Raw genomic sequence first — 115,343 nt, 5'->3', positions numbered from 1 at the left:
AACGCTACTTCACAATTGGTGAAGTGAGCGAGCTGTGCGCGGTTAAGCCCCATGTCTTGCGCTATTGGGAGCAAGAGTTCCCCCAGTTAAATCCAGTGAAGCGGCGTGGAAATCGGCGCTATTACCAGCGTCAAGACGTCTTGATGATCAGGCAGATACGGTCATTGCTCTATGAGCATGGATTTACAATAGGTGGCGCCCGGCAAAGGATGTCGGGAGATGAGGCGCGGGACGACACCACTCAATACAAGCAGCTGATTCGACAGATGATTACTGAGCTTGAAGATGTCCTTATTGTGCTTAAGACTTAAACGCAATCGAAGAAAAATCTTCCACATATCAGACGCTTATTGTATAGTTCGTCCGCTTTCAGCAAAAGCTGAATGCATCGTCGGGGCGTAGCGCAGCCTGGTAGCGCACTTGCATGGGGTGCAAGGGGTCGAGTGTTCGAATCACTCCGTCCCGACCAAAAAACTCAAATAAATCCAGTCACTTAGCGGTGTCTGGATTTTTTTATGCCTGGTAAATTTTGGGCGCTTGCCAATTTGCCCCACTTTTTGCCCCACCGCTGATTCATGCGCCACAACAGCGTCCGCAACCGACGTAGCAATCGCCTGCCTCGAAACGACAACCTACTTGGGGCGCCCTGCATTGGAAGGGCTACAACCACACCTGCTAGCAAGGTTTGGAGATACTGTTCGGGTCGACAGGTATAAGCAGATGGTTGGACGCATGGTTCGGCAAATCCTAGAGAGCCGCGGCTACGAACACGAAAGGTCTGATGTGCGCGTTCGAGTCGGTGATCTGTTTGGGGTGCTCTCGCGTTACCACAAGCGGGGCGAGCAGCCAGCGACTGAGGTTGCTTGAGCCGTCCCATTACCTGCCAACTACACACTGAGACAGGGAGCAGGCGGATCAGTCTCCTCACCTAGATTGGGTACTACCGCAATAGAAAGTTCTCGCATGCATACCTCGGCTTTTTAATTCGCTATGTCTCGTCCTGAATAAGGTTTACACCTTCTGATCGATTTTCAGGAGGATGCAATGAACTCAAGCAAAAGGCGTAGCCAGCGTGATTACACGCTGGCCTTTAAATTGTCGGTCGTCGACCAGATCGAAAAAGGCGAGTTGAGTTATAAAGAAGCTCAACGGCGCTATGGCATCCAGGGCCGCCATTTGAGCGGCTTTCCTATCCGGTTCCGAGGCCGAATCTTACCGCCGTATAAGCGGAGCCCATCATCTTTAAAGGCATGGACTTGGCTGTTTTAATTCAGAAACGACAGGCTGCGCAAACGGTACGAACAAGGCAGCGTGGTGCTGACGAGTAACTTGCCGTTTAGCCAATGGGCAACGACCTTGCCGACGACTCGACGCTGACCGCTGCACTGCTGGATCGGCTTTGGCACCATGCCCATATCGTCCAGGTCAGCGGACAAACCTATCAACTGAAGGACAAGCTGAAATCGGGCAGCTGGTGCCGAGAGAACGGCTTCGCCACGGCCATAAACAAACTCCATCACCACCGGGGTGGGTCGGTTTTACTTCGGTAGGGTGGGTCAGTTTTCAACCGGTGTTGACAAGTAGAGAAGGGTTAATCACTCAAGCTGCCGCATCCCCTTGTCGATTCAAGTTGCGACCCAGCACATCTCGCTCGATTGATTGACGAGGCCTAGCGCGCTTACTGATAGCATAAGGCTATCTCGCCGGGTCCAGTAACGGACGTGCCTAGAGGCATAGGCGATGGTTGGAGTGGTTGGAGTGGTTGGGTCATGGCAGACATTGAGCTGAGTGTGGAGGGCAGCTACCGCAGGGTCGCGTATACCGTGACTTTGATCGGCTCTACCTTCGGACGCGAACAGTGGACGTTCAACGTAGACATCCGCCCGCTTCAAGGCCGGGTTACTGGCGATACCTTTATTTCACCAGGTTTCTACAGTACCGATGCTCAGGCACAGGAGGCTGCTGTCGAGCTAGTAAAACTGTACGTTGATCGGCAGTGGAGCCTGCGAGCTCACCGACGATGCACCGCAGCCTCTACTCCGTGATGGAGATTGATGTAAGTTACCTGCCGTCATAAGGAGCGTCGGCGTATGAAAAAGGATTTTGGTGAGTTTTGGGTCGAGGCGATCGCCTATCAAAACGACCTGGCAGCGTTCACTCAGCTACTGACCTACCGGCGCGAGACAGGCAGCCTAATTAATGTATCCATAGCGCCCGCGATGATGCCCGAGAGTCGGGCTGCGGCTCGAGCCGAGGCCGCCGCTGCGCTATGCAGAGTCATCAGCGTGACGGCAGATGGCGAGCTAGTCTTTGATCCGGCTCCGATTCCTCAACCGGTATCGACCCACACGGCAGTCAGGGTTCGCCGGGCGTAGGTACTGGATCGGTTCCAATTTCAACTTTGCTCCGCACTGCGAGGAACTGACCGTTCTTCAAGCCTTAGATGGTCCAAGCGAGTGGTAGCTGCTTGATGCAGTCGTGCTGTTGAAGCGAGGAGCGGACAGACCGTTCTTCATGTTTTCCACGTCTGAATCATGTGGATTATTGAACCGCTTTCGCAGAAAGGCAGTCGTTTGTACCAGGACATCAAACGGAACGTAGAATGTCTTATAGCGTCATGAGGGTGTGGCACCGCCCAGAGGCTATCAAAATTGCCCCGCTGGCGCGGTCGCTGCGCCAGTTGCTGGAAATCGACCTGCACATTTGCGTCACCGGTCAGCACCGAGAAATGCTGCGTCTGGTCCTTGAGACATTCGAACTCGACGTCGAGCAGGATCTGGCGGTCATGAACCGCGGACAGACTCAAAATGGCTTGACCGAGCAGCTGCTAGTTCGGCTCGATCATGCCTATGACGCCTTCCGCCCAGACTTGATACTGGTACACGGCGATACCACCACCAGCTTCGTCGCAAGCTCGCCGGTCTTGAGCCGCCCGCTTTGTGGCATCTAGCCCGATCAACTCAACGAAGCCGATTGATTAAGCGATCGAGCAATCTCCCTACCATGCTCTCGGGCACGCTCGCGACCGAGATAGATGAAGTGCGGACTTTCGATGACCCTGGCGTTTCTATGCCCGTATTCTCTCAGGTACTTGTTGGGCTTTGCACCATGCACCAGCATGACTTTAGGCTTTATCGTCTCAAGCAAGAAGTCGAAGATCTTCGTCGACTTCTGTTGGCTCCGAAGCATGTTCTCTCGGGCAGTAGGGAACGAATAGATATTGGTCTCTAGAAACCTGACATCACTGTTTGCGCCAACGGCTTCGTCCATCACGATTTTCATGACAGTTCGCGTTCGGCTCGGTTTAGCGCGGGTGGCTTGATATGCGCTGTACCATGCCGCCTTGTCGAATCCATAACCCGGAAGCCAGAATTCCCAGAAGTCTTCCGTCATGCTGGAAGCTGCGTTGATACCGACTATGAATACTTGGCAATCCAGCGGAGATCCGTCGCACATAAACGGACGGTCATGAAATGGAGAGCCATCAGGTCTCGCAGGTCAGCTTCGAATTTCCCTATGTCCATTCGCTTTGAGTCCATGCAGAAAACGAAAAGCCTGCTAGAAAGCAGGCTTTTTTACAACGATCAGATTAGCGCTGTGTGACGGTCGCGCTATTGCTCATGCCGTTCTGAGTGATTGTCGCTGTGTCTACGCCGAAGCTTGAACCGTACACACCTTGAGTCAAGGAGGCATGGTTAGCGGTACCGGTCTGATCGATGATGCCACTATCGCCGTAAGGCGAGCCGTTCTGCGCAACTTCGATTATGTTGTTAGCGCCGTTTTGGGCGATGTCGAGCGAGCTACCATCCCCATCCTGCTGGATATCAACTAGGTTGCGCTCACCGGTTGAGACACCGTTAACGCTATTGGAGCGGCCTGCCTGGTCTACATTCAGCAGGTTGTCAGCACCCGACTGGGTAAAGGTAATCGAACCCATTGCTGAGTTGTCATTAATCTTGGCCAGATTGCGATCACCCTCCTGCGTCAGGTTGATATAGCCACCCGAGTAGCGACCGCCGCCCGATTGAGAGACCGAGACATCGTTGTCATTACCGGTCTGGCTGATGCTTGTATGAGCACCTTGGAAGTCAGCGTACTGGCTCAGGCTGATAGTGTTCTGCGTACCGGACTGATAGGTGTCCGCCGATACAAATCCACCGCTTTGTACAGCGTGAAGCTCGTTGCCTTGGCCGTGCTGTTCGGCCACAACGCTATTGAAGGCACCCGACTGATCCAGGTCAGTCCGGTTCTCCTGACCATCCTGGTAAATCTTGCCGTAAAGTCCTTGTTCGCTACCTATCTGATCGACGCGAACATCGTTGTCATGGCCGATTTGAGCGACTTGAGCGTACGAGCCGCCGCCCGTAGTCGTTTGAAAGACGCTTACCTCGTTGCCCACGCCGTCTTGGGATAGATTGGCTTCAGAGCCATAGCCCACCTGATCAGTAGTCAGAACGTTTTCGGCGCCATACTGGGTGGCCGAGACTGTAAGGTCGCTTCCTTCTTGCTCTGATTGAGCCACATTGAGGTCACCACTCTGAAGAAGGGTGGATGCATTGCCGGTACCGGCCGACTGGGTGGTTTCCGCTTTATTGAGGTTGCCAACCTGTTCCACCGACGCGGAGCTGTCGGCAGCTTGTGCGTGACCAGACAAGACAAGAGCGACTGCAGCGGAGAGAAGGGTGCGAATGAACATTGGGATAAACCTTTTGTTTGGAGCCAAGGATGGTCGGGCTTCAACGAGTTAGGCATATGGGCCGAATAATTGATTGTTGACCCGTTGGGGCTTCGATTCAGAAGGGGAGTCTCGAGCCAAGCTCCCCACTAGAGGTCAGTGACCTTGAACGACAGTCGCAGAATTGCCTGTACCGTTTTGCAAGATATTGGCCATGCTGGTGGAAGCGCCTTCCTGGGTCAGGTTTTGAGTCAACAATGCAGAGTTGGTTGACCCGGTCTGGCTGATAACACCGATGTCGCCTTCACCCCACCAGCCGCCTTGGTTCGCCACGATGATGTTGTCGTTACCGGACTGAGCCACTTCAAGCGAGTTGAAGTCACCACTCTGGTTGATGTCGATCTGGTTACCGTCACCGATGGACGAGCCGGAGAAAGAGGTGTTGCGTCCGCTTTGCGCAGCAGTCAGACGGTTGGCTGAGCCTGTTTGCTCGAACTCGAAGGTACTCCACGCACCGGTTGCAACAATGTTGGCTGTGTTATCGAGTCCATTCTGCGTCAGGTCGACACTTCCGCCCGAGTGGCGCCCGCCATCTGTCTGGTAGATATTTGCAGAGTTAGAGGAGCCGGTTTGAGATACGTTTGTGCTCGCGCCGTACGGCCAGGCTCGCTGGTGAAGATAGAGGGTGTTGTTCGTGCCGTTTTGAACGGCCATAGCATCTGCGCCACCTTCCTGCGTTACCAGTGCGTAATTGCCCGTGCCGCTTTGCTGTCCAGCATAACTGTTCACCCGCTCAGACTGGCTGACGGTAGTGATGTTGTAGTTGCCTTCCTGCAGCACCTCAGCACTGTGGTTGGCTACGTCGTATTGAAGGACTACAGCAGTATTGTTTCGTCCGATCTGGTCGACGACCGCGCTATGGTTCCCGCTGTACTCGTCCTGAGCGTCATACTGGTAGACACGTTGATAGTTACCGTCGCCCTGCTGAGAAAGGCGGGCGGTATTGCCGTCGCCGATCTGCTCGGTATCCACGACGTTTTCTTCACCACTCTGGTAAATGGAAAGGCCGAGGTTGGTGCCACTTTGACTAGCTTCAATGCTATTTAAGCTGCCAATCTGTTCGGTAGTAACCTGGCTGTCAGCAGCCTGTGCCTGGCCGATGAGTACCAGAGTAACGGCAGCCGCGAGGAGGGAGCGTGAGTGCATGCTCAGAATCCTTTGAGTGAGTGGAGACAGGATTCTCGTCACATGACGGCACACTGGTATCAATCGTTCGGTGGATTCAGACAGGCGCAATGGCTTTAGCCTGACTTATGAGTCGGATCAGAACAAATTAGGCTAGGGATGCGAAGCTAACTCGGATAGTAAGCAGGATTGCGGGATGGCATTTGCAAAAAAAAGGGTGAACGGAATGCCTCGTGTGCAGCCACCCTTCGGCGGGGTTTTTGTTGCTGGTGCGTATTACGGGCCACGCAGCAAGCCGATCGTGCTTAACGCTCGGCTCTGAGCGATGATCTAGGCGGAATGTATTTCAGATAGCGCTGGGTCCCGCACACTTGGCACGAACCTGCGTCCCAGTGCCGATATGACGGCTTATACCGAAAGCAGCGGGACAGCGTTGCTGGGTAGAAAGGTCCGCAAAAAGAAAGCCAGGCATTGCCTGGCTTTAGCTAATCGAGCCGCTGCTTTATTGCAGCCACCCCTCCACCTGCTCAGCTCCGTACTGCTCTTTCCAGGCCTTCAGTACCTTATGGTTGCCGCCTTTTGTCTCGATCGTCTCTCCGGTTTCTGGGTTTTTATACACCTTGACCTGGCGCTGGCGGCGCGGGCCACGCGCAGCTGGAGTAGCGCTTTCCGGGCTTTCTTTCGGTTCTAAAATATCGATGATGCTCCGCAGGCCTATTCCGTACTCGGCCATAAGGTCGCGAAGCTTTTCTTCGAATTCAATTTCGCGCTTCAGTCCACCATCGTTTTTAAGAGCATCAAGCTGTTTGAGTTGGGCTGCGAGTTGAGCCTCAAGGGCTTTGAATTCTGCAAGTTTGGACATGAAAGAGCCTATCTATTGAGGGGGATGCATAACTTAACGGTAAATCTTACTTGTGTTTATGAGCCCGGCTAGCCCCGGTTATTCTGGCCGATCAAGCTGAGCCGAGTTACCCGGTTATGCATAGAAGGGCCAGGATCGTTGGCAACGACCACGTAAAAAGAGCTCCGTTTACCGCCGGCTGCCTACGTAGATGACTAGGTAGGTGGGGAGCATTGGAGTTAGATACACGTCTCGATTCGAAGACAGCGGATCGCAAGTTTGGAGTTCGCTAATACTAGGCCCAGCCAACCCCTACCTCAAACGTGAACAAGGGTTAGCAGCGAACCTCTATCCAGCCGACTAACGTGTTTGGACGGGCTGCGGCTGGTTCGCTTTATGTCCCTATTGAAGAAAGCAAATTCGCTGCGCCCTTAGGGTGGTCATTGCTATTTCCGCTATCGATAGCAGCAATAGCAATGGCAGCCAGCCTCAGAACGCCGGATCCAAGTGAGTCGAGCTTATCGCGACGCCGCTGTCAAGAGGCAAGCCGTAACGGCCGTAACGGCCTTTCCGTTACCATGTCGTCATTGCCATTTCAATGTCAGAGTTATATGTTTTTCTCCGCATCTAGTACGGAGGAAGTTTAACTATGAGCAGCCAAGAAGCGATGCCCATAACAATGCTGCGATTGAAGGAGGTTACAAAGCGAACTGGTCTGTGTAGATCAACTATATATAACAAGCTTGACTCAAAGTCGCCTCGCTACGATGCGAGCTTTCCTAAACAAGTTAAGTTGGGAAGCGGCACCGTGCGCTGGATAGAGGCAGAAATTAGTTTATGGCTTGAAGAGTGCATAAATATTTCTAGACAGTACAGTCAAATCAATGGTGGAAAATATCCAGAAAAGTACGGCGACGTCCATCTTGGGAGAGGGAGTAAAAATGTTTGACCAGAGCCATGACCAGTTTTGGATGCGAAATTTTAAGTTGGGAAACGAACCATCTCTCGCGGCGCTCCCCTTGATAAGTGATGCGGTTAACGAGGCGGTAGTTAATATACAAGCCCCCCGTGCGATCATTCTCAACGCGGTACTGACTGCAATTTCTACTGCACTTCAGGGGTTAGTTGACGTCCAGAAGCCAAACGGGCAAGTAACGCCGTGCTCTCTTATGCTGCTTGCGATTGCAAACTCGGGCGAAAGGAAATCAACGGTTGAAAACGCTTTTTTGCAGCCTTTCAGGGATTTTCAGTTCGAGCAGGAACCAAAGCATGATGAGGAAATATGTGACTGGAAGGCCAAGAATGATGCTTGGTCAGCACGGCGGCACTCAATCGTAAAAGAGATTAAAAAAAAGAGCTCCAAAGGTTTGCAAACCAAAGCTGAAGAGGCAGCATTGTTATCTATTGAACGAGAGCGTCCAGCTAAGCCAAAGAGGTTCAAAATCCTCTATGAGGATGTCACCCCTGAAGCGTTGTTTCATGGGATGCACAAGGATCTCCCAACTGCTGGACTTATATCAAGCGAGGGAGGTGGGATACTGGAAGGACGTGCTTTCAATGATTTTTCAAAACAAAACGCTATCTGGAGCGGCGATTCAATAACCATCGATAGGAAAACTGTAGACAGTTTTCAGCTTAATGACGCAAGGCTTACCGTGTCTCTGATGGTTCAGGAAAGCGCTTTTTCTGCACATATGAAGCAGCGGGGCGAGCAGGCTAGAGGTTCGGGGCTATGGGCGAGATTTTTGATATGCCACCCGCACTCTACTCAAGGCACTAGATACGTTGGTGCAGGAACTAATTCATGGATCAAGAAAGAGACATTTAATTTAAGGCTGGGATCATTGCTCGAGGAAAACCTTCGTGTGTACAAGGCGGGCGACAGAAAGCGCAGTTTGGTTGCCTTTACTCCTGAAGCGGTACAGCAATGGATACAGACATCTAACAAAATTGAGGCGCAGATATGCGCTGGCGGGAGATTCCATGGCCTGGGGGACCATGCATCGAAACTGGCTGACGTCATTGCTCGCCTAGCGGTGCTGTTACATCGCTTTGAAGGATTCGAAGGAGATGTATCTGTTACCACCCTGAACACAGCCGAGGAAATTGCCGGATTCTACTCGGAGGAATTTATCCGGCTTTTCAGTCAAGACCACAAGGATCTAGTTGATGAAGAAGTCATGCTGCACTGGCTGGTCAGAACACAAGCGAGTGGTCAAAGATTTATAAAAAGAAATTTGATCAGGCAGTACGGCCCTAACAGGTTTAGGCATAAGGACGCGTTGGACTCCGTGCTTATCCGGTTGGCGAGTAAAGGGAAGATAGCAGCTGCCACGTTTGCTGGCGACAAATCTCTATACGTAGATACTTGTCCATGGATGCCTTTCCTTACACCAAACCCGTCGCAAGTACAGGTTACTAACTTCTACCACGACAATGGTCATCAAGCAGCCGGCCACCCAGCACTACATTTCACTCAGTGTCTGCCTGGCTATACAATTTAAGCATGTATCGAGCAGATGGAATTAAGGATTACATTCTAATTGGTTGCATGTATCTACAGGGTAATCATTAGTAACATTGGATTGCTCTTGCATGCTTAGCATGGCTACCCCATGCATGTAAGTGCATAGGGGTCACTGCTTCAATCAAAGCTTGTGGTTTGGACAATGTTGTTATGACACAAGCAATATGGCCGCTAAGAGCCATATTGCGTGTGGATCAAGGATAATGATTATGCTCTATGGGACTGACTGGTTAGCTAGTGTAGAGCTTGAAAAGCTAATAATTGAAGAGCATAAGGGCTCTGAATGCTTCCATCTAGAGGAGAGCTTGATATTAGAGGTAAGAAACATAGAGCGGCTAATGCAAATGATTGGAAGTAGCGAAGAGCCGCTGTTCTTTTTTGATTCCCTCAAAGAGGGAGCGGTTATCTGTCGGAAGCTTGGACGATCGCTATACACATTGTTGAGGAGGGGGGTTGTTACGATAACGCATACATTACCCTATCATGAGATGAATCCATATGTGGAAGTTTATTTTAAGCACGTTGATAAGCTCACCTCGTTATGCGAATTTTGGCCAGTTGACGCCATGCGAGGGAAAGTAGCGGAATCTTTTGTCCTGGCTGCTAACGACCTCGTGTCAGAACTTCGATGCGAGCTCTCAAGTGTAGACTTTAAGTCAATATTGAAGCGTTTCAAAAGAGCTTCACTAAAACGAACTAAAGGGCTTGAGCGCTACATTGATGACTTATTTCAACAGCATGCAAGGATGTTGGTTTTACGTATTGATTTGTCATATGAAGGCGGTTATCTAAGCGGTCGGCTTGATTTTGATTCTGACATATCAGCAGTTAAACGACATTGGTCAAAAATGCAGACAGACCTTCACAAGGGAAAACCTGTCAGTGGCCTTCTAGGTTTCGTTTGTAAGCTCGAATACGGACATCTGAAAGGCTTTCATTTCCATCTTCTGCTTTTTTACAGCGGTTCGGAGCATCGTCAGGATGGAGGTTTGGCACGGATGATTGGCGAGCATTGGAAGAATAGCGTAACGGAAGGGAGGGGGCGGTTCTATAACTGTAATGCGAACAAGCAACGATACAAGAACGTAGGGATAGGGATGATCAGCTACGATCAGAGCGATAGGATAGATGTGCTAAAAAACAAGGTTGGCGCTTACCTCACCAAGGTCGATTATTGGGTGCGTCTCTCTCCATCGGTGGGTCGCTCGTTTTCTAAGGGCAACAGCCCAAAGCTGAGCGCGACTAAGAGAGGACGCAAAAGATCAGATGGCCAGATCCCTCGGACTCGTGATGTTTAGATCAGGTAACTTTATGATTGTAAAGGCAGCACTCGCGAGCCGCCTTGTCATTTTATGATCTTCATTTGTAAGATATTTTACGACCTCGTGTTTTTTATCATAATTTTTCTGAAAATTATCATTTCTAAGATTCCAGAAGTGAATAGCGGCCTCATTGATCATGACTAACGAGACCGATGCATGCGCTGGGTATTTTTTGGTGATATCTGGCGAAACTGTTCCTTTAGCTGTCATTTCATAAAGCTCGGCCGGAAGCAAGGAGAGCGCTGCCTGATGTATCAAATCAATGCCTTGATTTGAAAGCTTCCCCCTCAGCCATTTTTTGATTTCTTTTAATCTGGAAACTCTATTCTCAGCCGTAATGTCGCTGCTAGCTAAAAAGATGCTAGATGCCTGATTAAGTAGAAACAGGTTATCAGACATCCACTCTTCTCGTCTAAAGTCCCGGGGTTGACATGTCTCGTTGACCAACTTTAGCGCGTCGTCTCGCTGGATTAGAATCTCCCGCTCGGTAACGGTAATTTCGTCAGGACGGACTTCTTTTGATGAGGATGTGATAAACAGCTCTGCCTTCACAACCAATGCTCGCAACGGACTGATACTCTCATGAAACAATGTGTACGCTGGAGTCGTTTCAATTGTGTGGCTGCGGCTGTAAAGGAAGGCTTCCTCAAAGCTGCGCTTGGTGACTTGACCGGTTGCTGTGATTTCCTCCCACTCGGACGAATCGATCGAAAAGAAGTTGATGTCGCGTTCAACTTTTCTATAGTGGTCATGGCTATCGTTAAAGGGAGTCCCCCCTTTTTTGGGTCTCAATATGCTTTGTACCGTTCGGATTTCAAAAGGGGGATTTGTGATGTGCGCTCGCGCAGAAACCCAGACAGTAGTATTTGTGGGGCGGTGAAACAGAAGGGTTATTCCGTGTGCTTTAATTCTCTCGGTTAGTACCTGTCTAGAAATTCTATGTTCGTCAGCCAGTTGTAGTAGCGGCAGGACAAGAATGGATTCGTCAATCATCGTACTTAGGCCCTTATAGCTGAGGTGGCATGGTTCGCTAAGCTAAAGCTGCTTTGTTCGAATCTTCTCAACGTACTCAAGCTTTGGATACGCTTGATATTGAGTACAGCTGTATAGGCAGGGTCTTGGACTGATCTCAAGGGGATGAGGCACATGGTTGCCTTGTGTAAGATCAAGGTTAGCGGGCTCGGTTCCAGGCCACCGAGACGGGATGTGTCTTGCCGAGTGCCGGGTACGCTCGTGTTCGGCTTTTGGGCTCATGCAATGCCTGATATGGGCGCATGGGTCCGCTTGTATGGACGGGGCGAGGACCGTCATGATTGATCGCGCGCTGTGACATAGGCGAGCCTCCATTAGGTGTGCTCGTTGTCAAATTGACTCAACATTTTACCGGTTAACAGCCAATTGCCGATTGTCGCTTCGTTCAGCGTCGCTCACCGTTACACGGCGCCTAAACTAAGGGTAGTGCTAAGGCAGGCTTTCAATGAGCCCGCGTGACCTAGGTGCTTTCGGTATCGAGCAAGTAGCGCTGGGCTAGCGGACTCGGTTGTCTCCCTGCGGCTTCAAGCGGTCTCGTTTCGTTTGATCATATACCCCAGGTAACCACTAACAGGCAGGAATGCTCGGTCTCCTTGGAATCACACCGCTTCAGGCGGCACGTTGTTGCTTGGCCCGATCGATGGCCTCGTCCGCTAGCCTGTACACGGGATGTATGGGTAGCTTAATCGTGCTTGGGTTGAACTCGTGGCCGAAACAGGAAGACCGGGTTGTGTGGTGTCCACGTCGAGGTTGGCTTTTATGTTTGCGGCACCTGCCGATAGGCGCGACGCTGCGGTAATTTTGCAAAGGGTGTTGAACCAGCCTGATGACCCACAGACCTCTTTGCCAGTTTACGGTCGACCACCCGCCGCGCGCTGATTAGTCTGATGTCAAAAAGGGCTCAGAGTGATGAACTTTTGCCACTATCGTGACTCCGATAGGTCCATGCCTGACTTTGTCCGTCCCCGCCGATAAATCAGGCGGCGGTCATTAAGCTCGGGTTGCTCCCGATGTGGCTGTACGCGAAGGACTCGCATGGTTTCAGGACGAAACTCGGACAAACCGCTCGGAGCGGTATGAGGAATTGGACCCCGCCCTTCTGCGGCCCTGTAGCGATACAAGGGCCGTTTGTTTTTGCTCAAAAGATAAGCATTGTCTGTATATAGCTCGACGCGGGCGTCAGCGGTGCGAAGCTCATACGCAATGGACAAAAAAAAGTAGTAAGCAACATGCGCGGACAGCCCAGGGCTGCCCACGCTTTTTAATTGCTCTACGAACCGCTTAACGGTGCTGCGCCGCAGCCTTAGCGGATGCCTACAAGCATCCCTGTTCCGCCAGCGACACACAGCCTTCGTGACCCACCACGATGTGATCGAGCGTTCTCACACCGACCAGATTCAGCGCCTCCTTTAGTTTGTTGGTCAACGTGCGGTCCGCCTGGCTGGGTTCGGGGTCGCCGGATGGGTGGTTGTGTACCAGGATCATGGCAGCGGCGTTGTGCTCCAACGCGATTTTGACGACCTCCCTGGGATAGACGCTTGCTCCGTCCAAGGTGCCCCGGAACAGCTCGTGAAACGCAATGACCCGGTGCTTACAATCCAGCATCAGCAGGGCAAAGACTTCGTATTCATACGCTTCAAGCAGCGTCTGCAGGTGGCTGAATACGTCCTGTGGCGCTGTAAGTTGCCGTCCCCGACGCAAGCGCTGGCTGGCCAGCTGTTTGGCCATCAACAGGATGTCGGCTTCAGTGACTGGCGACTCGATCAGGTAGGTGCCAGCGGTCTCACCGGCCTTGATTTTGTGCAATCGCATATTCAGCTCCATGGGCCGGGTGGCCAGTCTTAGGCATTCAGGGTTTGGTGCTTGGCTTCCAGCTTTTCAGCCAGGCTGGGTTTGCCCGAGGGGTGCGATGTGGCTTTGGAGAGCGGCTGTTCGTGGGCGCTCTCGATGGGGAAGAATTCCTGGACGATGGCGCTGACGTCTTCCTCGTTGTCCTCGAAGGCACCGTTGCCGAAGCCGCGCCTTGCCGCTTCGTCCAGCGCGTTCTGATCGAAGCCCGCCTCTTGCCGCTGTTGATCGAGCTCAGTTGCGGTACGCAGCGCCTCGGTCATGTCCATTCCGCTGCGTACGGTCAGGTCGGTGTAGAAGATCGGTGTGCCGTGGCTCTGCCGGGTGGACTTGCCACGAAGTCGCAGTTCCAGCGGCAGGCAGGCCAGGCGGTTTCCGGAGATGGCCTGGAAGTAATGAAGGCGTGCGGCCAGGGTGCGGATGCTGTTGAAGCCGGTGGTGCGGAAGACGAAGCTACCCAACAGATCCTCATCGCCAATCACCACGTTCAGCCGGCCATAGGGCTTGCAAGCACCGCCCCTGGCCAGCGAGCAGGCATCTGGTGAAGGGCAGGGCAGGGACTGAATGCCGTCCTGGGTGACCCGTTTGCAGGTCTCTCCGTTACCGACGCACACTGGGCGGCCGGTCTGCCGGTCAAACAGTGAGTAGTCAGCGCGAAAGTTCAGCTCCGGTTCGTTGAACAACAGGCGGACCGGGATACTGCGCAGCTTGTCGTCCTTACCATGACGCAGCTCATCGTTGAGCGGATGGACCAGCCAGCCATCGCGGTTCTGGACTTGGGACGTTATGGTGAACTGGTCATCTTTTTCCGGCAGGCGCTTGCCGTTCTTCTCGATGACCTTGCCAATCGAAATCCGCCCGAGCACCGGCGGGGTGATAGCCAGACCTTTGAGCATGGTGGTTCTCCTGAAACGAAAAAAGGCCAGCCAGGCAGCGCTAACTGCATGGGCTGGCCATGGGAGGGAAGCGATAGGGGTAATCAGCCGATTAGGAAGCGTCGGGCGCCGGGCTTGATGAGTGAATATTTGTCTCGCAGATGAGGCCTGTCCCTGAGCAGTCGGGCCACATCGAAGCCGATGCTGTCTTTGGCCTTTCTCCAGCTGACGTAGCCGTTAGCAAACTCGGCCCTCGTCGCTTCGCCCATCGCTTGCTGAAGCATCTGCTTGAGCTGTGCCTCGCGGGCGTGCTTCTCTTCGATGGATTGACGCAGCGCCTTGAGCTCGACGAATTCAGCTGACAGTCCGGGCTGGTCCCTGAAGTCCACCGTCTGGCCATCGTCCTCTGGATACAGGCAGCGCAGCGCAGATCCAGCGGACGCTGTCCCATCTGCGGGTGGCGGCGTGTCGGTTTCGACGTATCTCCAGAACGTGCGCTCCAACTCGATCAAGCGAGCGATCATCTCTTCGTCGCGCTCGATGCGATGGATCTCCAGGTGCTGACCGCCGAGCACAACCGCCACATCCGCAGCCAGCTTGCCGGTGACGGCGAGCTGGTGCATCACCTGCAGTTGCACATACTCGGGTACCCCTTCTTTCCAGAGGCGTGCCCCGTTTATGCCGGCAGTCTTGCATTCGAGAATTTGTACATCGTCGGCACCGATTACCTCGCGATCGATGTTTGCCAGCATCCAAGGCAGGTCAGGGTCCGGATGCTGCAGCACAGCGTTGATGCGGCGAACCTTGTTGCCGGTGCGCTTGCTGTAGTGCCAGGCCACAATCGGCTCAAGGACGTTGCCCCAGTACATCGCGCTTTCTTCATCGTCGGGGTCGGTTTTCGGCAGTCCAGTGTCACGTCCCGTTTTTTCGAGCCACAGTTCCAGCTGCGACTTGTAGGGGTTGAGGCCAACGGATGCCGCGGCATCCGAGCTACCGATGCCTCGTTTGCGTACTTCCAGCCACTCTTCGCGGGGCAATTCCTTCGTACTGATCAGGCGAAGGGCTGACCGGGGTTTGTTGGTGCTGCGGTTCAATGAAGTCGCTTTCATGCTGTTCACCTTACGGGCATAAAAAAGCCCGACCAGCGCGAAGCTGACCGGGCGATAAGGTTGAAATGAGGGTTAAGCGGCGAGCTGTAGAGCCGCGTCCAGAGCACGTTGCTTGATCTGCGCTCCCTGGCCAAACCAGGCCGAGTCGAGGCGGTATTCGGTGCTGCGTGCCCGACGCTCGTGATCGACGTACTCGGTCACGGCATTGAGCAGGCCCCAGGCGGTGCCTTTTGCCGATTCCAGCTGACTGCCTCGGCCACGGCCTTCGTACAGCTCCTGTACCTTGCGCAGGGCGCGTTCATTGGGCAGTTGTTCGGGTAGCTGGCCGGTTGGGTTGACCTCGCACATAACGTTCAGGAAGAAGCCCATTGCCTCATGCCACTGCACCTTGCGTTCAGCCAGATGGCGCATGCGATACATGAAGTCGTCCCATTGCGAGACGGCGATGCCGAGCTGCTTCTTCACCACCGTCGGATCGAAGCGGGTGTTGTGCGGCACCTTGATGGCTCGACTTGTACCGTCCAAGGCGATGGTCAGGGTGTTATTACAGACCACGCGCACCGTGGTCGGCGTTGCGGTTGTGGCCAGGGTGCCGTCGCACGATGTAGCCAACAGCAGGTAACCGTTGACCTGGTCGTTACCCTTGATTGCTGTGCCTTGTCCGGTGCGCGCCAATGCCCAGAACTTGCGACCACCCTTGAGCACGCCAGCGGTTTCCAGCTCATATCCCGAGACCTCGGTGAGATCCCGGTAAAACTCCAAAACCTCCCGAGGCTGCACGGTGTGATAACGCTTGGAGACAACAGACAGCGGTGCCTTGGTATCCGAGCGATAGAGCACCTTCTGTTCCGGGTAGGAATGAATTGCGCCTAGATGGCCGATGCTGTCCGATTTGAAATGAACGGGGCTTTCCAGGATCTGCCAATCCATACCGGCTTCACGCTGCCAGACCTCGATAGGTTGTTTCTGCGGCAGGTTGTTGCCCAGGCCATGCCAGGGGGTAGCGCCAGCGTAGGCCATTGTTTCAACGAGATGAGCCATTGCAATACTCCTTCTACGTGTTTATACGTAATAACGTTTCATTTGCCGGCAAGACGAATTCATCGCTCGTTTTGTGTAAAAGCAGTACCGCAGTGATGACATTCATAGTTGTCGAGTACGTGAGAATCGAACTCTTCACCCATCTTGGCGCCGGCCAGCCCCCCGGCTGTTCCACCTGCCAGGCCGCCCAGAATCGCGCCAGCCAGGCTACCCAGCGTAATACCCACGGGGCCAGCGAAAGCCCCTATAAGCGCGCCGCTTTTTGCACCAGCCATAGCGCCTGCTGCTCCGCTCGCCGTGCCGCCAACGGCGCCAATAGCGCCACCGACTTTGCGACCATGATTGCGAACAACAACGCGAAGAGAACCGCAGGAAGGACAGCAAATACTCATCATTCAGACTCCTGTTCAAGAGAAAATACCCCGAGGTAGAGACGAGCTTTTTGTGCCCGGCTTCCAGTAGGTAATACAGGGCTGAAAATTTTTTGAATCCTGTAGCGTGACAGCGGCCTTGATGTTAGAGCTGTATGCTCGAATCGGTAATGGCACATGATGTTCGTGAGATAACGTGAGCCATCCAAAAGGACATAGGCCCTTCCTGGGGCAGGCAGGGATAAGCACGTGCGTGACTCTGATAAACGTTGCCAGCAGTACTACCAAGACCAATTCGCCAAATATTTGCAGTGCTATACCCCTGGCGAAGCACTCAATGAGTGCCTGCACGATTTTTTGGATCAGCGACCAAGCGGGAAGTACAGTTCACGTAGCCGTGCAGCTGGCTTGGCGTCCGCACAGTTTTGGTGGGCGTCAGCTGCAGTAACCGAGGCCGACCAGGCCAGTCTGGCACTGGCACGGGTGCTCCACTTTGATGACGTGATCGATATCGATTTGCTGAGTCATCTGGCCACGCACAACGCAGATCAGCTGCGATGGGCCGTCCGCTATTCAAAGTTGTTTACGCGCAGGGATTCGCCACTCTGGGTCCACCTGCGCAAGAGTTGCGTGGGCCTGCAATGGCAGACGTTCATAGATGTCTGTGACCGCCTGATGGTGCGGCTTGAGCCATTCGATCAGGCAATCCTGGATGCCGAGAGGCGCCTCAATTCCCTGTCGCTGCTGGAGCTGCTGTCCTATCTCAGCGTGTTAGCTTATTTCCGTCTGGAAGACGCAGGGGATGATCCTGCCGCAATGGAGTGGGTTGCCTATGAGCGAATCATCCAGCGCAAGTTGAGAACGTGTACCGAATCGGATTTCCGGCTTTCTACGGATGTGCTTGGCCGATCGCTGAAACGGCACCTGTCCCCCATGCTCTTTCCACAGCGGGGCGAGGGTGCGGAATGCGCTGCCAATCTGGATGTCGTCAGCGAGATGGTTGTAGCAGTGCGTGAGCTCATCGAATGTGAACGGTCCATAGACCGGTTCTGCTTTGACAGTGAATGCGATTACCAGCTCAGGTCAGGGAGCCCGATCGTAATCAACAGAACGAATAAGGGTGCGTTGCGCTGGCAGCGTACCGAACAGAAAAGCCAGCTGTTGTGGTGCTACTGGATGCACCGCGCGATTGAGGCCTTTGCCGCTTCTGAACTTGCCGGAAAGCTGATCGGTAGTGCCGACAACCATGAGGCTAACCAGCTCGCCTACATCAAGACCATACGCAGCCAGCTTTATCTGCAAGTGGTTTTCGGGCTTGGAGAGCGCGTAAGGTTGAACAACGGAGCTGAAGTGACGTTGTCCCACGCAATGTTGGCGAGTGAGCTGACCAGAGCGTTTTTCGAACAAGCCTACCTGCAGCCTTATCAGCGTTACTTGGATGAGTTGGGTGATCCCGTAGCAGCGCTTGGGCGTTTGGCCTTTGAGGGTCTGCTACATGGCGAGAATCGCTTTCCCATGACCTGGTCGGAGCAGCCAGAAAAAATTCAGCGGATCCGCGCATGGACGGTTAGCGATGATTACCCCGATGGGGATCCTGAAGCAGCGAAGGCGATCTTGCAGTTTTGGACCAGTGATCTCCAGACACTATCAGAGCAAGTGAAGCAAACCCCGAATTTGCCAACGCCAAGGCTATCGGAGAAGCCATTTTACAAGATAGGTCGTTACAGCTTTCAGTTCCCTTGGGTGGCTGGCCGGCAAAACTCCCTGTCGGCTGCTGTAAACAATCTAAGGCGAGTCGAGCAGCGTCGGTCGCTGCTGCGCAGCGAAACAGAAAGGATTGAGCAAGATCTCGCCCATTCTCTTCGGCAGCGCGGGTTCCACGTCGTGGTGGGCTACGAGCCTCGACGGGTGGACGCGCAGGATGCTGGCGAGATTGATCTGTTGGCGTGCCTGGCTGGTGTAATTCTTTTGCTTGAAGTGAAGTCAGGATTTATTCGCTGCACCCCACAGGAGGTCTGGTTACACCGCACAAATACGCTACGCAAGGCTGCCAGGCAGTTAAGGCGTAAAAGTGTGGCGGTGCGGCAAGCACTGCAACATGACCTAGGCTTACGTGCGGCGTTGGGGCTTGCTGCGCCCGATCCGCTGCCCACCTTGCATAGTTGGGTAGTTGATACTTCGATCGAATTTGATGGCGAGGTGGTTGATGGCTTTCGTATCGTTTCGCGCGAAGTCATTGAAGTGGCTCTTCGTGACGAGCTTCATTACCTGAAGGCGCTAGATAAACAGGGCGCGAATGAGGTGGCCACGCTTTATCCGGAAGGGTTTAGTGCGTCGGCATTTGCACGGATAATCGAGCAAAGTGAAGTGTGGAAAGAACTATAGGTGCCTGCGTTATGCAGCGGCTTGCTTCTTCTGCCTCGGATCTATAATTGCTACTTATATGTTTGATCGGGTTCATGGATGATAAAATACCGCTACGCATTAAATGAAAATGGCCAGACCATATGTGCAGACGACATCGCCGGAAAGGTCATAAGTGAAAAGTTCACCTGTCTAGGTTGTGAAAACCCGCTGATCGCAAGGGTTAACGGAGAGAAGGTGCGTCCGCACTTTGCTCATAAAGCGCAGGTGGAGTGCAGCGGCGAAACATACTTGCATAAGCTCGGTAAAGCGACGTTTGTTGATGTATACACGAGGTGTCTGGAGGCTGGTGAGCCATTTGTAATTAAGCTGGCGGCTACGAAGGTATGCCGCAAATTTCACCCAGCGATAATGACTACTTGTGATCTGGGTTGTGTTGAGAAGGAATATGACCTGACGGAATACTTTCACAACATTCAGGTTGAAAAGCGGGATGGTCAATTTGTTCCAGATGTGTTGATTTCTAGCGAATCCAGGCCTTCTGAAAAAATATACATTGAAATAGCTCATACTCATTTCATGTCGGAGCGAAAAGAAAGCTCTGGAAATCGAGTAATTGAGATACCTATAGAGACAGAAGAAGATATCAATAAAATTAGAAAATCGAGCTTGTCGGCAAACGACGCCCTGTTTATTGGTTTTAATCATACAACAGAAGCTATCACTGACTCCGAGTGCAAATGCGCAGTCAAGAAGTGTTACGCATTTTTTGTTTACGAGAGTGGCAAAGCCAATCTGGAATTTAACGAGTTGAGAGTCGTGCATTCAAAAGCGCGTAAATCAGATAGGCTTATCTATAGTAATTTATTTTTCTCCAATGCGGGAGCAAAGTCTCCTTTTGAAAACCAGGCCGAGGGTGGACGTTTATTTATCGAACAGGTTGAGCTCGCGGCAAACCGAAACGTACCAATTAAGAACTGCTATCTCTGCCGCTATCACGCGGAAAGTTACGATGCCCTAAAGGGCCTTCCAATTTTCTGCAAGACGTTTAAAAAGGCTTGCGGATCTAACGAGGCGGCCAATTGCGAGCGGTATCGGAACGCTGTTTAGATCTTGATAGGCACAGCCTGCACCTGCACCAACTTCTGCGACTCGCTTCCGTCAACCTGTCTGAAAACTTGACCTGTATAAAAGTACATCATTGGTGTGACCAGTTTGGCGACATATCCTGCGGCAAGCCCACTGTATGGGCTGGATAGAGCCACTGGAATGGATGCCTACTCAAACAGGATGGGTTGTCATAGCGCAGGGGAAGGGCAATCGGGTGCCTTCCACCGGCTTGTCGAAGCGCCAGTTCACCACCACAGGCGTCGGCGGCAACACGAAGCAGCTTGAACGGTTGAAAATGACAATTACTGCCTGATTAGGCAGGATGTGGGCTGATGTCGAGCTGATATCAAGCCTGACGATTAACGGATTGACGCAAGACCGACACTGGATAGTCAGAGATAATGGCAGCTTTGCAGATCATTCCGTCCCTCAAACCCGCTCAGCGGGTGCTGTGGGCTAGGAATTCATAAGGGATGCCATGACCAATCAGCAGTCTCTGATCAATTTCGGCTTCAAGTTCGGCAGAAGCGGAGCGCATGACTCCCGCACCATGATGTTGCCGGAGTTGCGCCGGCTTTTCGCCAGCACGCTGTCCAGCGATAGCCGCCCGCAGTATCGTGAGCAAATCACGGAGCTGAACTGCCTGGACAAGCCCACCAGTCGAGCGCGCAAGCTAACGGCTGAGCACCTGGTTGATCTCTATGGCCTGTCGCCCGATATCCCACTGTTTCGCGTTTTTCGCCAGCTTTGGGATGTTCGCGTAGAGGCGCAGCCTTTGCTCGCGCTCCAACTCGCTGCAGCTCGTGATCCGCTGTTCCGCGTGTCTGTTCCGCTGATGTTGGAGCTACAGCCTGGTGAGCCTCTGCGGCGGGAACAAACTGAGGCGGCATTGGCTGCTCAAGATCCCAATCGATTCAGTCCCGCGTCGCTCAAGTCATATGCGCAGAACATCAACGGCAGCTGGACTCAAGCCGGGTTTCTCCGTGGGCGTGTCAAGAAGAGTAGGGCGCAGCCACAGGTAACCGAGGTGAACGTCGCCTATGCCCTGTTTCAGGCCTACCTCAACGGTTTGAGCGGGCAGCGCCTGTTTTCCAGTGAGTGGTGCAAGCTGCTGGATTGTCGATTTGAACGCCTGACAGAGCTTGCACGTACGGCGTCCTTGCGTGGGCTGATCACATTCAAACAATCGGGTGAAGTCATTGAAATTGGGTTCCCCGACTTCCTCACCGCTACTGAGAAGGCCTGGCTCTATGAGTAGTCGCCTCAATAAGCTCATCAAAAACTACGCTCGCCATATCGGCCTGCCTTGGCAAGCGGGGCTGGCAGATGAGCAGCGCGTTCTATTTGCCGTTTATCACAAGGAAGACGAGCTCAAGCTGCGTGCGCGAATCGAAGAATTCAAAGTGGCCACGGAAGGCGCAGGCCACCCCTGGCTGGCGCTGGATATCACCAATGCATTTCCCGAGTGGATGGCTGCAGAAGAGTACCGGGATGCCTATTTCACTGACCCCAGCGATCTGATCGGTAACTACCCCGATTTCATTCAGGACCTTCTAGATCGACTGGAGCAGCAGCTGGGTGACCAAGCTAACGAGAACACCCTCGTAGCGCTGATTGGCAGCGGTGCCTTGTTTGGTTTCGGCTCAGTCGCGGGCTTCGTCAAAGCGCTCTCTGCACATGTGCCCGGTAGGATGCTGGTGCTCTTTCCTGGCGAGTACATCGACAACACCTATCGCTTATTGGACGCCCGTGACGGCTGGGGTTACCACGCCACGCCGTTGACGGCTGACAACTGACTGTTTTGCTTAAGGGACTGAAATGCTTAACCGCGAAATCTACCTGAACGATCCGCTGGAAAACCGCCTGGCCAACAACGGGGTCGCCGAAGTGAAGGACGATCTGTCCGAGCAGGCGCTCAACACCCTTCGTTATGAGCTCAAGACGTTCGTCTGTGAAGGTGAGTACCAGGCTGGTATGGACAAGATCCTGTCCACCTACCTGCGCAACCTGGGCAGCAATCATGAGCAGCCGGGTGTATGGATCAGCGGCTTCTTCGGTTCGGGTAAGTCGCACATGGCCAAGATGCTGCGCACCCTGTGGGTCGACCAGGCTTTCCCGGACGGCCTTACTGCGCGCCATATTGCCAACCTGCCGCAGAACGTTGCAGACGCATTCAAAGAGCTGAGCATTCAGTCGCGTCGCTATGGAGGCCTGCATGCTGCATCCGGCACGCTCGGTGCTGGTGCGAACAACAATGTGCGCCTCGCACTGTTGGGCATCATCTTCAAGTCGGCGGGCCTGCCGGAGCAGTACCACCAGGCTCGTTTTGTCCTCTGGCTGAAAGAGCAAGGCTACTTCGATGCCGTTAAACAGACAGTAGCAGATGCCGGCAAACCCTGGGAGCGTGAGCTGAGCAAGCTGTACGTCTCGCCATTAATTGCTAATGCCTTGCTCGCGGCCTACCCAGATATGGCCAATGACGCTCAGGGCGTGCATCAACTGCTCAAAGGTCAATTCCCGACAGTCACCGATGTGACCAACGATCAAATGGTTCAGGCCATTGCAGATGCTCTGGACCGTGACGGCCAGTTCCCGCTAACTCTGGTCGTGCTCGACGAAGTCCAGCAATACGTGGGTAACGATGTAGACCGTGCACACATGATCCAGGAGGTCGTTGAGACCTGCTGTAAACACTCGGCTTTCGGTAATCGTCTGTTGTTCATTGCGACCGGCCAGAATGCGCTGTCCGGTATGCCAAATTTGATGCGCCTGATGGGCCGTTTCCAGATTCCTATCATGCTTAGCGACACCGATGTGGAGTCGGTCATTCGTAAGGTCATTCTGCAGAAGGTCGAGAGCGCTCGTGCCGGGCTGCAGGCGCTTCTGACCAAGCACCTGGGCGAAATCTCTCGTCATCTGCGGGGCACCAAGGTGGAGTATCACCAAGATGACGAGAAGGTTATGCTGGCCGACTACCCGCTATTGCCTGTGCGTCGCCGCTTCTGGGAGAAGGTGCTGCGTATTGTCGATACCACCGGCACTGTTTCGCAGCTGCGTAACCAGCTCAAAGTCATCCATGAGGCCGCCAAGGCCACGGCCGAAAAAGAGTTAGGCAATATCGTCCCCGGCGACTTTATCTACCAGCAGATCGCGCCCAATCTGTTGCAGACCGGCGTCATCTCTAAGGAGGACTACGAGCGCATTGCCGAGCTGTCCGCTGGTAATGACGACCAGCAACTGCAGTCGCGTCTGCTCTCGCTGATTCTGCTAATTGGCAAGCTGCCGACAGACTCGATTGCCGACTGTGGTGTACGCGCCACCGCCGACATGCTGGCCGACCTTCTGATAGACAACCTCAACCAGGGCAAAGACGAGCTGCGCGCGCGCATCCCCGTTCAACTGGAGGCCATGGCCAAGAATGGTCAACTGATGGCCATGGAGACCAGTGCCGGTGTCGAGTACCGCCTACAAACCCAAGAAAGCGCCCAGTGGTACGACACCTTCCGCCAGCAGGAGGCCGACCTGCGCGGCAACATGCAGCGTGTTGAGAACTTCCGGATCGACCTGCTGCACAAGCAGATCAAGTCCGAACTGGCCAAGGTCCGTGTAACCCAAGGCGTGTGCAAAGAAAACCGCCAGGTAATCGCCTGCTTCGATGCAGAAGTGCCCAAAGATGCCAACCAGAAAATCTACCTCTGGGTACAGGATGGCTGGAGCCTGAACGAATCATCCTTTCTGGCTGAGGCGCGTAAAGCCAACCCGGATCTGCCGACGCTTTACCTCTATATCCTGGCGCGAAACCGTTCCGAGTTGAACAACGCCATCATCCACCAGGAAGCCGCTGATGCGACCCTGAGCCTGCGCGGCATGCCCAATACCGAAGCGGGCAATGATGCTCGTAAGGCCATGGAAACCCGTCAGCGCGATGCACAGAAGCAGGTCGACCAGCTTCTTAAGGAAATCCTTTCGGGTGTGCAAGTGCTGCAAGCCGGCGGTGCGGAAGTCGACGGCAATAGTATTGCCGAGCGCATTCAAACTGCCGCTCAAGCTTCCGTGGTACGCCTGTACCGCGAATTCGATATGGCCGACAGTCCGCATTGGGCCAAGGTCTACGACCGTGCCCGTAAAGACGGTGGTCAGAACGCCCTGGAAGCTGTGGGTTTCAGTGGCGATACCGAAAAGCACCCGGTATGTGCCTCGCTCCTGCGTTACATCGGCCCCTCCAAGAAAGGCAACGAGATCCGCGATCAGTTTGCTGCAGCCCCCTACGGCTGGCAGCAGGACACTATCGATGGTGCGTTGTTCGCCCTGGTTGCAGCAGGTGTACTGCGTGCGACCGATGCCAGCGGTAATGCGCTGACGGCACAAAGCCTGGAACGTCAGAAACTCACCCAGAGCACCTTCCGTCCGGAGACGGTGACAATTCGCCCTGTGGATCTGATCAAGATTCGTGGCCTGATCAGCTCATTGGGTATCGACTGTCCGCCTGGTGAAGAGCAGGCCCGTTTGCCTGCACTGATCAACCTGGCTCGCGAGCTGCACCATGCGGCAGGCGGTGAGGCGCCGGCGCCTGCGCGTCCGGACGCCAGCTTGATTGATGATATCGCCAAGGAAAGTGGCAATACCCAGCTCAAGTTGGTGCTGGATAACAAGGATGCCATCAAGCCGCTGCTTGACACCTGGCGCAGCCTGGGCGAGCAGCTGCGTTCTCGCCGCAGTGATTGGGACCTGCTGCAAGCCCTACTGCGGCTCAGCAAGGGGCTGGCCTTCGGTGAGAAGCTCAGTGGCGAAGTGGATGCCATCAAGAGCAATCGCAGCCTATTGGCCGAGCCCAATCCGCTCGAGAGCCTGATCAGCACCACTGTCAGCCAGTTGCGTGAGGCGATCAACCACCACTTCCGCGCCTTCCAAACCGAATACCAAAAGCGTCAGGCAGAGCTGGCGGCTGATAGTCACTGGCAGCAGCTCTCCGCTGCTCAGCAGAGTGAGCTGCTTACTCGCCGCGGCCTGATTGTGCCTGAAGGACTTCACCTCGGCAGCCGCGAAGAAGTCATCGATAGTCTGGAAACCACCAGCCTGGAACAATGGACTGATCGCAAAGATAGCCTGGCTGCCAAGTTTGAAAGCGCCCGCCAGGAAGCGGTCAAGCTGCTGCAACCCAAGGTTCAGCATGTCAGCTTGCCCAAGCGCACCTTCGAAAACGAAGCGCAGCTACGCCAATGGTTGACGGAAATCGAGGCTCAGCTGCTGGCCAAGCTGGCGGAAGGCCCCGTGATGGTCTGATTACACCCGCAGCATAGTGGCCTGTAGGGTGGGTTAGCCGCAGCGCGGCCTAACCCACCCAAGCGGTGTCAATAAAGTCGAATAAATGATTACTTGGCTTGCTGGTTGGTAGGGCAGGCCGACTGAATACCCCAGCACTGGCTGTGGCAAGGACGTACCCATGCGCGAGTTCCTCGACAAAAAGCTTCGCAAGCAACTGGAAACCACCGTCATCAAGGCGCGCGATATCGCCGAGCAGGCCGCGCAAGAGGCGCTCACCCGACTCAGCGTTGGCGATGCTAGCCCGGCCAGTTACCTGGATGACGAGCAGCGGGCGCTGCGCAACCGACTACGTGCCCATGGTCGCCAGCTGGGGGATCTGCGAGATGCCCGTACCGGCCAGCAGGAAACTCAGCGCCTTTGTGTGGAGATTGCCTACGAGCATTGGCACCGCATGCTGTTCGCGCGCTTCCTGGAGCAGAACCATCTGCTGATGTATGACCCGCATACCGCACTTACCCTGGAAGAGTGCCAGGAGCTGGCGGCGGATGAAGGTTGCGCCAATGGCTGGGAGCTGGCCGGCAAGCTGGCATCACGCATGCTGCCCCAAGTTTTTCGTGCCGACTCACCCGCGTTGGCGGTGCCCCTGGCCTTTAACCACGTACGTGCGTTGGAAAAGCTGATTGCCGACCTGGACAAAGCCACCTTCCAGGCGGCCGATAGCTTGGGCTGGGTCTACCAATACTGGCAGGCCAAGAAAAAGGATGAAGTGAACGCCTCGGGCGTGAAGATCGGTGCCGACGAGTTGTCGCCTGTAACCCAGCTGTTCACCGAGCCCTACATGGTGCAGTTCCTGCTGGATAACAGCCTGGGGGCCTGGTGGGTGACCCACTACCCGCATCACCGTGATCTGCTGCCACTCACCTACCTGCGCACGGTGCCGGCATCTGCCGAAGATGATTCGACCGCAGATGCACAGGTGCCCGCCGCAGGCACTTTCGACGGTTGGCCGCAAAACCTGACGCAATTCAAGATGCTGGATCCGTGCTGCGGCTCGGGCCATTTCCTCGTAGCCACCTTGTTGATGCTGGTGCCGATGCGTATAGCTGCCGAAGGCCTGTCAGCAGATCAAGCCATTGATGCGGTTATCAGCCAGAACCTCCATGGTTTGGAGCTGGATCAGCGTTGTGTCGAGCTGGCAGCATTTGCGGTGGCTCTAGAAGCTTGGCGTTATCCAGGTGCCGGGGGGTACCGCAATCTGCCGACGCTCAATATCGCTTGTGTGGGACAGCGGATTCAGACGCCGCGTGAGCAGTGGCTGGCATTGGCCGGCGATAACCCTGAGCTCAAAGCCGGCATGGCACGCCTTTACGACACCTTCCGTGATGCGCCGATTCTCGGCTCTCTGATTGATCCTACTCGCAGTCTGAAAGGTGACTTGCTTACGGCTGATTGGAGCCAAGTGCAGCCTCTTCTGAGCAAGGCGCTTTCAGTCGGAGACGTAGGTGAGGGCGACCTGAAAGAGGCGGCTATTGCAGCTCAAGGGTTGGCTAGAGCTGCAGAGTTACTCGGGCATCGCTATCAATTAGTGATTACTAACGTACCCTATTTAGCACGTGGTAAGCAGTGCGAGACTCTTAGGGCGTTCTGTGAAAGCAACTATGAACTCGCCAAGAACGATCTGGCTAATGTGTTTCTTGAACGCTGCTTAGAACTGGCTTCAGTCAACGGGGCGGTGCAGATAGTCATGCCTCAAAATTGGCTGTTCCTTGGGAGCTATAAAAAACAGCGTGAGAACCTGCTTAAGACTGTGCGTTGGAGCCTTTTGTCCTTGCTTGGGGCAAAGGGATTTCAAACACCAATGTGGGATTTTAATGTACAGCTACTTACTTTAGTCAAGCTGGTACCAGATGGCGATTCCGTTTTAAGGGGGGTTGATGTTAGCTCGCTCAAGTCGGCAGAGGAGAAAGCGAAATGCTTAGAAATAGCCGAGATACTAGCCGTGAAGCAGAATCTGCAGCTTAAAAATCCTGATGCTCGTGTTTCCTTGCTTGCAGCATCGGAGAGCAGTCTTCTTCAGAACTTTGCAATGGCATTGGCTGGTATTAACACGGGTGACTATCCTCGGTGGGGTAGGCGATTTTGGGAAGTAATAGACAGGGGCAATGATTGGGAGCTCCAGCAAAGCACTTCAAATGGCAAAGGCGTCGATCAAGGTTTAACTCAGGCAGTGCGTTGGTGTAAGGGGCGTGGAGACTACTTAGAGTATATTAAAAGTTTGGATGGGCGATTGGGTGGGTCTTGGCGGCGTGGTGTTGATGTTTGGGGAAGGCCTGGAGTGGCCGTCAGTCAGATGAGTAGCCTCCCTGTTGCTCGTTATGCTGGCTATGCCTTTGATAGCAATGTTTCAGCTTTGGTGCCGAAGGATGAAAATGACCTGGCTGCCGTATATGCTTTTTGTTCATCAAGTGATTTTTATGATTCAGTCCGTCGTATTGATCAAAAAGTTAACGTAACTAATGCAACTTTTCTAAAAGTTCCATTTGATGCTTCGTATTGGCGGGAGGTCGCAGGTAGGCTTTACCCCGACGGCCTGCCCAAACCGTATTCAAACGATCCCATCCAATGGGTCTTCCATGGCCACCCTGAGCCTGCTAGTGAACCGCTGCATGTAGCAGTTGCTCGCTTGCTTGGCTATCAGTGGCCCGCTGAGTCGGATGCCGCGATGGCACTCTCCGATGAGGCCCGAGTCTTTATCAAACGCAGTGCTGAGTTGAATCTCCTGGCTGACGATGACGGTATTGTTTGCTTGTCACCGCTGCGCGGTGAGAAAGCCGCTGCTGAGCGACTTGAGCTCCTGCTGCATGCGGCATTTGGTGTGAATTGGACGCCGCAGTGTCGCAATCAGCTTTTGGAGCAGGTCGGAGCGAAAAGTCTGGATGCGTGGCTGCGTGACAAGTTCTTCGAGCAGCACTGTAGATTGTTTCTTCATAGTCCCTTTATCTGGCAAGTCTGGGATGGCCTCAAAGACGGCTTTAGCGCCCTGGTCAACTATCATAAGCTCGACCGCAACAACCTGGAGCGGCTGATCTATACCTACCTTGATACCTGGATCAGCAACCAGCAGCGCGCTGCTAGTGAGAAGGTAGACGGCGCCGATACCCGCCTGGCTGCAGCACAAGATCTAAAAGCCCGCTTGGTTCGTATCCTTGAAGGCGAAGCTCCTTACGACATCTTCGTACGGTGGAAGCCACTGGAGCAGCAGCCAATTGGCTGGAATCCTGACCTCAACGACGGTGTGCGCCTCAACATCCGCCCCTTTATGACCGCCGAAGTTCTGCGCCACAACAAAAAGCCCAAGCTCAACATCGAGTGGAAAAAAGACCGCGGCAACGACGTCCCCAGTGCCCCCTGGTACACCCTGGGCCTTGAGTACGGCGAAAAAGAAGGCGCCCGCATCAACGACCATCACCTGTCCTTGGCCGAGAAAAAATTGGCTAAACGATAGAAGCTTTGAGTATTAATATTTAAAAAGGAGTTTTCATGGCTTGGCAAATAGTAGCGGCAGCAGTGGGTGGACTCGCAGTCGGAGTTTGGGGCTGGGTTAAACGCGACAAAGTCGTTGCAGCCTGGGACTCATTAGTGATTGCTCTGAGGGGCAAGAAAGTCACTGTTCTTGGGGCAAGAGGATCGGGTAAAACCACTCTGTTAACTTTCTTGTCTAAAGGCGAGTTGCCCAAAGGCAACGCTCAAACGACATCAGCAAAGCGTGTTGCTGCCAATCGTTTAAAGTTAAAAGATTTGCAGCTTGACCTGAAAGAAACTAAGGACCTTCCTGGTGGTGAAGCAGCCATACAGCAGTGGAAAGAGCTGCATGATGCATCAGATTTTGTTATCTATTTGATTAAAGCCCATGAAATGGATGTGGGGCGAGTAGAATATGACCTCAAATTGATAAATGAGTGGCAGGAAAAACATAAAAGCAAACCACGACTGCTAGTTGTTGCTACTCACATGGACCTAGATAAAGGATTCGTTATGCTCAAGGAGAATGAGCAAGGAGATTTCCATGATCGATTTGTCGGTAAGCTTCAGCGTTGCTTTAGTAGCTTCAAGACCATGCCAAGCCTATATCTGGGCGGCTTAAATAATCAGTCAAATACTGATGATTTGGTGATTAAAATTATTGGCTGGATGCACGATGCCTAAGGTTTTGGCGGTATTCGCTCAGGCACTAGATAATCACTCGGATGATCACGTGTTCATGGAGGGGCGGCATCTCCCGAGTAGAGCAGCTGCAGAGCGACAGCAAGCATCTAACTTAATATCAACTGTGACCAGTGAAGGTGACAAAGTCTTTGAGTCTGAAGGCGTTGAACTGTTCTGTAGTGGCCCTTTGTGCGTGATTGAGATTGTTTCAGAAGAGCTAGATGCTGCTGGTCGTCTCGCTCCGATATCCGTTTGTATAGATCTGGCAGGAGCTGATCAGATTGCAGATGTGGTTCGGCAGTTAACAAAAATCTCTCATTCTATAGATCGCACTATAAGTTCTGCGTACTTAGATGTCGTCAGTCAGGCTTTAACTGAAGAGCAAAAAAAAAAGCGACCCATGGGATGCCTCTTTCCATTCCTGTAACCACTGCGGCTCCACTAGTTGATGATGATTATTTTAAAGGGTTGAGAGAAATGAGTGAAAGTGAATTTCCTGCTTTTCATGGTGCGCGTCGTGCGATAGTGGTTTTGAAGAAAAATGATATCCGCCTTGTTAGAAATGACCCAACCTTTGAAGGTCGAGAGTTTCTTTATGATGACGAGGCATTCGTACTTGAGTATCCGCCAAGCGAGGATTATTTAGGCCAGTCTAAAGCATTAGAGAATATCGTTTATTCAGATCTGGTGCGACCAGGAGCAGTTCTGGTTCAGAGTCCATATGAGAAAGATTCATATGTCGAGCTTGAGCGAGCCGCTGAGGTTTTTGCGATTGAGAAGGTTCACCATTTCTCAAGATTGTGCCAACTGTTGGGCGCGACCTTTGTCGAGACAGAGCAGGTTGAGATAAAGCGAGAAGGTGAGTCTTCTATTTACGGAGCTAAAGGTAATATTGGTCCTGTTAAAGGTGACGTTAAGATTACTGCAACTGCTGACCAAAGCCTTACGCGTAAGTTTATTGTCACCACAACAATGGACGGGCGTGAGGCTGATATAGATGCTGCAGAACGATTTCTAAGGAGTAAGAACCTTCTGGGCGATCGTATCATGCGGAGTCTTATTGAGCAGCGAGCTGATTCGACCAATCCGATTCGTGAGCAGAGGGTTACACTTAGTCTTTCGAACGAGACCAAAAGTACCCTTGGGGTTGTCGGGAAGCTAAATTTGCCAAGTAAATTTGGTGTGTCCGCTGAGTATAAGAACGTTGCGACTCGAAATGAGGAGTACTCTCTCACTTTGCTTGTGAAATTCGAGTCGTGAAATCCATTTGGAGCTAGGGATGAGCAAAAAAATTAGTGGTGCCGAGTATCCGCTGTCAAAAATATTTAGCTCTGAATTCGATTATGTCATCCCACCTTATCAGCGCCCTTATGCTTGGACAAAAGATCAGGCGGGTGAGCTATTTGATGATCTCTATGATTTTTTTAGGAATGAGGTCGAGGACAGCTACTTTCTAGGATCGATTGTTCTTATTAAGGATGAGGGTAAGCCCGCAGCTGAGGTTATTGATGGGCAGCAGCGTTTAACAACCCTAACGATTTTGCTCTCAAGTCTGACGTCCCTTTTGTCTGGGGACAACCATACATCCTTTTATAGCTTTATTCGTGAACCGGGTAACGTGGCGTTGAAGCTGAATCCAAAACCGCGTTTAGCCTTGAGAGAAAAAGATCGAGAATTTTTCGCTCAGTATGTTCAGGGGTTGCGATTTGCTGATCTGGTGCAGATTGATCCTGCGCAACTTGCGAATGAGTCGCAGCGAAACATTCAGGGTAATGCTCGCCTGTTGATCGAGCGGATTCAGGAAAAATTTCGAGGTGATGAGGCCGTTTTGGTCGACTTCGGCTCATTTCTGTTGATGCGCTGCTTTCTGGTTACTGTCACCACCCCAAGTCAACAGTCGGCCTTCAGGGTCTTCTCTGTTTTGAACAACCGAGGCTTGGATCTTCTACCGACAGATATCATTAAAGCGGAAGTTATCGGCAAGCTTCCGGAAGACAAGCGTGAAGCTTTCAACGACCGCTGGGAAGACCTTGAGGTTGCGACCGGCCGCGATGGCTTTAACGAGCTTTTTGGTCATATTCGGATGATCTATGCTCGCTTTAAGGCTCGGCGCATGCTGCTTGAGGAGTTCAAGGATCACGTGCTGAGTCAGGTGACGTCCTCTGAGGCTTTGGTCGATGAGGTGGTTGCGCCCTACGCAGAGGCCTATTTGATCGCCAAACAGTGCCAGTACGTCTCGACTTCATCGGCAGAAAAAATTAACGAGCTGTTCACGTGGCTGAACAGAATTGACAACTCAGACTGGTTACCCGTGGCGATTGCCTTCCTAGCCCGACAAGGCAACGATGCCGCGGCTGTGTTGGACTTCATTTCTCGGCTTGAACGCCTAGCAGCCTTCCTGCACCTGACCGCCAAGAATGTGAACCAGCGTATCGAGCGTTATGCCCTGGTCATCGAGGACATTCTGAAAGGGGTTTACGTTGACCGAGTCGAGCTAACGCCAGGTGAGTGCGCTGAGATGTTGCGAGCTCTGGATGGGAACGTCTATGAGATGACCGCCCGGCGTCGCAACTATTTGATCCTGCGCCTGGACTCATTTGTCTCCGCGATGGCGGCGAACTACACGCCGAATGTCCTGACAATTGAGCACATCCTGCCTCAAACTGTTGATCCTTCTAGCGAGTGGGCAACCACTTGGCCAGACGCCGTTATGCGGATGACATGGTTGCATCGCTTGGCGAACCTGGTGCCTCTGACGCGTGCCCGAAATTCCAAGGCCTTGAACTATGACTTTGCCAAGAAAAAGTCCGCGTATTTTGCCGGTAGCAGTGGCGTAACGCCGTATGCTTTGACGAGCCAAGTGTTGCACCAGCATGAGTGGACACCTGCGCAGGTTGAAGCTCGCCAGAAGGATCTTTTGAAAGCGCTTTCTGCCAGCTGGCGTTTGGCGTAGCGATTCAGGCACTTTCTGTTTTTGATTGTGAGCAAATTGATGACCGTACTTGAGGCTTTGGCTGCGAGCCTTCGTGCTGCAGCGCAGTACAACGCCAGTTCCCAGGTTGCACCGACAGCGATCCTTTGGCCTGACAAGGATCGAGAGTGGTTGCCTGTACTTGGTCGACTCCAAAGTGCGCTTCCAGAGCTTTTTTCGCTCGGGAGGTACAAGCCCGATCACCGGCAAGGCCCGGCCATATGGCTCAAGTGTGTAATCGCAGATGCGTTGCCTGAGATTTCCCTCCCGGTTGCCCAGACCCCGATCATCTATTTACCAGGGGTAAGCCGGCAGGATTTGCGGGCGATCACTGCATGCCCTGTGGAGCTGCAGCCCTTGGCCGAGTTGCAGTATCGCGGCGTGCTGTGGAGCCAGGTGAACGCCAAGGACTGGACCGTCAATGCGTATTTGATTTCTCGCGCTGGTGGCTTGGTGCTGGATGTTGCTCAGGACGCCAAAACCCAGACAGCAATGCTGCGTGCGCTTGAGCCATTGCTCGATACTGATGTTTCACAACTCCATGGGCGACGACTGGAGGCCAGTGACTTCAACCAGCTTCTCAGTACTGACAGCGTACGAGATGTGCTGATGTGGCTCAGCGACAGCAAGGGTGTGCAGGCCAGTTGGGCAGGGCCCCGTTGGGATGCCTTTGTCGGCATCTGCCATAGCGAATTTTTGGTCAACCCAGAAAAAGATGGCGATCTAGTCGCGGCAGAGAATCTCTGCGCCCGGTTGGGGCCATGGGTGCGTGTCTGGGAACGGTTCATTGAGAACACCGCTGCTTTTTCAAGGCTGCCTAGTGTCTTGATGCGGTGTCAGCCAGATTTGGCAGCGGATGTTTCGACCTATCCGAGCTATAACCAGCAGCAGGAAAACGATCTGTTGGCGCAGCTGCGTTCGCTTTCCACTTGCGGTAGCAACGAGCTGCGTAAGGGGCTGATTGATCTTGATGTCCACCATGGCGTTCGTCGGTCATGGGTGTGGGCGGAAATGGGTTCGGCTCCTATCGCCCAGTTGCTCGAACCGCTGGTACTGATTGCTAAAACAGTTGGAGATAGTGGTCTTTCCGGTACCTCTCCCGAGGAAATGGCCGAGCATTATCGGAGCCATTACTGGGTCGTTGACGATGCTCAACTCCGGGCCCTGGCGATGGCCCGAGAACCGTCAATGCAATTGTTGGTGAGGGATATCCTCAACAGCCTGTATACGCCCTGGCTGCACGAGACGGCGCTAAACTTCCAGCAGCTGGTGAGAGCGAAAGGCTATCCGGGGAGCGACGGCGTGAATGAAGCTGTTGCCACCTATCAAACCTCCAGTGAAGTCGTTTTCTTTGTCGATGGGCTGCGCTATGACGTGGCGCAGCGTTTGGTCGGTCGCCTGCAAAGCTTGGGAAAGGTTCGACAGCAATCAAACTGGGCAGCGCTGCCTTCCGTGACGGCCACGGCCAAAGCTGCCGTCATGCCGATTCATCAGCAGGTAACGGGACGCCAAACCGATACCGACTTCCAGCCTAGCTTGAAGAGTGAAGACAAGCCGCTGAGCGCTTATTACTTCCGAAAGTTAATGGAGGAGGGCGGTTGGCAGGTCCTGGGGGCTGAGGAGAATGGTGATCCTCAAGGATTGGCCTGGGTGCAGACCGGCAATATCGATGAAGCAGGCCACACAGACAATCTGCGTCTGGCAGGCCGGATTGATGCTCTGCTGCAGGACGTATACCTGCGCATTGAGGAGCTACTGCAGGCCGGCTGGCGAAAAATCCGTATCGTCACGGATCACGGTTGGCTTTTGACGCCACAGCCAATGGCTAAAGTTGATCTACCCAAGCACCTTGCAGAGGTGCGCTGGGCTCGCTGTGCTGAAATCAAAGGCACCGTTCAAACCAATCTGCCAACCGTCAATTGGCACTGGAATCCGGAGCAAACCATTGCCGTTGCACCTGGAGCCAGTGCCTTCCTTGCTGGGCGTCACTATGATCACGGCGGCTTGAGCCTGCAGGAGTGTTTGACGCCGATCATCGAAGTGCTCAGTACATCTGCGCCGTCGATGAAGCTAAGTGCTGCGGCTATCACAAAGGTGCAGTGGTTGGGCTTGACCTGTCGTGTTGAGGTGCAAAGCAGTTCTACCGATCTGGTTGTCGATCTGCGCAGCAGCCCTGCAGATCCGACAACCTCGCTTGTGCGCACTAAAAACCTCAAGGGGGGCAAGTGCAGCCTGCCGGTGGAGGACGATGATCGGGAGGGAGATGCAGTTGTGGTAGTAGTGCTGGACAGCGCTGGGAACGTGCTCGCTAAGCAGGCGACCTTGGTTGGAGATGAAGCGTGATCGAATTGGATACTCTTGACTCGAAAGCTGCGGCAGCCTTTGAGGGATATATCGTCCGCAAGGATCTGGTCAGAACCTTTGCCAGGCAATTCCCTGTGCCGACCTATGTTGTCGAGTTTTTGTTGGGTCGATACTGCGCCAGCACCGATCCCGATGAGATCGAAGAGGGTATCGAAATCGTAGAACGTCAGCTTTCCTCCCGGACCGTAAAGGCCGGCGAGGAGGAGCTGTTCAAGGCACGTGCATACAAGAACGGCACGGTGAAGTTGATTGATCTTGTAAGTGCGCGCTTTAGCCAGAAAGACAACGGTTATCTCGCAAGCCTGCCCAGCGTGCAGCTCACAAACGTTCGTATCGCAGATAAGTTAGTGGACGATAACGAGCGCCTGCTCACGGGTGGTTTCTATGCGGAAATCACGTTGGAATACGATCCCGCGATAGCGGAGGAGCGCGGTAATCCTTTTGGCGTGCAGGATCTGCGGCCCATTCAACTTTCGAAGCGCGACGTGCTCGACACCCTTGGCGAGGCGCGAAAAACATTCAGCAGTGAGGAGTGGAAGGACTTTCTGCTGAGGTCCATCGGCCTTGAACCTGAGAGGTTAGATGCCCGAGCCAAGGATGCGCTCCTGCTTCGTATGGTTCCGTTCGTTGAGCGGAACTACAACCTGGTAGAGCTGGGTCCCCGCGGTACGGGTAAAAGCCATCTGTTTCAGCAGGTCTCCCCCTATGCGCATCTGATCTCTGGCGGCAAGGCCACCATTGCCAAGATGTTCGTCAATAACGCCAGCGGCCAGAGAGGCCTGGTGTGCCAATACGACGTGGTCTGCTTTGACGAGATCAGTGGCATTTCCTTCGACTCGAAGGAAGGCATCAACATCATGAAAGGGTATATGGAGTCCGGCGAATTCAGCCGCGGCAAGGAGAGTATCCGTGCCGATGGTTCGCTGGTTTTCGTGGGAAATTTCGATGTAGACGTTGAGCACCAGCAGCGAGTGGGGCATCTGTTTGGGCCGCTGCCTCAGGAAATGCGTGATGACACCGCCTGGATGGATCGGATTCACTGCTTCCTACCTGGCTGGGATGTGCCCAAGATGAATCGAGAGCTGACCACCGATCATTTCGGGCTAGTGAGTGATTTTTTCTCGGAGTGCCTGAGCCGTCTCCGCTACGAAAGTAGGGTCAGTGCGCTGCAAAACCGAGTCCATCTGGGCGGCGCTTTGAGCGGCCGAGATACCAATGCGGTGAACAAGACGGCGTCCGGACTTCTCAAGCTGCTCTATCCCGACTCATCTCAGACGGTTGCAGATGAAGACCTGGAGTGGGCAACGCGGCTCGCTCTTGAGGTGCGCCGACGGGTCAAAGAGCAGCAGAAGCGTATCGGCTCTGCTGAGTTTCGAAACACCCACTTCAGCTACTTCATCGGTGATGACGGCGTTGAGAAATTCGTTGCAACCCCTGAGCTGCGTGCGGATAACGAGATTGGTGACGACCCCCTCGAGCCTGGCCAGATCTGGACAATCAGCGAGGGTGGGGCGGAGATCGATGATAACGCGGGGCTTTACCGGATTGAGGTCAACGAAGGGCCAGGTTCTGGAGTGAAGATCCTCAACAATCCAGTGCCGCCAGCCTTCAAGGAGTCGGTGCGTTACGCCGAGCAAAATCTCTACGCTCGTGCCTCCCAGCTGATTGGTGACCGCGATCCTCGCGCGCATGAATTCACTGTTCAGTTGCGAGCTTTCGACGCCGCCAAGCGCGGCTCTAAGCTCGGCGTGGCCGCGCTTATCGCGATGTGCAGCAGTCTGCTGAAGAAGTCTGTTCGGGGCGGCTTGATTGTGGTGGGTGAGATCAACCTGGGTGGGTCCATCGAGCCGGTGCTTAACCCGGTGAGCATCGCCGAATTGGCGGTGGAGAAGGGGGCTAGTGCGCTGCTGATGCCGGTCACTTGCCGCCGCCAGCTCTATGATCTGTCTGATGATATGGCGACGAAGATCGACATTCAGTTTTATCAGGATGCTAGGGACGCGTTTTTAAAGGCGATTGTTGAGTAGATTCAACTCAATAACGGCAATCCGTTCCCGGAGCCGCCGTAATCGGACATTCCAGTGCTCTGCCTCTCGGCATTCAGGTGGCAAAATGCCGCCGTTGCATGGACTATGGAGTCGGAATCCCCTAGATTCTGGGCAAATTGTCACGGACGTCGAGATGGAATCAAATGATTCGGGCGGTGTTGCCGCCAAGCACGGTTTCCTATTCCAAGACTGTGTAGCCGCATACCATGTAACCCGAATGCTTCGTGATAAGACTATCCGCAGTGTTCGCTGCGAGGTCACGGACGATATCGACATCGTATCTGACGGACACGTCGACTTCGTGCAGGTGAAAAGTACCGAGAAAACGCGCTGGAATATTTCCGACATCGTCCTGAATTCCAAGGGGGCCGATAAAAAAACAATCCCCTGCAGCTCAATATTGCACAAGTCGATGCAGTGCAAGTCCAGCCTCGGCCTGTCCCGAAGGTATTCGATCGTCACCGAAGATAAGGTGAACAAAACCTTGGAGTACCTGACGATCAGCTCAACAGCCAGGGCAGGCAAGTCAGGACGGCAGGAACTGATCGACGACCTCAATAAGCGCACGGAGGGCTACCAGACTCCGTCAGGCGTCACCGTCGCCGACTGGGTCGACGCTGCAAGCTGGCAGATCTATCACACCGTGCGCGAACTGGAACTTCTGGGGATCAAAAACATACGGATGGCCTCCCAGGATCTGCACGGCGTTATTCTCAGTTCCGAAACCGTCGCCGAAGACATATGGCTCCGTATCCTCGATACCGTGACGCGCAAGGGCGAGCATTCACGACGGATCCACAGTGTTGATGACAAGTCCTACACACGGACTGATCTCTTTGACTGGTTCAAGTTGCGCGTCGAGGATGACCAGTCTCGCTCAGGCCGAAAGATCTACGTCAGGCGGGACTTGCCGCACATCCTTATGCCATTCGGAGCGCCTATGACTTCGGTCTGCGCTAAGCGTAAGGGGCAGGTTCTATATCAGCAGTATTCGCTTAAACGATACCGCTACAGACACATAGTGGACAACGTCTGCCAATGGTTGGATGAGGTCTTTCTTCGGCCTAAAGAAATGGCCGATATCCACAAGCTGACGCTCGTGGAAAAGCGCGAGCGGCTGCGAACGTCCGTCTTCAAATCGCTCCACGATGTCGGGGAGTTTTTGGGCCGGGTGCTATTGCACGCCACGATCCGCCAGCACCATGAAAGCCAGCCCATACCCTGCATGCTGCACGTGGAAAGATCAGGGCCAGAAAAAATCCTTGAAAACGTGCATATCGTTCGCCGCGATCCAGAAGGTGATCAACTTTGGATTGGCTTCAGTGAGTTGGTGACTGATATTGACGTCGCTGTCCGGTTGCCGGAGATACGGGATCGGCTGTACGAGGATATCTCGGACTGCTTCGATTCTGCGCGCAGCAAGATCCTCGACGTCAAAGACGACGACTACCTGCTTCGCCACGATATCGACGAAATCCTAGATGGCAGCCGGCCCTTTGATGCCCACCTTGATCGCTTCACTTTCGTCCTATTTGTGGGCTATGACTCTCACCTGCTCACCGACCCTGAAACGCTGGGTCACGAAGATGAATTAGAGGGGGAAACGGCAGCGCTATTTGAGCAATTCGCAGCCGACCTCACGGAGAAATCTCCCTTCGCGGATCTGTGCGTCCACGTATTTCTCTACCCCGCTCCTAGCCTTGAGCGGCTAACCAAATTGGTCGAGGACAAAGTAAGGGCGGTGGTATGACGCAGGTGTATGACCAGGCGAAGTACAGCCTGTACAGCGAAGATTTCTCGTCGTTCAGGTATCTGTCTGCGATCAATACGTTGCTGTCCAACCCTGTGTCGTACGACCTGGGCCGAGACCTAATCGTACGTGCCCTGGATGCGCGCGATCGCTTCTCTGACCACGTTATCCTCCTGAAAAATATGGTGAGAAAAGCAGGCCTGTTCCCGTACCTGAAAAAGGAGTTCTCCGACCTAACGCCGGAAGAGCTGAGGGTTCTGGATTTGTACCGCACACCGTTCTCGGACAGTTACGTTTTTCACTCGATGCAATTCCACATATTCGATCTGCTTAAGGCTGGTCAGAATGTGGTGCTCAGCGCGCCTACAAGCATGGGAAAAAGCGCCATCGTGGACTCGTTGCTCGGCCTGGGTGACTTAAAGCGGCTCGTCTTGGTCGTTCCGACCGTGGCGCTTGCCGACGAAACTCGTCGCCGCTTGCAGGTGCGGTTCGGCGAGCGTTACCAGATCATTCACCACAGCTCGCAAGAGTGCCATTCCGATCAGGTGGTCTACGTCCTGACGCAGGAGCGGGTGAACGAGCGAAACGACATTGCCGATATCGACCTCTTCGTCATAGACGAGTTTTACAAGCTGGCATTCCGAGAGCTAAAAAATGGCACAGTGGATTACAAGGATGAGCGAGTTATTGAGCTCAATATCGCGCTGAGCAAGCTGCTAAAAGTCTCCAAGCAGTTCTACCTGACCGGGCCGTTCGTCAACAGCATTCGCGGTCTAGAAAAACTTGGTTACCCACACACTTTCATTTCCACCGACTTCAACACGGTCGCACTCGATGTCCAGACCTTTGGTATCAAAGCGAACGAGGATGAAGCGAAACTCAGTGCGCTGGCAGAGATTGCGCGCGCATGTGTCGGCGCTACGATCATCTACTGCAAGTCGCCAACTGTGGCCGGGCTTGTGGCACGCGAGTTGATAAGGCTCGGACATGGCACGCTGACTGAAAGTCCTCATATCGATTGGGTGAGCGAAGAATTCGATGCCGATTGGGATTACACCATTGCCCTAAAACACGGCATTGGGTTGCATTTTGGTGCGCTGCCGAGGGCGCTTCAGCAATACACCGCGGACCAGTTCAATGCGGGAAACCTGCGCTTCTTGCTTTGCACCTCCACTATCATCGAAGGCGTCAACACCGTCGCGAAGAATGTCGTGATCTACGACAACCGTGATGGCACTCGCAGTATCGACAAATTTACCCACGGAAATATCAAGGGGCGCGCCGGGCGAATGGGCGTTCACTTTGTGGGAAAAATCTTCTGCCTGGAGGAAATTCCGGAGGACAAACTCAACCAAGAGGTGGAGATACCGCTCGGTATTCAAGACGTCGAAACTCCGATCAATCTCCTAGCGAGCGTTCAGCCAGACCATCTGTCCGAGTTTTCTCAGGGTCGCTTCGATGAAGTCTTCACGAGCGATCGCGTCTCTATTGACCTAGTGAAGAAGCATTCGTACTTCCGCGTTGAGCAGTTCGAAGAGCTGCAAAGCATGGTCGAGATGATGGACGACTCTGAATTCGCCACGCTGGTGTTTCACTGGGCCCCTGCGACAAATTTCCTCAAGACCTTCGCAAAGATTATCGCCAGGCTGGTGCCCCAAACGTTCACTCGCAACGGAGTCACAATTAAACCAACGGACGTTATGGTCGCCAAGCTCGCTGGCTACCTCAACGCGTCGAGCTATTCGGATTACCTGAAAAGCCAGATTGATTACGCGCGGCAATGGGTGACAGAAGGGGAGAAGCGCACGCTTTCTGGCGCCCTCAACAATGATTTGAAGATCATTACCAATACCTTCGGTTACACGCTACCCAAGCTACTCAGCTTGATGGAGGATGTCGTCAAGCACCAAGCGTCGAAGCGAAGTATCCGCAGCAAGATCGATTACACGCACGTCAAAATGGCGTTCGAAAGCTTCCACCTACCAGCAGGCGTCAATGCCCTGGAGGAGATCGGGATTCCCATCCAGACGTTACACCGCCTAGCAGACTTGCTGGAATTTCCCACTCAGGCTGATGTGGATCAGTTAAGCCAGTATCTTCGGGATACACTGAACGTCTGGAGTCAATCGATTGGGTACGTGGATTTAACGTTTATCAGGCGCGCGCTCGGTATTGGATAACATCGCCCCCGAATTCCTGCAATGGCTTGTTAAGCTCTGAAGAACCAGCCAGTGGAGAAAAGGAACTGAGTTATTTTCCGGCAGCATCCGTCCGCTTTGTTCGATAGCTGCCGCTCTCGAATGACCGCTATCGATCCACAGCAGTCAGTCGCATCAGGCAGAAATCGGCGCAAAGGCGGACCTGTAGAACAAGGAGGATCTGAGCCATTCAAGTAGCTCCAAACAAAAGTCCTCGCGGGGACGACCTCCAGCGACCGGCTTTCGTAGAATGCACATCCCTGCACGGAAGAATGACTGTCATGGAAAATATTCAAAGGGTGATGCATCAGGCGCGCGACCGGGTTCGCCAGGATGCGGCGCGAAGGACCGCCAGCGGGGAAGACTTCAATATCTACAGAATCGCTAAGATCGAGCGCGCAGAGGTTAATACCCACTCAGCCATGATCGCTGAGTTGCTCAACCCCAAGGGCACTCACGGCATAGGGCCCCTCTTTCTTCAGCTCATGCTGGTCCAGATGGATATTTCGCACGGCTGCTCTTTGTCCGAAGCGAGCGTACGCAAGGAGCAGTCATTCCCCTACGGCCGGGGCCGGGTGGATATCGCCATCCACCTGCGCAATCACCTCATTCTGATTGAGAACAAGATCGACGCCCAAGATGGGCCAGAGCAACTAAAGCAATACGCAGAGATCGGTGAGGCATCTGGCAAAGACTGGCATCTCTGGTATCTGACCACGACCGGCATAGCGGCTTCCAAGGAGAGTCACTGCGGCAAGACTTACCGGCCGATCTCCTACAGCGAGCACATTCTGAATTGGCTGGAGCAATGCGTGACGCACTCGGCCGATAAGCCGGCGCTGCAACAGGCGCTGATTCAGTACCGCAACTTGGTACGGACAATCACGGGAAAGACCATGGCCCAAACAACCCGGGAAGCATTGATCGCCCTGCTTTCCACTGGAGACGACCTCAAAGCTGCCGATGCCATTTCCGAAGCCCTGCCATACGCGAAGGGCGCCATGCTGTTCCGCTTCTTTCAGAAGGTTCAAGATGGGGTGGAAGGGATAGAGGACAAGCGCTCGCGGGTTGCCCCGCCTAAGGGATTTGCCGGGCTTGATGCCACGTTGGAGAACTGCAATAAGTGGTTCATGCCAAAGGGGCAGAAGGTCAAGAACGTCGGGATGTTTTTCAATATTGGACGCGAAGACCTGCTATTCAGGGTGGAGGTCGCAAGCGAAGCGCTGCACTTTGGGGTCGTACCTGTGAAAGATGGCGCTTTGAGCAAGATCGAGCGCCCTGACGAGTACTTATCCCGGCTACCGCAGAATCTCCACCATCGGAACTGGAGGGCCTTCCAGTGGTTCTCCTGCCTTCACCAAAATTACGTAGCCCAAAATATGGTCTGCCTAAGGGATCTGAGTCAGCTTCTAGATGATATCAGGCAAACGTTAAAGCAACTCTAACCCGGCGAAGAGTACCGGCAAGTACTGGAGTATGGCGAGGCGAATAAAACGCTTGCGTAGTTGTATGCTCCCGGTGCAATCGCGATGTCGGGGGGCCAAGTAGTGGTAAAAGCCTGAATCACCCGGAAACAGGCTAATCTTTAATTATAAAACCAGCGCCTGCTTCTGGCTGAGAGGCGCGGATAACAACAGGCCGGAGTCGGCCCAAAGCGGACATGATATCGAACGGAGCTAATAATACTAATCATCGTCGTCGTAATCCTCCTGCTGCGCTCGCTTCCATCCGCTTTCCCAATCCTCAACCATCCACCAAGTTCTATTCGACCATATGTAAGGATTAGCTCCTATACCTTCGCCTCTCCAATAGGCTTCATAGCCTGCTTTTTCTTCAGTAGACATTATATTTCCTTCTGAAACTATTTATTTAATATCAGTCAGTTGTGGCGCGCCACATCAGAATCACTACATCAGCAGTCATGATGGATCAATTTCAGTTCGCAGACGAAGCCAAACTTCTACTCAGCTGGTTATGGAGGCTGCTTGCTGAATAATTGCCTTCACTTGGCGCGAGAAATGGGATATTTTTCGTACATTCCTATCATTCTTTCTAGATGGCCGAAACTGCAAGGATTGCGATGCTGATCAAATGCCCAGGCTGTTCGAAATCAAATGAACTAAATCTGGATGCCCGGGTTATTTGTGGACATTGCAAAGAGCCTCTGACTGGCCACATCTACGGCAAGATCAAGAAGTCGGTGGGCGCTGTAGTTTTGGCGTTTGGAGTTGGTGTGATTGGCACCAAAGAGCTGGTCGACTATAAGGGCTACATGGATCGTTACTCCATTTCGAATGAGTATGCAATTATCGAGATGTGTCTTAATTCTTCGCAGCAGCCTTTAGCCAGCTACGCTTATGCAGGTAAGAGGGATGACTGCATATGCGCACTAGGCATGGTACAGAAGACTTTTAAAGTTATGGATTTCAACAAAAATACGGATAAATACCTGGCTGCCTTTGAGTCGGCAGCCAGGAAGTGCAAGCTTACTAGGACGTCCTTGTCCTACTAGCGCTGAGTATTACTTCTTCGGAGCAGGTGGATTGTTATCGCGGCCGCCGCCGGAGGGCATGCCGTCGTTCTTACTCGGCCAACCAGCGTCTTTGCCGCTTGCTGCCGATTGAGCACGAGAGGCGAAAGAGGCTTTAGGGATATGGCCTCCACTCAGCTTTGCGGTAGCGGAGGCAATGCGCGAAGCGTCGGCTTGAGTCATTTTTTTTGACATTTTTATTTCCTTTCATTGATGGTTTTAGGTGTCCCCGCTGGGACGATTCGTACATTAGCTAGGTGTTTGGAGACAGATGGGGACAGAAACAGAGCAGCTGCAGCGGGAGATCAAAAGGTTAATCAGGCAGATGGGATGGTCGCAAAAACGTCTCGCCCGCGAGCTTCTCGCGATGACTGATGAGGGTGACTGTGCGAATGAGGAAGAGGTGGGGCAATTCGAGGAGCGTGTGAAGAAGCACCTTTCAAGGTCTACTACCAAGCCTGAGCTCCTGCAGCGATACCTACACCAGCTTCACCAACACGATGCCTTCGAGAGTTTGAAAGTGGTCGTTCCCTACTTCGTGCCAGCTGAAGGCTTCAACATAAATTTTGTGAAGGGCATGCAAGCAATTTCGATGAGACTTGATGAGCAGCCGTTTAAGGACGAGGTTGAGGATAGAGACTACTAATGGCCGTTTTTTGCCTCGTACAATGGGCAGCGGTGGGCCAATGGAAAGTCACTGCCGAACCGGTTCCTCTATGATTTAAAGCCTCTCGCCGTCGGCTTTGCTAAGGCAAGAGGACCGTCGTGCCGGAACAATGCACCGGGTGGACCGACGACAACCGGCGTGAGGCGAATCTACGACGATGGCAAGCGAGACGGCGGCCATTTCAGCAATTGGGCGACGTGCAGAACCCACTCCTGAGTCGTTAGACCGCAACTGTCGCTCCACCGATGATCGGGTATTCCTTTGTGTCCCCAGCCCCAAACACAAGTGATAACCCCCGAAGCAGTTAGGGATGTCTCGCTACGTTGCTCGCCTAAGCCGTACGAGTATTGATGACCTGGGGTAGCAGTTGATTTAGCCGTGTAGCAGCTCCTCCTGCAGCGCCTCGACTGGAATTGCGTAGTGCTGACACTTTCCCTTTTCGATGAGACGTGTGATAGCTGACTTGATTGCTGGGGTAATCTCGAATGACTGTGGGTACCGGCGCTTGCGGCGCTCGATCATGAAGTCAATCCCGAGATCAGCTTTTCGGACGACAACGTCAAGTTGCATAAAGCGCATGTATGCGCCTGTCGCTTTTGTAGCAAGTACTACCGTATTTGGATCAAACGATGGTTTTGGGCCATCGATCTCCTCAGTAAGGAAGTCCCTATAAGGCCGCACCTCGGAGTTAGCAGGTTCCCCTGCATCTCCAGCAACATGTTTGGCTACAGCATCTTGGTCGTACATGATACGAGCCGCCTCAGCCTTCACCAGCTCGGTATGGGTCTCCTCCCAGACAAACAAGGGAATCGTGAGGAAGCCTTGCTTTGCCCATACATCAAAGGAGGGCACTCTGCGTGTGCCGGTTGGCAATGCGGACTGCGATCCTTGATGAGCTATTTGCAAGGCTGCTTGGTTGCGGTTGTGCTGCTGGCGGTGGCGCGCAAGAGCGTCATCAAAGCCGACAGATTCCTCATCCATTACCTCGCTATCTCTCTTTAGGATTTCCACTTGCTTCTGATATTCGTCATAGAGATTGCGGTCTTGAATCACTACACAGGTGTCTCGGCCCATCCCAACTCCCAGGTTGGTAAAGTTCGCACTTCCGATGACCACGATGTCTGGCGAGACGAGATAGAGCTTCCAGTGGATGCTAGCGTTTCCTCGAAAATCCACCCAAAGCCGCCGCTTGAGCAGCGTTCGAGCATCGTCAATGAATGTCGGAGAGGTAAACGAGTTAATCGTCCCCACAATCACTTCGACGTCATTCTCAGCGGCGACAGATTTCAGGAGTTTGACCGTGCCGGAGGCAAACGCGGAGACGATTGTGATGCTTCGTCCGCGTTGCTTAAGTAAGTATTTTTCAAGATCATTTTCAGTATGAAGCCGTTCCATATTCTTCTCTAATGGTGTCAAACGCCGTGCCATACAGATCTGCGAAAAACTGAAATCCCGTGCTTCAGAGCGTGCGCCTCGGAAGCCCATTCTAGACGTATACAATGGGACGCTGGGGTATACACCAGCAGCCCCAACAAGGGGCTCTGTGCTGCTGGTGGAGCTCGCTTCCAGCATGGGCAGCACTGATCTGAGAAGGAGTTTCAACAGTGGTTTTGTCCGTTTACGGCTCTCATGGTGCGTGCGTGTTGCGTCTGCTCGGCTCGGATGAGAACTGCGGACATATGCGCTGGGCTGGGCTTTCTGGCGCTTTGGCCTGTCTGTGATATCGGGCCAGTCACTTTCAGGTCTGGGCACCAAAAGAGAGTCAAACGTTCTCCGTAGGAGGCGAAGCTTCAAGCGAGCAAAAAATACATCGATTCACCATCAGTTGCGAAGCTTGGCAGCCATCCCTGATCAGTCGATTTGAGCCGGTAACCACAGGCAGCTTTCGGCCCAGATGCAGACATTCGGGACCGGCCAGATGCCGCTGTTCGACCACCTTAGCTTCGATCCCAAACGGCCCTGACGCTCCGCTTCAGTCGCGGCCCGGCTGGAGCGGCGAACCCGCCGAGGCCCGGACGTCGACTAGAAGCGATCGTCGGGCCTAAGCCCGACATGCCTACACGCCCACCTGCTCGTGGAGCTAACTGCCTGTGTTTGACCGTAGCGCTGCGTTTGCTGAGGATCAGCTCATCTTCAATACTTGTGGGGCTATCACGGGCCACCTACAGCCAAATCGAAGGCATAGTTGACGGTCTCAGGAGGCTTATGGTTTTTATTGAACGAGAAGACCTCTCCGCCAGCGAGAGCGGCGCATGCTAGGAGCTCCTGCTCCGCGATGTTACCAATGAGCGAGGCGTCTAGAGATGCTTGAGCGGAGCTGTAGTGGGTTAAATAATCAGGTGTCGGGCGCAGCGCGCTGCCAGTGCACTCGGCGTAGTCCTTTTCTTCGATCCTCTGCCCCGCGAGGTCACGCATGGACCTGCCGGCGAACGTTAGGCGTTCGCACCATTGCCGTTGCGGCTTAAAGCGTTTGCGGTTGGCATATGTTTCGGCTGACGCCCGGCCAGCCGCAGCTGCTTTGGCTTGTGGCGATCCATCGGCCGCACATTTCAGTTCCGTCCAGGGGGTACGCAGTTCAGATGTAAGCAGCAAGCGCGAATGTTCTGCGTCCCAGCTGAAGATCGCTTTACGGTAGTGGACGGGCGCATCAATGAGCGAGCCGACGTTGATCTCCCGGATCACGCCATTCGACACTTCCTGGTCGTCGCCGACAGCGGTGTACCCCTCGTGAGTATGCGCACTGAAGTAAACAGGGGCCACGAAGGGGAAATCGTCGCGTAGCTTTAGCATCCACCGTGCCGAGCTGCGGTCAAGCGCGCGAAGCGGATAGTGGCCGGTAAGTACCACAGCCTTGACGCTGCGCTTCGGGTCGTCCCACCATGACTTAAGCTGCTCAAGGACGAGGTCACGCTGGCCTTGGCGAATAGTGCCAACATTGGAGTTCGACTTTTTCGACAGAAACTTAAAGCTCGGCACGCTGGGCCAATCCGTTGTGTCGAGCAAGATTACACCAAGCTCCGCACTGGTGGCATTGCCAAGCTGCTTTAGTGGGACGCGTACGGATTGGAGCAGCGAGCCCTTGTTCCATTTATTCACCGAGTTGCCGGTGTTCATGATTGCTGTGTACTCATATGGGGTGCGGACAGTCAGCCGCGAGTTAGCGAGCGGGGGTGTTTTTTTGCCCGCGGCCACGAGCACGCGTCGGTGGTAGTCCGAGTCGTTGCAAAACGTCTCAATAGCAAATGGGAGTTTTCCGGCGCTCTTCAACCGCAAGTAGTCACAGTTGAACTGGTGCGGCCATTCGCGGGCATCTGGAAATGGACGCAGTCTATTGGCATCAGATGCAAGCGGGTTGCCATCTAGCTGGCCGCAGACGGCGTTGAAGTGCCCCTCAAGTGAGGGGTCGATGCTGTGGTTGACAGTGATTTTTCGGATGTACAGCCAAGCCGCTCCGATCCACCCGCCGTAGCTCATGTTCCCCTGAAAAATGCCATCGTGATTACCTTTGGCAATGTAGACGTTTGGAGCGGATAGAAAGGAAAAGCGCTGAAGGCGCTTAAATTCGGAATGGCATGAATAGTCCAAAAGATCGCCTAGGTGGATCACCGGGGGATTCCCGTCTTGCTGAGTGATCCGCCGCATCACCGACTCGGCAACATACTTGGTGTAGAGATCCTGCTCGACGGAGCGAATGGCGACGTCGCTGGTGTCTTGCGCAAGGCGCGACGAGTAATACGTCGGGTCGCCGAACAGCTCCCTCTCCTGATTGTCGGCCATGAAGTAGACGACGGCCGTGGGGAAGTCGCCAACGGCAATCGGCGTGGCAGATGGAGAATCCGGCCGAACTCGAATAGTCGAGTTGCATCCCGCCAGAACGGATAAAAAGAGTGCGACGCTTATGCGCGCTAAAGCGTGATTGTTCATGTGTCTTTTCCACCTTCAGAGCGTGCGATTTGTACTGTAGTGGGCAAGCCATCCCGGACAGTGGGTTGAGTTTTTCTTCGGCCACCGCAGGCGGTCACCCGTCGTGAATTGTTGCGGACGGATCCAGTTGTAGCGGTGCATCAGATGCATAGGGTCTAGGCTTCATTTTGCCCCCTCTCTCGTTGTTTCTAGTTCAACTACTGTGCGTACCAGAGCACGGAAGAATTCCGCGCGGGGATATCGGTGGTCGGCTGCCGCAGAACGCACTAGCCAGTTGGGGTGGTCTCGCAAGGGCAATACGTAGGTCCAATGATCTGAGTTCACCTCTGCAAGCAGTGTGGAGCCGGGGAGGACCGCATCAGAGGCGAGAACTTGGCCATCATTGCGTAGATCAGCCTTAGCCAATCTTCGGTAGAAAGGAATTAGCCCCGGAGAGATCGATTTGGCATTTGTGTGTGCCACAACTGTGTACAGGCTTATGCCTGGAAATCGTGGGTGGCTTGCTAGCCAACGCCGACGCTCACGTCTCGTGAGGCTCGTTACCTCTTGGCCGTCTGAGGGTGAGCATTGCAACCCGTCGAATCGAGTGGCAAGCCGCTTGTAGAGCACTTCATGGGTATCGGCGATTGGCGTGCCCATCACTACACCTGACAAAGAAACGAACGATAGCGGCTGTTGCGGTAGTCCACTGGCCCCAAGTCGCTCCAGTGCATGCAGGGTGTCGGGAACACCTTTCGAGTAGCCGACCACAATGATGCGCGCTACAGCGGGGTCTTCTGACTCACGGCGAATAGCTGCGGCGATGACTGCGCCATTTGCCTCTGAGGACGCCCTACCTCGAACATTAATTGCACGGACGTGCTGTAGACCCGACGGGGCTAAGTAGGCATATCCTTCCTTCAAGTTTGCAGTTGCAGTCCTAGTGACTCCGTCGCTGAACGGAAGCGATTGGTCTGCCACGCAGTCGCCAAAGATGCCGGGGACCACCAGCACTGATACACCGCGTAATGGTGGCGCTGAGTAGAGGGAAGGGAGAGCTGGTGGCCAGTGAGTCCACTTCGCGGGTTCTTTCGCGCCATATAGTGCTGACGACGCTAGTTCCGCAGCGAAATTACGTGCGAAGACATTACGGCCGTCTGCCACTCCAGCTGCAGCCAGCGGAAGAGAGACAATAGGCGCCTCACTAGATGCATATGGAAGCTGCGGAGCGCTGACACACCCTACGAGCATTCCTGCAGCCACCAGTGGGGCGACGAATGCACGTAATTTCTTGTTGTTTCGATTAGCCACGGTCCGCTCCTTTTTGCTTCCTTGCTCGGTATAGAGAATGTAGTCGTAGATTTGAAAGTGGAGCGAAATATGGATCTGCTTGATCATCGTGGCTTCGTCGATGAATCCCTGCGTCTCCTTTGGCCGGATAGCGACCGTCTGGTTCGACCGTCGCTAAGCCTCATCAGACCTCAGTTTGTTCAGCCATCTATAGAGCACCGGCTACCTCAATTCCAAGGTTGGTGGCATTGGATATTGATGGTTTTCATGGCTTAGCCTCCTCTTGAGGGAAGCCAAGAATGAGCCGTCATGGCGACAGTCGCTAAAGGCCAAGAGCGGACACACGAGAAGGCTACGCCACGACTGGCACGCTTTAGGAAGGTTCGACCCAAACCACGCATTATTGCTCCGGGTCGAGGAGCGACGATGCCGATGACTGGTCGCTAATCTCGACGAGATTAGCGAGAACCACATTGCCATCATCGTCTGGTCAATGACAGCGTGCGGCTGTTCTGGGCAGTGCGGAACTCCATAGCCGGAATAGCCACGCTAGATAAAAGCGTGCCCCATCTGGTAGGATTTATAATGGTGTAAAAAGCGACCTGCCGAGGAGACCCAAAGTGAAGCTAATAACTCTAGCTTGGGATTGGCTTTGTAATCCTCCACGCTGGGAGGCGTACAAGAGCTTTTATCAAATTACAATATTTCGCTATTTAACGGTTTGGTTTTCAATCGTCCCAATTGCTGCAGGGATTCTCTATGGGCTGCCTGACCCCCTCCCGCTGAGCATAAATGGAATCACATATGAAATTGAGCTTTCTTTACCATTTAACTGGCAGATCCTTTGGCTTTCTTCATTTTTATTCCTGATCTCCTTTGTTGTTTATTTGAAATACTGTCCCTCATTCATCAAGCAATACAATAGATTTTCAGACTACCTGAGTTATGGTCACGATAGGCGCTGGATATCTTGGCTTGCGAAGAGCTTGATTGACGAGGGAGCTGATTCTAAAAAATTCCTTACCAGACTAAAGACGAAGGGATATCTTACAGAGCATGAGAACGATTTTATTATGCCTCTGGAAAAGATTAAAGTCGACCCTCTCCAGACAATTGCGTACATGGAGTTTGAGGGAAAAATCTATTCTTTAGGGATGCCTAGGTTAGGAGATAGCGAGGCGGACAAAGATGCTGAGCGAGCCATATTCTGGGAAATTTTTGGGCGGTACTCCAGCTCGAAAATTTGGGCTAGGAACCTTATAAGGCTATTCATTTACCTGAGTCTATTGGCATTTATATTTGTTTTGTTTCAACACGTAGCAAGCGGCTTTATGTATCTTTGCCAGTTTTTGTTGAATACCTTTGAATGAGAAAAATTTACAAATACTCTGCCTCGATAACTAGTCAGCTCGCTTTTTGCGCAACACCGCTTAGGCTTGATAGTTATAACCATTGTCAATTTAGCTGCGGATACTGTTTTGCACGTACCCGCGCAGGCTATGGGCGTGATGAAAAGCTACAAATTGCTAACCCGGAGTCTTTGCGCAAGCGCCTTGAGCGAGTTTCTAATGGGATAATTCGGTCTGCGCTTGATGAGTTTATTTTGATGAGGGTTCCTTTCCAGATGGGCGGGATGTCTGATCCATTCTCCCCCATTGAAATAAAGGAAAGGCGGACACTTCAGTACATACGAATTCTTAACGAGCATAACTACCCGTTTATAGTCAGTACGAAAAGCTGCCTTCCAGCGACTATTGAATATGCAGATGCACTAAGCGACTCCAATGGTTACGTTCGATTTTCGACAACTGTAGTCGATGAGCAGATTAGGGCATCCATAGACAAGGGATGCTCCCCTATACAAGATATTGCTAACGCTGCCGAAAGATTGTCTTCGCTCAACATTCCGGTCAGTTTTCGTTTGCAACCGATAATTCCTGGATCCGAAGAGGGATTCGATAGACTTCTGAGCCTGGCTCGAGATACAGGGGTCAAGCATATATCAGCAGAGTATTTAAAGGTTCCCTTGGAGGGAAATGTCAACTTTAGCCCTGCGCTTTCAGAGCTATTAGATGGGCAGCCGGTTTCTAAGTATATATCTCTTGGAGCCCGCAAGCATGGAAGCGAATACATCCTTCCATTATTCTATCGTTCCGCCCACTTGATTCATATGCGAAATCAAACCAAGCTGGCCGGGCTCACATTTGGTTTCGCCGACAATGAATTGCTCCTGCACTCTGATGGAAAATCCTGCTGCAGTGCTTCGGACTTATACTTAAAAGATGCCAGTTTCTTTTCTGCCAATATTGTGTCTTTAGCTAAAAAGAAAGCGATTGGTGAATTGGTTACGTTCGAAGAGCTGTTAGGGGAGTGGATGCCGCAGCACTCGATTTCCACTTATTTAAATTCCAAGTCTCGCATCGAGAAGACTGATGTGGAGTCAGTCAAATGGATTGCATACCTTAGAGCAATATGGTGCGGAGAGCATGGCTTGTACTCACCAGTATACTTTGACGGAATTGTAGATACAGGAAAAAAAGATTGCGCGGGGCTTCCTATCTATATGAGAACTCTTAGTGAGTTCGAGGCGTCGATGCGAGGCAATATTCCTGTGCAGGCTTTCGAGGGACATAGAATTGAATTAACTTGTGATGGGGCAAAGTGATTATTGCGCATTAATATCGAGTCGAAAAACACGCATATCGGAAAGGGAGAAAAAGGGGCAAGTTTATTTATCGAGTTCACTGTCCGCTTCTGGCCGGTTAGCGACGGCCTGACTTCGACCGTCGCTGTGCATGGTCAAGCCTCGGTCTGTTCCGCCATCTCTAGGGCGTCATCGACCTCAATCCCCAGATATCGAACAGTGCCGCTAACGGCCCGGAAGCAGCCAGTAACGAGGTTGTGAGGATTTGCTATACAACCGATCTTGGCTGACGTAGCTGTCCGCAGTTCTGAGCTGGAGAAAAAATATATCTGCACCCTGGCCTGCGCATCGGGCATGCCTATCACCGTCGCGTGATGGGTACATGGTGCATGCTGAGCTGTTGATGGAGCGCCTAGACGATTTCGAGCTGGCAGAAGGAAAAAAGCCCACGCGAGTGAGGATGTCATTCCGGTGCGAGTGAACCTTGCCTAGCCTCCATCATCGCAACCTGTTTGTGAGTATCGGATGGACAGCTTTGTACGTCTGCTGCTACGTTATTCAAAGGTAATACCTTTCGATAAAAGAGGGCTTACCATGGCCACTTCCATCAAAATGGATGACGAGCTAAAAGGCCGCATTCAGCAGTTGGCGAGCCAACGCCAGCGCTCGTCTCACTGGATCATGCGCGAGGCGATCACGCAGTACGTCGAGCGTGAGGAGGCGCGTGAGAGCTTCAAGCAGGAAGCGCTGGCGACATGGGCGGCGTATCAGGAAACCGGCCGGCATTTGACCAGCCAAGGGGCTCGCACCTGGCTTGGTAGCTGGGGTACAGATGCTGAGGTAGAGCTTCCCAAGTGCCACGATTGATTGTCACTGAAGGTGCGGCGAAGGGCTTGGAGCGATGCCGACGATTTCTTGCCGATAAATATCCGCTGGTTTGCACGGCGCGCTGCGCAGGTGAATGAGCGCCAGTTAGCTCGCCTGGAAGTAGGGCGTCCATTTCCAGATCTACCGCAGCTGCGTGGGCTGATCATTGAGTTCGGTGACTCAGGGTACGCCGCGCTCTACCGGTATGAGTGCACGGACGATACTGCGTATGTCCTAGCCTTCCGCCACCAAAAGCAAGCGGGCTACTGAGTCTAAGCTGCTGCACCTTCGGTTAGAATCGACTCCAGTTTCTCCCCAAGCAACCGCCATGCTTCGGTCTTTTCCTTGGCATAATCATGGTGCAGGTAATGCCGGCGCACCTTGGAGCCGCCCAGCAGGTGGTTCTGGCAACGATCGATGATTTCCAGCGTCACGCCCAACTCCTGCATCATGGTCGAGCCGGTGCGGCGCAGATCATGCGGCGTCCATTCACCTCTGATTCCTTTGCTCAGTACCAGTGAATCGTCATGATGCCGGCCAGCGAGGGGCTTGCTGCGGTTCTTGAAGAGGCACTGGCGATCGCCGATGAGTTTGCTTACTGTCTTGGTGTTGACATGGCTTTGGTTGTCCTTGCTGGGAAAGCAGAACGGTGTATGGCCGGTCTCTTTTTGCAGACGCTTGAATTGCTCTATGGCGAACGCTGACAGGAACACATGGTGATCTTGGCGTTTACCTTTATGGCCTTTGGTAGCCTCGGCGGGGATGAACCAGGTGCCTTTCTCCAGGTTCAGGTAGCGCCACTCGGCCTTAAGTAGCTCGCCGATACGGCAGAGGGTGCTCAGGCAGATCCATAGAGCGCACTGGACTCGCGGGTTGACCGGGCGAATGCCGGAATACTTCTGGCCAGCGGGAAGCTCTTCGTAGTCTTTCTCTAGGCGTTCGAGGATGTCACGCAACTCGCGAATCTCGTCGGGGGAGAGCAGGCGGTCGCGTTGTTCTTCATAATTGTGATCGAGCAGCTTGCTGACATCTATAAGGTCGGCTGGATTACCGTCACTCATCAGGCCTCGCCAGGGTTTCCGTTTTTCACCCCAGCGCAGCATCTGGCCAATGTCGTTGTTGCGGATGACGACGGTGCGATTCAGACCGCGGGCTTTGACTGAGCGCAGCACCGCGAGCAGATCTTTTTCGGTCAGGCTGCGCAGTGGTTTCTTGCCAAGGAGCGGCAGGACGTCCTTATTAAAGCTGCGGATCAGCTCGGCATTGCCGTCTTGGCGGGAGACGCCGTCACGAATCCATTCGTCAAACAGGTCAGCCACCGTCTTGTTTTCGGCGGCATGGCGTTCAGCTTCCGCGATAGTAGCTGCGATTGCAGCTTGAGCTTCGATCTTGGCAGCTTTGCGGGCAGCGGTTGGATCGATGCCTTTGGAGGCTGTCGCTTTAACCTCATCACGTTCGGAACGAATCTGGGCAAGAGACTTCTTTGGCCAACTGCCCAGGCTTTGATCACGCTTCAGTCCGTCTTGTTTGAATTCATAGCGGAACTGGACTGTTACCCCACGGACGCCCGCACGGACCCTGGCAACCAGACCGCCAGCCTCACGAAGGATCCGGCCGTCATCGGCAGATGTAAGCGCCTCGAGTAGCTTCGCCGTCAACTTTGCCACCCTCTACCCCTTGCCTAATTCAGTCGCCTTATAATTTTACCCCACTTTTACCCCACCCAATCGCTTGGCTGGCAGTAGACATCAGTGGACGTTGCGGGATGCCATAATAGCCTGAAACCCTTATGGCTACCAGGTTTAAGGTGATCCGGTAGTGTCCATGGAGGTCCATAAGAATCCACCAATTAAGCGCATGGGGTGCAAGGGGTCGAGTGTTCGAATCACTCCGTCCCGACCAATTAATAATGACTTAGCCACCTTAGGGTGGCTTTGTTGTTTCTGCCCAGGCCTTCCGCCGGGCAACTAGCCAGTTTCTTCTATCTGCTGATCGTTCTTGGCTTGAGCGTAGTACATATCTATCCATCAAAGATCATGTAGACGCCCCGTGTTTCTGGCTGAGTTTACGGCCAAATAGTTAGCGACGCACCTGTACGGCTATAGAAACATTCTTCTTATTGCTTAATTACCTTAGCTGATAGCGCGGGTTATTTGGCTCCTGGATCGAATTGCGCTGCTCGAGACACAGGCGTACCCGTGATGGTGAGGTTCATTCCGTCCGGGTCATCCAGCGACTAATCCTGACTCGTACTGCGAGCTTGGTGAGGCAGCCGCTTACAGTGTGCTGAATCACCTGCTCGTCAGCGGCGTCCGACGGCCGCGGCTGAGTGCATATTAGGCTTGGCAACTGTGATAACTCGGAGCTGGCAGAGCGATGAGCGCGCTCTTAGTGCTCGCTGACTCATGCCCCGGCGCTGCCACTCGAGCTTTTTGGTCTTTGGCTAAGGCAGGTCCATCGGGTCGATCAGCAGCGAGCTCTTGTGAGGTCGGGTCGAGGCAATGCATCCGGCCAAGTTAGTGCAGCCATGTAAGAGCAGTTGGAAGCCTTGGGTGCCGCGGCGCGACCGGATTTGTTCATGGATCAGCTCGCTCTATGCAATGAGGGCCTGAGATAACAGCGCAACCGCACCGGGGCCGCTTATTGCCTCGCTTCGCGGAGCTCTTCGGGCATCTTCAGGCAGGTGAAGTCTTATTCAGGGCGGGGCCTGCAACGAATAGTCTCGCTGACTTTGCCGCGCCATCTGCCGTGAGCACTCTCCCGATGAATGAGGCAACGGTTTAAACCTCATGGCGGGGGAATGCCAATGAAAAAAGGCTGCCAAATGGCAGCCTTTCTTTCGTTTCACCGAGCTTGACGGTCGTCAATCCTTAGCGGGGAAGGTCTCGCTGTGGGTGGCCGGTGTACAGCTGGCGAGGACGGCCTATTTTCTGCCCCATCGCGATCATTTCTTTCCAGTGCGAAATCCAACCTACTGTACGAGCTAGTGCGAATATCACGGTGAACATGCTGGTCGGAATGCCAATGGCTTTGAGGATGATCCCTGAATAGAAGTCGACATTGGGATACAGGTTGCGCTCAGCGAAGTAGGGATCGTTGAGTGCGATCTCTTCTAGCTTCATCGCCAGCTCAAGCTGAGGATCGTTAATGCCAAGCTCACCTAGAACCTCGTCGCAGGTCTGCTTCATGACCTTGGCGCGCGGATCGAAATTCTTGTAAACGCGGTGACCGAAGCCCATGAGCTTGAATGGATCGTTCTTGTCCTTGGCTTTTTCCAAAAACTTCTCGATGTTCGAAACATCGCCGATTTCGTCCAGCATCGTCAGCACGGCTTCGTTGGCGCCGCCATGCGCGGGGCCCCAAAGGGCTGCGATACCCGCCGCGATGCAGGCGAACGGATTGGCGCCGGTTGAGCCAGCCAGGCGAACGGTGGAGGTGGAGGCATTCTGTTCGTGGTCGGCGTGCAGAATGAAAATACGATCCATCGCCTTGGCTAGTACCGGGCTTATCGGCTTAACTTCACAAGGCGTGTTGAACATCATGTGCAGAAAGTTTTCAGCGTAATTCAGGTCGTTACGCGGGTACATCATCGGCTGACCCATGGAGTACTTGTAAACCATGGCGGCCAGTGTAGGCATCTTCGCGACCAAGCGAACCGCAGAGATTTCACGGTGGTGCGGGTCGTTGATATCCAGAGAGTCATGATAGAACGCAGAAAGAGCGCCAACTACTCCGCACATTATTGCCATCGGGTGTGCGTCGCGGCGGAAGCCGTTCAGGAACGACTTAAGCTGCTCGTGAACCATCGTGTGGTTCTTGACGGTGCTGATGAACTTCGCTTTTTCCTCTGGAGTTGGCAGCTCGCCATTCAGCAGCAGGAAGCAGGTTTCTAGATAATCAGCCTTTTCCGCAAGCTGTTCGATCGGGTAGCCGCGATGCAGCAGAATGCCTTTATCACCATCAATGTAGGTGATTTTGGATTCGCAAGAGGCTGTGGACATGAAGCCGGGATCGAAGGTGAAACGACCCGTGGAGGTCAAGCCTCTGACGTCGATTACGTCGGGCCCTACGGTGCCGGATAGAACGGGCAGTTCGATGGCGTCTGCGCCTTCGATGATCAACTGCGCTTTTTTGTCAGCCATGTATGGCCTCCTGTTTTATGCTTGGAATCATCATGGCCCCCCACGCAGGGCCCGCATCACTATAGTGAGATAAATCACAAAGTCAATTTGAGCGAGCCGCCAGTCGTAGAGGGGTTTTTGGGGTGAATTAGCAACACAGAAGGGGCTATTTACGCCAATTGCAAACCGAGGCGCCATCCGCCTTTAGTGGCACTTCACCACATTGTCATTAGCGACCTAACTGTTTATACTCGGCGACCGACCGGCAGGGGCCTTACAGGCAGTTTCCTGTGGGTTGTCACTCGTGGGTGGCGGGTACCACTGCGTGCTCATCCCAACAACTTTGCCCTGCGTTTTCGGGGCTCTCAAGTGTGATAAAAAGCCGTGAAAAGCCAACGACCTGTAAACCTAGATCTTAGGACAATAAAACTTCCAATCACTGCTTACACCTCAATCCTTCATCGCATCTCTGGCGTGATTCTGTTTGTTGGTGTTGCCATTCTGCTGCTTGCGCTTGATGTCTCGCTGTCTTCTGCTGAAGGTTTCGAAGAGGTCAAGGCATACATTGGCAGTCCATTGGCGAAGCTCGTGGTATGGGGGCTCTTGTCTGCGCTGCTGTATCACCTCGTGGCCGGTGTGCGTCACCTGGTCATGGACACCGGGCATGGCGAGACGCTTGAAGGCGGCAAGCTTGGCTCGAAAATCGTTCTGGCCTTGTCGGTCGTGCTGATCGTTCTGGCGGGAGTATGGATATGGTAACCAACGTCACGAACTTTTCTCGTTCGGGTCTCTATGACTGGATGGCGCAGCGTGTTTCGGCCGTGGTTCTTGCGGCTTATTTTCTCTTCCTGATCGGATACCTGATCGTCAACCCGGGGCTTGATTACGCTCAGTGGCACGGGCTGTTCTCGACTAACTGGATGCGCATCTTCAGCCTGCTGGCGCTCGTTGCGCTTAGTGTCCATGCATGGGTTGGTATGTGGACAATTTCCACTGACTACCTGACCAATATGGCCATTGGTAAGTGGGCGACCAGCGTGCGTTTTTTGTTCCAGGCAGTGTGTGGCATCGCCATGTTCACATTCTTTGTCTGGGGCGTGCAGATTCTTTGGGGTATCTGATCCATGGCTAGCATTCGTACTCTTTCTTATGACGCCATCATCATCGGTGGCGGCGGCGCAGGTATGCGCGCTGCACTGCAGTTGGCCCAGGGTGGTCACAAAACTGCGGTAGTGACCAAGGTTTTCCCGACTCGCTCGCATACGGTATCTGCTCAGGGTGGTATTACCTGCGCTATTGCTTCGGCGGACCCGAATGACGATTGGCGCTGGCACATGTATGACACCGTAAAGGGGTCTGACTACATTGGTGACCAAGATGCCATCGAGTACATGTGCTCCGTGGGACCAGAGGCAGTTTTCGAGCTAGAGCACATGGGGCTGCCATTTTCGAGGACCGAGCAGGGTCGCATCTATCAGCGCCCGTTTGGTGGTCAGTCCAAGGATTACGGTAAGGGCGGTCAGGCTGCTCGTACCTGTGCTGCTGCTGACCGTACCGGTCATGCGTTGCTGCACACGCTATATCAGGCCAACCTGAAGGCTGGTACCTCTTTCCTCAATGAGTGGTACGGTGTGGATCTGGTGAAGAACCAGGATGGCGTCATCGTTGGCATCATCGCCATCTGCATTGAGAATGGCGAAACTGTCTATATCCGCTCCAAAGCCGTTGTGCTTGCAACAGGTGGTGCCGGCCGTATCTATGCGTCGACGACTAACGCGCTGATCAATACCGGTGATGGTATCGGCATGGCACTTCGTGCCGGTGTGCCGGTGCAGGACATCGAGATGTGGCAGTTCCACCCGACTGGTATTGCAGGCGCTGGTGTTCTCGTGACCGAAGGTTGCCGTGGTGAAGGCGGTTATCTGATCAACAAGCACGGTGAGCGTTTCATGGAACGCTACGCACCGAATGCTAAAGATCTTGCGGGTCGCGACGTGGTTGCACGTTCGATGGTCAAGGAAATCCTGGCCGGCAACGGTTGCGGCCCGGATGGTGATCACGTGATGTTGAAGCTCGATCACCTTGGCGAGGAAGTGCTGCATAGCCGCCTGCCAGGTATCTGCGAGTTGTCGAAAACCTTTGCGCACGTTGACCCTGTTACTGCTCCAGTTCCTGTTGTTCCAACCTGCCACTACATGATGGGCGGGGTTGCTACCAACATTCACGGTCAGGCGATGACCCAGGATGCGAACGGTAACGACAAGATCATCGAGGGGCTGTTTGCCGTTGGCGAAGTGGCATGCGTTTCGGTGCATGGTGCCAACCGTCTCGGTGGGAACTCGCTGCTTGACCTTGTCGTATTCGGTCGCGCTGCAGGTCTGCACCTGGAGAAAGCGCTGAAGGAAGGTATCGAGCATCGCGGTGCGACCGAGACCGACCTGGATGTGGCCCTTGGCCGACTGGCTAGCCTCAACGAGCGTACGTCTGGTGAAGACGTGGCAACGTTGCGTAAAGAGCTGCAAAGCTGCATGCAGAACTACTTCGGTGTATTCCGTACCGGCGAATACATGCAGAAAGGTATTGCTCAGCTTGCTGATTTGCGTCAGCGCATTGCGAACGTCAATATCTCGGACAAGAGTCAGGCGTTCAATACGGCTCGGATCGAGGCGTTGGAACTCCAGAACCTACTTGAGGTGGCCGAAGCTACTGCGATCGCTGCCGAAAATCGTAAAGAGTCCCGTGGCGCGCATGCTCGTGAAGACTTCGAGGAGCGCGACGATGAAAACTGGCTGTGCCACACCCTGTATTTCCCAGGCGAGAAGCGCGTTGCCAAGCGTGCCGTGAACTTCTCTCCGAAGACAGTACCGACTTTCGAACCCAAGGTCCGGACTTACTGAGGTCGCCGTTATGTTGCAAGTGAGTGTTTATCGCTACAACCCGGATAAAGACGAAAAGCCCTACATGCAGGATTTCCAGGTCAACACCGACGGGAAAGATCTGATGGTGCTGGACGTACTGGCCCTGATCAAAGAGCAGGACGAGGGCTTTTCCTACCGACGCTCTTGCCGTGAGGGAGTCTGCGGCTCCGATGGCATGAATCTGAATGGAAAGAACGGGCTAGCTTGCATCACGCCGTTGTCATCGGTAGTAACTGGAAACAAGCTCGTGGTTCGCCCGCTGCCTGGATTGCCAGTTATCCGTGACTTGGCCGTCGATATGAGCATCTTCTACAAGCAGTACGAGAAGGTTCGCCCATATCTCATGAACGATACGCCGGCTCCGGCGATCGAACGTCTGCAAAGTCCGGAAGATCGGGAAAAGCTCGACGGTCTTTATGAGTGCATCCTGTGCGCCTGCTGCTCGACCAGCTGCCCGTCGTTCTGGTGGAACCCAGACAAGTTTCTTGGTCCTGCTGCGTTGCTTCAGGCCTACCGTTTCCTGGCCGATAGCCGCGATACAGAAACTGAGAACCGTCTGTCTGCACTCGATGACCCATTCAGCGTGTTTCGCTGCCGGGGCATCATGAACTGCGTAAGTGTTTGCCCGAAGGGGTTGAACCCGACCAAAGCGATTGGTCATGTGCGGAACATGTTGCTACAGAGCGCAACCTGACGTGCCATTAGGTGCTGCGGTCGATTGACCGTGGCCCGTTTAAGTTTTACCGCGACACCTGCGGCGCCGGAGTTTTACTCGGCGCCGTAGTCTTAGTAGGAATCCCGGCTTACAAGGCTTGGATTCACTCTGAAATTTTGAAGACCAGCAGGAGCATCCGGGGTGGTTCTCGGAAACTATCTGCGCGGTCCGTAGTGGCTTTACCTGGGTCGCTGCTTCAGAACTTGGGAAGTCATGCTGCGGTCTCCACGCTGGTGGTGTCTCCTTATCGAAGGTGACCAGACATGCAAGAAAGCGTAATGCAGCGCATGTGGGACAGTGCCCACCTATCCGGTGGTAACGCTGCCTATGTGGAAGAGCTCTATGAGCTCTACCTGCACGATCCCAACGCTGTGCCCGAAGAGTGGCGCACCTACTTCCAGAAGCTGCCCGTCAGTGGCAGTTCTGCGGCCGATGTTTCGCATTCGACGATCCGCGATCACTTCGTGTTGCTGGCGAAAAATCAGCGCCGTGCTCAGCCTGTTTCCGCAGGTAGTGTCAGTAGCGAGCATGAGAAGAAGCAGGTCGAAGTGCTACGTCTGATCCAAGCGTATCGGATGAGGGGGCATCAAGCCGCTCAGCTCGATCCCCTGGGGTTGCAGCAGCGACCAGCGCCTGCTGATCTCTCGATCAACAACTATGGCTTGACCAATGCGGACCTCGATACGGTTTTCCGTACGGGCGACCTCGCCATGGGCAAAGATCAGGCTACGTTGCGAGAGATCCACGACGCACTGCAAGAGACTTACTGCCGCACCATTGGGGCGGAATTCACGCACATCGTGGATTCGGATCAGCGCAACTGGTTCATCCAGCGTCTGGAAAGTGTTCGTGGGCGTCCTGCATTTTCTCCGGAAATCAAAAGCCACCTATTGGAGCGGCTTACTGCAGCAGAAGGCCTCGAGAAGTACCTGGGCACTAAATACCCTGGTACCAAGCGCTTTGGACTTGAGGGCGGCGAGAGCCTGATTCCGTTGCTAGACGAGATCATTCAGCGCTCTGGCTCTTACGGCACCAAGGAAATCGTGATTGGTATGGCCCACCGTGGCCGTCTGAACGTTCTGGTCAATACCTTCGGCAAGAACCCACGTGATCTTTTCGACGAGTTCGAAGGTAAGAAGGTCGAAGGGCTAAGTTCAGGTGACGTGAAATATCACCAGGGCTTTTCCTCGAACGTCATGACCCCAGGCGGCGAGATTCACCTGGCGATGGCGTTCAACCCGTCTCACCTCGAGATCGTTTCCCCTGTTGTTGAAGGTTCAGTTCGGGCTCGTCAGGATCGCCGCTCCGATGCTGTCGGCGACAAGGTACTGCCTGTCACCATTCACGGTGATGCGGCTGTAGCGGGTCAGGGTGTGGTCATGGAAACGTTCCAGATGTCCCAGACCCGTGCCTATCGCACAGGCGGCACTATCCGGGTCGTGATCAACAACCAGGTCGGCTTCACTACCAACAAGCAGGAAGATGCGCGCTCTACCGAGTACGCAACCGACGTTGCGAAAATGATTCAGGCGCCGATCTTCCACGTGAACGCGGACGATCCTGAAGCAGTTCTTTTCGTTACCCAGCTGGCCGTCGATTACCGCATGCAGTTCAAGCGCGACATCGTGATCGACCTGATTTGCTACCGCCGTCGTGGTCATAACGAGGCGGACGAGCCAAGCGGCACTCAGCCGTTGATGTATCAGAAGATCGCCAAGCAGCGCACGACTCGCGAGCTCTACGCAGACGCTCTAACTCAATCCAGCGTGCTGGACAACGACAGCGTTCAGGCCAAGGTCGATGAGTACCGAACGGCCTTGGACAATGGTCTGCACGTCGTTAAAAGCCTGGTCAAAGAGCCTAATAAAGAGCTATTTGTTGACTGGCGCCCTTACCTGGGGCACGCCTGGACAGCTCGTTACGACACGCGCTTTGAACTCAAGGCGCTGCAGGAACTGTCCAACAAGATGTTGGTTGTTCCAGAAGGCTTCGTCGTTCAGCGTCAGGTCGCCAAGATTCTAGAGGACCGTCAGAAGATGGGCGCCGGGGCGCTTGCCATCAACTGGGGTTACGCGGAAACCCTGGCCTACGCAACCCTGTTGTTCGAAGGTCATCCGGTACGTATCAGTGGTCAGGATGTCGGTCGAGGTACTTTCTCGCACCGCCACGCTGCGCTGCACAACCAGAAGGACGGAAGCCCCTATATCCCGTTGCAGCACCTGTATGAAGGGCAACCACGTTTCGATCTCTACGACTCCTTCCTATCTGAAGAAGCGGTGCTGGCGTTCGAATATGGCTATGCCACGACGATGCCGAATGCGCTGGTCGTCTGGGAAGCCCAGTTCGGCGACTTTGCCAACGGTGCTCAGGTTGTTATCGACCAGTTCATCACCAGTGGCGAGCATAAGTGGGGCCGTCTATGTGGTCTGACGATGCTGTTGCCGCATGGTTATGAAGGGCAGGGTCCAGAGCACTCGTCAGCGCGTCTTGAGCGCTACCTGCAATTGTGTGCCGAGCACAACATTCAGGTCTGCGTACCCACCACGCCCGCTCAGGTCTATCACATGCTCCGTCGGCAGGCGATTCGCCCGCTGCGTAAGCCATTGGTAGCCCTGACGCCAAAGTCGTTGTTGCGCCACAAGCTGGCTACGTCCACGCTCGAGGAACTGACTCAGGGTTCTTTCCTGACCGTGATTCCAGAAATTGATCAGATCGAGCCGAGCAAGGTCGAACGCGTGATCATGTGTAGCGGCAAGGTTTATTACGATCTGCTGGACAAGCGCCGCAACGAAGGTCGTGAAGATATTGCAATCGTTCGGCTGGAACAGCTGTACCCGTTCCCGGAAGACGATCTTGCAGAAGTTCTCGCGCCCTACCAGAACCTCAAGAGTATCGTTTGGTGTCAGGAAGAGCCGATGAACCAGGGAGCCTGGTACTGCAGTCAGCATCACATGCGTCGCGTTGCTGTTGCGCACAAGAAGGAGCTGTTCCTGCAATACGCGGGTCGTGAAGCCTCTGCTGCGCCAGCTGTTGGTTACGCCTCCATGCACGCCGAACAGCAGGAAAAACTGCTGCAGGACGCCTTCACCATTTAATCATTCTTGCAAGAGGCCGCGATCACCGCGGCCTCGGTGTAAAACACGAATCAATAGGACTCCAGCTAATGGCTATCGAGATCAAAGCCCCCCAATTTCCGGAATCGGTTGCTGACGGCACCGTTGCCACCTGGCACAAGCAGCCAGGCGATGCAGTCAAGCGCGATGAGCTGATTGTTGACATCGAAACCGACAAGGTCGTGATGGAAGTACTGGCCGAGGCCGACGGTGTACTGACCGAGATCGTCAAGAACGAAGGTGACACGGTGCTCAGTGGTGAGCTGCTGGGCAAGCTGGACGCAGGTGCTACGGCTTCTTCCTCGCCAACGCCAGCAGCGGCTCCGGCTCAGTCCGCGGCGCCGGCAACTGCTTCAGCTCCGGCCGCTGGCGGAGACGATGCGATTCTTGCTCCGGCCGCTCGCAAGCTCGCCGAAGAGAATGGCATCGACCCGAACAGCGTCAAAGGCACTGGTAAAGACGGCCGTGTGACCAAGGAAGATCTGGTCGCTGCCATCGAAGCCAAGAAGTCTGCCCCGGCTGCTTCCAAGCCGGCCTCCAGCGCTGCAGCTGCCCCTGTATCTGCTGCCGGTGATCGCACTGAGAAGCGCGTTCCAATGACTCGCCTGCGCGCCAAGGTTGCTGAGCGTCTGGTTGAAGCGCAGTCGAGTATGGCGATGCTGACTACCTTCAACGAAGTGGACATGACCGAAGTCATGGCCCTGCGTTCGAAGTACAAGGATCTGTTCGAGAAGACTCACAATGGCGTGCGTCTGGGCTTCATGTCCTTCTTCGTCAAGGCTGCTGTCGAAGCGCTTAAGCGCTTCCCGGCAGTCAATGCCTCGATCGATGGCACTGACATCGTTTACCACGGTTATCAGGACATCGGTGTAGCCGTTTCCAGTGATCGTGGTTTGGTTGTACCTGTGCTGCGCAATGCCGAGCTCATGAGCCTGGCAGAAGTCGAAAATGGTATCGCAACCTTCGGCAAGAAGGCCCGCGACGGCAAGCTGTCTATCGATGAGATGACTGGCGGCACGTTCACCATCACCAACGGCGGTACGTTCGGTTCGATGATGTCGACTCCGATCGTCAATCCGCCGCAAGCTGCCATTCTTGGCATGCACAACATCCTGCAGCGTCCGATGGCGGTGAATGGTCAGGTTGTCATCCGTCCGATGATGTACCTCGCGTTGTCCTACGACCACCGCTTGATCGATGGTAAGGAAGCAGTCAGCTTCCTGGTGACCATCAAGAACCTGCTGGAAGATCCGGCTCGTCTGTTGCTGGACATCTAACAAGCGTCACGGGCTGCAGTTGGCAGGCTAGGCAATCGCCGGGCCTGCTGTCTGTGGCCTTTGATTTTTTAGCTGCACTCAAGAGGATTCGTTATGAGCCAGAAATTCGACGTCGTCGTGATTGGTGCCGGCCCCGGCGGCTATGTCGCGGCAATCCGTGCTGCGCAACTGGGTCTGAAGACCGCCTGTATCGAAAAATATCAGGGCAAGGAAGGCAAAACTGCACTTGGCGGTACCTGCCTGAACGTCGGTTGCATTCCGTCCAAGGCGTTGCTGGATAGCTCCTACAAGTTCCACGAAGCTCACGAGAGCTTCAAGGTTCACGGAATCAGCACGGGCGGAGTGGCCATGGACGTTCCGACCATGGTGGCCCGTAAGGACCAGATCGTTAAGAACCTCACCGGTGGCGTTGCCGGCCTTCTGAAGGCAAACGGAGTAACCGTATTCGAAGGCCATGGCAAGCTGCTTAGCGGCAAGCAGGTCGAGGTTACAGGTCTTGACGGCAACACTCAGGTTCTGGGTGCTGAAAACGTGATTCTGGCGTCCGGCTCCAAGCCCGTCGACATTCCCCCTGCGCCGGTCGATCAGAACATCATCGTCGACTCCACTGGCGCGCTGGACTTCCAGAGCGTCCCGGCCAAGCTGGGCGTGATCGGTGCCGGCGTGATCGGCCTAGAGCTGGGCTCCGTTTGGGCGCGCCTTGGCGCAGAAGTGACCGTTCTCGAAGCCATGGACAAGTTCCTGCCGGCTGCCGATGACCAGATATCTAAAGAAGCCTTTAAGGTCCTGAGCAAGCAGGGTCTGAATATCCTGCTAGGTGCGCGCGTTACCGGCTCTCAGATCAATGGTGACCAAGTTACTGTCAACTTCACCAACGCCGAAGGTGAGCAGCAGCAGACTTTCGACAAGCTGATCGTTGCGGTCGGCCGTCGCCCCGTTACGACTGAACTGCTAGCTGCTGATGCCGGTGTGGATATGGACGAACGCGGCTTTATCTTCGTTGACGACTATTGCGCAACCAGCGTCCCTGGCGTGTATGCCATCGGTGACGTGGTACGTGGAGCGATGCTTGCGCACAAAGCCTCGGAAGAGGGCGTCATGGTTGCCGAGCGTATCGCCGGTCACAAGTCGCAGATGAACTACGACCTGGTTCCTTCGGTCATCTATACCCATCCGGAAATAGCTTGGGTCGGTAAGACCGAGCAGGCTTTGAAAGGTGAGGGCGTCGAGATCAACGTCGGTACGTTCCCGTTTGCGGCCAGTGGTCGTGCCATGGCTGCCAATGACACCGCTGGTCTGGTCAAGGTGATTGCTGATGCCAAGACTGATCGCGTTCTTGGTGTGCACGTGATGGGTCCGGCTGCAGCCGAACTGGTTCAGCAGGGCGCGATCGGCATGGAGTTCGGTACCAGCGCCGAAGACCTCGGCATGATGGTGTTCTCGCATCCGACCATGTCCGAAGCGTTGCACGAAGCTGCCCTGGCGGTGAATGGTCATGCCATTCACATCGCCAACCGCAAGAAGCGCTGATAGCGCTGTAGCAAGCGGCGCCTGCGCCTGGCTCTCATCAGGGCTGCGCAGGCCGCCGAATACCTTCCTGCAAGGTATGACAGGTCTCTGAAAGGTATTTTCGATAGTTTTCAGCGACTTGAGGTGACGTCGCGAGTCGCGGCGTCTGATGCACATCAAACCGAACGGTAGCTAAGATGAATCTTCACGAATATCAGGGTAAGCAACTGTTTGCCGAATACGGATTGCCGGTTTCCAAAGGCTATGCGGTTGATAGCCCTAAAGAAGCGGCAGAAGCATGCGACAGAATCGGTGGCACCGAGTGGGTTGTTAAGGCTCAGGTACATGCCGGCGGTCGCGGCAAGGCCGGTGGCGTCAAGCTGGTACGCAGCAAAGATGAAGCCCGCGCATTCGCTGAACAGTGGCTGGACAAGCGTTTGGTGACCTACCAGACCGACGCCAACGGCCAGCCTGTCAGCCGGATTCTCGTCGAAGCCTGCACAGACATCGAGAAAGAGCTTTACCTCGGCGCGGTGGTTGATCGCGCGACCCGCCGCGTGGTGTTCATGGCGTCCACCGAAGGTGGCGTAGACATCGAGAAGGTCGCTCACGACACGCCAGAAAAGATCCTCAAAGCGACCATCGATCCTCTAGTCGGTGCTCAGCCGTTCCAGGGCCGTGAGCTTGCCTTCAAGCTTGGCCTGAAGGGCGATCAGGTAAAGCAATTCGTACATATCTTCGTCGGTCTGGCGAAGCTGTTCGTGGATTACGATCTCGCCCTGCTTGAAGTCAACCCGCTGGTCATCAAGAAGGACGGCAATCTGCATTGCCTGGATGCCAAGCTGAACATCGACAGCAATGCCATCTATCGCCAGCCCAAGCTGCGCGGGATGCAGGATCCATCTCAGGACGATCCTCGCGAGGCGCATGCTGCCAAGTGGGAACTCAACTACGTGGCACTCGACGGAAACATCGGTTGCATGGTGAATGGTGCAGGTCTGGCGATGGGTACGATGGACATCGTCAATCTGCACGGCGGCAAGCCAGCGAACTTCCTGGATGTTGGCGGTGGTGCGACTGAAGAACGTGTGACCGAAGCCTTCAAGATCATCCTCTCGGATGAAAACGTGGCAGCCGTTCTGGTCAATATCTTCGGCGGCATCGTTCGTTGCGACATGATTGCCGAGGGCATCATCGGCGCTGTGAAGGAAGTGGGCGTGAAGGTCCCGGTAGTCGTTCGCCTCGAAGGCAACAACGCAGAACTCGGCGCCAAGATGTTGGGTGAAAGTGGTCTGAACATCATCGGTGCGACCAGCCTGACCGATGCGGCCATTCAAGTCGTCAAAGCCGCGGAGGGCAAGTAATGAGCGTCCTGATCAATAAAGACACCAAGGTCATCTGCCAGGGCTTCACCGGCTCGCAAGGCACTTTCCACTCGGAACAGGCCATCGAGTACGGCACCAAGATGGTCGGTGGCGTGACCCCGGGTAAAGGCGGCACCACTCACCTTGGTCTGCCCGTGTTCAACACGGTCAAGGAAGCGGTTGAAGCAACTGGCGCTGATGCCTCGGTGATCTACGTCCCGGCACCATTCTGCAAGGATTCGATCCTGGAAGCGGTATTCGGTGGCATCAAGCTGATCGTCTGCATCACCGAAGGCATCCCGACGCTGGACATGCTGGAAGTGAAGATCAAGTGTGACGAGATGGGCGTCCGCCTTATCGGCCCTAACTGCCCTGGCGTGATCACTCCCGGCGAATGCAAGATCGGTATTCAGCCTGGCCACATCCACATGCCTGGCAAGGTTGGTATCGTGTCCCGCTCAGGCACACTGACCTATGAAGCCGTCAAGCAGACCACTGATGCCGGTTTCGGCCAGTCCACTTGTGTCGGTATCGGTGGGGACCCGATCCCAGGATCGACTTTCATCGACATCCTCAAGCTGTTCCAGGAGGATCCGCAGACCGAAGCGATCGTCATGATCGGTGAGATCGGTGGTTCAGCCGAAGAAGAGGCTGCCGCCTACATCAAGGCCAATGTCACCAAGCCGGTGGTTTCCTATATCGCTGGTGTGACCGCTCCGGCTGGTAAGCGTATGGGCCACGCGGGCGCGATCATCTCCGGTGGTAAGGGCACGGCTGACGAGAAGTTCGCTGCGCTCCAGGATGCCGGTGTGAAAACCGTTCGTTCATTGGCCGATATCGGCAAGGCTCTCGCCGAAGTAACTGGCTGGGCACCCAAGCAGGGCTAACCTGCCCGCCGTTGCACCACGATGCCAGTCAGGCTCCCTGACTGGCATTTTTGTGTGCGGTCGTTACATAGCGGGAAGGCTGCAAATGCTTTCCCGCCTTTGGCATCGTCCCCTCGCGCTCGCTCTAGCGCGCGATTTCCATTAAGGTGCGTGGTTTTTCTCAACTGGCCGGAACCTATGTTCTTGGCAGTTTGCAGAAATACAGCTAGGTGCGTTCGTCGTACCGGAACCCTCCTGCACTGGTGATAAACCGATGACAAGATTGAAAGGCCTCGATCTGCTGGCCCTCGGATTCATGACATTTGCGCTTTTTCTGGGCGCAGGAAACATCATCTTTCCACCAAGCGCCGGTATGGCGGCAGGGCAGTCCATCTGGTTCGCTGCGGCCGGCTTTCTGCTCACGGGAGTCGGACTGCCGTTGTTAACGGTAGTGGCACTGGCTCGTGTTGGTGGCGGCATGGATCGACTCACCGCACCACTGGGGCGTGGTGCCGGTACGGTACTGGCCGTGGCTGTTTATCTGGCGATCGGCCCGCTCTTCGCAACACCCAGGACTGCGGTCGTCTCGTTCGAGATGGGCGTTGCTCCTTTCACGGGCAACTCGGGCATACCGTTGTTCGTTTACACCGTCCTGTTTTTTATCGCGACTCTGTTTCTCGTGGTGAATCCGGGACAGCTGGTTGATCGAGTCGGCAAATTCATTACGCCCGTGCTCTTGGCAGCCTTGCTGGTTTTGGGTGGTGCCGCGATCTTCGCTCCAGCAGGCGATATAGGCACCACCGCAGACAGCTACCGCAACGGGCCATTGCTCAAGGGCTTTCTGGAAGGCTATCTGACCATGGATACGCTTGGGGCGCTGGTGTTCGGCATCGTCATCGCGACCGCCATCCGTGATCGCGGTGTTTCGGATCCGGCCCTGGTTACTCGCTATTCGATGATCGCGGGTGCCATTGCGGCGGCGGGTCTCTCGCTTGTTTATCTGGCGCTTTTCTACCTGGGCGCAACCAGCCAGGGCATTGCCGGAGAGGCGCAAAATGGTGTGCAAATTCTGACCACCTACGTGCAGCACACCTTTGGTACCACCGGCAGCCTTTTGCTCGCCGTGGTAATCACTCTCGCATGTCTTACTACCGCAGTCGGTCTTACCACTGCGTGTGGTGAGTTCTTCAGTGGATTGCTTCCGGTCAGCTATCGAACGGTAGTGATCGTCTTCACGCTGTTCAGCCTGGCGGTTGCAAATCAGGGGCTCACCCAGCTCATCAGTGTGTCGGTGCCAGTGTTGGTCGGTCTCTACCCTCTGGCAATCATGCTGGTTGCTCTGAGCCTGCTTGACCGCTGCTGGATATCGCCGGGTCGCGTTTTCGTGCCGGTGATGGTGGTAACGCTGATTTTCGGCGTCGCCGATGGTCTCTCTGCTGCCGGTCTGACCGACTGGGTACCCAGCTTTTTCACAGCGCTTCCACTGGCTGCACAAAGCATGGGCTGGCTGGCGCCTGTGCTGGTTACATTGTTCATTGCAGTGATCGTCGATCGAATTCTAGGCGCTACTCACACGCGCAGTTCCACGAGCGCCACTTGACGTTCGCGATGGGCTGAAGCCAACTCGTACAAAAACGCGCCAGTGTTCAGGAGTGCTTCATGTTCATTCCGAGTCATCTGCTACCGCACCTGATTGCCGTTGTCTGGTTCATTCTGTGCTGGGTCGGATACACCCGATATGCCGGCTGGCGCGGAAGGGATACAGCTTGCCTGGCCAGCGTGTTGCACCTTTACCGCCAGGATTGGATGCGGCGGATGTTGCTGCGTGACAACCGGATCGCTGACGCCAATGTGATCGGTAATCTGGAGCGCAACGCTGCTTTTTTTGCCTCCAGCACTCTGATTATTCTGGCCGGCATTCTCACGGCGCTCGGTGCTTCGGATCGTGCAGTTTCGCTGCTGGCAGACCTGCCGTTCGCGCAGCCGGTCAGCCGGGGACTTTCCGAGATCAAGCTGCTCGCGTTGGGCGTTGTTTTCGTCTACGCATTCTTCACCTTCAGCTGGTGCATGCGGCAGTACAACTTCGCGGCGGTGCTGATTGCCTCCGCGCCCATGGCCGGGGAACGGAACGTTAGCGATCAGGAGCGCAAGTCCTTCTCCGAGCGCGCTGCTCGGGTCATTTCCATGGCAGCCAACCAGTTCAATTTTGGACTGCGCGCTTACTACTTCGGCATGGCGACCCTTGCCTGGTTCATCCATCCGTGGTTCTTCATGGGTGTTACCACCCTGGTGGTACTTATCCTCTATCGACGCGAGTTTCATTCGGACGTCCTTGAAGTCATGGTGTTTACGCCAACCTTGCCTGTCGATCCTCCGAAGGAGTAGGGCGTCGCTTCAGCTACGTTTAAACTGCCCGGCTTGGTTCGATTCGAGAATTCGCATGAGCGATAGTCTGATTCTGGAGCGCACTCAGCGCTTCCTTTCAATGTTGCGTCATTGTCAGGTCCTCGGCATGAGTGTCGAGCGCGCCAATGCCCAAGGGCTTACCTTGCGGCTCCCCTATAGCGAGAAGATAGTCAGTGATCCCGACAGTGGGCTGGTCCACGGCGGCGCAATCACGACGCTTATGGATACGACCTGCGGTATCTCGACGGCTTGTGCGCTGCCCGAGCTCGAGATATGCCCAACACTGGACCTGCGGATCGATTACATGCATTCAGCGGAGCCTAATCACGATGTGTTCGGCTTTGCCGAATGCTATCGGGTCACGCCCACCGTGATATTCACGCGTGGTGTGGCATACCAGCGCGATATCAACGAGCCAATCGCACATGTGGTCGGCGCTTTCATGCGTATGGGCAAGAGCACGGTGGAGAAAGAGCCGGAGGAGCGTCGATGAGTGTTTTGGATCTGGACGCAATGGTCAGGGATGCGCATGCCAGCAATAACTACGATGTGCTTTTACAGACCGTCCCCTACGCCAGACTCATCGGTATCGAGTGTTTACGGCTGGGTGATGACATGGTTTTTCGGCTGCCGAAGAACCAGGACAACATTGGAAATCCCACGCTGCCTGCCATCCACGGAGGAGTGATCGCAGGTTTCATGGAGCACGCTGCCATGCTCCATCTGTTGATGTTCATGGGGGCGCCACATTTGCCCAAAATCATCGACTTCTCGATAGATTATCTCCGGGCAGGTCTCTATCGTGACACCTTCGCTGCCTGCCAGGTCTGGCGCCAGGGGCGCCGTGTAGCCAACGTTTCGATTACGGCCTGGCAAACGAATCAGGCCGAGCCCATCGCCACTGCCCGTTGCCACTTCAAGGTCAACGAGCCCTGATACGTCTGGCGGCAGCCACTTGTAGCTGTCTTGAAGGTGTTGAATGGATGCGTTGCTGATACTGGGCGGGCTGCTTCTGATCGTCGCGGGCTTCGTCTGGTTGATCGTTCTGGCGTTTGGAACGAGTTTGTTATGGGGCGTTGGAAGCCTGCTGCCGCCAGTGGCCTTGCTATATATCGTCCGACACTGGGCTAGAGCCCGTAAAGCAATTGGTCTGTCAGCGTTGGGATTCATTCCGCTAGTCGTCGGCCTCACATTGCTCGCCAGCCATGATCCCGAGCGACTCGAGGCAATCGCCAGCCTCGATTGGCTTGAACCGGACAGTCCGATGCACACCAGTCGCCTGGCGATCCGTCTGAACGGTCAGCTTGATGGTCGGCCGTTCAGTCCACAGATCGGTAAGTTCGCTGACGGCATGCTTACCCTGAGTGACGGAGATGAGCTTTTCGCGCAGCAGGCAGTGAACGTTCGCCTCGGCTCGGTGCGGCCTGGCGGCGTCCAAGTCGATGTGCTTCCACAAGACCTTAATCCTCCACATGAAATCGAAATCAGCTGGATGCGTCCAGAGCAGCAGCTGCCTGAAGCGCGCCTGATACAGAGTGGCTACACGCTGCATCTCAATCTCCAACCGGTGCCGCCAAACAAGCTGGCTGGGGATTTCCATTTAGTCTTGCCAGCTCATTACAAAACCAGCCTGAGTGGCCACATCGAGGTGTTCACTGATGAGCTGCGCTACCGCGCTGGCCAGGTGGATCTTAACCACGACTCGGCGGACACCCTGAAGTATCTGGCCCGCGATCACCTGCAGCGTCGTTTCGGAACGCGTGACGTGGTTGTCGGCTCAGTGTCGCCGGTCAACTTTTCGAAGCCCGCTAAAACACTCTCTGTTCAAGCCGAGGTGAATGGAGCGCCTGGGCAGTTTGAGCTGAACATCGGCAAGAACTACAAGGGCTGGGCGGTTGACGACGATAATTACCCGCCGCTTCCCGTTGAACACGGAATCAAACCCAAGGTTGCGGTGACCTTGACCGAGCCTGAATCTGTGAGCTCGACGTCGCCTGGCGTTGATCGTCGCCTGCGTTTTTCGATCGATCGCCTCCAGCGCAATCCCTCGCACTACGAGCACTTGTTGATGCGCGCGCACACCGAGCGCGGAGGCGTCGCTGAAGGGCGGTTTGTTGGCATCGATCGGGAAGGGAACGTAGCGATCCGGCAAATGCTCAAGGGGCCAGGGGAGGCCATCTACAACCTCGCACCGAACGATATCGTCTTGCTGGAGCTCCTTGAACCCTAGCAGGATGGCGGATTTAACGACTGTTAATGAGCGTCCCGCGCCGACGTGCGCACTTGAATTCCGAAGCCCAGCCCCCATCTGCTTGTCATCCCCGCGAATGCGGTCCGTGCCATTGACGATGTGGAGTTTGCAAGACGATGAGTGTGGAGACTCAAAACAAAGAAACCCTGGGCTTCCAGACCGAAGTGAAGCAGCTGCTTCACCTGATGATCCATTCCCTGTACTCGAACAAGGAGATATTTCTCCGCGAGCTGATATCCAACGCATCGGACGCGGCTGATAAGCTTCGTTTCGAGGCGCTGGCCAAGCCGGATTTGCTCGAAGGTGGCGCTGACCTGAAGATCCGTGTCAGCTTCGACAAAGATGCTCGTACCGTGACCCTTGAGGACAACGGCATTGGCATGAACCGTGGGGATGTCATCGCTCATCTCGGCACCATCGCCAAGTCCGGTACTGCAGACTTCATGAAGCACCTGACCGGTGATCAGAAGAAGGATTCACACCTGATTGGCCAGTTCGGCGTGGGCTTCTACTCGGCCTTCATCGTTGCCGACCAGGTCGAGGTCTTCAGCCGTCGAGCCGGTACCTCGTCCGAGGAAGGTGTGTATTGGTCCTCGAAGGGCGAGGGCGAATTCGAAGTTGCCAACATCGACAAGCCAGAACGCGGCACGCGCATCGTTCTTCACCTCAAGTCGGGTGAGGAAGAGTTCGCCGATGGTTGGCGTCTGCGGAGCATCATTAAAAAGTATTCCGACCATATAGCGCTGCCAATCGAATTGCCGAAAGAGTTTCATGGTGAGGAGAAAGACAAGCCGGCCGAGCCTGAGTGGGAAACCGTCAACCGTGCCAGTGCGCTCTGGACCCGTCCCCGTACCGAGGTCAAGGACGAGGAATACCAGGAGTTCTACAAGCACGTTGGCCACGATTTCGAAAACCCGTTGGCCTGGAGTCATAACAAGGTCGAGGGCAAGCTCGAGTACACCTCGCTGCTCTTCGTGCCTGGCCGTGCACCCTTCGATCTGTACCAGCGTGAGGCGCCGAAGGGGCTGAAGCTCTACGTTCAGCGCGTATTCATCATGGATCAGGCTGACGAATTCCTGCCGCTATACCTGCGCTTCATCAAAGGTGTCATCGACTCCAATGACTTGTCGCTTAACGTCTCCCGCGAGATTCTGCAGAAGGATCCCGTCATCGACTCGATGAAGTCAGCGCTCACCAAGCGTGTTCTGGACATGCTCGACAAACTGGCCAAGGACAAGCCGGACGACTACAAGAACTTCTGGAAGCAGTTTGGTCAGGTGCTCAAAGAAGGCCCGGCGGAAGATTTTGCCAATAAGGAAAAGATCGCAGGTCTGCTGCGTTTCGCATCGACTCAGGATGCTTCGGGCGAGCAGAGCGTGTCGCTGGCCGACTACCTGAGCCGGGTCAAGGAAGGTCAGGACAAAGTCTACTTCCTTACTGGCGAGTCCTACGCCCAGGTCAAGAATAGCCCGCACCTGGAAGTGTTCCGCAAGAAAGGCATCGAAGTACTGCTGCTGACGGACCGTATTGATGAGTGGCTGATGAGCTACCTCACCGAGTTCGATGGCAAGCAGTTCGTCGACGTGGCCCGCGGCGATCTCGATCTCGGCAAGCTGGACTCGGAAGAGGATAAAAAGGCTCAGGAAGAAATCGCCAAGGCTAAGGAAGGTCTGGTAGAGCGGCTGAAGACCGCGCTGGGCGATGAGGTTGCGGAGGTGCGTGTATCGCATCGTCTGACCGATTCCCCGGCCATTCTCGCGATTGGCGAGCAGGACCTTGGCCTGCAAATGCGCCAGATTCTCGAAGCCAGCGGACAAAAAGTGCCTGAATCGAAGCCGATATTCGAAATCAATCCGGCGCACCCCTTGATCGAAAAGCTCGACGGCGAGCCGGACGAAGATCGCTTTGCGGATCTCTCGCATATCCTCTTCGACCAGGCTGCACTGGCCGCCGGGGACAGCTTGAAAGATCCCGCTGCATATGTGCAACGCCTCAACAAGCTGCTGGTGGAGCTGTCGGCGTAAGTCGCAGCGTTACGAAAAAGGCCCGTCAGTGACGGGCCTTTTTCATTGGCTGGACTGATTCGATCATTCGAAAGGCGGGTGCGATCCATCGAGCGAAACGAACCAATGAACCGCATGGTGGCGAAGCGGTCTATCCGCTTGGCTGTTAGGAGGTCATTTGTTGTTTAACTTAAGAAACTGTCTAGCGGCGTTCTGTCTCGTCGCTTCGATCGCACCTGTTCACGCACGCGACTATCACTACAGCGACGCTCACCTGCATTTCGTTGATTTCTTCCAGGAAAGCGACGGTATGAGCCGGCTGCTCAAAGCCATGGACGCTGGCAAAATCGATCATGTGATGATCAGCGGGATTCCCGTCGCCAAGAAATGGCATGAGAACGAACCAAAGCGGCCGCGTTATTACGCGGGCGACGACGCGCCCGTTTATTGGTACAGCGCGACCGATGTAGTGGTTGCTGCCGCACTGAAGAAACTGGACGAGCAACACCGGCACAGATTTCACCCTTTTCTGTCCGGCTTCAACCCTAACGATAAGAACGCCGACGCGCATATCCGCCGAATGCTGGATATGGACCCGGGCCTTTGGCAGGGCCTAGGCGAGATATTCACGCGTCATGATGACGTTACCGCGCTGACTGAAGGCGACACGCCACGCGCCAACAACGAAGCGCTGACACGCGTCTATCATCTTGCAGCGGAATACGACCTGCCGGTCATGTTGCATTCCAATATCACGTCAAAGCGCGAGCGCAATCCGCTTTATCTCAGCGAGTTTGAGGAGGCCTTACGCAACCATCCGCATACCCGTTTCATCTGGGCACATGCGGGGACGAGCATGGAGCTACATCGTCATCAGGAAAAGCTGGAGTTCCTCCTCCCCACCGTCAAGCGACTGCTGGATGATTACCCGAATCTATATATCGATCTTTCCTGGACCATGCTTCGACCCTATCTTCTCGATGATTCGGACGTGCCGGTTCCCGAGTGGGTCTCGTTAATCGAAAAACACCCGACACGGTTCATGATCGGCTCTGATGTGGTAGGGCGGTTCGAAGGGCTTGGGGATGGCATGCGGGCTTTCGATCCGTTTTTGGACGCATTGCCCGAGGCAGTGGCAAGAAAGGTTGCGCGGGATAACTTTCTCTCGATTTTGCCAAAGAAGTCGATCAAGCAAACCAGTCAGGATTGATGGCCTAATAGTGGCCTGATTTGGCCGAACGACCATCTGTCGAAACCCTTGTGGTTTCGCCGGTTTTTCCGGGTTCTACCTATCAAGGTTCTACTGTCCTGTTCCGATAGATACACGGTCATCGCTGCGGCTTGCAGCGCAACCATGGAGCAGGAATTCCCATGTCGATTCGCAACTTGAATGTGTCCGTCCGTTCCGCCATCGGCTTCGGCCTGATCGGCGTCATCGTCCTTGTGCTTGGACTCTTCTCCCTCAATCAGATGTCGGAGATGCGCAAGGAGTCCAGTGAGGTCGATCAGAACTGGTTACCGAGCATCATCAGCCTGGCTGATCTCAACGCGGCAATGCTCCGTATTCGAGCGCTGACCATGCGTTCGATGCTTGTTGAGGGCGACGCCCTCGTTGCGACCAAACAATCGCTGAACAAGCTCGTGGAGGAGATAGGTTCGCTCAACGCTGCGTATGAAAAGCGCATTTCCGTTGCAGAGGAAAAGGCGGCGTATGAGCGACTCATTGCTGCGCAACGTGATTATTTTTCCGAGCAGAAAAAGGTCGTCGACTTCGTCTCCAATGGTTCGAAGCAGCAGGCGATCGAGCTCATGGGAGGTGCGATCAACAGTCACGCGGATGCTATGACACGTGCCTTGCTAGATCTTCAGCGAATCAACAGCGACGAGGCCGGCAATGCGGCGGATCGTGCATTGGCTGTTTACGAGAATGCATTAGCCTGGGTGATCATTACCATCGTACTGGCCGCCATCACGACAATAATTCTTGCACTGGTATTTACCCGCAGCATCGTGCGGCCTCTGAACCAGGCGGTTGTCGTCGCTGAAACCGTAGCGGCCGGGGACCTGACCCAGACCTTTGTCGTAGAAGGCCGCGATGAACCTGCCCGCTTGCTGGCAGCGCTAAAGGTGATGCAGACGAACCTGCGCAACACCATCCAGGGCATCGCCGACTCATCCAACCAGCTCGCTTCCGCTGCGGAAGAGTTGAACGCAGTGACCGAGGATTCGACCCGCGGTCTGCATCAACAGAACCATGAGATCGAACAGGCGGCGACGGCGGTGAACGAGATGACTGCGGCCGTGGACGAGGTTGCCCGTAACGCGGTGGCCACTTCGGAAGCTTCGCGCGAATCGGACGCCACAGCGCAGCATGGTCGTCAGCAAGTGATCAAGACCGTGGAGTCAATCGGACTACTGGCTGGCGACGTGACGACAACAGCCACGCAGGTCGAGCAGCTTGCAGGGCAGGTTCGCGACATCAGCAAAGTGCTGGATGTGATCCGCTCGATTGCTGAGCAGACCAACCTGCTCGCTTTGAATGCTGCGATCGAGGCAGCCCGTGCGGGTGACGCCGGCCGCGGATTCGCAGTGGTAGCTGACGAGGTGAGGGCGCTGGCGCATCGTACCCAGCAGTCGACGCAAGAAATCGAGCAGATGATTGGTGATGTGCATCAGGGCACCGACAAGGCCGTTCTGGCCATGCAGACCAGCAACGAGCGCGCCCGCGCTACGCTTGATGTGGCTAAAACTGCAGGTGAAGCACTGGATGACATTGCGCGCGCGATCAGCCAGATCAGTGAGCGCAACCTGGTGATTGCCAGCGCCTCGGAAGAGCAGGCTCAGGTGGCACGGGAGGTCGATCGCAATCTGATCAACATTCGGGACTTGTCACTGCAGTCCTCCGCGGGTGCCAATCAGACCAGCGCAGCGAGCCAGGAGCTAGCGTCATTGGCGATAAACCTCAATGGGTTGGTAGCGCGGTTTCGCATCTGATCCAGTCCGCGATGCCTCGCCAGGGGCATCGCATGTTTCATGTGCCAAGGTTTGGCCGCCCTAGGTTTTGCGCCAAAGCTGGGCAGATCGGGCAGAGATGCGTACCATCCGGCGTTTTTGCAGGGCACCGTGTCGCTGTTTCAGCGGCACGCGGCCCGTTTCCGCATCCCACGCCGAGACTTCAGCATGTCCAATCTCTCAACCCAACTCTTCCGCGCCTACAATCGCGTCAGCCTGGTGACTCAGATAGTGATCGGTCTCGTGGCTGGTTGTCTGCTGGCCCTGGTATGGCCTCAGGCCGCGGAGTCGGTGAGCTTGCTGGGGGATCTGTTCGTTGCAGGCTTGAAGGCTGTTGCGCCGATACTGGTGTTCGTCCTGGTGACTGCATCGCTCGCCAACCACAAGCGAGGACAGCCGACCCATATTCGCCCGATCCTGCTTCTGTATGCGCTGGGTACTGTCTCCGCTGCCTCGGTTGCGGTGATCGCAAGTTTCGTGTTTCCAACCAGCCTCACACTGGTCAGTCAGGCCAGCGATGTCGTGCCGCCTGAGGGCGTTGGCGCGGTGCTGAAAACGCTTCTGTTCAGCATTGCGGATAACCCGGTGCGTGCACTTCTCGACGGCAACTTCATTGGTATCCTGGCCTGGGCAATCGGTCTGGGATTCGCATTTCGTAACGCGCGTGAAGGTACCCGCGATCTGATCGCTGATGTGTCAGACGGCGTGACGCTGATCGTCAAGGTCGTGATCCGCTTCGCCCCGTTGGGTATCTTCGGGCTGGTAGCGGGGACACTTGCCGAATCTGGCTTTGCAGCGCTTGCCGGCTATCTGCAATTGCTGGTGGTACTGGTGGGCAGCATGCTGGTCATGGCCCTCGTCGTTAACCCACTCATCGTCTTCTGGCAGATCCGGCGCAACCCCTATCCATTGGTGCTGACCTGCCTGCGTGAAAGCGGTATCACCGCGTTTTTCACCCGAAGTTCAGCCGCGAACATTCCGGTGAATATGCAGCTCTGCGAGCGGCTCGGTTTGCATAAGGACACTTATTCAGTATCGATCCCTCTGGGCGCGACCATCAACATGGGCGGTGCCGCCATCACTATCACAGTGTTGACGCTGGCGGCGGTCAATACGCTGGGCATTGTTGTTGATATCCCGACCGCAATTCTTTTGAGCCTGCTTGCTGCCATCTGTGCTTGTGGTGCATCTGGCGTCGCTGGTGGTTCGCTGCTGCTGATCCCGCTCGCGTGCAGTCTGTTCGGTATTTCCAATGACCTGGCGATGCAGGTCGTTGCGGTCGGATTCATCATCGGCGTGGTACAGGACTCTGCCGAGACTGCGTTGAACTCATCCACTGACGCGCTCTTTACTGCGGCGTCCTGCATTGCCCATGGCGATGTGGCCGATCAACGTGGCGAGAGCGCTCAGCTCTGACGGATTGTTTGAGAGGCGAGGGATGCGATGGCCGAGTGGGTTGTCGCATCGGACTGAAATAAGACCAACTGTACAAACAAAAACGGCGCCCTTAGGCGCCGTTGTCGTTTTGGCTCGAAGTCAGCCTTTCCAGCGCTTGAGTACCAGCGTGGCGTTGGTGCCGCCAAAGCCAAAGCTGTTACTCATGATGGTGTCGATCTTTGCATTCTCGCGGGTTTCGCGAACGATCGGCAGATCGGCTACCTCTGGATCCAGCTCATCGATATTGGCCGAGCCTGCAATGAAGTTGCCTTCCATCATCAGCATGGAGTAGATCGCTTCATGTACACCGGCGGCGCCCAACGAATGGCCAGACAGACTCTTGGTCGAGCTTATGGCCGGGACCTTGTCGCCGAACATGTTGCGTACCGCCTTGCTCTCGGCCACATCGCCGACCGGCGTGGAGGTGCCGTGGGTGTTGAGGTAGTCGATGTCGTCTTCAACGGTCGCCATCGCCTGCTGCATGCAGCGCAATGCACCTTCTCCGCTCGGCGCGACCATGTCGTAGCCGTCGGAAGTGGCGCCGTAGCCGACGATTTCCGCATAGATCTTGGCGCCGCGCTTGAGTGCGTGCTCCAGCTCCTCGACCACCACCATGCCGCCACCGCCGGCGATGACGAAACCGTCACGCTTGGCATCGTAGGCGCGGGAGGCTTTCTCCGGCGTATCGTTGTACTGGCTGGACAGCGCGCCCATGGCGTCGAACAGGCAGCTCTGGCTGTAATGCTCTTCTTCTCCACCACCGGCGAAGACCACGTCCTGCTTGCCCATCTGGATCTGTTCCATGGCGTGGCCGATGCAATGCGCGCTGGTGGCGCAGGCCGATGCGATGGAATAGTTGATGCCCTTGATGCGGAACGGCGTGGCCAGGCAGGCTGATACTGTGCTGCTCATGGTGCGAGGTACGCGGTATGGGCCGATCCGCTTGACGCCCTTGTCGCGCAGGATATCGATGGCTTCCATCTGGTTGATGGTCGAGGCTCCGCCCGAGCCTGCGATCAGACCGATACGCGGATTCGATATCTCGTCAGCGCTGAGGCCGGAATCTTCCAGCGCCTGTTGCATGGCCAGATAGGCATAAGCCGCAGCATCGCCCATGAAACGCAGGACCTTGCGGTCGATCAGTTCCTCGAGATTCAGGTCGACTGAACCCGAGACCTGACTGCGCAGACCCATGTCCGCATAGGCTTGGTTGAAGCGAATGCCAGGGCGGCTGGCGCGCAGGTTGGCGGAAACGGTGTCTTTGTCATTGCCAAGGCAGGAAACGATACCCAGACCGGTGATCACGACGCGACGCATGCGGAAATCCTTCAGAAGCTATCGGTAGATGTAAACAGGCCGACACGCAAACCTTCGGCACTGTAGATCTCGCGGCCATCGACGCTCACTGTGCCATCGGCGATGCCGAGAATCAGGGAGCGACTGATGGTGCGTTTGATATGAATGTTATAGGTGACCTTCTTGGCGGTCGGCAGGACCTGGCCAAAGAACTTCACTTCGCCAGAGCCCAGCGCACGACCACGGCCGGGATTACCTTGCCAGCCAAGATAGAAGCCAACCAGCTGCCACATGGCGTCAAGGCCAAGGCAGCCGGGCATGACCGGATCACCTTCGAAGTGGCAGGCGAAGAACCAGAGATCAGGATTGATATCCAGCTCGGCGACCAACTCGCCTTTGCCATACTTGCCGCCCACTTCGCTGATATGAACGATGCGATCGACCATCAGCATGTTCGGAGCGGGCAGTTGCGCATTACCGGGCCCGAAAAGCTCGCCGCGGCTGCAACGTAGCAAATCTTCCCGAGTAAAGGCCTGTTGTTTGGTCATGCGTATTCCTCAATGGTCCCTTTATGGAGGGCTTGCTGCTTTATCCGACTCGAGAATCGTGAGTCCGATCATAAAGACTAGTCATAGACTGCAACCTTGCGGTGAAAGTCACAGCACTAAAGTTATGGATATTGCTCGTTCCGACCAACTACTGGGCGGCCATGGCTGAAACGGGCCGATACTTTAACACTCCTTAACCACGACAACGAACCTGCGACGACCTGACCCTGTATAGACCATTGTGTAACAGCCTCATATGAGCCAGCTTTGTCGCAGTGGAAAACCGTCAAAGCAGCAGCGATGGTTACCGTAACTCGATGATTCCATTGAGATCTGGCTTTCTACTGGTTGTGAGCACATCGCTACGTATAATGCCGGTCACTGCCACTCTGTGCTCAAGAACGGATACACCATGACTGAACAGCAACCCATTGCGGTGCTTGGCGGCGGTAGTTTCGGAACCGCCATTGCAAACCTGCTGGCCGAGAACGGCCACAGTGTCCGATTGTGGATGAGGGACGCCGTCCAGGCCGAATGCATCCGTACGCAAAGGCAGAATCCGCGTTATCTCAAGGGCGTGACGGTGCTTCCGGCTGTCGAGGCTGTCACTGACCTTGGGCAGACCTTGGCTGACTGTGAGCTGGCTTTCGTGGCGCTTCCATCCAGCGCACTCCGGCAGGCGCTTGCGCCTTTTGCTGCTCAACTGGCAGGCAAGATGTTGGTCAGCACCACTAAGGGCATCGAGGCGCAGGGCTTCATGCTGATGAGCCAGATATTGGAAGAGATTGCCCCTGAGGCAAGGATCGGGGTGATATCTGGCCCCAACCTGGCACGCGAAGTTGCTGAACATGCCCTTACCGCGACGGTGGTGGCGAGTAACGATGAGGCGCTGTGCCGCAGCGTGCAGCAGGCTCTGCACGGGCGCACCTTCCGCGTATACGCCAGCGCTGATCGCTTTGGCGTAGAGCTGGGCGGTGCCCTGAAGAACGTTTACGCGATCATGGCCGGCATGGCTGCGGCCCTTGGTATGGGGGAAAACACGCGGAGCATGCTGATTACCCGCGCATTGGCAGAGATGACCCGGTTCGCCGTCAAGCTCGGGGCCAATCCCATGACATTTCTGGGTTTGGCAGGGGTGGGCGATCTTATCGTCACCTGCACGTCTTCCAAGAGTCGAAACTTCCAGGTCGGTTATGCATTGGGGGAAGGGTTGAGTCTCGAAGAAGCGGTTTCGCGTCTGGGTGAGGTTGCCGAGGGCGTGAATACCATCAAGGTCCTGAAGACCAAAGCAGAGGAGTTGCAGGTCTACATGCCACTGGTCGCTGGCCTGCATGCCATTCTGTTTGAGGGGCGTACGCTGGAACAGGTCATCGCGCTATTGATGCGCGGGGAGCCGAAGACCGACGTAGATTTCATTTCCACCGACGGTTTCTGAGACGAACGGAGCGATCAATGAGCACATCACAACGCAGCGCGGAGCGGGAGTCACTGATCCTGCGCGCAGTCTGGATGCTGGTTTTCTTTTTTGTCTGGCAGATAGCCGAGCTGGTACTGCTGGTTGTTGTAGCCGCTCAGCTGATTCTGCAGGCGGTCAAGGGTAGGCCGAACGAAGCGCTGCTGGAACTGGGTGACAGCCTGAGCCAGTACGTAGCGCAGATCGGTAGGTTCGGTACGTTCAACACTGATCGTAAGCCATGGCCGATGTCGGATTGGCCCAAGCCACGTCCAGCGGACAGGGAAACGGTTACTCCGGTCACTCCAGCCCCTCCAGAGCAGGAGGCACAGCCATGAAGTTGTGGCTGTTGCGTCACGGGGAGGCCGAACCCAAGGCGCGAACGGACGCAGAACGCAATCTAACCGAGAACGGGCGCCTTGAGGTCGAAAGCACGGCTGCTTACCTGCAGGGTCAGCCTCTTCAAGTCATCCTTGTCAGCCCTTATCAGCGGGCCCAGCAGACCGCCGAGATCGTCCGTCAGGTGCTTGGATTCTCCGGTCCGGTGGAGACGGTGCCCTGGCTGACTCCTGAATCCGATCCCGGTGATGCGATGCTTTATCTGGATCGCCGTAGTGAGCAGAATCTGCTGCTCGTCACCCATCAGCCCTTTGTCGGTGTGCTTGGCGGATGGCTGATCAATGGCCATCGGGACACCCCGATTCCAATGGCCACTGCCAGTCTTGCGGAGCTGGAAGGCGAGTACATCGCGACTGGCCTGATGCGCCTGACCGGGCTGCGCCACCCGTCCTGAGTGCAGCGTTACCCAGGTGCATACAACATCAAACAAAGTGGTCATCTATAACAATAATGGAGAGCGACTCTTGAGCATTTGGCACCGTCCCCCGGATTTGGAACAACTCAACGAAAACCGTAAGAACACCATCGTGGAACTGCTCGATATCCGGTTCGAAAGCTTCGATGAGGATTCGATTACAGCAAGCATGGTGGTCGATTCACGCACGCATCAGCCCTATGGCCTGTTGCACGGTGGCGCTTCGGTGGTGCTGGCGGAAACGGCAGGCTCAATGGCCAGTTATCTGTGTATCGACCCCGACCGGTTTTATTGCGTTGGCCTGGAAGTAAACGCCAACCATATCCGCGCGCTACGCAGCGGTCGCGTAACCGCCGTATGTCGTCCGGTCCATCTTGGACGCTCCAGCCACGTCTGGGACATCCGGCTGAGCGGTGACGATGGCAAGCTCAGCTGTATTTCCCGTCTGACCGTAGCGGTTGTTCCCCTGGGCGAAGCCAGCCCGAGGCGCAAAGAGGCGTCGTAGGCGCCTCGTTTGGCAGGACTGCCTTCCGTTCTGCCATTCCCGCCGATTGCCGTAAGCGGAAGGGGGCCAGACAATGATCGCCTTCTTCCGGTCGCATCGAAATCATGACGCAACGCATCTTCTTCGCCCATGCCAACGGCTTTCCATCCGCTACCTATCGCAAGCTGTTCGAGGCGCTGACGCCCGAGTATGCCGTTACTCATCTAGACCAGCATGGGCACGACCCGCGCTTCCCGGTGGACGATAACTGGCAGAACCTGGTGCAGGAATTGCTCGAGCAGCTTGCCGCGCTGGATGAGCCTGTCTGGGGAGTTGGGCACTCGCTCGGTGGCATGCTTCATTACCATGCCGCGCTGCAACGCCCGGAATTCTACCGGGGTGTGGTCATGCTCGATTCGCCGATGCCCACTTGGTTCGACCAGACATTGATCTGGGCGGCCAAGCGTTTCGGCTTCATAGACCGGCTGACACCCGCGGGGCGGACGCTGGGCCGACGCGAGCTGTTCAGCGGTGAAGAAGAGGCACGTAACTATTTCACCAGCAAGGCGTTGTTCCGCGGATTCGACCCGGACTGTCTGGACGCCTATGTCGAGCATGGACTGGAGCAGACGGCTCAGGGCCTGCGTCTTCGGTTCGATCCTGAGACGGAAATTCGCATCTATCGAAGCGTGCCGCACGTGACGCCGGGTTGGCCACACGCGCTGAAAATACCGCTCGCCGTCGTGCGGGGGCGCCAGAGTCGAGTCGTGCTGCCCCATCATGCCTATCTGCTGAGGCTGGTGACTCATGGCGAATCCCACACCCTGCCGGGGGGGCACATGTTTCCACTCGAGCGCCCACATGACACGGCAATTCTGCTTAAACAGGTGTTCAGCCGCTGGAGTGAGCTGGACAGAAGAGGTGCTGCATGAATGTTCCGTTCGAAGAAATCCGCTTGAGCTTGCCGCACATAGAAGTCGCTGCGCACCTCTACGGCCCCGAGGATGGCCGCCCGGTGATCGCTCTGCACGGCTGGTTGGACAATGCAGCTACCTTCTCGCGACTGGCGCCGCTGATGAAAGGTGTACGGATCGTTGCGCTTGACCTTCCGGGGCACGGGCATTCTGATCACCGGCCGACAGGCGCGGCTTACAACATCTGGGACTACGCTCACGATGTGCTGCAGACCGCCGAACAGTTCGGCTGGAAGCGCTTTTCACTGCTGGGCCATTCCATGGGGGCCATCGTGTCTGTCCTGCTCGCTGGCGCCATGCCGGACAGGGTCGAGCGGTTGGCATTGATCGATGGTGTGATTCCCTACACTGGCGAAGCTGACACCGCACCACAGAAACTAGGCGAATCACTCCAGGCGTTGCTCGCTGTCGATGACAAGCGCAAACCGGTATATGAGAGCTTCGAGCAGGCTGTGGCAGCCCGCATGAAAGGTGTCGGCGCGGTAAGTCATGATGCGGCCGAACGGCTAGCCCTCAGAGGGCTGATGCCCGTACCTGGCGGTTATACCTGGCGCACGGATGCGCGTCTGATGCTGCCTTCGCCGATGCGCCTCAGTCGTGCACATGCCATGGCGTTCGTGAATCGTGTCGAGTGCCCCGCGAGCCTGGTGCTGGCGGAGCAGGGGCTGATGACTCAGCCCGCTATGCTCGAGCTGATCGAGTCCTTTCCATTTTCGCGGCATCGCCTTCACGGTGGGCACCATCTCCATCTGGATGACCAGCCTGGCGCTGAAGCCGTAGCAGCAGTTTTCAACCCGTTCTGCGCAGTTTGATTCAAGGCCCGTGGCGTTTACGCAAGAATCTGTCGCAAAGCCTTGCTTGACTTGCTTTTGCCAACTGGCGAGGCTGGGCCATCGTTTTAGCAGGGACCACCTCGATGATTGACTCCGATACCTCTTCCATATCCAACGGGCGGACCACAGCGCCGATGGTGTTCCGTTGAGGTGCCGCATGCGAACCATCGGACTGACCGTGCTGATGGCGGCATCAGCGGCCGCTGGCGCTGCTGACTCGCCGGGCAGCCGCGATTTCGACGCGTTGCCACGGTATCCCCAGTCGGAGATCGTTGCCTTCAAGGAAGGGCAGGTGCTGGAGCGGACTTACCCGCTGGACTCGATTCGCCGGATCAGCGGGCAAGTGCGTACGAGTGATCAGATTAGCGCTGGTGGTCAGCTGACAGCCGTCACTTATCAGCTACCGGCCGTCCATAGCGGTATCGAGGCGTTCGAGCGAGCGCGAAATCGATTGGTGGAAGACGGTGCCGAGCTGCTCTTCTGGTGCGAGGGACGTGAATGCGGTTCCAGCAGTCTATGGGCTAACGACGTTTTTCAGCGTTCGGCGCTGTATGGCCCCGAAGCGCGCCAAGCCTATCTGCTGGCGCGTCTGCCCGGCGATTCAGACCGCTTCATGGCGCTGTATGGCATCACCCGGGGTAATGGACGTTCGTATTTACAGGTGGAATCCTTTGTTCCTGAAGACTCGCTTGGAATCATCTTGCCCAATCCGGCCACCTTGTTGCGCCAACTGAAGAGTACCGGCGAACTCCGACTGCCGCGTTTGCCTCAGGAACCCACCGCAGAATGGGGTGCGCTGCTGGCAAACGTCCTCCGACTCGACAGCACCGTTAGGGTCGCCTTGGAAGGTAAGGGCGCTGCCGGCTGGTATGAGGCGCTGACGCAAGAACGCGTCAAGGCTAGGCGGATAGAGGCAGAGGCGTCTGATGAAGACGGCCTGCTTATCAAGCTATTGCGTTAAGGGTGCGTTTCATACTGCAATAGCCGTCCCCCCGGTGCGCTTTGTTCTAAAGCGCACCTTGTACATCCATAGGTAACACCATGCTCAACAACGATCGTCTGCTGGTGCAGATTCTGCTCCTGGTGCTGCTTGGCGCCTGCGTGTGGGTGCTGGCTCCGTTCGCCTCGGCGCTGTTTTGGGCAGCTGTATTGGCGTTCGCCAGCTGGCCGGTCATGCGGGTGCTGACTCGCTGGTTGAAAGGTAACTCGACATTGGCAGCAACCCTGCTGACGGTAGGCTGGATGGTGCTGGTTGCCGTTCCGCTGGTCTGGCTGGGTTTCAACATCGCCGATCAGATCCGGGAAGTGAATGTGCTGGTGCACAATCTTCAAGTGCAGGGCCTGCCGTCGCCGCCGCAATGGCTGGGTGAGCTGCCGCTGATTGGCGATAGCCTGCTGAATCTCTGGAACACGCTGGACGAGCAGGGCACTGCCTTCTTTGCGACAGTCCGCCCGTATATCGGGCAGGTCGGCAACTGGTTGCTGGTAAGAAGCGCGCGTATCGGCGGGGGAATGCTGGAACTGGCATTGAGCCTGGTGCTGGTGTTCTTTTTCTACCGCGACGGCCCCAAGCTGGCAGCATTCGTCCATAGCCTGCTGCACCGGTTGATAGGTGACCGTGCCGATCATTACCTCGAACTCGTCGCCGGTACGGTTCAGCGTGTCGTCAACGGTGTGATCGGGACTGCCGCAGCACAAGCAATCCTGGCATATGTCGGATTCACCATCGCCGGCATTCCGGGTGCGCTGATCCTTGGTCTGTTGACCTTTGCCTTCAGTTTTCTGATGGTTCCGCCGCTGATCTGGGGCCCCGCAGTTGCCTGGCTGGCGTGGCAAGGACAATACGGCATGGCCGTGTTTCTCGGCATTTGGGGCATGTTCATCATCAGCGGGGTGGACAATGTCCTGAAACCCTATCTGATCAGTCGCGGCGGTAATCTGCCGCTGGTGGTGGTGTTGCTTGGGGTGTTTGGTGGCGTGTTGGCCTTTGGGTTCATGGGCCTTTTCCTTGGCCCAACACTGCTTGCGGTCGCCTATAGCCTGCTGGGTGACTGGCTGATCAAGGAGATGCCGGAAGTAGCCGCGGCTGATAAGCCGCCGGCCTGATGATCCCTGTGATTAGAGCTGATCGTGCTCGTATTTATCGAGCGTATCCCTCGCAATGATCTGCCCCAGCTTGATCAGCTCCGGTGCCTTGTAGAACTCGTAGAACCGGCAGGCACGTTTGGGGATGTTGATCAGCACATTTGGCGGATAGCCGGCGATCTTGTACTGCGTAAGCGAGGATTGCATCACCTCGAAGCTCTGGTTGATGAGCTCGAGCAACGACGCGGGCCCGCCCACGTCCACCACCATCGAGCCTTCTGCAGATTTCGGAGCACTCGGTGCCGATGGTGCAGCAGGCGGCAGGCTGTCGATATCAGGCGCTTCGACCCCATTGAGCTCCGCGATCTGTTCCTCCAGCCCCTTGCTGCGCCAGAAGGGTATATGCGAACTGATAGAGCTGACCATGGCGTCAAAGCGGCCAGGGCGGATCACTTCCGGTAGCGGATACTGCCGGTGATTGTTCGCATTGAGGTTGACCGCGATGATGATGTCGCTGTGGCTGGACACCACCGGGACGATCGGCAACGGGTTCAGAATCCCGCCGTCCACCAGCATCCGGTTGCCCTGCATGACCGGGGTGAACAGGCTTGGAATGGCGGCCGAGGCGCGCATCGCCAGCTCCAGGTTGCCTTCCTGAAACCAGATCTCCTGTTGATTGGTCAGGTCAGCCGCGACTGCGGTGAACGGGATCGGCAGGTCTTCAATGTTGATCGAGCCCAGCATCTCCCGAATGCGGCCGAATATTTTTTCGCCGCGTATAGCCCCAAGACTGAAGCTCGGATCGACAAGCCTCAGCATATCGAAATAGTCCAGGCTCTCGATCCACTCTCGGTACTCATCCAGTTTTCCGGCAGCGTAGATTCCCCCTACGACCGCGCCCATGGAGCAGCCCGCGATGCAGCTGATTTCATACCCGCGCGCAGTGAGCTCTTCGATTACACCGATGTGCGCGTACCCTCGCGCTCCACCCGAACCCAGTACCAGTGCGACCTTGTTGCCCATGCGATTCTCCCTTTGGCAGGGGCCATAGCTTCAAGCCTCAGGGCTGACGCATCAAGGGGCGATGTTGCCTAAATCAGCAGCAGCCATATCATCGGATCAGAACCTTGCGCGTGGTTCACGAATTCTGCCGCGTATTGGCGTACTCCGCCCTCCGATGGCCTTCTTGCTACAATCGGCGCCCGTTTTGCCAGCGTCACGAGAGCCTCACAGATGAGCGAACCGATCCGCCTCACGCAATACAGTCACGGTGCCGGCTGCGGCTGCAAGATCTCACCCAAGGTGCTGGACGTGATCCTTGCCGGCAGCGGGGCGCAGAATCTCGATCCGCGCCTGTGGGTGGGCAATGCTTCGCGCGACGATGCCGCGGTTTACGGCATCGATGAAGAGCGTGGCGTTGTATCGACCACGGATTTCTTCATGCCCATCGTCGACGATCCATTCGATTTTGGGCGCATCGCAGCCACCAATGCCATCAGCGACATTTACGCGATGGGTGGTGATCCGTTGATGGCGATCGCCATTCTGGGTTGGCCGGTCAATGTCCTGCCGCCGGAAGTCGCACGAGAAGTGATTGCCGGTGGCCGCGCCGTCTGCGACGCAGCGGGCATTCCCCTGGCTGGGGGCCACTCGATAGATGCCCCTGAGCCCATCTTCGGCCTGGCCGTGACCGGGCTGGTGAACAAGGCGCAGATGAAGCGAAATGATACAGCGACGGTTGGCTGCAAGCTTTATCTCACCAAGCCTTTGGGCATTGGCATCCTCACCACTGCCGAGAAGAAGGCCAAGTTACGCGCCGAGGATATTGGCCTGGCCCGTGACTGGATGTGCACCCTCAACACTCCAGGCAGCCGGTTCGGCAAGCTGGCAGGCGTGCGCGCCATGACCGATGTCACCGGTTTCGGCCTGCTAGGCCATCTGGTGGAAATGGCGGATGGCAGTGGTCTGACTGCTGAAATCGAATATGCACGCGTCCCGCGTCTGCCGGGCGTGGAGTATTACCTGGAGCAGGGTTGTGTACCGGGTGGTACTGGACGCAATTTCGATAGTTATGGTGAGCGCATCGGCGCGCTCGATGAGGCGCATAAGCAGCTGCTTTGCGATCCACAGACCAGCGGTGGTCTGCTGGTGGCGGTCGATCCTCAAGGCGATAGCGAGTTCCAGGCGGTTGCTGCGGAGCTAGGGCTGGCACTGGAGCCGATCGGGCAACTGGTCGAAGCCGGCGCCTTCGCTGTCGAGGTTCGTTGATGCGTGGAGATACCGATAACTTCCGGGAGCTTTTCCTCAACGACGTTCCGATGATGGACGCCCGTGCGCCGGTAGAGTTCGCCAAAGGCGCCTTTCCCCTGACCGTCAATCTGCCATTGATGAACGACGTCGAGCGGCAGAAGGTCGGCACCTGCTACAAGCAGCATGGTCAGCAGGCGGCGATCGAGCTGGGCCATCGGTTGGTCAGTGGCCAGGTCAAGACTGAGCGCATCGAGGCATGGGTCGAGTTCGCCCGCCAGCATCCCCATGGCTACATCTACTGCTTCCGCGGCGGATTGCGCTCGCAGCTAGTCCAGCAATGGCTCAAAAGCGAGGCGGGTATCGACTATCCGCGCGTGACGGGCGGTTACAAGGCGATGCGTCATTTTCTGCTGGAAACCATCGAACAGTCGGCGGCGCAGGACGATTTCGTGCTGGTCGGCGGCATGACCGGGACAGGCAAGACCGAGGTCCTGGCGCGATTGGATGAAAGTGTCGACCTTGAAGGCATCGCCAATCATCGAGGTTCCAGTTTCGGCAAACGTGCCACACCGCAGCCAGTGCAGATCGATTTCGAAAACATGCTCGCCATCCGCTTGCTGAAGATGCAGGCCGCTGGTGCCCGGCAATTCATCCTCGAAGACGAAGCCCGGCTAGTTGGGCGGTGCTCGATTCCTCTGCCGCTCTTTCAAGGCATGCAGGGCTATCCGCTGGTCTGGCTAGAGGACAGTCTGGAGGGAAGGATCGATCGAATCCTCAAGGACTATGTAATCGACCTCTGCGCTGAGTTCATTGTGGAGCACGGCGAAGAAGGATTCTCGGCATTTGCCGAGCGTTTGCAGCAAAGTCTGGTCAATATCAGCAAGCGGCTGGGGGGTGAGTGCTATAACCGACTGGCCGCGATAATGGATAGGGCGCTGGCAGAGCAGGTGAGCACCGGTGCGGTCGATCTGCACCGGGAGTGGATCGCAGCGTTGCTGACGCAGTATTACGATCCGATGTATGCCTACCAGCGCGAGAGCAAGGCCGCTCGAATCGAATTCGCCGGGGAGCAGCAAGCCGTTGTCGAATATCTGCGCGAGCGTGGCTTGAGCAGAAAACAAAACTAAGCAGGTCTCGAAAACGAGGATGTATCGATGAAAAACATGATCTGTTTGTCGCTGATAGCGCTGGCCCTGACGGGTTGCGCGGCCAAGACCGCTTACCGGGACAGCTGCGCGTCACAGCTGGATTCGGCCTGGGAAGAGCAGAGCCTCGCAGAAGCGGAAGGATTTGCCGGAACGGTCAGTTACTCCAAGGCGATGGCACTGCTGACTGGCGCCAAGACCCAGCAGCAGTTCGAGGCCTATCAGGGCTGTGTGGAAAAAGCCAAGAAGGCTCGCTTCTATCTTGGCGAGTCGCGCGCCGGCCGTTGATGCTTCAGGCGGCACCTGTTCAGGTGCCGCATCCCCCGGCGCAATTGCCAGGTAGTCAGCAGGATTATCGAATGCAAGTCGAGTTTTCTTCCCTTTCGCCCGTCGAAGCCTACCGCTGGCTGACGTCCACCATCACACCACGACCGATTGCCTGGGTGTCCACCCGCTCGCTCGACGGCGTGAGTAATCTAGCCCCTTTCAGCTTTTTTCAGGTCATCAGCAGCGATCCGCCGACGTTGCTGATAAACGTCGGCATGAAGGATGGGCAGCCCAAGGACACGGCGCGCAACGCGCGTGATACAGGAGAGTTGGTCGTCCAACTGGTCAGCGCCGATCAGGCCGCCGCGATGAATGCCTCTGCCGCGACGCTGCCTCATGGGATCAGCGAGTTCGAGCACTGCGGGATTGCGAGCGAGTCGGCTCATATGATCGACGTGCAACGGGTCGCAGGCGCATCAGTTGCCTTCGAATGCCGCGTCGCGCAGATCCTGCCTTATCCGGCCGAAGCGCCCAATTGCCAGCTGATCTTTGCCGAGGTGTTGCTTGCGCATATTGATGACAAGGTGCTCGATGATTCGGGGCGTATCGATCCCGCTCGTCTTGACCTCGTCGGTCGGCTCGGCGGCAGCCATTACAGCTACACCCGTGATCGATTTCAGCTGCAGCGCCCTTGAGGTGTCGAGGTGCGTGATGCGCGCTTTTTAGGGGCGCGCCGACTGGCGGGCAACGCTCAAATGATGGTTAACGCTCAGGCCGGGATCAAGTTGGCAGTTCGCCGGGCCTGATACCGTTCTAGCGCTTTGCCAGGCGAGCGATGATCAGTAGGATCGAGCCATACCGACATAGGAGAGTTGCATGCGCGCCCGATTGGATGTCTGTCTGCGAGCAGTCAATGAAGTGCTGCTCGGCAAGCAATCGCAGGTGCGATTGGCCATGGCCTGTCTATTGGCGAGGGGGCATCTGCTGGTAGAAGATTTGCCCGGTATGGGCAAAACGACCCTCAGTCATGCGCTGGCCAAGGTCATGGGACTGGATTTCCAGCGCATCCAGTTCACCTCAGACCTCCTGCCTGGCGACATTCTCGGAACATCCGTCTTCGACAAGGACAGCGGGCAGTTCTTGTTTCACCCTGGGCCGATCTTCGCCGAGCTGGTACTGGCCGATGAAATCAATCGAGCCACACCGAAAAGTCAAAGCGCATTGCTCGAGGCGATGGAAGAAGGCCAGGTCACCATCGAGGGCGCGACCCGGCCTTTGCCAGACCCCTTCTTCGTGATCGCCACTCAGAACCCGGTGAGCTCAGGCGGCACCTTTGCGCTGCCGGAATCACAGCTCGATCGCTTTCTCATGCGCCTGTCGCTGGGCTATCCGGCCAAGGCCGCGGAGAAGGCGTTGCTGCTGGGAGACTCGCGACGGGATCTGCTGGCGCGTCTTCAACCTCAGCTGGACCGCGTCGGGCTGGCTGCCATTCAGGATGCCGTAAGTGCAGTCCGGGTCAGTGATGCGCTGGTGGACTATGTGCTACGACTGGTCGAGGCCACCCGTACCCAACCGCAGTTCGCCTGGGGGCTCTCACCACGCGGGAGTCTGGCGCTACTCGCAGCCGCCCGGGCCTGGGCCTTCCTCGATGGGCGGGAATACGTCATTCCTGAAGACGTTCAGGCCGTACTGCCTTCAGTGGTCGGCCATCGGTTGCGTGAACGCGCCGATGCCACAGGCCACGGCGGTGGCGCCCTGGTGCAATGGTTACTGCGCGAAGTCCCGGCACTGTAATGCCGCCTCGCCTGAATTGAGGGGAGGGCGCCATGCGACTGTTACCAAGGCTGCGGGATCGCTGGCTGCTCAAGCGAATTCCGCCGGGCCCAAGCGTGCGGCTCGATCAGAGGCGCATCTTCATCATGCCTACCGCGGTAGGCATGAGCTTTGTCATTGCTCTGATCCTTATGCTGATCGCTGCGATCAACTACGAGAACAGCCTGGCCTTTGCGCTTACTTTCTTGCTCGGTTCGGTTTTCGTGGTGGCCATTCTGCACACCTGGCGGAATCTGGCTGGGCTTGAATTGCAGGCCGGTGGATCGGATGCCGTCTTTCTTGGGGAGCAGGCCCGCTTGCGAGTGCGCCTGGAAAGCCGGGGCCGCCTTTACCAGGCCGTTTCTGTCGGCTGGCCAAGGAGCGGTTTGCAGCAGGTGGATGTGCCCGCCGGAGGCACTTGTGAAGTCGAGCTGAGCCTGCCTACAGACCGCCGTGGTTGGTTGAGGCCCGGACGGTTGCGCGTCGAGAGCCGATTTCCACTGGGGATACTGGTGGCCTGGAGCTGGATCGACCTACAGCTTGCAACACTCGTCTATCCGCAGCCGTTAGAAGGTGATCTTGCCAAGACCGGTGGCCATGTCGAGCAGGAAGACGACGGCGTACGTGCTCACGGCATCGGTATCGACGATTATCAGGGGCTGCGGCCCTGGCAGCCGGGTGACTCGCGCAAGCGATTGAACTGGAAAGCTTATTCGCGGGGTCAGGGCTTGCTGGTAAAGGACTTCAGCGCCCTCGCTGGTGAGGATCCGCTGCTGGATTTCGATGCGCTCGATGGCGATACCGAATCACGGCTATCAGTGCTCTGCCATTGGGTTGTGGAGCTCTCGGCACATCAGCAACCATTCGCCCTGTCGTTGGCTGGGACGACCTTCGACGCGGGCGCTGGCGTGGAGCATCGCGGCCGGTGCCTGCGGGCGCTGGCATTGTTCGGGCTACCGCCGGAGGTGCAGCGATGAGCGCCTCGCAGCCGATTCCCCGCAATGGTCTGATCTGGCTGCTGGTGGCACAGGTTCTGGTTATTCTCCCGCATCTCTCCCATCTGCCTCTGTGGATCATCGGCCTCTGGCTGGGTTGCGCGACATGGCGGGTGCAGATTTTCCGTATGCGTGCCCGTTATCCGCGGGCCTGGGCGAAAGCGCTGATGATGCTCGGCGCTGCGTTTGGCGTGTATTTCTCGCGCGGCGGATTGGTCGGGCTCGACGCCGGTGTCGTGCTCCTGATCGCCGCGTTCATCCTCAAGCTTGTGGAGATGCGCAGCCGGCGGGATGCACTGGTGCTGATCTTTCTCGGCTTTTTTGCAGTGGTCACCAGTTACCTGTTCAACGACAGCCTGCTCGCCGGGGTGTACAGCTTGGCGCCGATCATTGCGCTGCTCGCCTCAATGATCGGGCTGCAGCAAAGTACGACGGATACCCATCCCTGGCCCACCCTGCGCCTCGCCGGATCCCTGCTGTTACAGGCGATACCGCTGATGGTGGTGCTGTTCGTCCTGTTTCCGAGGCTCGGCCCGCTATGGTCGTTGCCGCAACCCAAGGACCGCGGGGTGACCGGTCTGGCCGATAGCATGTCGCCTGGCGATATCGCCGAACTGAGCCGCTCGAGCGCGCTGGCGTTCCGTGCAAGCTTTGAAGGGCCCATCCCCGATCGCGAGCAGCTGTATTGGCGAGCGGTAACCTTCGAGCGATTCGATGGCCGGCGCTGGTCCCAGTCGTTCTCCTCACAGGTGCCACAAGAGCCTCAATGGACGCCACAAGGCACGCCGGTCGCGTACAGCATCGTCATGCAGCCCAGCGGGCGACCATGGCTGTATGCGCTGGATGTGGCGCAGGTCGATGCCGGCGGTGCGCGCCTGATGGCTGATTTCCATCTGGAGCGCCCACGGGCAGTCGATAAGCCGCTGCTTTATCAGGCACGTTCATGGACCGAGGCGCTGCGAGAGCCCGGCGCGGGGTCGGCGACTCTGGGGCGAGCCTTGCAACTCCCGAATGGGGGCAACCCGCGCAGCCGGGAGTGGGCGCAGATGCTTCGTCGTGAGCATCAAACTGCCGAAGCGACCGTGCAGGCGCTTCTCAGCCACTTCAATCAGCAGCCGTACGGATACACTCTGCGCCCACCGCCGGTCGGTGAGAATATCGTCGATGACTTCCTGTTCGAGACCCTGAACGGCTTCTGCATTCATTATGCCGGCGCCATGACATTCGTTCTGCGTGCGGCGGGGATTCCGGCCCGGGTCGTCGCCGGCTATCAGGGTGGCGAGATCAATCCCTCGGGTAATTACCTCTCGGTTCGCCAGCTCGACGCCCATGCCTGGATCGAATACTGGGAAGCAGATAAGGGGTGGGTCAGTGTCGATCCCACTTTCCAGGTTGCGCCGGAGCGAATCGAGCAGGGCCTGGAAGAGGCACTCGCCGGAGAGCAGGACCTCATGGAAGGCACCCTGATGGGGCTGCGGAACTACCGCGACATTGGCTGGCTCAACGACCTGCGGTTTGGCTGGGACAGCTTGAACTATGGCTGGCAGCGTTGGGTGCTCAACTACCAGGGCGAGCGACAGCTGGAGGTGCTGCAAGGGCTGTTCGGCAAGGTTGACGCGCGCAAGCTCGGGGTGTTGATGGTCGCGGTCGGCGCGTTGCTGATCGGGCTGCTGGCGATCATCCTGCTCAAGCCATGGCGACGGGAACGTGATGCTCAGGTGCGTCAATACCGTCGCTTCGAACGGCTGTTGGCGCGCCATGGTATTGCGCGCCGCCCCGGCGAAGGCGCGCGGGATTTCGCTCAGCGTGCAGCAGCGCAGCTACCGGATGTTGCTGGGCCTATCTCGGACTTTTCCAGTCTGTACGAGCAGGCGCGATATGCCGGTCGTCCCGCAGATAAGGCGGAGGTGCACACTGCGCTTGCCCGATTGCGACGCCAGCTGCCCTGGCGCTCCGTGATGTCCAAAACCAGCGCTCGCGAAAAGAATGCGGGTGATTCATAGCGCGTCACGATGATCAGTCATCACCGAAGGCTCGGACGCACCAGCAACGGTGCATGCGGCGATAACATCTATCCGAATAACTAAGAGTCGAGGTGGGAATGACCCTGTCCGAATTGATACAAGCCGTGCGTAAAAATCCGCAAGAGGTAGTCGTTCCAGCCAGTTGGGGGCAGGGACGAGCAGGCTTTGGTGGTTTGGCTGCGGCGCTTGTGTTCGAAGCAATGCAAGCCAAGGTGCCTGGCGACCGGCCGGTGCGGTCGCTCGCGATCACCTTTGTCGGGCCGCTGGCGGTCGATGTGCCGGTCAGCTTTGAAGCCGAAGTGCTGCGTGAGGGCAAGGCTGTCAGCCAGGTTCTAGGGCGTGCGGTCCAGAACGGGCAGGTTGTAACGCTGGTGCAGGGCAGCTTCGGTGCGCCACGTGTTTCGGCTGTCAGGGTAGAGGCCATGCCCGCACCGGAACTTCCCCCGGTGGATGAGTGCCAGGAGCTGCCGTATATCAGCGGTGCGACGCCCGAATTCACGCGTCATTTAGCGTTGCGCTGGGGCATCGGCGGGCTGCCGTTTTCCGGCAATACCTCGCGTCAAATGGGCGGCTGGGTCCGCCAGCGTGGGGAGGTCGATCGTGAGCCCGTGACCGTTTCGCATCTGCTGGCGCTGGTGGATGCGTGGCCCCCGGCCGTACTGCCGCATCTCAAGAGCTTTGCGCCGGGCAGTTCACTGACCTGGACCATCGAGTTCGTGCAGCCGTTGCCCCTGCTCGATACCCATGAATGGTGCCGATATCGCGCGGAGATCGAGCATGCTCAGGACGGTTACGGCCACTGCGCTGCGGCTTTATGGACAGGCAGCCGCGAGTTGGTTGCCCTGAGCCGGCAGACGGTTACGGTTTTCGGATAACCGACCTGCCGCTGAAAATAGCCGAGCGAAACAAGGGGCTCGGTCTATAGAGGCGATCAGAGCTTGAGCTGCTGAATCGCCTTGCTCAGTTCGCCTGAGAGCGCAGCCAGCTCTGCGCTGGTCGTCGCCGACGCAGCGGTCTGTTGCACGGTCTGGTCGGTGACATCGCGAATCCCAGTCACTGACCGGTTGAGTTCCTCGGCCACGTCGCTCTGCTGCTCGGCTGCCACGGCGATCTGAGTATTGCTCTCACGCATCTGCGCCACGGCAACGGTGATGGCCTCCAGCGCAATCCCAGCTTCACGTGCTTCACGCACGCAATCATCGGCCTTGAGCGAGCTCTCCTGCATGAACTCGACGGCGTCCCGGGTCATGGCCTGCAAGCCGGCAACCATCTGTGTGATTTCGTCTGTCGAGAGCTGTACCCGCTTGGCCAGACTGCGGACTTCGTCGGCGACTACGGCAAAACCGCGTCCCATCTCGCCAGCCCTTGCTGCTTCGATCGCGGCATTGAGTGCGAGCAGATTGGTTTGTTCGGCGATGCCATGAATGACGCTGACTACACCGTTGATCTTCTGGCTGTCGGCAGCGAGCTTGCCGATGGTCTCGGAGGTCTGCTGTACGCCCTGCGACAGGTTGGAGATGGAGCGCTCCACCCTGACCACGACCCGATGACCTTCGCCCGCCAGACGATCCGCGCTCTGCGACTGATCGCTGGTTTCCCGTGCATGTTCGGCAATGTGGTGAACCGTGGCAGTCATTTCATTGATCGCGGTTGCGGCCTGATCTGTTTCGCTCTGTTGGGCGAGCATCCCTTGGCGGACGCCTGCCATGCTTGCGGCCAGCCGGCCGGCATTTGAGTCCAGCTTGCCTGCAGCCTGGGCAACGGTGCCGACAATGCGCTGGTAACCGGCTTGCATGGCATTGAATGCAGAGGCCATCTGGCCGACTTCGTCGCGGCTGTCCAGCGGCACTCGAACAGCCAGATCGCCGCTGCGCTCCACATGGACCATCACGTCCTTGAGGGTGTTGAGGTGGCTCAGCAGGAATTTGATCAGCAGTTGCGATGCCGCCAGCAGGATCAGCATCAGTACCGCGACGGCTATCGCGTAACTGAAGAAATGTTCAGCGAGCAGTTGCCAGGCGCTCGGCGCCCGCGCCAGTACCGCGAGCTTGTCGCCGTTGCCTCTGGCAACCAGATAGGCGCCAACTACAGGGGTGCTAGCGAACAATCGATCATGTTCGACCTCAACCCAGCCTTGATTAATGGTGGCCGGTTTTCCGTCGATGGTGACCGCCTGGCCTGCAGTGAACGCCTGAATATCCCGACCCTGGGGCACCGGACTTCCTTCAGGCCAGGCGCGGAGCAGGGCGCCCAGCTGCTCGGCTGCGTTCTGCGCGTCCTGGCTTCGCGATTGTTGTTCTAGTTGCAGGGCAAAAAGAACCAGCAGCAGCGTCGTGGCGAACGCCACCATATTCAATGCCCAGAATTTGTATTTCAGGGACAGATCGCGAATCCATAAAGCCATTGAATGCTCTTCTCTGGTCAATGCCGGGGTGGGTTAGCCCGGGCGGTGGCATTGCGCAACTTGTGAACCCGTTCTGTTAACGGCAGAGATCGGAATGGCTTGAGCCCAATAGCTAGGGATTCACTGATGGCATTCCGAAGAACTTCTGGGCACAAACCGTAGTGCTCTGCGCCAGCTCCTCCTGGCTCACGCCGCGATGCAACGCCACTTCCCGCAGGACTTCAGGGAGAAATGCCGGTTCGTTCTGCCCGCCCTTGGGTTTCGGGCGCAGGGTGCGCGGGAGCAGGTAGGGCGCATCGCTCTCGAGCATCAACCGCGTCGCCGGAATCTCTGGCACGAGCGCATGCAAATGCGTGCCTCGACGCTCGTCGCAAATCCAGCCAGTGATACCAATGTGCAGGTCGAGATCCAGGTAGGCGTATAGGGCTCGCTTCTCTCCAGTGAAGCAGTGCACTACCGCTGCACTGAGCTGGTCGCGGAACGGGCGGAGGATCTCGACCAGACGCAAGTCGGCGTCCCGTTCATGAAGAAAGACGGGCAGCCCGGTCTCAACGGCCAGCTGCAGGTGCTCTTCGAGCACCCGTTCCTGCTGAGCGCGTGGGGAAAGGTCACGATTGAAATCCAGACCGCATTCGCCAACCGCACGCACTTCGCGCTCGGCAAGCAGATTTTGGAGTTCCCTGGCCGTTTCGGAACTCCACTGGCTGGCCTCATGGGGGTGAATGCCGGCGGTGCAAACAAGTCGTTGCTGGCCGCCGTCCAGCTCCCGGCAGAGATTCAGCGCAGATTCGCTCTCGCCAAGACTGGTGCCGGTCAGAACCAGCTGCGTTACACCGGCGGCGTAGGCTCGATCTAAAACCGCGCGAGGATCACGGGCGAACGTGGGGTGGGTCAGATTAACGCCGATGTCGACAAGTTGCATGAATCGTCTCGCTTATGAATTCAAAATATAACTATGTAAAACAGTAGCTTGTAATACATATCTAATGTCAGGCTAGAAGTTGCGCTAGCGGCTTCCTTACAGCTGTGACAATCTTCGCGCCCGCGGCTGTTGGCTGCTCTGTATTTTGTGTCATTCGAGCCGATACCCCTTCATGACCCGATTATCCGCCCTTCTGCTCTGTCTACTGGCGCTTGCGCCTTGGCCGGCAGCTGCGCGCGTAATGGGGCCTCAAGCCTGGCAAGCGGCGGATACCGTTCGCGATCTTGCCGAAATCCGTCGTAGCGGCGTACTGCGGGTCCTCGTCAATCAGAGCCGCAACAGCTCCGGCGAGATAAAAGGCGAAGCGATCGGCGTGGAATCCGTTCGGTTGCGCGCTTTCGAACAGTACTTGAATCGCGGCGCTAAAGGTCCTGCAATCCGCTTGAAGTTGATTCCAAAGGCGAAGGATCAGTTGCTTGGTGCTCTGCAGCGCGGGGAGGGCGATCTGGTAGCGCCGGGAGAACTCCTGCCGTTAGGTGCTGCGCGTCAGGTAAGTCGAAGCCAGGCCGTCGTCGGCGCGGTTCAGATGGTGCTGGTCAGCCGTCAGGGCAGCACTCGATACAAGAGCTTCGAGCAGTTGTCTGGACGCAGCGTGGCATTGTCGGCTGGTAGCGCTGCCGGCTCGGCGCTTGAAGAGATCAATCAGAAGCTGATGCAGGCCGGTCGGGCACCCATCGCGGTCGAGTGGGTAGACCCCTCGCTCGCGGTCGAGGATGTGTTGGAGATGGTTCAGGCCGGCGTATATCCGGCAACCGTGGTCGAGCAGACCATCGCAGATCGCTGGGCGAAGGTGCTGCCCAAACTTCGTGTCGAGTCTCGGCTCACCCTGGGCAAAGCGGCCGACATGCATTGGTTCCTACGCAAAGATGCGAGCATGCTGCATGCCAGCGTCGATCGCTTCCTGCAGCACTACAGCGCGCCGGTCAACCAGGACGCAGCGTTCGAGCGCGTTTATCGACGGCTCTACCGTGTGCAATATCCGCTCGATCGCACTGGTCGCCAACGCTTGGAAAAGGTCCGGCCGACCTTGCAGTTGCATGCTCAGCAACAGGATATCGACTGGCTCAACCTAGCTGCGCTGGCATTCAAGGAGTCAACCCTCAACCCGTCCGCGAGAGGCGCGGCTGGCGCAACGGGGCTGATGCAGGTTACGCCGGCAACCGCCCGCAGCATGGGTGTCACAGACATTGGCAAGCTCGACAACAACGTGCTTGCCAGTGCGAAGTATCTGGCGAACATTCGCCGCAACTACTTCGCGAGCCCCAGACTGAATGAGCGCGAACGCATGGCGTTCGTACTAGCTGCCTACAATCTCGGGCCACAACGGGTTCAAACCCTGCGAGCGGAGGCGCGTCGCCAGGGACTGAACCCTGATCAATGGTTTTTCCAGGTTGAGCGGGTCGCCATGTCGACCATGGGCATGGGCGTAGTGAGCTACGTAAATGCAGTCAACAAGTATTACCTGGCCTACACACGTGAGCGTTATCTGCTCGAAGGCGGCCCGCAAAGCGCCGCCAAGTAAACAGTCAGCCATTCTCAACCGTAAGCAGGCGTTCGGCCGCCTCCAGGCGAAGCCGCTCGTTGCCATCAAATCGCTGGGATGCCAGGCGTTGGATGGCCGTCTGCTTGTCGGCTTCGCCTAGCCCGCGGCTGTTCTCGATGCGGCTTTTCTCCTGGCGGTAAGCCATGACGCGGCTCTGCCAGTCACGGCGTTTGGCGTCGAGTTGCTCCAGGCGCTCAGCTGCAGCGTTACCGACTAACCGTTGGCGCAACTGACGCAGGTCGGCCGAGGTGCTTCCGCTGGCCTGTAACGCGCCGGTTCGCTCACGGAGCTCGCCCTGCAGCTGTATTGCGAGCGTGTCCTGCAGCTCTGCTGGCAGACTGCTGCGCAATCGATCCAGCGCCGCTCCCTGCTCAGATGCGCTCAAGGTCGGGTCGTGTCGGATGGCTAATCTCTCCAGCGTGAAGCCATCCGCCGCTTCGTCCAGCGCAAAAAACGCCTGATGAGCTGCGCTATCGAAAATCCTGGCGCGTAATTGCCGGACCGCACTTAGTCGCGCCCGCATCGCGTCTAGGTCTGGCTGCTGGATATGGTCTTTTTCGAGCACCAGCAATTGTCGTTTGTAGTCCAGATACTGGCTTAACAGCTGTGTGGCATCGCGCGCAGCAGGTTCAGGAAGTTGCGATTGGATGTACCGCTGCAGCCGTGTGACGCTGGCGGCGATCGGTTCTTCGCCTATTGATGCAAGGAAATAATCGAACGCATGACGGACGTCTGCATCGACAATCAGATTCCCCGCAGGGTCTGCACGAAGCTGACCATCGACTTGAGTACCTGTGAAGGAGGGCGGAAGCCGGGTGTTCACGGCGGGTTGCACGGCCCGTGTGAGTTGGGGTTGAAAGGGCTGCTGTTCAGGCCGGAGCGGATGAGACAAAAGGGGCGCCGCCTCGCTGGGCGTCTGCGCGAGTTGTGATACGGGTGAATCGCGCCAGTAAATTACGGCGCTAGCGGTAAGCGTCAACAGCAAGAGGGCGGCAAGAGTTCTCATAAGTGATGCCTTATGCTCAGGGAGCGGGGCTGGTCGGCCCCGCTCGAGTCTCAGAGACCTGCGTTCTTCAGGCGATTGGCGTGCTGGCGGTAGACAGTTACCGGGCTGGTTTCGAACAGGCTGGTCAATCCCAGGACCTGATTGACCTCGTCCAGGTGGTTCATCCTGTAGTTGTCGCGGATGACCATGCCCAAGTGCGAGCTGCAGCGACCGACCAGGCCGTCGTTGGCTTCGCTAAAAGCCAGCGAGCCTGCACCCATCATCGCATCGCTCACATCCAGGGGATTGGTCAGCGGGCTGGTGCCGCTCCATGAGTAGTAGCGAACACCGTTGACCTTGTAGTCGCCCTCGCCGCATTGGCTGGTGGGAATTCCCTGCGGATATTTCGCATTGAATCGGGCCGCGCCTTCGCTATTGAGTGATTCGAGGGTGCCGAGGGAGTTCTGCGGGTTGGTACTCGGGCTACCGGACAGGAAGTGAATCAGCGCGCCCATGCCATTGACCAACCCGGCGACGATGGCTTCGCCACCGGATCCCTCCGGAATCTTGCGAATCAGGTCTGCAACGTCGGAGCCCTTATGTGGCGCGCCGACACTGGTAACGGAGGCAATCAGATCCGGTCGTACCGCTGCAACATAGCGCACAGTCGGGCCGCCATGACTATGGCCGATCAGGTTGACCTTTGGTTTGCCACTGATCGCCACGATCTCTTCGACTTGCTGCAGGAGTTCTTCGCCCCTTAGCTCCGAGGTGTTGAGCTGACTGACTTCCGTTACGTAGACCTGGGCGCCGTCGCGACGAAGCGCTTGAGGAATGCCGTACCAGTAATCGACACCGAGCATGCTGTCAAAGCCAAGCATGCCGTGAGTAAGCACGATGGGGTAGCGGGTCTGGGTGTAGCCGGAGCCGGACGCCGCGGCTTGCACATGGCCGGAAATGGCGATGGCCGAACCGAAAAAACACAGAGCAAGCAACGTTTTGTTTTTATTCATGTGTGCACTCAATCAGTGGGTGAACAGGACGTTGGGCAATCCTTCGCCATTCACCGCGCACTGCGCGTACTGCAAGCGTGACAATCGCAGCATTCATGCCAACCTTGGTATGTCACGGCCGCGCAGGCTCTAGCTCGTCGTGCCGCTTGATTCGTCGGGCAGGCGCGTTTAGATGGATGATGGAACGCCTGTTACCCGATGGAACAGCACGTTGAGTAGATAGGTGATGATTGGAGATTTCGACGAAAATCAAGCCAAGATCGATGATTTTAATGACTTACTGGTCGCATAAAAACCTATCGGTCAGACGTACTCGATGGCAACGACGTACCAGAGCTTCGGTCCGGTCGGCGTCTGCACCTGGACCTCGGCGTCCAGCGGCTTGCCAACCAGAGCGCGCGCTAGCGGCGAATCGATGCTGATCAAGCCTTGACGAAGTTCCAGTTCGTCCGGTCCGACGATCCGATAACGAGCCTGTTCGCCATCTTCGTCTTCAACCGTCACCCATGCGCCGAAATAGACTTTTCCCGAGTCACTGGGTTTGTCGGCAACCACTTTGAGTTTTTCCAGGCGCTTGGTAAGGAAACGGACGCGACTGTCGATCTCACGCAGCATTTTCTTGCCATAGGTGTACTCGGCATTTTCCGAACGATCACCCTGTGCCGCGGCCTCGCTGACGGACTGGGTAACCTGCGGACGTTTCACGTGCCAAAGTTCGTGCAACTCGGCGCGCAGTCGCGCCTCGCCCTCTGGCGTGATCAGCGGGGTGCCGGCAGGGCGAGGCGGGCGGTAACGGCTCATGGTCTTTCCGGTCAGGCGTGAAGGTTGGACATTCTATCGCCAGTCGAACCGGTTGCCTGCATTGCTCAGCTTTCCCTCAATACATTAAGCGGGCTCGCATTGAGCGCTCGACGCGTCCCAAGCACCCCTGCGGTGCCGACCAGCAGCGCCCCGATCAGCGGGAGGATCAGCAGCCAGGGATGGGGTTGCCAGCGCAGATCGAACACGAAGTGATAGAGCAGTGCGCTGACCAGTTCGCATCCCAGCGCGGCAAGCAGACCGCTTGCGGCACCCAGTACACCAAACTCGGTCCGTCGCGCCCGGAGCAGCAGTTTGCGTTCTGCGCCCAGCGCCCTGAGCAGCGCCCCCTGGCGGATTCGTTCATCCAGCGTCGCTTGCAGTCCGGCAAACAGCACAGCCAGGCCTGCGGCCAGAACGAACATGAGTACGTATTCCACTGCCAGCGATACCTGCGCGAGGATGCTGCGCAGTTGAGTAAGCAACGCCTCAACCTGCAGGATCGTGGCCGACGGGAAGTCTCTGGCCAGCTTAACAAGTTCGCGGTCCTTGCCCTCTGGCAGGTGAAAACTGGTCATGTAGGTGGCAGGGACGTCCTGCAGGGTCTGCGGTTCGAAGATCATGTAGAAGTTGGGTTGAAAGCTGTCCCAGTTCACCTCGCGAAGGCTGGTCACGCTGGCATCACGCGTCAGGCCGCCCACCGTGAAGCTGAGGGTGTCTCCCAGTTTTACCTGCAAGCTTTCGGCGAGCTCGGCTTCAACCGAAACTCCAGGCAGCTCGCCAGACGAGCCATCCCACCATTCGCCAGCGGTAAGCCTGTTATCCGAAGGGAGATCCTGGGCCCAGGTCAGGCTGAGGTCTCGGCGAATGGCTCGCTCGCCTTGGCTTTCCTTGCTGACCAGCTGGCGCACCGGTTCGCCGTTGATAGCGACCAGACGACCGGGCACCACCGGGTACAGCGGTGCAGCGTGATCCGAGAGCGCCTCGATGCGGGCGGCGAACGCGTCCCTATCGGCAGGGAGGACGTTCAGCACGAAGTGGTTGGGGGCGTCTGCGGGCAACTGATCCTGCCAGGTATCGAGCAGCTCTCCACGCAATAGGGCTATCAGCGCCATGGCCAGGAGGATCAAACCGAAGGCCAGCGATTGTCCGGCTGCTGCTAGCGGATGGCGTAGTAACTGTCCAAGGCCCAGGCGCCATGTCAGGGACGCGCCCGAAAGCGCGCGCCGCAGGCCCTTCAAAGCCAAAAGCAGCAGGCCGCCAAGGATTACCGTGGCGAGCATGCCGCCGCCCAGCAGAGCCAGGGTTATTTTCAGATCCAGACTTAGGCGCCACATGATCAAGCCGAGCGCGACAATCGCTGCGCCGTATACCAGCCAGGAGCTCGGTGGGATTGGCAGCATGTCGCGGCGCAGTACGCGTAGTGGTGGTACTCGGCCCAGTGCTGCCAGGGGCGGCAAGGCAAAGCCTGCCAGTGCGACGAGGCCTGTGGCGATGCCAGCCAGGGCTGGCCAGAGCGTGGCCGGTGGTACTTCACTGACCACTAGCTCGCGTAGCAGGAAGAACAGGCCATGTTGAGCAGCCCAGCCAAGCAGGGCGCCCACCGCACTGGCAACAACTCCGAGATAGGCAAGCTGCAGGGTGTAGAGCGTCAGCGCTTCCCGCCGGGACAGTCCCAGACATCTTAGAAGCGCGCTCGCATCGAAGCGGCGAGCGGCAAAACGTGCGGCCGACAGGGCCACTGCAACACCGGCAAGCAGCACGGCCGCCAGGCTGGCTAGATTCAGATAACGCTCGGCGCGCCCCAGCGCACCGCCGATCTGGCGATTGCCGTCCTTGGCTGTTTCGATGCGTTGATGGGGTTGAAGATCCGCCTTTACGGCTGTCTCGTAGGCGGTCAGCTGCGCCGCTTCTCCACGCCACAGCTCTCGGTAGGTTACTCGGCTGCCCGGTTGCACCACGCCAGTGGCATCCAGGTCATCGAGATGCATCAGTACACGTGGCGTGAGGCTGTAGAAATCGCCCACGCGGTCGGGTTCGTATGTCAGCACCCGGCTAAGCTTCAGCTGTTTGTTGCCGACCTCGATCAGGTCGCCGATCTGCAGATCCAGAGCGGCGAACAGGCGGGCTTCGGCCCAGGCTTCGCCTGGCCTTGGACCTGGCCCAGGTTGTTCAGGCTGGTAGGGCGCTGCAGCGCTGCGGAGCTCGCCTCGCAAGGGATAATTGTCGTCAGCTGCCTTGACGCTGGTTAGCTGAAGGTTGTCGTCCGTTGCGACGACACTTGAGAATTCCACAACCTGCGCATGCTCAAGCTTTCGCTCGACGCCTGCTTCAATCTGTCCCGGTTCGGTGGGCGCGCTGCCGCGCAATACCAGGTCCGCCCCCAGAAACTCGGTGGCTCGCAACAACATGGCGTCATTCAGCCGCGCGCCGAAGTAACCTATGGCAGTGCTTGCTGCGACGGCGATCAGCAATGCGAAGAACAATACCCGTAGCTCGCCGGCGCGCGCGTCGCGCATGAGCTGGCGCAGGGCGAGATGTGCCAAGCGGCTGATAGGCACGTGCTTCATCGGGTCAACTCATCACGAAGTTCGCGACCACCTTCAAGTCGAAGCAGGTGCTGGCAACGCTGAGCCAGACGTTCATCATGGGTAACCAGCACCAGTGTGGTGCCGCGTTCCCTGTTCAGTTCGAACAACAGCTCTGTGATGGTTGCGCCGGTGTGACTGTCGAGATTGCCGGTCGGCTCGTCGGCGAACAGTACAGTGGGTTCCGCGGCGAATGCGCGTGCCACAGCGACGCGCTGCTGTTCGCCTCCGGAGAGCTGTCGAGGATAGTGATGCAGGCGCGCGCCCAGTCCGACACGATCCAGTAGTTCAGTAGCTTTTGCCTGCGCATCCCGGCGGCCGTGCAGTTCAAGCGAGAGCATCACGTTTTCGAGTGCGTTGAGGCTGTCGAGCAGTTGGAACGACTGAAAGACGAAGCCGACGTTCTCGGCCCGAACGCGAGCGCGCTGGTCTTCATCCAGGCCACCGAGCAGATGACCTGCAAGCTGCACCTCACCCGAGCTGGGCAGGTCGAGCCCCGCAAGTAAACCGAGCAGGGTCGATTTGCCTGACCCGGAGGTGCCGACGATGGCGAGGCTTTCACCCTTGTCGAGGCTGAGTGACACGTCGTCGAGTATTGCCAGCTCGCCTTCCGCGCTGGGTACCACTTTGCTAAGGTTCTGGGCGTACAGAATGCTGGCGCTCATGGAGATTCCGATGCGAAATTGGCTGAGAGGTGGGGCCCTGGTATTGCTGTGCTGGGCTCATGGAGCCTTTGCGGGGACGGTGCTGGTGGTCGGGGATAGTATCAGTGCGGCTTTCGGGCTGGAAACCAGCCAGGGGTGGGTACACCTGCTGCAGCAACGCCTTGAAACAGAGAAGCTCGATTATCGCGTGGTGAACGCTTCGATCAGTGGCGACACAAGCGGTGGGGGGCTGGCAAGGCTCCCGACCTTGCTGACCGAACATGAGCCGGACGTGGTGATCATCGAGCTAGGCGGCAACGATGGATTGCGCGGTCAGCCACCTGCGCAGCTGCGTCAGAATCTGGCGGCGATGGTTAAGCAGTCGCAGGAGGTTGACGCCCAGGTCGTGCTGCTCGGCATGCGCATGCCACCCAATCTCGGGCAACGTTACACGACTGCATTTGCGCAAGCCTTCGACTCGCTAGCGGAAGAAAAAGATTTGCCGTACGTGCCGTTTTTGCTTGAGGGTGTAGGCGGGGTTGAGGGGATGATGCAAGCCGATCGCATACACCCCACTGCAGGGGCGCAGCAGCAGTTGCTGGATAACGTCTGGCCGGTGCTCGAACCCTTGCTTTGATGCGTGCGCGCGGCTACTGTCGCGCCCCTCGTTCGGAGCCTCAGATGCCGCGCCCAGCCTGGTCCCTTTTTGCCTATAGACTCATCGTCCCGGACGAGCAGTTCGACCTGTTCGCCTGTCGCGAAAATCGTCTGCATCTTGCACTGCGCCAGCTGGAACTGAGCGGAAGAGTGGATCGGACGCTTTGTGGAGGTTTCCTGCCGGCTCGCCCCCTTTGGCAGGACCTGGAGCGCTCTATCCTCAAGGACCGTCGTCTCTGCCCGGCTTGTCGCGATGCGCTCAGTGCGCAGCGTAAAGGCCTTCCGTCTGCCGCCAGCGTCTGGTAGCTCGGCGGGCGCAGCCGCTTCGAGTACAATCGCCATCACTATGCCCTCTGTATATCCAAGGAAACCCTGAATGCTCTCGCGTGCGTCTGCAGTCGCCTCCTGTGTGTCATTCGCTGCTTTGCTGTTGGCTGGGCAATCTGCTGCCCTCGAGTTGCCACTGCCGCCGGAAGGCGAGGATGTCGTCGGGCAAATTCAGGTCATCAAGGCCAGGTATGAGGATACCTTTGCAGCGCTGGGCGAGACGCATGATCTGGGTTATCTGGAACTGGTTGCGGCTAACCCCGGGGTCGACCCCTGGTTGCCTGGCGAAGGCACGGACATCATTCTGCCCACGCGATACATCCTGCCACCTGGGCCGCGCGAAGGCATCGTGATCAACCTGGCTGAATACCGCCTTTATTACTACCCCAAAGGCGAAAACGTGGTGCACACCTTTCCTTTGGGCATTGGCCGTGAGGGGTGGGGCTCACCCGTTGGCAATACTCGCATCTCGGCAATGACGAGCAATCCAGCCTGGTATCCGCCGCAGTCCATCCGCGACGAGCACGCGGCCGATGGCGATCCATTGCCAAAGGTGGTGCCGCCCGGACCCGACAATCCGCTCGGGCCGTACAAAATGAATCTGGCGCTGCCCGGGTACCTCATACACGGCTCGAACAAGAAATTCGGCATCGGTATGCGCGTCAGCCACGGCTGCTTCCGCATGCTCAATCACAACGTGTTGGAGTTGGCCGGGTTGGTCAAAGTCGGCACGTCAGTGCGGATCATCGACGAGCCTTACAAGTTCGGTCTGAGCCAGGGAAAGATCTATCTGGAAGCACATACCCCCCTGCAAGACGAAGACAAGCACATGACTCTCATGGACAAGCATGCGGTGGTGGTGAATACCTTGCTCAAGCGTGACGAGTCGGCTGGTGTACTGCAGCTGGATTGGGAGATGGTGCGCGAGATTATAGCTGGGGAAGATGGACTGCCAATCCAGATCGCTGATCAGGGGCAGGCGCTCGCCGCTCAGGAAGAGCAGATCTTCTAAAAGGTGTGTGCTGTTTGGCCTGAATGACGCTCACAAAAAAGCCGACCATCGCGATGGTCGGCTTTTTCTTGCCTGAAGCTTACTTGCGGCTGGCGCGTTCCAGCATACGCAGTGCACGCTCGTTGGCTTCGTCAGCAGTCTGCTGAGCCTTCTGAGCAGCCTGCATAGCCTCGTCGGCCTTGCTGTACGCTTCGTCAGCACGAGCCTGAGCGCGGGCAGCGGCGTCTTCAGTCGCGGTCAGACGGGCTTCGCTTTCTTTGGTCATGCTGTTGCTGCAACCAGTAGCCAGAACTGCGGCGAAAGCCAGAGCAGAAAATTTCAGAACGTTGTTCATCGTGTTCCCCTTAAGGATGAAATCCATGGCAACTTCCGTTATGGAAAGTTGGCGCGCACATACTACCGATTAGTTGCACTAAGTAAACTGAAGCATGCAGTGGCTACTACTATTTTTCTGCAAGCTCACTCTTTTCACGGCATTTGCCAGCCAAGTTGATTGAAAAACAATCAAAGCGAGCCGGTGCCCTCGGTACATGGACCGGCGCCGTACCTTAAAAGTTGCATGCCAGACGCGCTTCGCATAACGAGTATTAACGCTTTGGCTGAAAGCGTTTTGCCTGTCAATTAAGCAATTGAAGCGAAGACTTAACCGGCGGTAGCATGCGGCGTCCAGCTAACAAGAATAAACGGGATCGCACGCTGCAGCGGTCTCACGGAAAATCCGACAGAGCAAAGCTGTCGAGGAGGCGAGATGACCAACAATTTAACCATCCACCATGATCGAACGACCCGTCAGTTCGAGACCACCGTGGATGGCCATCGCGCCTATCTGGCCTATGTCGATCTGGGTAAGCAGACGCTGGATATATATAGAACCTTCGTTCCCGATGCGCTCCGCGGCAGAGGAGTGGCGGCCGTGCTAACACAGCATGCGCTTGAGTTTGCCGCCAGTGAGGGTTACACGGTCATTCCATCCTGCTCCTATGTGGAGTGGTACATCGAGCGCCGGGAAAATGCGGGCAACGTAGACGAGGCATAAAAAAACGCCGGCGAGCGGCGCTTATCTAGGCGCTGTACGCCTCAGTTTCGGGCGCGTTGCGGCAATATATCCTTCAGCTTTGCGTGCATGCTCATGATGGCTTTCTCGGTCGCGTCCCAATCAATGCACGCATCAGTGATCGATACACCATATTTGAGATCCGCAAGATCCTTCGGGATAGGCTGACTTCCCCAGCCAAGATGACTCTCCACCATGAGTCCGACAATCGAGTTGTTACCCTCGAGGATCTGGTTGGCTACATTCTCCATCACCAGTGGCTGCAACGCCGGATCCTTGTTGGAGTTCGCGTGGCTGCAATCCACCATGATGTTCGGCTTGATGCCTGCCTTGTTCAACTCCTGCTCGCATACCGCGACGCTGACCGAATCGTAATTCGGCTTGCCATTGCCGCCTCTCAGCACTACATGCCCGTACGCGTTACCTTTGGTCGTCACGATCGAAACGCCGCCGGATTGATTGATACCCAGGAAGCGGTGGGGGCTGGAGACGGATTGCAGTGCGTTGATCGCCACGGTCAGGCTGCCATCCGTTCCGTTCTTGAAACCAACCGCAGAGGACAGACCTGATGCCATTTCCCGGTGAGTCTGCGATTCGGTAGTCCGCGCGCCGATCGCCGACCAGCTGATCAGGTCCTGCAGATATTGCGGGGAGATCGGGTCGAGCGCTTCAGTGGCAGTTGGCAAGCCTAGCTCGGCAAGGTCTAGCAGCAGTTTGCGGCCGATGTGCAAACCGTCCTGAATCTTGAAAGAGTCGTCCATGTAAGGGTCGTTGATCAGGCCTTTCCAGCCGACCGTTGTGCGCGGCTTTTCGAAGTACACCCGCATTACCAGGTAGAGACTGTCGGATACCTTGTCGGCAAGCACCTTCAGGCGCTCGGCATACTCGTGTGCTGCTTTGAGGTCGTGAATCGAGCAAGGGCCTATCACGACGAATAGGCGATGATCCTTGCCGTCGAGGATGTCGCGTACTACCTGGCGTCCCTCGGAGACGGTCTTCAGCGCGGTGGGCGTCAGGGGGATCTCGCCCTTCAACTGCTCCGGCGTAATGAGTGTCTCGTTGGAGGAAACGTTAAGGTCATCGATCGGTAAATCAGCCATCGTGTTCTCGTCGGGGGTCACGGATGCCGTCCGCCAGCCAATCCCGGTGCGGCGGAGCAGAGCTTGAGGGCGCAGCGGGGAAGCGGAACCTTATCGCGTAATGAGTCGGCTCGACAATGATATTGAAGTGGGACTTTGGCCTTAGGCGCCCTGACCCTAAGGACGGACGCGTAGCGCGACTGGGCGCTGCCCCGGGACGCTGATATGGTTATGCACATCTATGCGCGCCGCCACGCGCGATCAATTTGTCCGCAGCTGGAGTTCACGAATGACCGCACTCAAACCTCGAATCGGCATCATCGGCACTGGTGCTATCGGCGGGTTCTACGGCGTGATGCTTGCCCGTGCCGGATATGACGTCCATTTCCTACTGCGCAGCGAGTACCAGGCCGTCAAGCAGAATGGCTTGCAGATCAACAGCGCCGTGCATGGCTCGTTACACCTCGATTCCGTTCAGGCCTATGGTGATGCGTCAGACATGCCTATGTGCGACTGGGTGCTGGTCGGCGCCAAAAGTACCAGCAACCAGGCACTCGCTCCCCTGATCGAGCAGGTGGCAGCGCCGGATGCCCGGGTTGTGGTTTTACAAAACGGACTGGGTGTCGAGGACGAACTGCGAAACGTTCTGCCGGACAGCCTACATCTGCTCGGCGGCCTCTGCTTCATCTGTGTACACCGCTCCGCACTGGGCGTGGTCGAGCATCAGGCACTGGGTGGCGTCAACCTTGGCTACCATTCGGGACCCGCAAGCCCTCAGGAGCAACAGGCCTTGGTGGAAGAGGGCGTTGCGATGTTCCGTGCGGCGGGGGTTGACTCCAATGCGGCCGCCAATCTCAATCAGGCGCGCTGGCAGAAGCTTGTGTGGAACATGCCCTATAACGGCCTTTCGGTACTGCTTGGGGCTGGCACTGCACCTTTGATGGCCAATCCCGACAGTCGCGCTCTTGTCCGATCGATCATGCTGGAAACTTTCGGAGCTGCAGCTGCATGCGGACACCCACTCCCTGAGGTGCTGGTGGACCGGATGATGGCTTCCACCGATCACATGCCTGATTACCTGCCAAGCATGTACCACGACCATATTCAGGGACGCCCGATGGAGCTCGACGCGATATATGCTGCGCCGCTCGCTGCTGCAGCCGAGGCCGGATTCGCAATGCCCAAAACCGAGGCCTTGTACCAATCGTTGCGTTTCATATCTGCGCGAATGGCCGATTAGTTGAGGAGGTGCTCAGTTGCTGAGCCGGGCAGCAGTGGATTCCCACCGGCCTGCTAAGCTCAAACGAGGCCGCAATTTCCGTGCGGTGCTCGCAGGCGATTCATACGGAAATGGCCTAGAATTCTCAAATTCTGGCGCACGAAGTTATAAAAAAGAGGTAGCGCTCAATGCTACTGGCCTTTGAGGGATCTCTATGAAGCTTCAGCAACTGCGTTACATCTGGGAGGTGGCGCATCATGACCTCAATGTTTCTGCAACGGCGCAAAGCCTGTTCACATCCCAGCCTGGCATCAGTAAACAGATCCGACTGCTAGAAGACGAGTTAGGCGTCGAGGTTTTCGCGCGCAGTGGTAAGCACCTGACTCGCGTCACGCCCGCTGGCGAACGCATCATCACCACTGCTGGTGAGATCCTGCGCAAGTGCGAAAGCATCAAGCAGATCGCACAGGAGTTTTCCAACGAGAAGCGCGGCACGCTGAGCATTGCGACGACCCATACCCAGGCCCGTTACGCCTTGCCTCAGGTGATAAGTGCGTTCATCAAGCAGTATCCGGACGTGTCCCTACACATGCACCAGGGCACGCCAATGCAGATCGCGGAAATGGCGGCTGACGGCACGGTGGATTTCGCCATTGCGACGGAGGGGCTGGAGCTGTTTGGTGATCTTGTGATGATGCCGTGCTATCGCTGGAATCGTTGCGTAGTGGTGCCGCAGGGACATCCTCTGGCAAAGCTGGACAAGCTCACCCTGGAGGCATTGGCCGAGCATCCCATCGTGACTTATGTGTTTGGCTTTACCGGTCGATCCAAGCTGGATGAGGCATTCAGCCATAAAGGCCTCTCGCCAAAGGTGGTCTTCACAGCCGCGGATGCCGATGTCATCAAGACCTATGTTCGACTGGGCCTTGGCGTTGGCATCGTCGCGCGTATGGCGGTCGATGCGAAGCTCGATCCGGATCTGGTGGTACTGGACGCCAGCGAACTGTTCGAATCAAGCGTGACCAAGATAGGCTTTCGCCGTGGCACTTTCCTGCGCGGTTTCATGTGCGATTTCATCGAAACCTTCGCCCCGCATCTGAACCGGGAAATGCTGGAGAAGGCGGTGCAGTGTCGGAATAAATCTGAAGTCGATCACTTGTTCGAAGACGTCGAACTCCCGACTTTCTAGTGAGTTCTACCGAACCGGATGCCTTCCGGTTCGGTATGGTCGGGAAGCCGTACTTCGTTAGGCTTGCAGCGTCTGGTTCGCCTGCAGCGGTCAGCTTGATTCATCTCCCTCGCTCCACCGCTCCTGATTCAGGGTGCAATCAACTTCTGGCAATCAGATTGCCGGCGTGCAGCCCGCACTCCTTCTGGGTGGACTCCTCCCACCACCAGCGACCTTCGCGTTCGTGCTGGTTTGGCAGCACAGGGCGTGTGCATGGTTCACAGCCAATGCTGATGAACCCGCGTTCGTGGAGGCTGTTGTAGGGCAGCTCCAGCATGCGGATGTAGCCCCAGACTTCCTCGCTGGTCATCTGTGCCAGTGGATTGAATTTATAAAGCGAGTGCTCGGACGTGGAGAAAGCAGCGTCGACTTCGAGAACTGACACCTGGCTGCGAGTGCCCGGGCTCTGATCCCGGCGCTGGCCGGTCGCCCACGCACGGACATTGGATAGTTTGCGGCGAAGCGGCTCGATCTTGCGGATTCCACAGCATTCGCCATGACCATCACGATAGAAGCTGAACAGCCCTTTTTCATTGACCATCGGCTGCAACAGAGCCGGATCGGGGGTCATGATCTCGATGGGAATGCCGTAGTGCTCACGGACCTGTTCGATAAAGCGGTAGGTCTCGCTGTGCAGGCGGCCAGTGTCCAGACTGAACACCTTGACCCCTTTGTTCAACTTCCACGCCATATCGACCAAGACGACATCTTCGGCGCCGCTGAACGAAATCCAGAGGTCATCTCCGAACAGGTCGAAGGCCAACTTCAGAATGTCTTGCGGGGATTTGCCAGCATAGGCTGCTGCCAGCTCGGTTACTTCGATGGTTTGGCTCAT

95 protein-coding genes, 1 tRNA gene and 3 pseudogenes (1 of these 99 running past the window's edge) are annotated in these 115,343 nt (G+C 56.1%); 71 read left to right on the top strand and 28 right to left on the bottom strand.

Going from position 1 to position 115,343, the window contains the following annotated elements; genetic code table 11:
* The 6 genes and pseudogenes from NA619_RS00760 to NA619_RS00735 form a co-directional block, all read left to right on the top strand.
* Positions 1–311, top strand: the 3' portion of a protein-coding gene (locus NA619_RS00760; RefSeq protein ID WP_255959009.1) for a MerR family transcriptional regulator. It extends 46 nt beyond the left edge of the window; the window shows 311 of its 357 coding nt (coding positions 47–357); its start codon lies beyond the left edge, outside the window; its stop codon occupies positions 309–311.
* 81 nt (positions 312–392) lie between these two features.
* A tRNA-Pro gene (locus NA619_RS00755) sits at positions 393–469 on the top strand.
* Between the two features lie 575 nt (positions 470–1,044).
* Positions 1,045–1,173 (top strand): annotated as a pseudogene (locus NA619_RS00750) (IS3 family transposase); the annotation flags it as partial.
* A gap of 111 nt (positions 1,174–1,284) precedes the next feature.
* Positions 1,285–1,550 (top strand): annotated as a pseudogene (locus NA619_RS00745) (ATP-binding protein); the annotation flags it as partial.
* A gap of 540 nt (positions 1,551–2,090) precedes the next feature.
* The gene (locus NA619_RS00740; RefSeq protein WP_255830644.1) at positions 2,091–2,375 is read left to right on the top strand and encodes a hypothetical protein; all 285 of its coding nucleotides are present in this window, start codon (positions 2,091–2,093) and stop codon (positions 2,373–2,375) included.
* A 227-nt stretch (positions 2,376–2,602) separates the two neighbouring features.
* A complete protein-coding gene (locus NA619_RS00735; protein WP_423836784.1) occupies positions 2,603–2,950 on the top strand; it encodes a UDP-N-acetylglucosamine 2-epimerase in 348 nt (115 codons plus the stop codon).
* A gap of 5 nt (positions 2,951–2,955) precedes the next feature.
* On the opposite strand, the gene NA619_RS00730 is transcribed toward NA619_RS00735, so the two are convergent.
* The 4 genes from NA619_RS00730 to NA619_RS00715 form a co-directional block, all read right to left on the bottom strand.
* Positions 2,956–3,393 carry a hypothetical protein gene (locus NA619_RS00730; protein ID WP_255959006.1) on the bottom strand — a complete coding sequence of 146 codons (438 nt, stop codon included), beginning with the start codon at positions 3,391–3,393 and terminating at the stop codon, positions 2,956–2,958.
* Positions 3,394–3,589: 196 nt separating this feature from the next.
* Complete coding sequence (locus NA619_RS00725) at positions 3,590–4,696, bottom strand: hypothetical protein (RefSeq protein ID WP_255959004.1); 1,107 nt, start codon at positions 4,694–4,696, stop codon at positions 3,590–3,592.
* A gap of 135 nt (positions 4,697–4,831) precedes the next feature.
* Positions 4,832–5,881, bottom strand: a complete 1,050-nt coding sequence (locus NA619_RS00720; RefSeq protein WP_132832471.1) for a hypothetical protein — start codon at positions 5,879–5,881, stop codon at positions 4,832–4,834.
* A 481-nt stretch (positions 5,882–6,362) separates the two neighbouring features.
* Entirely contained in the window at positions 6,363–6,722 is a 360-nt protein-coding gene (locus tag NA619_RS00715; RefSeq protein WP_255959002.1) for a histone-like nucleoid-structuring protein, MvaT/MvaU family, read from the bottom strand.
* A 628-nt stretch (positions 6,723–7,350) separates the two neighbouring features.
* Between NA619_RS00715 and NA619_RS00710 the strand changes: the two genes are divergently transcribed.
* The 3 genes from NA619_RS00710 to NA619_RS00700 all read left to right on the top strand — a co-directional run bounded on the left by NA619_RS00710 (position 7,351) and on the right by NA619_RS00700 (position 10,526).
* Positions 7,351–7,650, top strand: coding sequence for a helix-turn-helix transcriptional regulator (locus NA619_RS00710; protein WP_165904660.1), 300 nt, complete (start codon positions 7,351–7,353; stop codon positions 7,648–7,650).
* A complete protein-coding gene (locus NA619_RS00705) occupies positions 7,643–9,205 on the top strand; it encodes a YfjI family protein (protein WP_255958999.1) in 1,563 nt (520 codons plus the stop codon). The genes NA619_RS00710 and NA619_RS00705 overlap by 8 nt, the downstream gene beginning before the upstream one ends.
* 226 nt (positions 9,206–9,431) lie before the next feature.
* Positions 9,432–10,526 (top strand): YagK/YfjJ domain-containing protein, encoded by a 1,095-nt coding sequence (locus NA619_RS00700; RefSeq protein ID WP_255958997.1) that lies wholly within the window; start codon positions 9,432–9,434, stop codon positions 10,524–10,526.
* Here NA619_RS00700 and NA619_RS00695 read toward each other — a convergent pair.
* The 6 genes from NA619_RS00695 to NA619_RS25175 all read right to left on the bottom strand — a co-directional run bounded on the left by NA619_RS00695 (position 10,491) and on the right by NA619_RS25175 (position 16,730).
* Positions 10,491–11,543, bottom strand: a complete 1,053-nt coding sequence (locus NA619_RS00695) for a hypothetical protein (RefSeq protein ID WP_255958995.1) — start codon at positions 11,541–11,543, stop codon at positions 10,491–10,493. The two genes, NA619_RS00700 and NA619_RS00695, sit on opposite strands and share 36 nt — an antisense overlap.
* 1,353 nt (positions 11,544–12,896) lie before the next feature.
* Complete coding sequence (radC, locus tag NA619_RS00690; RefSeq protein ID WP_132833223.1) at positions 12,897–13,394, bottom strand: RadC family protein; 498 nt, start codon at positions 13,392–13,394, stop codon at positions 12,897–12,899.
* A 29-nt stretch (positions 13,395–13,423) separates the two neighbouring features.
* On the bottom strand, positions 13,424–14,326 hold the full coding sequence (locus tag NA619_RS00685) for a hydrolase or metal-binding protein (protein WP_255958992.1): 903 nt from the start codon (positions 14,324–14,326) through the stop codon (positions 13,424–13,426).
* An 83-nt stretch (positions 14,327–14,409) separates the two neighbouring features.
* Entirely contained in the window at positions 14,410–15,414 is a 1,005-nt protein-coding gene (locus NA619_RS00680) for a YqaJ viral recombinase family protein (protein ID WP_255958990.1), read from the bottom strand.
* A gap of 72 nt (positions 15,415–15,486) precedes the next feature.
* On the bottom strand, positions 15,487–16,455 hold the full coding sequence (locus tag NA619_RS00675) for a DUF932 domain-containing protein (protein ID WP_255958988.1): 969 nt from the start codon (positions 16,453–16,455) through the stop codon (positions 15,487–15,489).
* Positions 16,456–16,514: 59 nt separating this feature from the next.
* Complete coding sequence (locus tag NA619_RS25175) at positions 16,515–16,730, bottom strand: hypothetical protein (protein WP_003285516.1); 216 nt, start codon at positions 16,728–16,730, stop codon at positions 16,515–16,517.
* 345 nt (positions 16,731–17,075) lie between these two features.
* Between NA619_RS25175 and NA619_RS00665 the strand changes: the two genes are divergently transcribed.
* From NA619_RS00665 to NA619_RS00595, 15 genes are all read left to right on the top strand, one after another.
* Positions 17,076–19,211: a nuclease-related domain-containing protein gene (locus NA619_RS00665; RefSeq protein WP_255958986.1), complete on the top strand. Its 2,136-nt coding sequence runs from the start codon at positions 17,076–17,078 to the stop codon at positions 19,209–19,211.
* 78 nt (positions 19,212–19,289) lie between these two features.
* Positions 19,290–20,300 (top strand): competence protein CoiA family protein, encoded by a 1,011-nt coding sequence (locus NA619_RS00660; protein WP_255958985.1) that lies wholly within the window; start codon positions 19,290–19,292, stop codon positions 20,298–20,300.
* Positions 20,301–20,778: 478 nt separating this feature from the next.
* Entirely contained in the window at positions 20,779–21,558 is a 780-nt protein-coding gene (locus NA619_RS00655; protein WP_255958983.1) for a hypothetical protein, read from the top strand.
* Complete coding sequence (locus NA619_RS00650) at positions 21,551–22,096, top strand: DUF1788 domain-containing protein (RefSeq protein ID WP_255958982.1); 546 nt, start codon at positions 21,551–21,553, stop codon at positions 22,094–22,096. Before NA619_RS00655 ends, NA619_RS00650 begins: the two co-directional genes overlap by 8 nt.
* Before the next feature lie 22 nt (positions 22,097–22,118).
* Positions 22,119–25,583, top strand: a complete 3,465-nt coding sequence (brxC, locus tag NA619_RS00645) for a BREX system P-loop protein BrxC (RefSeq protein WP_255958979.1) — start codon at positions 22,119–22,121, stop codon at positions 25,581–25,583.
* A 160-nt stretch (positions 25,584–25,743) separates the two neighbouring features.
* Complete coding sequence (locus NA619_RS00640) at positions 25,744–29,070, top strand: BREX-1 system adenine-specific DNA-methyltransferase PglX (RefSeq protein ID WP_255958978.1); 3,327 nt, start codon at positions 25,744–25,746, stop codon at positions 29,068–29,070.
* A gap of 35 nt (positions 29,071–29,105) precedes the next feature.
* Complete coding sequence (locus NA619_RS00635; protein ID WP_255958977.1) at positions 29,106–29,771, top strand: GTPase domain-containing protein; 666 nt, start codon at positions 29,106–29,108, stop codon at positions 29,769–29,771.
* Positions 29,764–30,198: a hypothetical protein gene (locus NA619_RS00630; protein ID WP_255958975.1), complete on the top strand. Its 435-nt coding sequence runs from the start codon at positions 29,764–29,766 to the stop codon at positions 30,196–30,198. The genes NA619_RS00635 and NA619_RS00630 overlap by 8 nt, the downstream gene beginning before the upstream one ends.
* Positions 30,177–31,031, top strand: coding sequence for a hypothetical protein (locus NA619_RS00625; RefSeq protein ID WP_255958973.1), 855 nt, complete (start codon positions 30,177–30,179; stop codon positions 31,029–31,031). Before NA619_RS00630 ends, NA619_RS00625 begins: the two co-directional genes overlap by 22 nt.
* A gap of 19 nt (positions 31,032–31,050) precedes the next feature.
* Complete coding sequence (locus tag NA619_RS00620) at positions 31,051–32,724, top strand: DUF262 domain-containing protein (protein WP_255958971.1); 1,674 nt, start codon at positions 31,051–31,053, stop codon at positions 32,722–32,724.
* Positions 32,725–32,763: 39 nt separating this feature from the next.
* Entirely contained in the window at positions 32,764–35,085 is a 2,322-nt protein-coding gene (gene pglZ / locus NA619_RS00615) for a BREX-1 system phosphatase PglZ type B (RefSeq protein WP_255958968.1), read from the top strand.
* Positions 35,082–37,133 carry a protease Lon-related BREX system protein BrxL gene (brxL, locus tag NA619_RS00610; protein ID WP_255958967.1) on the top strand — a complete coding sequence of 684 codons (2,052 nt, stop codon included), beginning with the start codon at positions 35,082–35,084 and terminating at the stop codon, positions 37,131–37,133. The genes pglZ and brxL overlap by 4 nt, the downstream gene beginning before the upstream one ends.
* Before the next feature lie 154 nt (positions 37,134–37,287).
* Positions 37,288–38,904 carry a HamA C-terminal domain-containing protein gene (locus NA619_RS00605; protein ID WP_255958966.1) on the top strand — a complete coding sequence of 539 codons (1,617 nt, stop codon included), beginning with the start codon at positions 37,288–37,290 and terminating at the stop codon, positions 38,902–38,904.
* Positions 38,901–41,084, top strand: coding sequence for a DEAD/DEAH box helicase (locus NA619_RS00600; RefSeq protein ID WP_255958965.1), 2,184 nt, complete (start codon positions 38,901–38,903; stop codon positions 41,082–41,084). The genes NA619_RS00605 and NA619_RS00600 overlap by 4 nt, the downstream gene beginning before the upstream one ends.
* A 299-nt stretch (positions 41,085–41,383) precedes the next feature.
* Complete coding sequence (locus tag NA619_RS00595; RefSeq protein WP_255958964.1) at positions 41,384–42,547, top strand: PD-(D/E)XK nuclease family protein; 1,164 nt, start codon at positions 41,384–41,386, stop codon at positions 42,545–42,547.
* 240 nt (positions 42,548–42,787) lie between these two features.
* Here the strand turns inward: NA619_RS00595 and NA619_RS00590 are convergent, their stop codons facing one another.
* Positions 42,788–42,946 (bottom strand): hypothetical protein, encoded by a 159-nt coding sequence (locus NA619_RS00590; protein WP_255958963.1) that lies wholly within the window; start codon positions 42,944–42,946, stop codon positions 42,788–42,790.
* 212 nt (positions 42,947–43,158) lie between these two features.
* Here NA619_RS00590 and NA619_RS00585 point away from each other — a divergent pair, with 212 nt between their 5' ends.
* Positions 43,159–43,614, top strand: a complete 456-nt coding sequence (locus NA619_RS00585; RefSeq protein ID WP_255958962.1) for a hypothetical protein — start codon at positions 43,159–43,161, stop codon at positions 43,612–43,614.
* Between the two features lie 289 nt (positions 43,615–43,903).
* The gene (locus tag NA619_RS00580; RefSeq protein ID WP_255958960.1) at positions 43,904–44,278 is read left to right on the top strand and encodes a hypothetical protein; all 375 of its coding nucleotides are present in this window, start codon (positions 43,904–43,906) and stop codon (positions 44,276–44,278) included.
* A gap of 393 nt (positions 44,279–44,671) precedes the next feature.
* On the opposite strand, the gene NA619_RS00575 is transcribed toward NA619_RS00580, so the two are convergent.
* Both NA619_RS00575 and NA619_RS00570 read right to left on the bottom strand, forming a co-directional pair.
* Positions 44,672–45,694 (bottom strand): phospholipase D family protein, encoded by a 1,023-nt coding sequence (locus NA619_RS00575; RefSeq protein ID WP_255958958.1) that lies wholly within the window; start codon positions 45,692–45,694, stop codon positions 44,672–44,674.
* 756 nt (positions 45,695–46,450) lie between these two features.
* Complete coding sequence (locus NA619_RS00570; protein ID WP_255958956.1) at positions 46,451–48,223, bottom strand: metallophosphoesterase; 1,773 nt, start codon at positions 48,221–48,223, stop codon at positions 46,451–46,453.
* Between the two features lie 1,889 nt (positions 48,224–50,112).
* On the opposite strand from NA619_RS00570, the gene NA619_RS00565 reads away from it, so the two are divergent.
* The 4 genes and pseudogenes from NA619_RS00565 (at position 50,113) to NA619_RS25100 (ending at position 53,273) form a co-directional block, all read left to right on the top strand.
* Complete coding sequence (locus NA619_RS00565; RefSeq protein WP_255958954.1) at positions 50,113–50,862, top strand: hypothetical protein; 750 nt, start codon at positions 50,113–50,115, stop codon at positions 50,860–50,862.
* Positions 50,859–52,157: a radical SAM protein gene (locus tag NA619_RS00560; protein WP_255958952.1), complete on the top strand. Its 1,299-nt coding sequence runs from the start codon at positions 50,859–50,861 to the stop codon at positions 52,155–52,157. The genes NA619_RS00565 and NA619_RS00560 overlap by 4 nt, the downstream gene beginning before the upstream one ends.
* 573 nt (positions 52,158–52,730) lie before the next feature.
* On the top strand, positions 52,731–53,003 hold the full coding sequence (locus NA619_RS00555; protein WP_255958950.1) for a CopG family ribbon-helix-helix protein: 273 nt from the start codon (positions 52,731–52,733) through the stop codon (positions 53,001–53,003).
* Positions 52,991–53,273 (top strand): annotated as a pseudogene (locus NA619_RS25100) (type II toxin-antitoxin system RelE/ParE family toxin). Before NA619_RS00555 ends, NA619_RS25100 begins: the two are co-directional and overlap by 13 nt.
* Positions 53,274–53,275: 2 nt before the next feature.
* Here the strand turns inward: NA619_RS25100 and NA619_RS00550 are convergent.
* Positions 53,276–54,670: a tyrosine-type recombinase/integrase gene (locus NA619_RS00550; protein WP_255958949.1), complete on the bottom strand. Its 1,395-nt coding sequence runs from the start codon at positions 54,668–54,670 to the stop codon at positions 53,276–53,278.
* 1,203 nt (positions 54,671–55,873) lie between these two features.
* A complete protein-coding gene (gene gltA / locus NA619_RS00545) occupies positions 55,874–57,145 on the bottom strand; it encodes a citrate synthase (RefSeq protein ID WP_255958948.1) in 1,272 nt (423 codons plus the stop codon).
* Positions 57,146–57,508: 363 nt separating this feature from the next.
* On the opposite strand from gltA, the gene sdhC reads away from it, so the two are divergent.
* From sdhC to sstT, 18 genes are all read left to right on the top strand, one after another.
* Positions 57,509–57,883, top strand: coding sequence for a succinate dehydrogenase, cytochrome b556 subunit (sdhC, locus tag NA619_RS00540; RefSeq protein ID WP_255958946.1), 375 nt, complete (start codon positions 57,509–57,511; stop codon positions 57,881–57,883).
* On the top strand, positions 57,877–58,245 hold the full coding sequence (sdhD, locus tag NA619_RS00535) for a succinate dehydrogenase, hydrophobic membrane anchor protein (protein ID WP_255958944.1): 369 nt from the start codon (positions 57,877–57,879) through the stop codon (positions 58,243–58,245). Before sdhC ends, sdhD begins: the two co-directional genes overlap by 7 nt.
* Before the next feature lie 3 nt (positions 58,246–58,248).
* Positions 58,249–60,021, top strand: a complete 1,773-nt coding sequence (gene sdhA / locus NA619_RS00530; protein WP_255958942.1) for a succinate dehydrogenase flavoprotein subunit — start codon at positions 58,249–58,251, stop codon at positions 60,019–60,021.
* Positions 60,022–60,031: 10 nt separating this feature from the next.
* Complete coding sequence (locus NA619_RS00525) at positions 60,032–60,736, top strand: succinate dehydrogenase iron-sulfur subunit (RefSeq protein ID WP_122164063.1); 705 nt, start codon at positions 60,032–60,034, stop codon at positions 60,734–60,736.
* A gap of 284 nt (positions 60,737–61,020) precedes the next feature.
* The gene (locus NA619_RS00520) at positions 61,021–63,852 is read left to right on the top strand and encodes a 2-oxoglutarate dehydrogenase E1 component (RefSeq protein WP_255958940.1); all 2,832 of its coding nucleotides are present in this window, start codon (positions 61,021–61,023) and stop codon (positions 63,850–63,852) included.
* A gap of 68 nt (positions 63,853–63,920) precedes the next feature.
* Positions 63,921–65,147 carry a 2-oxoglutarate dehydrogenase complex dihydrolipoyllysine-residue succinyltransferase gene (odhB, locus tag NA619_RS00515; RefSeq protein WP_255958938.1) on the top strand — a complete coding sequence of 409 codons (1,227 nt, stop codon included), beginning with the start codon at positions 63,921–63,923 and terminating at the stop codon, positions 65,145–65,147.
* 93 nt (positions 65,148–65,240) lie between these two features.
* On the top strand, positions 65,241–66,677 hold the full coding sequence (lpdA, locus tag NA619_RS00510; RefSeq protein WP_255958937.1) for a dihydrolipoyl dehydrogenase: 1,437 nt from the start codon (positions 65,241–65,243) through the stop codon (positions 66,675–66,677).
* Between the two features lie 176 nt (positions 66,678–66,853).
* Complete coding sequence (gene sucC / locus NA619_RS00505) at positions 66,854–68,020, top strand: ADP-forming succinate--CoA ligase subunit beta (RefSeq protein ID WP_122164059.1); 1,167 nt, start codon at positions 66,854–66,856, stop codon at positions 68,018–68,020.
* A complete protein-coding gene (gene sucD, locus NA619_RS00500; protein WP_122164058.1) occupies positions 68,020–68,907 on the top strand; it encodes a succinate--CoA ligase subunit alpha in 888 nt (295 codons plus the stop codon). The genes sucC and sucD overlap by 1 nt, the downstream gene beginning before the upstream one ends.
* 253 nt (positions 68,908–69,160) lie before the next feature.
* Complete coding sequence (gene brnQ / locus NA619_RS00495) at positions 69,161–70,486, top strand: branched-chain amino acid transport system II carrier protein (protein ID WP_255958935.1); 1,326 nt, start codon at positions 69,161–69,163, stop codon at positions 70,484–70,486.
* Positions 70,487–70,545: 59 nt separating this feature from the next.
* The gene (locus NA619_RS00490) at positions 70,546–71,271 is read left to right on the top strand and encodes a DUF599 domain-containing protein (RefSeq protein ID WP_255958934.1); all 726 of its coding nucleotides are present in this window, start codon (positions 70,546–70,548) and stop codon (positions 71,269–71,271) included.
* A 55-nt stretch (positions 71,272–71,326) separates the two neighbouring features.
* A complete protein-coding gene (locus tag NA619_RS00485; protein ID WP_255958933.1) occupies positions 71,327–71,785 on the top strand; it encodes a PaaI family thioesterase in 459 nt (152 codons plus the stop codon).
* A complete protein-coding gene (locus NA619_RS00480) occupies positions 71,782–72,228 on the top strand; it encodes a PaaI family thioesterase (protein ID WP_255958932.1) in 447 nt (148 codons plus the stop codon). Before NA619_RS00485 ends, NA619_RS00480 begins: the two co-directional genes overlap by 4 nt.
* A gap of 43 nt (positions 72,229–72,271) precedes the next feature.
* Entirely contained in the window at positions 72,272–73,522 is a 1,251-nt protein-coding gene (locus NA619_RS00475) for an MFS transporter (RefSeq protein WP_255958931.1), read from the top strand.
* Between the two features lie 137 nt (positions 73,523–73,659).
* The gene (gene htpG, locus NA619_RS00470) at positions 73,660–75,567 is read left to right on the top strand and encodes a molecular chaperone HtpG (RefSeq protein WP_255958929.1); all 1,908 of its coding nucleotides are present in this window, start codon (positions 73,660–73,662) and stop codon (positions 75,565–75,567) included.
* A 160-nt stretch (positions 75,568–75,727) separates the two neighbouring features.
* Complete coding sequence (locus tag NA619_RS00465) at positions 75,728–76,756, top strand: amidohydrolase family protein (RefSeq protein ID WP_423836783.1); 1,029 nt, start codon at positions 75,728–75,730, stop codon at positions 76,754–76,756.
* A gap of 161 nt (positions 76,757–76,917) precedes the next feature.
* Complete coding sequence (locus tag NA619_RS00460; protein WP_255958927.1) at positions 76,918–78,540, top strand: methyl-accepting chemotaxis protein; 1,623 nt, start codon at positions 76,918–76,920, stop codon at positions 78,538–78,540.
* A gap of 186 nt (positions 78,541–78,726) precedes the next feature.
* Positions 78,727–79,974 carry a serine/threonine transporter SstT gene (gene sstT, locus NA619_RS00455; protein ID WP_255958925.1) on the top strand — a complete coding sequence of 416 codons (1,248 nt, stop codon included), beginning with the start codon at positions 78,727–78,729 and terminating at the stop codon, positions 79,972–79,974.
* Positions 79,975–80,094: 120 nt separating this feature from the next.
* On the opposite strand, the gene fabB is transcribed toward sstT, so the two are convergent.
* Together fabB and fabA are read right to left on the bottom strand one after the other, a co-directional pair.
* Positions 80,095–81,312 (bottom strand): beta-ketoacyl-ACP synthase I, encoded by a 1,218-nt coding sequence (gene fabB / locus NA619_RS00450; protein WP_255958923.1) that lies wholly within the window; start codon positions 81,310–81,312, stop codon positions 80,095–80,097.
* A gap of 11 nt (positions 81,313–81,323) precedes the next feature.
* Positions 81,324–81,839 carry a 3-hydroxyacyl-[acyl-carrier-protein] dehydratase FabA gene (gene fabA, locus NA619_RS00445; RefSeq protein ID WP_045161538.1) on the bottom strand — a complete coding sequence of 172 codons (516 nt, stop codon included), beginning with the start codon at positions 81,837–81,839 and terminating at the stop codon, positions 81,324–81,326.
* A 412-nt stretch (positions 81,840–82,251) separates the two neighbouring features.
* On the opposite strand from fabA, the gene NA619_RS00440 reads away from it, so the two are divergent.
* The 8 genes from NA619_RS00440 (at position 82,252) to NA619_RS00405 (ending at position 88,503) form a co-directional block, all read left to right on the top strand.
* The gene (locus NA619_RS00440) at positions 82,252–83,274 is read left to right on the top strand and encodes an NAD(P)H-dependent glycerol-3-phosphate dehydrogenase (protein WP_255958921.1); all 1,023 of its coding nucleotides are present in this window, start codon (positions 82,252–82,254) and stop codon (positions 83,272–83,274) included.
* 17 nt (positions 83,275–83,291) lie between these two features.
* The gene (locus tag NA619_RS00435) at positions 83,292–83,630 is read left to right on the top strand and encodes a DUF4389 domain-containing protein (RefSeq protein WP_255958919.1); all 339 of its coding nucleotides are present in this window, start codon (positions 83,292–83,294) and stop codon (positions 83,628–83,630) included.
* Positions 83,627–84,085 (top strand): phosphohistidine phosphatase SixA, encoded by a 459-nt coding sequence (gene sixA, locus NA619_RS00430; protein ID WP_255958917.1) that lies wholly within the window; start codon positions 83,627–83,629, stop codon positions 84,083–84,085. The genes NA619_RS00435 and sixA overlap by 4 nt, the downstream gene beginning before the upstream one ends.
* A 70-nt stretch (positions 84,086–84,155) precedes the next feature.
* Complete coding sequence (locus NA619_RS00425; protein ID WP_255958915.1) at positions 84,156–84,611, top strand: hotdog fold thioesterase; 456 nt, start codon at positions 84,156–84,158, stop codon at positions 84,609–84,611.
* A 104-nt stretch (positions 84,612–84,715) separates the two neighbouring features.
* Positions 84,716–85,522: an alpha/beta fold hydrolase gene (locus tag NA619_RS00420; RefSeq protein WP_255958913.1), complete on the top strand. Its 807-nt coding sequence runs from the start codon at positions 84,716–84,718 to the stop codon at positions 85,520–85,522.
* Positions 85,519–86,376: an alpha/beta fold hydrolase gene (locus NA619_RS00415; RefSeq protein ID WP_255958911.1), complete on the top strand. Its 858-nt coding sequence runs from the start codon at positions 85,519–85,521 to the stop codon at positions 86,374–86,376. Before NA619_RS00420 ends, NA619_RS00415 begins: the two co-directional genes overlap by 4 nt.
* Positions 86,377–86,554: 178 nt before the next feature.
* Positions 86,555–87,358 carry a DUF4892 domain-containing protein gene (locus NA619_RS00410; protein WP_255958909.1) on the top strand — a complete coding sequence of 268 codons (804 nt, stop codon included), beginning with the start codon at positions 86,555–86,557 and terminating at the stop codon, positions 87,356–87,358.
* Between the two features lie 80 nt (positions 87,359–87,438).
* Entirely contained in the window at positions 87,439–88,503 is a 1,065-nt protein-coding gene (locus tag NA619_RS00405) for an AI-2E family transporter (protein WP_255958906.1), read from the top strand.
* A gap of 12 nt (positions 88,504–88,515) precedes the next feature.
* On the opposite strand, the gene NA619_RS00400 is transcribed toward NA619_RS00405, so the two are convergent.
* The gene (locus tag NA619_RS00400; protein WP_255958904.1) at positions 88,516–89,505 is read right to left on the bottom strand and encodes a patatin-like phospholipase family protein; all 990 of its coding nucleotides are present in this window, start codon (positions 89,503–89,505) and stop codon (positions 88,516–88,518) included.
* A gap of 210 nt (positions 89,506–89,715) precedes the next feature.
* Here NA619_RS00400 and selD point away from each other — a divergent pair, with 210 nt between their 5' ends.
* The 8 genes from selD to NA619_RS00360 all read left to right on the top strand — a co-directional run bounded on the left by selD (position 89,716) and on the right by NA619_RS00360 (position 97,850).
* Positions 89,716–90,750, top strand: coding sequence for a selenide, water dikinase SelD (gene selD, locus NA619_RS00395; protein ID WP_255958902.1), 1,035 nt, complete (start codon positions 89,716–89,718; stop codon positions 90,748–90,750).
* Positions 90,750–91,859, top strand: a complete 1,110-nt coding sequence (mnmH, locus tag NA619_RS00390) for a tRNA 2-selenouridine(34) synthase MnmH (protein WP_255958900.1) — start codon at positions 90,750–90,752, stop codon at positions 91,857–91,859. The genes selD and mnmH overlap by 1 nt, the downstream gene beginning before the upstream one ends.
* A 27-nt stretch (positions 91,860–91,886) precedes the next feature.
* Positions 91,887–92,165 carry a hypothetical protein gene (locus NA619_RS00385; protein WP_255958898.1) on the top strand — a complete coding sequence of 93 codons (279 nt, stop codon included), beginning with the start codon at positions 91,887–91,889 and terminating at the stop codon, positions 92,163–92,165.
* A 71-nt stretch (positions 92,166–92,236) separates the two neighbouring features.
* Positions 92,237–92,839 carry a flavin reductase family protein gene (locus tag NA619_RS00380; RefSeq protein WP_255958896.1) on the top strand — a complete coding sequence of 201 codons (603 nt, stop codon included), beginning with the start codon at positions 92,237–92,239 and terminating at the stop codon, positions 92,837–92,839.
* Between the two features lie 181 nt (positions 92,840–93,020).
* A complete protein-coding gene (locus tag NA619_RS00375; protein ID WP_255958894.1) occupies positions 93,021–93,938 on the top strand; it encodes an AAA family ATPase in 918 nt (305 codons plus the stop codon).
* 32 nt (positions 93,939–93,970) lie between these two features.
* Positions 93,971–94,933 (top strand): DUF58 domain-containing protein, encoded by a 963-nt coding sequence (locus NA619_RS00370; protein WP_255958892.1) that lies wholly within the window; start codon positions 93,971–93,973, stop codon positions 94,931–94,933.
* A complete protein-coding gene (locus NA619_RS00365; RefSeq protein ID WP_255958890.1) occupies positions 94,930–96,954 on the top strand; it encodes a transglutaminase TgpA family protein in 2,025 nt (674 codons plus the stop codon). The genes NA619_RS00370 and NA619_RS00365 overlap by 4 nt, the downstream gene beginning before the upstream one ends.
* A gap of 98 nt (positions 96,955–97,052) precedes the next feature.
* On the top strand, positions 97,053–97,850 hold the full coding sequence (locus NA619_RS00360) for an acyl-CoA thioesterase (protein WP_255958888.1): 798 nt from the start codon (positions 97,053–97,055) through the stop codon (positions 97,848–97,850).
* 56 nt (positions 97,851–97,906) lie between these two features.
* Here the strand turns inward: NA619_RS00360 and NA619_RS00355 are convergent, their stop codons facing one another.
* On the bottom strand, positions 97,907–99,379 hold the full coding sequence (locus tag NA619_RS00355) for a methyl-accepting chemotaxis protein (RefSeq protein WP_255958886.1): 1,473 nt from the start codon (positions 99,377–99,379) through the stop codon (positions 97,907–97,909).
* 112 nt (positions 99,380–99,491) lie between these two features.
* On the bottom strand, positions 99,492–100,301 hold the full coding sequence (locus NA619_RS00350; protein WP_255958884.1) for a TatD family hydrolase: 810 nt from the start codon (positions 100,299–100,301) through the stop codon (positions 99,492–99,494).
* Positions 100,302–100,473: 172 nt separating this feature from the next.
* Between NA619_RS00350 and NA619_RS00345 the strand changes: the two genes are divergently transcribed.
* Positions 100,474–101,883 (top strand): transglycosylase SLT domain-containing protein, encoded by a 1,410-nt coding sequence (locus NA619_RS00345; protein WP_255958882.1) that lies wholly within the window; start codon positions 100,474–100,476, stop codon positions 101,881–101,883.
* A gap of 4 nt (positions 101,884–101,887) precedes the next feature.
* Here NA619_RS00345 and NA619_RS00340 read toward each other — a convergent pair whose 3' ends face one another.
* From NA619_RS00340 to NA619_RS00320, 5 genes are all read right to left on the bottom strand, one after another.
* A complete protein-coding gene (locus NA619_RS00340) occupies positions 101,888–102,910 on the bottom strand; it encodes a lipase secretion chaperone (protein WP_255958880.1) in 1,023 nt (340 codons plus the stop codon).
* Positions 102,911–102,960: 50 nt separating this feature from the next.
* Complete coding sequence (locus NA619_RS00335) at positions 102,961–103,902, bottom strand: triacylglycerol lipase (RefSeq protein WP_255958877.1); 942 nt, start codon at positions 103,900–103,902, stop codon at positions 102,961–102,963.
* Positions 103,903–104,205: 303 nt separating this feature from the next.
* The gene (gene greB / locus NA619_RS00330; RefSeq protein WP_255958874.1) at positions 104,206–104,703 is read right to left on the bottom strand and encodes a transcription elongation factor GreB; all 498 of its coding nucleotides are present in this window, start codon (positions 104,701–104,703) and stop codon (positions 104,206–104,208) included.
* 65 nt (positions 104,704–104,768) lie between these two features.
* The gene (locus tag NA619_RS00325; protein WP_255958872.1) at positions 104,769–107,270 is read right to left on the bottom strand and encodes an ABC transporter permease; all 2,502 of its coding nucleotides are present in this window, start codon (positions 107,268–107,270) and stop codon (positions 104,769–104,771) included.
* Positions 107,267–107,953, bottom strand: coding sequence for an ABC transporter ATP-binding protein (locus tag NA619_RS00320; RefSeq protein ID WP_255958870.1), 687 nt, complete (start codon positions 107,951–107,953; stop codon positions 107,267–107,269). Before NA619_RS00320 ends, NA619_RS00325 begins: the two co-directional genes overlap by 4 nt.
* 10 nt (positions 107,954–107,963) lie before the next feature.
* Between NA619_RS00320 and NA619_RS00315 the strand changes: the two genes are divergently transcribed.
* The 3 genes from NA619_RS00315 to NA619_RS00305 all read left to right on the top strand — a co-directional run bounded on the left by NA619_RS00315 (position 107,964) and on the right by NA619_RS00305 (position 109,928).
* Positions 107,964–108,569 carry an arylesterase gene (locus NA619_RS00315; protein WP_255958869.1) on the top strand — a complete coding sequence of 202 codons (606 nt, stop codon included), beginning with the start codon at positions 107,964–107,966 and terminating at the stop codon, positions 108,567–108,569.
* Between the two features lie 44 nt (positions 108,570–108,613).
* Positions 108,614–108,895: a hypothetical protein gene (locus NA619_RS00310; RefSeq protein WP_255958868.1), complete on the top strand. Its 282-nt coding sequence runs from the start codon at positions 108,614–108,616 to the stop codon at positions 108,893–108,895.
* A gap of 70 nt (positions 108,896–108,965) precedes the next feature.
* Positions 108,966–109,928: a L,D-transpeptidase family protein gene (locus tag NA619_RS00305; protein ID WP_255958866.1), complete on the top strand. Its 963-nt coding sequence runs from the start codon at positions 108,966–108,968 to the stop codon at positions 109,926–109,928.
* 79 nt (positions 109,929–110,007) lie between these two features.
* Here the strand turns inward: NA619_RS00305 and NA619_RS00300 are convergent, their stop codons facing one another.
* Positions 110,008–110,262: an Lpp/OprI family alanine-zipper lipoprotein gene (locus tag NA619_RS00300; protein ID WP_025241419.1), complete on the bottom strand. Its 255-nt coding sequence runs from the start codon at positions 110,260–110,262 to the stop codon at positions 110,008–110,010.
* A gap of 414 nt (positions 110,263–110,676) precedes the next feature.
* Between NA619_RS00300 and NA619_RS00295 the strand changes: the two genes are divergently transcribed.
* Entirely contained in the window at positions 110,677–110,964 is a 288-nt protein-coding gene (locus tag NA619_RS00295; RefSeq protein ID WP_255958863.1) for a GNAT family N-acetyltransferase, read from the top strand.
* Between the two features lie 41 nt (positions 110,965–111,005).
* On the opposite strand, the gene NA619_RS00290 is transcribed toward NA619_RS00295, so the two are convergent.
* The gene (locus NA619_RS00290; protein WP_255958861.1) at positions 111,006–112,082 is read right to left on the bottom strand and encodes a 3-deoxy-7-phosphoheptulonate synthase; all 1,077 of its coding nucleotides are present in this window, start codon (positions 112,080–112,082) and stop codon (positions 111,006–111,008) included.
* A gap of 268 nt (positions 112,083–112,350) precedes the next feature.
* Here NA619_RS00290 and NA619_RS00285 point away from each other — a divergent pair, with 268 nt between their 5' ends.
* Positions 112,351–113,301: a putative 2-dehydropantoate 2-reductase gene (locus NA619_RS00285; RefSeq protein ID WP_255958859.1), complete on the top strand. Its 951-nt coding sequence runs from the start codon at positions 112,351–112,353 to the stop codon at positions 113,299–113,301.
* A 193-nt stretch (positions 113,302–113,494) separates the two neighbouring features.
* Entirely contained in the window at positions 113,495–114,469 is a 975-nt protein-coding gene (gene cysB / locus NA619_RS00280) for an HTH-type transcriptional regulator CysB (protein ID WP_255958857.1), read from the top strand.
* A 139-nt stretch (positions 114,470–114,608) separates the two neighbouring features.
* Here cysB and NA619_RS00275 read toward each other — a convergent pair whose 3' ends face one another.
* The gene (locus NA619_RS00275; RefSeq protein ID WP_255958855.1) at positions 114,609–115,343 is read right to left on the bottom strand and encodes a phosphoadenylyl-sulfate reductase; all 735 of its coding nucleotides are present in this window, start codon (positions 115,341–115,343) and stop codon (positions 114,609–114,611) included.

The sequence above is a fragment of the Stutzerimonas stutzeri genome (assembly GCF_024448895.1).
GTDB classification, from domain to species: Bacteria; Pseudomonadota; Gammaproteobacteria; order Pseudomonadales; family Pseudomonadaceae; genus Stutzerimonas; species Stutzerimonas stutzeri_Q.
This window is presented reverse-complemented; position numbering and strand designations above follow the sequence as displayed.

Bases quoted from the DNA above. Each gene is read 5' to 3' on its own strand.
- NA619_RS00740 (WP_255830644.1), top strand. From the start codon at position 2,091: ATGAAAAAGGATTTTGGTGAGTTTTGGGTCGAGGCGATCGCCTATCAA.
- NA619_RS00735 (WP_423836784.1), top strand. From the start codon at position 2,603: ATGTCTTATAGCGTCATGAGGGTGTGGCACCGCCCAGAGGCTATCAAA.
- NA619_RS00730 (WP_255959006.1), bottom strand. From the start codon at position 3,393: ATGACGGAAGACTTCTGGGAATTCTGGCTTCCGGGTTATGGATTCGAC.
- NA619_RS00725 (WP_255959004.1), bottom strand. From the start codon at position 4,696: ATGTTCATTCGCACCCTTCTCTCCGCTGCAGTCGCTCTTGTCTTGTCT.
- NA619_RS00720 (WP_132832471.1), bottom strand. From the start codon at position 5,881: ATGCACTCACGCTCCCTCCTCGCGGCTGCCGTTACTCTGGTACTCATC.
- NA619_RS00715 (WP_255959002.1), bottom strand. From the start codon at position 6,722: ATGTCCAAACTTGCAGAATTCAAAGCCCTTGAGGCTCAACTCGCAGCC.
- NA619_RS00710 (WP_165904660.1), top strand. From the start codon at position 7,351: ATGAGCAGCCAAGAAGCGATGCCCATAACAATGCTGCGATTGAAGGAG.
- NA619_RS00705 (WP_255958999.1), top strand. From the start codon at position 7,643: ATGTTTGACCAGAGCCATGACCAGTTTTGGATGCGAAATTTTAAGTTG.
- NA619_RS00700 (WP_255958997.1), top strand. From the start codon at position 9,432: ATGATTATGCTCTATGGGACTGACTGGTTAGCTAGTGTAGAGCTTGAA.
- NA619_RS00695 (WP_255958995.1), bottom strand. From the start codon at position 11,543: ATGATTGACGAATCCATTCTTGTCCTGCCGCTACTACAACTGGCTGAC.
- radC (WP_132833223.1), bottom strand. From the start codon at position 13,394: ATGCGATTGCACAAAATCAAGGCCGGTGAGACCGCTGGCACCTACCTG.
- NA619_RS00685 (WP_255958992.1), bottom strand. From the start codon at position 14,326: ATGCTCAAAGGTCTGGCTATCACCCCGCCGGTGCTCGGGCGGATTTCG.
- NA619_RS00680 (WP_255958990.1), bottom strand. From the start codon at position 15,414: ATGAAAGCGACTTCATTGAACCGCAGCACCAACAAACCCCGGTCAGCC.
- NA619_RS00675 (WP_255958988.1), bottom strand. From the start codon at position 16,455: ATGGCTCATCTCGTTGAAACAATGGCCTACGCTGGCGCTACCCCCTGG.
- NA619_RS25175 (WP_003285516.1), bottom strand. From the start codon at position 16,730: ATGGCTGGTGCAAAAAGCGGCGCGCTTATAGGGGCTTTCGCTGGCCCC.
- NA619_RS00660 (WP_255958985.1), top strand. From the start codon at position 19,290: ATGATAAAATACCGCTACGCATTAAATGAAAATGGCCAGACCATATGT.
- NA619_RS00655 (WP_255958983.1), top strand. From the start codon at position 20,779: ATGACCAATCAGCAGTCTCTGATCAATTTCGGCTTCAAGTTCGGCAGA.
- NA619_RS00650 (WP_255958982.1), top strand. From the start codon at position 21,551: ATGAGTAGTCGCCTCAATAAGCTCATCAAAAACTACGCTCGCCATATC.
- brxC (WP_255958979.1), top strand. From the start codon at position 22,119: ATGCTTAACCGCGAAATCTACCTGAACGATCCGCTGGAAAACCGCCTG.
- NA619_RS00640 (WP_255958978.1), top strand. From the start codon at position 25,744: ATGCGCGAGTTCCTCGACAAAAAGCTTCGCAAGCAACTGGAAACCACC.
- NA619_RS00635 (WP_255958977.1), top strand. From the start codon at position 29,106: ATGGCTTGGCAAATAGTAGCGGCAGCAGTGGGTGGACTCGCAGTCGGA.
- NA619_RS00630 (WP_255958975.1), top strand. From the start codon at position 29,764: ATGCCTAAGGTTTTGGCGGTATTCGCTCAGGCACTAGATAATCACTCG.
- NA619_RS00625 (WP_255958973.1), top strand. From the start codon at position 30,177: ATGCCTCTTTCCATTCCTGTAACCACTGCGGCTCCACTAGTTGATGAT.
- NA619_RS00620 (WP_255958971.1), top strand. From the start codon at position 31,051: ATGAGCAAAAAAATTAGTGGTGCCGAGTATCCGCTGTCAAAAATATTT.
- pglZ (WP_255958968.1), top strand. From the start codon at position 32,764: ATGACCGTACTTGAGGCTTTGGCTGCGAGCCTTCGTGCTGCAGCGCAG.
- NA619_RS00605 (WP_255958966.1), top strand. From the start codon at position 37,288: ATGGAATCAAATGATTCGGGCGGTGTTGCCGCCAAGCACGGTTTCCTA.
- NA619_RS00600 (WP_255958965.1), top strand. From the start codon at position 38,901: ATGACGCAGGTGTATGACCAGGCGAAGTACAGCCTGTACAGCGAAGAT.
- NA619_RS00595 (WP_255958964.1), top strand. From the start codon at position 41,384: ATGGAAAATATTCAAAGGGTGATGCATCAGGCGCGCGACCGGGTTCGC.
- NA619_RS00590 (WP_255958963.1), bottom strand. From the start codon at position 42,946: ATGTCTACTGAAGAAAAAGCAGGCTATGAAGCCTATTGGAGAGGCGAA.
- NA619_RS00585 (WP_255958962.1), top strand. From the start codon at position 43,159: ATGGCCGAAACTGCAAGGATTGCGATGCTGATCAAATGCCCAGGCTGT.
- NA619_RS00580 (WP_255958960.1), top strand. From the start codon at position 43,904: ATGGGGACAGAAACAGAGCAGCTGCAGCGGGAGATCAAAAGGTTAATC.
- NA619_RS00575 (WP_255958958.1), bottom strand. From the start codon at position 45,694: ATGGAACGGCTTCATACTGAAAATGATCTTGAAAAATACTTACTTAAG.
- NA619_RS00570 (WP_255958956.1), bottom strand. From the start codon at position 48,223: ATGAACAATCACGCTTTAGCGCGCATAAGCGTCGCACTCTTTTTATCC.
- NA619_RS00560 (WP_255958952.1), top strand. From the start codon at position 50,859: ATGAGAAAAATTTACAAATACTCTGCCTCGATAACTAGTCAGCTCGCT.
- NA619_RS00555 (WP_255958950.1), top strand. From the start codon at position 52,731: ATGGCCACTTCCATCAAAATGGATGACGAGCTAAAAGGCCGCATTCAG.
- gltA (WP_255958948.1), bottom strand. From the start codon at position 57,145: ATGGCTGACAAAAAAGCGCAGTTGATCATCGAAGGCGCAGACGCCATC.
- sdhD (WP_255958944.1), top strand. From the start codon at position 57,877: ATGGTAACCAACGTCACGAACTTTTCTCGTTCGGGTCTCTATGACTGG.
- sdhA (WP_255958942.1), top strand. From the start codon at position 58,249: ATGGCTAGCATTCGTACTCTTTCTTATGACGCCATCATCATCGGTGGC.
- NA619_RS00525 (WP_122164063.1), top strand. From the start codon at position 60,032: ATGTTGCAAGTGAGTGTTTATCGCTACAACCCGGATAAAGACGAAAAG.
- NA619_RS00520 (WP_255958940.1), top strand. From the start codon at position 61,021: ATGCAAGAAAGCGTAATGCAGCGCATGTGGGACAGTGCCCACCTATCC.
- odhB (WP_255958938.1), top strand. From the start codon at position 63,921: ATGGCTATCGAGATCAAAGCCCCCCAATTTCCGGAATCGGTTGCTGAC.
- lpdA (WP_255958937.1), top strand. From the start codon at position 65,241: ATGAGCCAGAAATTCGACGTCGTCGTGATTGGTGCCGGCCCCGGCGGC.
- sucC (WP_122164059.1), top strand. From the start codon at position 66,854: ATGAATCTTCACGAATATCAGGGTAAGCAACTGTTTGCCGAATACGGA.
- sucD (WP_122164058.1), top strand. From the start codon at position 68,020: ATGAGCGTCCTGATCAATAAAGACACCAAGGTCATCTGCCAGGGCTTC.
- brnQ (WP_255958935.1), top strand. From the start codon at position 69,161: ATGACAAGATTGAAAGGCCTCGATCTGCTGGCCCTCGGATTCATGACA.
- NA619_RS00490 (WP_255958934.1), top strand. From the start codon at position 70,546: ATGTTCATTCCGAGTCATCTGCTACCGCACCTGATTGCCGTTGTCTGG.
- NA619_RS00485 (WP_255958933.1), top strand. From the start codon at position 71,327: ATGAGCGATAGTCTGATTCTGGAGCGCACTCAGCGCTTCCTTTCAATG.
- NA619_RS00480 (WP_255958932.1), top strand. From the start codon at position 71,782: ATGAGTGTTTTGGATCTGGACGCAATGGTCAGGGATGCGCATGCCAGC.
- NA619_RS00475 (WP_255958931.1), top strand. From the start codon at position 72,272: ATGGATGCGTTGCTGATACTGGGCGGGCTGCTTCTGATCGTCGCGGGC.
- htpG (WP_255958929.1), top strand. From the start codon at position 73,660: ATGAGTGTGGAGACTCAAAACAAAGAAACCCTGGGCTTCCAGACCGAA.
- NA619_RS00460 (WP_255958927.1), top strand. From the start codon at position 76,918: ATGTCGATTCGCAACTTGAATGTGTCCGTCCGTTCCGCCATCGGCTTC.
- sstT (WP_255958925.1), top strand. From the start codon at position 78,727: ATGTCCAATCTCTCAACCCAACTCTTCCGCGCCTACAATCGCGTCAGC.
- fabB (WP_255958923.1), bottom strand. From the start codon at position 81,312: ATGCGTCGCGTCGTGATCACCGGTCTGGGTATCGTTTCCTGCCTTGGC.
- fabA (WP_045161538.1), bottom strand. From the start codon at position 81,839: ATGACCAAACAACAGGCCTTTACTCGGGAAGATTTGCTACGTTGCAGC.
- NA619_RS00440 (WP_255958921.1), top strand. From the start codon at position 82,252: ATGACTGAACAGCAACCCATTGCGGTGCTTGGCGGCGGTAGTTTCGGA.
- NA619_RS00435 (WP_255958919.1), top strand. From the start codon at position 83,292: ATGAGCACATCACAACGCAGCGCGGAGCGGGAGTCACTGATCCTGCGC.
- sixA (WP_255958917.1), top strand. From the start codon at position 83,627: ATGAAGTTGTGGCTGTTGCGTCACGGGGAGGCCGAACCCAAGGCGCGA.
- NA619_RS00420 (WP_255958913.1), top strand. From the start codon at position 84,716: ATGACGCAACGCATCTTCTTCGCCCATGCCAACGGCTTTCCATCCGCT.
- NA619_RS00415 (WP_255958911.1), top strand. From the start codon at position 85,519: ATGAATGTTCCGTTCGAAGAAATCCGCTTGAGCTTGCCGCACATAGAA.
- NA619_RS00410 (WP_255958909.1), top strand. From the start codon at position 86,555: ATGCGAACCATCGGACTGACCGTGCTGATGGCGGCATCAGCGGCCGCT.
- NA619_RS00405 (WP_255958906.1), top strand. From the start codon at position 87,439: ATGCTCAACAACGATCGTCTGCTGGTGCAGATTCTGCTCCTGGTGCTG.
- NA619_RS00400 (WP_255958904.1), bottom strand. From the start codon at position 89,505: ATGGGCAACAAGGTCGCACTGGTACTGGGTTCGGGTGGAGCGCGAGGG.
- selD (WP_255958902.1), top strand. From the start codon at position 89,716: ATGAGCGAACCGATCCGCCTCACGCAATACAGTCACGGTGCCGGCTGC.
- mnmH (WP_255958900.1), top strand. From the start codon at position 90,750: ATGCGTGGAGATACCGATAACTTCCGGGAGCTTTTCCTCAACGACGTT.
- NA619_RS00385 (WP_255958898.1), top strand. From the start codon at position 91,887: ATGAAAAACATGATCTGTTTGTCGCTGATAGCGCTGGCCCTGACGGGT.
- NA619_RS00380 (WP_255958896.1), top strand. From the start codon at position 92,237: ATGCAAGTCGAGTTTTCTTCCCTTTCGCCCGTCGAAGCCTACCGCTGG.
- NA619_RS00375 (WP_255958894.1), top strand. From the start codon at position 93,021: ATGCGCGCCCGATTGGATGTCTGTCTGCGAGCAGTCAATGAAGTGCTG.
- NA619_RS00370 (WP_255958892.1), top strand. From the start codon at position 93,971: ATGCGACTGTTACCAAGGCTGCGGGATCGCTGGCTGCTCAAGCGAATT.
- NA619_RS00365 (WP_255958890.1), top strand. From the start codon at position 94,930: ATGAGCGCCTCGCAGCCGATTCCCCGCAATGGTCTGATCTGGCTGCTG.
- NA619_RS00360 (WP_255958888.1), top strand. From the start codon at position 97,053: ATGACCCTGTCCGAATTGATACAAGCCGTGCGTAAAAATCCGCAAGAG.
- NA619_RS00355 (WP_255958886.1), bottom strand. From the start codon at position 99,379: ATGGCTTTATGGATTCGCGATCTGTCCCTGAAATACAAATTCTGGGCA.
- NA619_RS00350 (WP_255958884.1), bottom strand. From the start codon at position 100,301: ATGCAACTTGTCGACATCGGCGTTAATCTGACCCACCCCACGTTCGCC.
- NA619_RS00345 (WP_255958882.1), top strand. From the start codon at position 100,474: ATGACCCGATTATCCGCCCTTCTGCTCTGTCTACTGGCGCTTGCGCCT.
- NA619_RS00340 (WP_255958880.1), bottom strand. From the start codon at position 102,910: ATGAGAACTCTTGCCGCCCTCTTGCTGTTGACGCTTACCGCTAGCGCC.
- NA619_RS00335 (WP_255958877.1), bottom strand. From the start codon at position 103,902: ATGAATAAAAACAAAACGTTGCTTGCTCTGTGTTTTTTCGGTTCGGCC.
- greB (WP_255958874.1), bottom strand. From the start codon at position 104,703: ATGAGCCGTTACCGCCCGCCTCGCCCTGCCGGCACCCCGCTGATCACG.
- NA619_RS00325 (WP_255958872.1), bottom strand. From the start codon at position 107,270: ATGAAGCACGTGCCTATCAGCCGCTTGGCACATCTCGCCCTGCGCCAG.
- NA619_RS00320 (WP_255958870.1), bottom strand. From the start codon at position 107,953: ATGAGCGCCAGCATTCTGTACGCCCAGAACCTTAGCAAAGTGGTACCC.
- NA619_RS00315 (WP_255958869.1), top strand. From the start codon at position 107,964: ATGCGAAATTGGCTGAGAGGTGGGGCCCTGGTATTGCTGTGCTGGGCT.
- NA619_RS00310 (WP_255958868.1), top strand. From the start codon at position 108,614: ATGCCGCGCCCAGCCTGGTCCCTTTTTGCCTATAGACTCATCGTCCCG.
- NA619_RS00305 (WP_255958866.1), top strand. From the start codon at position 108,966: ATGCTCTCGCGTGCGTCTGCAGTCGCCTCCTGTGTGTCATTCGCTGCT.
- NA619_RS00300 (WP_025241419.1), bottom strand. From the start codon at position 110,262: ATGAACAACGTTCTGAAATTTTCTGCTCTGGCTTTCGCCGCAGTTCTG.
- NA619_RS00295 (WP_255958863.1), top strand. From the start codon at position 110,677: ATGACCAACAATTTAACCATCCACCATGATCGAACGACCCGTCAGTTC.
- NA619_RS00290 (WP_255958861.1), bottom strand. From the start codon at position 112,082: ATGGCTGATTTACCGATCGATGACCTTAACGTTTCCTCCAACGAGACA.
- NA619_RS00285 (WP_255958859.1), top strand. From the start codon at position 112,351: ATGACCGCACTCAAACCTCGAATCGGCATCATCGGCACTGGTGCTATC.
- cysB (WP_255958857.1), top strand. From the start codon at position 113,495: ATGAAGCTTCAGCAACTGCGTTACATCTGGGAGGTGGCGCATCATGAC.
- NA619_RS00275 (WP_255958855.1), bottom strand. From the start codon at position 115,343: ATGAGCCAAACCATCGAAGTAACCGAGCTGGCAGCAGCCTATGCTGGC.